This window comes from Micromonospora sp. NPDC002575, from assembly GCF_042889525.1.
Lineage (GTDB): Bacteria > Actinomycetota > Actinomycetes > Mycobacteriales > Micromonosporaceae > Micromonospora > Micromonospora carbonacea.
In genome coordinates this window covers 1-113,586 of record NZ_JBIARA010000018.1, presented here as the reverse complement: position 1 = coordinate 113,586, position 113,586 = coordinate 1, and the positions used below count along the sequence as shown (strand labels likewise).

General features: G+C 74.7%; 97 protein-coding genes and 1 pseudogene (1 of these 98 only partly in view). 51 read left to right on the top strand and 47 right to left on the bottom strand.

The features are described from left to right. Window positions 1-327, bottom strand: partial view of a MarR family winged helix-turn-helix transcriptional regulator gene (locus ACFYWL_RS24360; RefSeq protein ID WP_386976725.1) — the 5' portion only. It extends 153 nt beyond the left edge of the window; the window shows 327 of its 480 coding nt (coding positions 1-327); its start codon is at window positions 325-327; its stop codon lies beyond the left edge, outside the window. Window positions 328-474: 147 nt separating this feature from the next. Between ACFYWL_RS24360 and ACFYWL_RS24355 the strand changes: the two genes are divergently transcribed. Next, window positions 475-1,005, top strand: coding sequence for a GNAT family N-acetyltransferase (locus ACFYWL_RS24355; RefSeq protein WP_386976722.1), 531 nt, complete (start codon window positions 475-477; stop codon window positions 1,003-1,005). Window positions 1,006-1,320: 315 nt separating this feature from the next. Here the strand turns inward: ACFYWL_RS24355 and ACFYWL_RS24350 are convergent, their stop codons facing one another. After that, window positions 1,321-1,650 carry a hypothetical protein gene (locus ACFYWL_RS24350; RefSeq protein ID WP_386976719.1) on the bottom strand — a complete coding sequence of 110 codons (330 nt, stop codon included), beginning with the start codon at window positions 1,648-1,650 and terminating at the stop codon, window positions 1,321-1,323. Window positions 1,651-1,771: 121 nt separating this feature from the next. Between ACFYWL_RS24350 and ACFYWL_RS24345 the strand changes: the two genes are divergently transcribed. Further along, complete coding sequence (locus ACFYWL_RS24345) at window positions 1,772-2,542, top strand: helix-turn-helix domain-containing protein (protein WP_386976717.1); 771 nt, start codon at window positions 1,772-1,774, stop codon at window positions 2,540-2,542. After that, window positions 2,533-2,724, top strand: a complete 192-nt coding sequence (locus tag ACFYWL_RS24340; protein WP_386976714.1) for a DUF397 domain-containing protein — start codon at window positions 2,533-2,535, stop codon at window positions 2,722-2,724. Before ACFYWL_RS24345 ends, ACFYWL_RS24340 begins: the two co-directional genes overlap by 10 nt. A gap of 186 nt (window positions 2,725-2,910) precedes the next feature. Here ACFYWL_RS24340 and ACFYWL_RS24335 read toward each other — a convergent pair whose 3' ends face one another. Next, a complete protein-coding gene (locus tag ACFYWL_RS24335; protein ID WP_386976816.1) occupies window positions 2,911-3,378 on the bottom strand; it encodes a general stress protein in 468 nt (155 codons plus the stop codon). A 220-nt stretch (window positions 3,379-3,598) separates the two neighbouring features. Between ACFYWL_RS24335 and ACFYWL_RS24330 the strand changes: the two genes are divergently transcribed. Continuing rightward, window positions 3,599-5,479, top strand: a complete 1,881-nt coding sequence (locus tag ACFYWL_RS24330) for a glycoside hydrolase family 15 protein (RefSeq protein ID WP_386976711.1) — start codon at window positions 3,599-3,601, stop codon at window positions 5,477-5,479. After that, entirely contained in the window at window positions 5,479-6,258 is a 780-nt protein-coding gene (locus ACFYWL_RS24325; RefSeq protein WP_386976708.1) for a glucose 1-dehydrogenase, read from the top strand. Before ACFYWL_RS24330 ends, ACFYWL_RS24325 begins: the two co-directional genes overlap by 1 nt. 130 nt (window positions 6,259-6,388) lie before the next feature. Here ACFYWL_RS24325 and ACFYWL_RS24320 read toward each other — a convergent pair whose 3' ends face one another. Further along, a complete protein-coding gene (locus ACFYWL_RS24320) occupies window positions 6,389-7,774 on the bottom strand; it encodes a glycoside hydrolase family 6 protein (protein ID WP_386976704.1) in 1,386 nt (461 codons plus the stop codon). A 120-nt stretch (window positions 7,775-7,894) separates the two neighbouring features. After that, window positions 7,895-8,476 carry a helix-turn-helix domain-containing protein gene (locus ACFYWL_RS24315; RefSeq protein ID WP_386976701.1) on the bottom strand — a complete coding sequence of 194 codons (582 nt, stop codon included), beginning with the start codon at window positions 8,474-8,476 and terminating at the stop codon, window positions 7,895-7,897. 50 nt (window positions 8,477-8,526) lie between these two features. Here ACFYWL_RS24315 and ACFYWL_RS24310 point away from each other — a divergent pair, with 50 nt between their 5' ends. After that, window positions 8,527-9,489 (top strand): NAD(P)/FAD-dependent oxidoreductase, encoded by a 963-nt coding sequence (locus tag ACFYWL_RS24310; protein ID WP_386976698.1) that lies wholly within the window; start codon window positions 8,527-8,529, stop codon window positions 9,487-9,489. A gap of 72 nt (window positions 9,490-9,561) precedes the next feature. Here the strand turns inward: ACFYWL_RS24310 and ACFYWL_RS24305 are convergent, their stop codons facing one another. From ACFYWL_RS24305 to ACFYWL_RS24295, 3 genes are all read right to left on the bottom strand, one after another. Beyond that, window positions 9,562-10,842: a cation:proton antiporter gene (locus tag ACFYWL_RS24305; protein ID WP_386976695.1), complete on the bottom strand. Its 1,281-nt coding sequence runs from the start codon at window positions 10,840-10,842 to the stop codon at window positions 9,562-9,564. Between the two features lie 185 nt (window positions 10,843-11,027). Continuing rightward, window positions 11,028-11,705, bottom strand: a complete 678-nt coding sequence (locus ACFYWL_RS24300; RefSeq protein WP_386976692.1) for an HAD family hydrolase — start codon at window positions 11,703-11,705, stop codon at window positions 11,028-11,030. A 52-nt stretch (window positions 11,706-11,757) separates the two neighbouring features. Then, a complete protein-coding gene (locus ACFYWL_RS24295; RefSeq protein ID WP_386976689.1) occupies window positions 11,758-13,881 on the bottom strand; it encodes a SpoIIE family protein phosphatase in 2,124 nt (707 codons plus the stop codon). A gap of 211 nt (window positions 13,882-14,092) precedes the next feature. Between ACFYWL_RS24295 and ACFYWL_RS24290 the strand changes: the two genes are divergently transcribed. Further along, window positions 14,093-14,968, top strand: a complete 876-nt coding sequence (locus tag ACFYWL_RS24290) for a hypothetical protein (protein WP_386976686.1) — start codon at window positions 14,093-14,095, stop codon at window positions 14,966-14,968. 75 nt (window positions 14,969-15,043) lie between these two features. Here the strand turns inward: ACFYWL_RS24290 and ACFYWL_RS24285 are convergent, their stop codons facing one another. Further along, window positions 15,044-15,421: a DUF6401 family natural product biosynthesis protein gene (locus ACFYWL_RS24285; protein ID WP_386976683.1), complete on the bottom strand. Its 378-nt coding sequence runs from the start codon at window positions 15,419-15,421 to the stop codon at window positions 15,044-15,046. Window positions 15,422-15,588: 167 nt separating this feature from the next. Here ACFYWL_RS24285 and ACFYWL_RS24280 point away from each other — a divergent pair, with 167 nt between their 5' ends. Next, window positions 15,589-16,032, top strand: a complete 444-nt coding sequence (locus tag ACFYWL_RS24280; protein ID WP_386976680.1) for a hypothetical protein — start codon at window positions 15,589-15,591, stop codon at window positions 16,030-16,032. 392 nt (window positions 16,033-16,424) lie between these two features. Here ACFYWL_RS24280 and ACFYWL_RS24275 read toward each other — a convergent pair whose 3' ends face one another. Beyond that, window positions 16,425-16,637 carry a hypothetical protein gene (locus ACFYWL_RS24275; RefSeq protein WP_386976677.1) on the bottom strand — a complete coding sequence of 71 codons (213 nt, stop codon included), beginning with the start codon at window positions 16,635-16,637 and terminating at the stop codon, window positions 16,425-16,427. A gap of 163 nt (window positions 16,638-16,800) precedes the next feature. On the opposite strand from ACFYWL_RS24275, the gene ACFYWL_RS24270 reads away from it, so the two are divergent. Next, complete coding sequence (locus ACFYWL_RS24270) at window positions 16,801-17,988, top strand: MFS transporter (protein ID WP_386976674.1); 1,188 nt, start codon at window positions 16,801-16,803, stop codon at window positions 17,986-17,988. A gap of 27 nt (window positions 17,989-18,015) precedes the next feature. Here ACFYWL_RS24270 and ACFYWL_RS24265 read toward each other — a convergent pair whose 3' ends face one another. The 4 genes from ACFYWL_RS24265 to ACFYWL_RS24250 form a co-directional block, all read right to left on the bottom strand. Then, entirely contained in the window at window positions 18,016-18,279 is a 264-nt protein-coding gene (locus ACFYWL_RS24265) for a hypothetical protein (RefSeq protein ID WP_386976671.1), read from the bottom strand. Between the two features lie 98 nt (window positions 18,280-18,377). Continuing rightward, complete coding sequence (locus ACFYWL_RS24260) at window positions 18,378-18,839, bottom strand: SRPBCC family protein (protein ID WP_386976668.1); 462 nt, start codon at window positions 18,837-18,839, stop codon at window positions 18,378-18,380. A gap of 52 nt (window positions 18,840-18,891) precedes the next feature. Beyond that, window positions 18,892-19,308, bottom strand: a complete 417-nt coding sequence (locus ACFYWL_RS24255) for a DUF2795 domain-containing protein (protein WP_386976665.1) — start codon at window positions 19,306-19,308, stop codon at window positions 18,892-18,894. Between the two features lie 46 nt (window positions 19,309-19,354). Then, on the bottom strand, window positions 19,355-20,338 hold the full coding sequence (locus ACFYWL_RS24250) for a YihY/virulence factor BrkB family protein (RefSeq protein ID WP_386976662.1): 984 nt from the start codon (window positions 20,336-20,338) through the stop codon (window positions 19,355-19,357). A gap of 188 nt (window positions 20,339-20,526) precedes the next feature. Between ACFYWL_RS24250 and ACFYWL_RS24245 the strand changes: the two genes are divergently transcribed. Beyond that, a complete protein-coding gene (locus ACFYWL_RS24245) occupies window positions 20,527-20,931 on the top strand; it encodes a ChaB family protein (RefSeq protein WP_386976659.1) in 405 nt (134 codons plus the stop codon). Window positions 20,932-21,005: 74 nt separating this feature from the next. On the opposite strand, the gene ACFYWL_RS24240 is transcribed toward ACFYWL_RS24245, so the two are convergent. Further along, complete coding sequence (locus ACFYWL_RS24240) at window positions 21,006-22,439, bottom strand: aldehyde dehydrogenase family protein (protein ID WP_386976656.1); 1,434 nt, start codon at window positions 22,437-22,439, stop codon at window positions 21,006-21,008. Window positions 22,440-22,511: 72 nt separating this feature from the next. Here ACFYWL_RS24240 and ACFYWL_RS24235 point away from each other — a divergent pair, with 72 nt between their 5' ends. Beyond that, window positions 22,512-24,152 carry a phytoene desaturase family protein gene (locus ACFYWL_RS24235; protein WP_386976653.1) on the top strand — a complete coding sequence of 547 codons (1,641 nt, stop codon included), beginning with the start codon at window positions 22,512-22,514 and terminating at the stop codon, window positions 24,150-24,152. Between the two features lie 16 nt (window positions 24,153-24,168). Here the strand turns inward: ACFYWL_RS24235 and ACFYWL_RS24230 are convergent, their stop codons facing one another. Together ACFYWL_RS24230 and ACFYWL_RS24225 are read right to left on the bottom strand one after the other, a co-directional pair. Beyond that, on the bottom strand, window positions 24,169-24,936 hold the full coding sequence (locus ACFYWL_RS24230; RefSeq protein ID WP_386976650.1) for a polyprenol monophosphomannose synthase: 768 nt from the start codon (window positions 24,934-24,936) through the stop codon (window positions 24,169-24,171). 197 nt (window positions 24,937-25,133) lie between these two features. Further along, window positions 25,134-25,571 (bottom strand): SRPBCC family protein, encoded by a 438-nt coding sequence (locus ACFYWL_RS24225; RefSeq protein WP_386976647.1) that lies wholly within the window; start codon window positions 25,569-25,571, stop codon window positions 25,134-25,136. Window positions 25,572-25,759: 188 nt separating this feature from the next. On the opposite strand from ACFYWL_RS24225, the gene ACFYWL_RS24220 reads away from it, so the two are divergent. Genes ACFYWL_RS24220 through ACFYWL_RS24185 form a run of 8 tightly spaced genes read left to right on the top strand, consistent with a single transcriptional unit; the run spans window position 25,760 to window position 34,665 of the window. Next, window positions 25,760-27,523, top strand: a complete 1,764-nt coding sequence (locus ACFYWL_RS24220) for an HAD-IIIA family hydrolase (protein ID WP_386976644.1) — start codon at window positions 25,760-25,762, stop codon at window positions 27,521-27,523. Further along, a complete protein-coding gene (locus tag ACFYWL_RS24215) occupies window positions 27,520-28,494 on the top strand; it encodes a glycosyltransferase (RefSeq protein WP_386976641.1) in 975 nt (324 codons plus the stop codon). The genes ACFYWL_RS24220 and ACFYWL_RS24215 overlap by 4 nt, the downstream gene beginning before the upstream one ends. Next, window positions 28,479-29,696 (top strand): glycosyltransferase, encoded by a 1,218-nt coding sequence (locus ACFYWL_RS24210; protein WP_386976638.1) that lies wholly within the window; start codon window positions 28,479-28,481, stop codon window positions 29,694-29,696. Before ACFYWL_RS24215 ends, ACFYWL_RS24210 begins: the two co-directional genes overlap by 16 nt. After that, window positions 29,696-30,532 (top strand): SIS domain-containing protein, encoded by an 837-nt coding sequence (locus tag ACFYWL_RS24205; RefSeq protein ID WP_386976635.1) that lies wholly within the window; start codon window positions 29,696-29,698, stop codon window positions 30,530-30,532. The genes ACFYWL_RS24210 and ACFYWL_RS24205 overlap by 1 nt, the downstream gene beginning before the upstream one ends. Window positions 30,533-30,544: 12 nt before the next feature. After that, window positions 30,545-32,029, top strand: coding sequence for a PfkB family carbohydrate kinase (locus ACFYWL_RS24200; RefSeq protein WP_386976632.1), 1,485 nt, complete (start codon window positions 30,545-30,547; stop codon window positions 32,027-32,029). Beyond that, window positions 32,026-32,727 carry an SDR family oxidoreductase gene (locus ACFYWL_RS24195; RefSeq protein ID WP_386976629.1) on the top strand — a complete coding sequence of 234 codons (702 nt, stop codon included), beginning with the start codon at window positions 32,026-32,028 and terminating at the stop codon, window positions 32,725-32,727. Before ACFYWL_RS24200 ends, ACFYWL_RS24195 begins: the two co-directional genes overlap by 4 nt. Further along, entirely contained in the window at window positions 32,724-33,698 is a 975-nt protein-coding gene (locus tag ACFYWL_RS24190) for a glycosyltransferase family 9 protein (protein WP_386976627.1), read from the top strand. The genes ACFYWL_RS24195 and ACFYWL_RS24190 overlap by 4 nt, the downstream gene beginning before the upstream one ends. Further along, on the top strand, window positions 33,682-34,665 hold the full coding sequence (locus tag ACFYWL_RS24185; RefSeq protein WP_386976624.1) for a DNA topoisomerase IB: 984 nt from the start codon (window positions 33,682-33,684) through the stop codon (window positions 34,663-34,665). The genes ACFYWL_RS24190 and ACFYWL_RS24185 overlap by 17 nt, the downstream gene beginning before the upstream one ends. A gap of 121 nt (window positions 34,666-34,786) precedes the next feature. Here ACFYWL_RS24185 and ACFYWL_RS24180 read toward each other — a convergent pair whose 3' ends face one another. Next, window positions 34,787-35,932, bottom strand: coding sequence for a helix-turn-helix domain-containing protein (locus ACFYWL_RS24180; protein WP_386976621.1), 1,146 nt, complete (start codon window positions 35,930-35,932; stop codon window positions 34,787-34,789). A gap of 83 nt (window positions 35,933-36,015) precedes the next feature. Continuing rightward, window positions 36,016-36,531: a winged helix-turn-helix transcriptional regulator gene (locus ACFYWL_RS24175; protein ID WP_386976618.1), complete on the bottom strand. Its 516-nt coding sequence runs from the start codon at window positions 36,529-36,531 to the stop codon at window positions 36,016-36,018. Between the two features lie 85 nt (window positions 36,532-36,616). On the opposite strand from ACFYWL_RS24175, the gene ACFYWL_RS24170 reads away from it, so the two are divergent. Then, the gene (locus tag ACFYWL_RS24170) at window positions 36,617-37,483 is read left to right on the top strand and encodes an aldo/keto reductase family oxidoreductase (RefSeq protein ID WP_386976615.1); all 867 of its coding nucleotides are present in this window, start codon (window positions 36,617-36,619) and stop codon (window positions 37,481-37,483) included. Between the two features lie 132 nt (window positions 37,484-37,615). Here ACFYWL_RS24170 and ACFYWL_RS24165 read toward each other — a convergent pair whose 3' ends face one another. The 3 genes from ACFYWL_RS24165 to ACFYWL_RS24155 all read right to left on the bottom strand — a co-directional run bounded on the left by ACFYWL_RS24165 (window position 37,616) and on the right by ACFYWL_RS24155 (window position 40,076). After that, window positions 37,616-38,119 (bottom strand): hypothetical protein, encoded by a 504-nt coding sequence (locus tag ACFYWL_RS24165; protein WP_386976612.1) that lies wholly within the window; start codon window positions 38,117-38,119, stop codon window positions 37,616-37,618. A gap of 78 nt (window positions 38,120-38,197) precedes the next feature. Next, complete coding sequence (locus ACFYWL_RS24160) at window positions 38,198-39,829, bottom strand: RecQ family ATP-dependent DNA helicase (RefSeq protein WP_386976609.1); 1,632 nt, start codon at window positions 39,827-39,829, stop codon at window positions 38,198-38,200. A 121-nt stretch (window positions 39,830-39,950) separates the two neighbouring features. Then, window positions 39,951-40,076 (bottom strand): hypothetical protein, encoded by a 126-nt coding sequence (locus ACFYWL_RS24155; protein ID WP_386976606.1) that lies wholly within the window; start codon window positions 40,074-40,076, stop codon window positions 39,951-39,953. A 148-nt stretch (window positions 40,077-40,224) separates the two neighbouring features. Between ACFYWL_RS24155 and ACFYWL_RS24150 the strand changes: the two genes are divergently transcribed. Further along, window positions 40,225-41,775, top strand: a complete 1,551-nt coding sequence (locus tag ACFYWL_RS24150) for a glycoside hydrolase family 3 protein (protein ID WP_386976603.1) — start codon at window positions 40,225-40,227, stop codon at window positions 41,773-41,775. 129 nt (window positions 41,776-41,904) lie between these two features. Here ACFYWL_RS24150 and ACFYWL_RS24145 read toward each other — a convergent pair whose 3' ends face one another. Continuing rightward, the gene (locus ACFYWL_RS24145) at window positions 41,905-42,192 is read right to left on the bottom strand and encodes a GNAT family N-acetyltransferase (RefSeq protein WP_386976600.1); all 288 of its coding nucleotides are present in this window, start codon (window positions 42,190-42,192) and stop codon (window positions 41,905-41,907) included. Between the two features lie 150 nt (window positions 42,193-42,342). Here ACFYWL_RS24145 and ACFYWL_RS24140 point away from each other — a divergent pair, with 150 nt between their 5' ends. The 7 genes and pseudogenes from ACFYWL_RS24140 to ACFYWL_RS24110 all read left to right on the top strand — a co-directional run bounded on the left by ACFYWL_RS24140 (window position 42,343) and on the right by ACFYWL_RS24110 (window position 46,804). After that, window positions 42,343-42,708, top strand: coding sequence for a hypothetical protein (locus tag ACFYWL_RS24140; RefSeq protein WP_386976597.1), 366 nt, complete (start codon window positions 42,343-42,345; stop codon window positions 42,706-42,708). Window positions 42,709-42,772: 64 nt separating this feature from the next. Further along, window positions 42,773-43,597 (top strand): DUF1206 domain-containing protein, encoded by an 825-nt coding sequence (locus ACFYWL_RS24135; RefSeq protein ID WP_386976594.1) that lies wholly within the window; start codon window positions 42,773-42,775, stop codon window positions 43,595-43,597. Window positions 43,598-43,705: 108 nt separating this feature from the next. After that, window positions 43,706-44,887 (top strand): annotated as a pseudogene (locus ACFYWL_RS24130) (mechanosensitive ion channel family protein); the annotation flags it as partial. A 362-nt stretch (window positions 44,888-45,249) separates the two neighbouring features. Next, on the top strand, window positions 45,250-45,684 hold the full coding sequence (locus ACFYWL_RS24125) for a phage holin family protein (RefSeq protein WP_386976591.1): 435 nt from the start codon (window positions 45,250-45,252) through the stop codon (window positions 45,682-45,684). Further along, window positions 45,681-46,037 carry a DUF3618 domain-containing protein gene (locus ACFYWL_RS24120; RefSeq protein WP_386976588.1) on the top strand — a complete coding sequence of 119 codons (357 nt, stop codon included), beginning with the start codon at window positions 45,681-45,683 and terminating at the stop codon, window positions 46,035-46,037. The genes ACFYWL_RS24125 and ACFYWL_RS24120 overlap by 4 nt, the downstream gene beginning before the upstream one ends. Next, window positions 46,034-46,306, top strand: coding sequence for a DUF4235 domain-containing protein (locus ACFYWL_RS24115; RefSeq protein ID WP_386976585.1), 273 nt, complete (start codon window positions 46,034-46,036; stop codon window positions 46,304-46,306). Before ACFYWL_RS24120 ends, ACFYWL_RS24115 begins: the two co-directional genes overlap by 4 nt. Before the next feature lie 294 nt (window positions 46,307-46,600). Next, a complete protein-coding gene (locus ACFYWL_RS24110) occupies window positions 46,601-46,804 on the top strand; it encodes a cold-shock protein (protein WP_007075740.1) in 204 nt (67 codons plus the stop codon). 168 nt (window positions 46,805-46,972) lie between these two features. On the opposite strand, the gene ACFYWL_RS24105 is transcribed toward ACFYWL_RS24110, so the two are convergent. Next, window positions 46,973-47,170 carry a hypothetical protein gene (locus ACFYWL_RS24105; protein WP_386976582.1) on the bottom strand — a complete coding sequence of 66 codons (198 nt, stop codon included), beginning with the start codon at window positions 47,168-47,170 and terminating at the stop codon, window positions 46,973-46,975. Window positions 47,171-47,261: 91 nt separating this feature from the next. Then, a complete protein-coding gene (locus tag ACFYWL_RS24100; RefSeq protein ID WP_386976579.1) occupies window positions 47,262-48,245 on the bottom strand; it encodes an aldo/keto reductase in 984 nt (327 codons plus the stop codon). Between the two features lie 83 nt (window positions 48,246-48,328). Here ACFYWL_RS24100 and ACFYWL_RS24095 point away from each other — a divergent pair, with 83 nt between their 5' ends. Together ACFYWL_RS24095 and ACFYWL_RS24090 are read left to right on the top strand one after the other, a co-directional pair. After that, window positions 48,329-49,135: a trans-aconitate 2-methyltransferase gene (locus ACFYWL_RS24095; protein WP_386976576.1), complete on the top strand. Its 807-nt coding sequence runs from the start codon at window positions 48,329-48,331 to the stop codon at window positions 49,133-49,135. Further along, window positions 49,132-50,157: an adenosine deaminase gene (locus ACFYWL_RS24090; protein WP_386976573.1), complete on the top strand. Its 1,026-nt coding sequence runs from the start codon at window positions 49,132-49,134 to the stop codon at window positions 50,155-50,157. The genes ACFYWL_RS24095 and ACFYWL_RS24090 overlap by 4 nt, the downstream gene beginning before the upstream one ends. 290 nt (window positions 50,158-50,447) lie before the next feature. Here ACFYWL_RS24090 and ACFYWL_RS24085 read toward each other — a convergent pair whose 3' ends face one another. Further along, window positions 50,448-51,848: an ATP-binding protein gene (locus ACFYWL_RS24085; RefSeq protein WP_386976571.1), complete on the bottom strand. Its 1,401-nt coding sequence runs from the start codon at window positions 51,846-51,848 to the stop codon at window positions 50,448-50,450. A gap of 29 nt (window positions 51,849-51,877) precedes the next feature. Further along, window positions 51,878-52,567 (bottom strand): response regulator transcription factor, encoded by a 690-nt coding sequence (locus ACFYWL_RS24080; protein WP_386976568.1) that lies wholly within the window; start codon window positions 52,565-52,567, stop codon window positions 51,878-51,880. Between the two features lie 73 nt (window positions 52,568-52,640). On the opposite strand from ACFYWL_RS24080, the gene ACFYWL_RS24075 reads away from it, so the two are divergent. Further along, window positions 52,641-53,558: an ADP-ribosylglycohydrolase family protein gene (locus ACFYWL_RS24075; RefSeq protein WP_386976565.1), complete on the top strand. Its 918-nt coding sequence runs from the start codon at window positions 52,641-52,643 to the stop codon at window positions 53,556-53,558. 80 nt (window positions 53,559-53,638) lie between these two features. Here the strand turns inward: ACFYWL_RS24075 and ACFYWL_RS24070 are convergent, their stop codons facing one another. Beyond that, window positions 53,639-54,610 carry a YcnI family protein gene (locus ACFYWL_RS24070; RefSeq protein WP_386976562.1) on the bottom strand — a complete coding sequence of 324 codons (972 nt, stop codon included), beginning with the start codon at window positions 54,608-54,610 and terminating at the stop codon, window positions 53,639-53,641. Window positions 54,611-54,866: 256 nt separating this feature from the next. On the opposite strand from ACFYWL_RS24070, the gene thrS reads away from it, so the two are divergent. Beyond that, window positions 54,867-56,879 carry a threonine--tRNA ligase gene (gene thrS / locus ACFYWL_RS24065; protein WP_386976559.1) on the top strand — a complete coding sequence of 671 codons (2,013 nt, stop codon included), beginning with the start codon at window positions 54,867-54,869 and terminating at the stop codon, window positions 56,877-56,879. A 136-nt stretch (window positions 56,880-57,015) separates the two neighbouring features. Here the strand turns inward: thrS and ACFYWL_RS24060 are convergent, their stop codons facing one another. After that, a complete protein-coding gene (locus tag ACFYWL_RS24060; RefSeq protein WP_386976557.1) occupies window positions 57,016-57,756 on the bottom strand; it encodes a D-Ala-D-Ala carboxypeptidase family metallohydrolase in 741 nt (246 codons plus the stop codon). A 149-nt stretch (window positions 57,757-57,905) separates the two neighbouring features. On the opposite strand from ACFYWL_RS24060, the gene ACFYWL_RS24055 reads away from it, so the two are divergent. Beyond that, the gene (locus ACFYWL_RS24055; protein ID WP_282328695.1) at window positions 57,906-58,418 is read left to right on the top strand and encodes an HIT domain-containing protein; all 513 of its coding nucleotides are present in this window, start codon (window positions 57,906-57,908) and stop codon (window positions 58,416-58,418) included. Window positions 58,419-58,492: 74 nt separating this feature from the next. Continuing rightward, window positions 58,493-59,551, top strand: coding sequence for an aldo/keto reductase (locus tag ACFYWL_RS24050; protein WP_386976554.1), 1,059 nt, complete (start codon window positions 58,493-58,495; stop codon window positions 59,549-59,551). Window positions 59,552-59,560: 9 nt separating this feature from the next. On the opposite strand, the gene ACFYWL_RS24045 is transcribed toward ACFYWL_RS24050, so the two are convergent. Further along, complete coding sequence (locus tag ACFYWL_RS24045) at window positions 59,561-61,684, bottom strand: elongation factor G-like protein EF-G2 (RefSeq protein WP_386976553.1); 2,124 nt, start codon at window positions 61,682-61,684, stop codon at window positions 59,561-59,563. A 251-nt stretch (window positions 61,685-61,935) separates the two neighbouring features. Between ACFYWL_RS24045 and pgsA the strand changes: the two genes are divergently transcribed. From pgsA to ACFYWL_RS24005, 8 genes are all read left to right on the top strand, one after another. Then, window positions 61,936-62,568: a phosphatidylinositol phosphate synthase gene (gene pgsA, locus ACFYWL_RS24040; protein WP_074475966.1), complete on the top strand. Its 633-nt coding sequence runs from the start codon at window positions 61,936-61,938 to the stop codon at window positions 62,566-62,568. Next, complete coding sequence (locus tag ACFYWL_RS24035; protein ID WP_386976551.1) at window positions 62,565-63,509, top strand: phosphatidylinositol mannoside acyltransferase; 945 nt, start codon at window positions 62,565-62,567, stop codon at window positions 63,507-63,509. The genes pgsA and ACFYWL_RS24035 overlap by 4 nt, the downstream gene beginning before the upstream one ends. Before the next feature lie 17 nt (window positions 63,510-63,526). After that, window positions 63,527-64,687: a glycosyltransferase family 4 protein gene (locus ACFYWL_RS24030; protein ID WP_386976548.1), complete on the top strand. Its 1,161-nt coding sequence runs from the start codon at window positions 63,527-63,529 to the stop codon at window positions 64,685-64,687. A gap of 95 nt (window positions 64,688-64,782) precedes the next feature. Beyond that, the gene (locus ACFYWL_RS24025) at window positions 64,783-65,274 is read left to right on the top strand and encodes a hypothetical protein (protein WP_386976545.1); all 492 of its coding nucleotides are present in this window, start codon (window positions 64,783-64,785) and stop codon (window positions 65,272-65,274) included. A 132-nt stretch (window positions 65,275-65,406) separates the two neighbouring features. Then, complete coding sequence (gene pdxS, locus ACFYWL_RS24020; RefSeq protein ID WP_386976542.1) at window positions 65,407-66,324, top strand: pyridoxal 5'-phosphate synthase lyase subunit PdxS; 918 nt, start codon at window positions 65,407-65,409, stop codon at window positions 66,322-66,324. Between the two features lie 82 nt (window positions 66,325-66,406). Next, complete coding sequence (gene pdxT / locus ACFYWL_RS24015; protein ID WP_386976539.1) at window positions 66,407-67,012, top strand: pyridoxal 5'-phosphate synthase glutaminase subunit PdxT; 606 nt, start codon at window positions 66,407-66,409, stop codon at window positions 67,010-67,012. 239 nt (window positions 67,013-67,251) lie between these two features. Further along, complete coding sequence (locus ACFYWL_RS24010; RefSeq protein ID WP_386976536.1) at window positions 67,252-68,001, top strand: YebC/PmpR family DNA-binding transcriptional regulator; 750 nt, start codon at window positions 67,252-67,254, stop codon at window positions 67,999-68,001. Between the two features lie 3 nt (window positions 68,002-68,004). After that, window positions 68,005-68,628, top strand: a complete 624-nt coding sequence (locus ACFYWL_RS24005; protein ID WP_386976533.1) for a DUF402 domain-containing protein — start codon at window positions 68,005-68,007, stop codon at window positions 68,626-68,628. A 90-nt stretch (window positions 68,629-68,718) separates the two neighbouring features. Here ACFYWL_RS24005 and ACFYWL_RS24000 read toward each other — a convergent pair whose 3' ends face one another. The 3 genes from ACFYWL_RS24000 to ACFYWL_RS23990 form a co-directional block, all read right to left on the bottom strand. Then, window positions 68,719-69,672: a permease prefix domain 1-containing protein gene (locus ACFYWL_RS24000; RefSeq protein ID WP_386976530.1), complete on the bottom strand. Its 954-nt coding sequence runs from the start codon at window positions 69,670-69,672 to the stop codon at window positions 68,719-68,721. Continuing rightward, window positions 69,669-70,010, bottom strand: coding sequence for a PadR family transcriptional regulator (locus ACFYWL_RS23995; RefSeq protein WP_386976527.1), 342 nt, complete (start codon window positions 70,008-70,010; stop codon window positions 69,669-69,671). Before ACFYWL_RS23995 ends, ACFYWL_RS24000 begins: the two co-directional genes overlap by 4 nt. A gap of 161 nt (window positions 70,011-70,171) precedes the next feature. Further along, window positions 70,172-71,359: a cytochrome P450 gene (locus ACFYWL_RS23990; protein WP_386976525.1), complete on the bottom strand. Its 1,188-nt coding sequence runs from the start codon at window positions 71,357-71,359 to the stop codon at window positions 70,172-70,174. Between the two features lie 134 nt (window positions 71,360-71,493). Between ACFYWL_RS23990 and ACFYWL_RS23985 the strand changes: the two genes are divergently transcribed. Both ACFYWL_RS23985 and rfbH read left to right on the top strand, forming a co-directional pair. Next, window positions 71,494-72,816, top strand: a complete 1,323-nt coding sequence (locus tag ACFYWL_RS23985) for a nucleotide disphospho-sugar-binding domain-containing protein (protein WP_386976522.1) — start codon at window positions 71,494-71,496, stop codon at window positions 72,814-72,816. A 202-nt stretch (window positions 72,817-73,018) separates the two neighbouring features. Further along, window positions 73,019-74,320, top strand: coding sequence for a lipopolysaccharide biosynthesis protein RfbH (gene rfbH / locus ACFYWL_RS23980; RefSeq protein ID WP_386976519.1), 1,302 nt, complete (start codon window positions 73,019-73,021; stop codon window positions 74,318-74,320). A gap of 164 nt (window positions 74,321-74,484) precedes the next feature. Here rfbH and ACFYWL_RS23975 read toward each other — a convergent pair whose 3' ends face one another. The 3 genes from ACFYWL_RS23975 to ACFYWL_RS23965 form a co-directional block, all read right to left on the bottom strand. Then, window positions 74,485-75,402, bottom strand: coding sequence for an SDR family oxidoreductase (locus ACFYWL_RS23975; RefSeq protein ID WP_386976516.1), 918 nt, complete (start codon window positions 75,400-75,402; stop codon window positions 74,485-74,487). 72 nt (window positions 75,403-75,474) lie between these two features. Continuing rightward, on the bottom strand, window positions 75,475-75,669 hold the full coding sequence (locus ACFYWL_RS23970) for a ferredoxin (protein WP_386976513.1): 195 nt from the start codon (window positions 75,667-75,669) through the stop codon (window positions 75,475-75,477). Between the two features lie 35 nt (window positions 75,670-75,704). Beyond that, a complete protein-coding gene (locus ACFYWL_RS23965) occupies window positions 75,705-76,943 on the bottom strand; it encodes a cytochrome P450 (protein WP_386976510.1) in 1,239 nt (412 codons plus the stop codon). A gap of 233 nt (window positions 76,944-77,176) precedes the next feature. Here ACFYWL_RS23965 and ACFYWL_RS23960 point away from each other — a divergent pair, with 233 nt between their 5' ends. Further along, window positions 77,177-78,364: a cytochrome P450 gene (locus ACFYWL_RS23960; protein ID WP_386976507.1), complete on the top strand. Its 1,188-nt coding sequence runs from the start codon at window positions 77,177-77,179 to the stop codon at window positions 78,362-78,364. A gap of 75 nt (window positions 78,365-78,439) precedes the next feature. Here the strand turns inward: ACFYWL_RS23960 and ACFYWL_RS23955 are convergent, their stop codons facing one another. Next, window positions 78,440-79,624 (bottom strand): nucleotide disphospho-sugar-binding domain-containing protein, encoded by a 1,185-nt coding sequence (locus ACFYWL_RS23955; RefSeq protein ID WP_386976504.1) that lies wholly within the window; start codon window positions 79,622-79,624, stop codon window positions 78,440-78,442. Between the two features lie 193 nt (window positions 79,625-79,817). Here ACFYWL_RS23955 and ACFYWL_RS23950 point away from each other — a divergent pair, with 193 nt between their 5' ends. Next, window positions 79,818-81,290, top strand: coding sequence for an MDR family MFS transporter (locus tag ACFYWL_RS23950; protein ID WP_386976501.1), 1,473 nt, complete (start codon window positions 79,818-79,820; stop codon window positions 81,288-81,290). Between the two features lie 64 nt (window positions 81,291-81,354). Further along, window positions 81,355-82,227, top strand: a complete 873-nt coding sequence (locus tag ACFYWL_RS23945; RefSeq protein WP_386976498.1) for an oxidoreductase — start codon at window positions 81,355-81,357, stop codon at window positions 82,225-82,227. Between the two features lie 14 nt (window positions 82,228-82,241). Here the strand turns inward: ACFYWL_RS23945 and ACFYWL_RS23940 are convergent, their stop codons facing one another. Beyond that, window positions 82,242-94,100 (bottom strand): SDR family NAD(P)-dependent oxidoreductase, encoded by an 11,859-nt coding sequence (locus tag ACFYWL_RS23940; protein WP_386976495.1) that lies wholly within the window; start codon window positions 94,098-94,100, stop codon window positions 82,242-82,244. 327 nt (window positions 94,101-94,427) lie between these two features. On the opposite strand from ACFYWL_RS23940, the gene ACFYWL_RS23935 reads away from it, so the two are divergent. From ACFYWL_RS23935 to ACFYWL_RS23925, 3 genes are read left to right on the top strand one after another with little or no spacing between them, the layout of a single operon-like run. Beyond that, a complete protein-coding gene (locus ACFYWL_RS23935; protein ID WP_386976813.1) occupies window positions 94,428-95,882 on the top strand; it encodes an NDP-hexose 2,3-dehydratase family protein in 1,455 nt (484 codons plus the stop codon). 44 nt (window positions 95,883-95,926) lie between these two features. Next, window positions 95,927-96,691: a thioesterase II family protein gene (locus tag ACFYWL_RS23930; RefSeq protein ID WP_386976492.1), complete on the top strand. Its 765-nt coding sequence runs from the start codon at window positions 95,927-95,929 to the stop codon at window positions 96,689-96,691. Between the two features lie 19 nt (window positions 96,692-96,710). Then, window positions 96,711-98,228: an FAD-binding oxidoreductase gene (locus ACFYWL_RS23925; RefSeq protein ID WP_386976489.1), complete on the top strand. Its 1,518-nt coding sequence runs from the start codon at window positions 96,711-96,713 to the stop codon at window positions 98,226-98,228. A 4-nt stretch (window positions 98,229-98,232) separates the two neighbouring features. On the opposite strand, the gene ACFYWL_RS23920 is transcribed toward ACFYWL_RS23925, so the two are convergent. Beyond that, on the bottom strand, window positions 98,233-99,498 hold the full coding sequence (locus ACFYWL_RS23920; protein ID WP_386976486.1) for a nucleotide disphospho-sugar-binding domain-containing protein: 1,266 nt from the start codon (window positions 99,496-99,498) through the stop codon (window positions 98,233-98,235). A 30-nt stretch (window positions 99,499-99,528) separates the two neighbouring features. Then, window positions 99,529-100,725 carry a nucleotide disphospho-sugar-binding domain-containing protein gene (locus ACFYWL_RS23915; protein WP_386976483.1) on the bottom strand — a complete coding sequence of 399 codons (1,197 nt, stop codon included), beginning with the start codon at window positions 100,723-100,725 and terminating at the stop codon, window positions 99,529-99,531. A gap of 141 nt (window positions 100,726-100,866) precedes the next feature. Between ACFYWL_RS23915 and ACFYWL_RS23910 the strand changes: the two genes are divergently transcribed. Beyond that, complete coding sequence (locus ACFYWL_RS23910) at window positions 100,867-101,472, top strand: TetR/AcrR family transcriptional regulator (protein WP_386976480.1); 606 nt, start codon at window positions 100,867-100,869, stop codon at window positions 101,470-101,472. A gap of 48 nt (window positions 101,473-101,520) precedes the next feature. On the opposite strand, the gene ACFYWL_RS23905 is transcribed toward ACFYWL_RS23910, so the two are convergent. The 7 genes from ACFYWL_RS23905 to ACFYWL_RS23875 all read right to left on the bottom strand — a co-directional run. Next, the gene (locus ACFYWL_RS23905) at window positions 101,521-103,371 is read right to left on the bottom strand and encodes a 2-oxo acid dehydrogenase subunit E2 (RefSeq protein ID WP_386976477.1); all 1,851 of its coding nucleotides are present in this window, start codon (window positions 103,369-103,371) and stop codon (window positions 101,521-101,523) included. Continuing rightward, window positions 103,368-103,595, bottom strand: a complete 228-nt coding sequence (locus ACFYWL_RS23900; RefSeq protein ID WP_386976474.1) for an acyl carrier protein — start codon at window positions 103,593-103,595, stop codon at window positions 103,368-103,370. Before ACFYWL_RS23900 ends, ACFYWL_RS23905 begins: the two co-directional genes overlap by 4 nt. Next, complete coding sequence (locus tag ACFYWL_RS23895) at window positions 103,592-105,493, bottom strand: HAD-IIIC family phosphatase (RefSeq protein WP_386976471.1); 1,902 nt, start codon at window positions 105,491-105,493, stop codon at window positions 103,592-103,594. The genes ACFYWL_RS23900 and ACFYWL_RS23895 overlap by 4 nt, the downstream gene beginning before the upstream one ends. Next, window positions 105,490-106,518, bottom strand: a complete 1,029-nt coding sequence (locus ACFYWL_RS23890) for a 3-oxoacyl-ACP synthase III family protein (protein ID WP_386976468.1) — start codon at window positions 106,516-106,518, stop codon at window positions 105,490-105,492. Before ACFYWL_RS23890 ends, ACFYWL_RS23895 begins: the two co-directional genes overlap by 4 nt. Window positions 106,519-106,583: 65 nt before the next feature. Continuing rightward, a complete protein-coding gene (locus ACFYWL_RS23885) occupies window positions 106,584-108,047 on the bottom strand; it encodes an FAD-dependent oxidoreductase (protein ID WP_386976465.1) in 1,464 nt (487 codons plus the stop codon). A 20-nt stretch (window positions 108,048-108,067) separates the two neighbouring features. After that, the gene (locus ACFYWL_RS23880; RefSeq protein WP_386976462.1) at window positions 108,068-112,675 is read right to left on the bottom strand and encodes a type I polyketide synthase; all 4,608 of its coding nucleotides are present in this window, start codon (window positions 112,673-112,675) and stop codon (window positions 108,068-108,070) included. Between the two features lie 62 nt (window positions 112,676-112,737). Further along, the coding region (locus ACFYWL_RS23875; RefSeq protein WP_386976459.1) for a beta-ketoacyl reductase at window positions 112,738-113,586 on the bottom strand (849 nt) is incomplete at its 5' end.

The window sequence follows — 113,586 nt, the reverse complement described above, 5'->3', positions numbered from 1 at the left end:
CAGCGCCAGCAGCCCGGCGGCGGTGAGCACCGCCTCGCTGCCGCGCCCGTCCTCGGCGCACGACTGCCGGGCCACCAGGCCGCGCTTCTGCATGGTGGTGATCTGGTACGTCAGCCGGCTGGGCGAGAAGACCAGTCGGCCGGCCAGCTCGCCCATGCGCAGCCGCTGCCCCGGCGCCTCGGAGAGCAGCACCAGCACGTGGTAGTCGGCGAAGCTCAGCTCGCTGTCGGCCCGCAGGTCGTCCTCGAGCTGGGTGAACAGCCGCTGGCTCGACTCGATGTAGGCCCGCCAGCAGGCCATCCGCTCGCTGTCCAGGCTCTCCGTCATGCCGCAACAGTAGCACTCTTTCAAATTTTGACAAGTGCTGTGGCGCGGGGGTGAGCTGCACTACTTTCCGTGCCTTCGGCGGAGCGCTTCGGATTTGAACGAGAAACGCCGGGCGACGCCGGGCGGCGGCTGACAGACTGCTGAACCATGGACGACGACGTACGCCTGGCCGCCCCCGGGGCGTTGCTGCGCCCCTGGCGCGCGGCCGACGCCCCCGCCGTGCTGGCCGCCCTGCGCGACCCGGCCGTGGCGACGTGGAACCCGCAGGGCGACATGGATGAGGCGGGGGCGCGCGAGTGGGTGCGCCGCCGGGCCGACTGGTCCGCCGGGGACCACGTCTCCCTCGCCGTCGCCGACCCCGGCGACACCGAACTGCTCGGCTCGGTGTCGCTGAGCGGCATCGGCGGCGGCCACGCCAACATCGGCTACTGGACCGCCCCCGCCGCCCGGGGGCGGGGCGTGGCCACCGCCGCCGTCCGGCGGCTCACCGCCTGGGGCTTCGCCATGCTCGGCCTGCACCGCGTCGAACTGTTCCACGCGGTGGCCAACCCCGCCTCCTGCCGGGTCGCCGAACGGGCGGGCTACCCCCTCGAAGGCACCCTGCGCGAGTCGCACCGCTACGGCGACGGCCGCCGCCACGACGAGCACCTGCACGCCCGCCTGGCGACCGACCCCTGACCGGCCCGCCCCGGGGGCCGGTCGGGGGTCGGGTCATGTCGGGCGGGTGGGGGTATCCAGGGGGTCCGGATGCCGCCATGTCGCCGACATGGTGTCGATCATGGTGGGCGAGGCCGGGCGGGTTCGCCGGGTGCAGGGCGGTCAGGTGCTCCCTCGCCTCCTCCCGCAGCACCGCGAGGTAGACCAGCAGCGAGGTGCGCTCGCCCCGGTACTCCGACAGCAGCGACAGCCGGGCCGCGCCGCAGGGCCACGGGGCGCCGCAGCGACAGCACAGCCACACGGGGCGCACCGGCAGGTGGGGGCGCGGGCGCGCCATCAGCGGTACCGCAGCGCGACGGCGCGCGCCTCCTCGTCGGTGACCGGCAGGAACCACAGGAACCGCCGCACGATCTCCGGCGGGGTCGGCCCGTCGGGTTGACCGCGCAGGTCGCGGATCGCCGGGCGCAGGAACAGGGTGAACGCGGCCAGCAGGACGGCGCGCAGGCTGTCGTCCAGGGGCAGGGCCCGCCAGGTCGCGCAGGGGAACGGCTCGCCGTCGTGCGCGCACCGCCAGTCGGGCCGCCCCGCGCAGTGCAGCTCCAGATCGACCGGCACGTCGGCGGGGCGCACCGCCGGCCCCGGCTCGCGTCCTGTCTGGTGTGTCATGGCGTCTCCCGGTCCCGTCGATCCGCGCCTTTCGACACCCCAACCTGCCGTGTGTGAGCGGACAGGAACAGCCCGTGCTGGCTATGGTGCCCAGACATCCCACACGACCACGGGGGAGACCATGAACGATGCGTTGCGCCTCGCCCTGCGCGACAGCGGGCACTCCATCGAGTCCCTCGCCGCCCGGCTGGGGGTCGACCGCAAGACCGTCGCCCGGTGGCTGAACGAGGACCGGATACCCCACGCCCGGCACCGGCTGGCGGCGGCCGAGGCGCTCGGCCAGCCCATCCGGGACATCTGGCCGGACACGTCGAGACGTCGCTATCCCATGGCGTGGTTCCGGCCGTGGCAGGAGCTGGAGCGGGAGGCGGTGTCGCTGCGGTCGTACGAGTCGATGGTGGTGCCGGGCCTGCTCCAGACGGAGGCGTACGCCCGCGCGGTGCTCGGCGGCGCGGGCCTGATCGCCCCGGGCGACGTCGAGCAGCACCTCGCCAACCGGCTGGCCCGGCAGGACGTCCTGCGCCGCGACGACCCGCCCCGCCTCACGGCGGTCATCGACGAGGGGGCGCTGCGCCGCCCGGTCGGCGGCCCGGAGACCATGCGCGGGCAGCTGGAGGCCCTGGTGGCGGCCTGCGCTGCCCCGCACGTCCGCGTGCACGTCGTGCCGTCGACGGTCGGGGCGTACGCTGGGCTCAACGGCCCGTTCGTGGTCGCGGTGGGGCCGGAGCTGCGGACGGCGGGCTATGTGGACACCCAGCTCGACGGGCAGCTCGTCACCGACCCGGATGACATCGCGGCCCTGCTGACCGTCTGGGAGAACGTGCGCGGCGAGGCGCTCTCCCACTGGCAATCGGCCGACCTACTCGGGGAGATGGCGAAAGCATGGACCTGACCGGCGCGCGGTGGCGCACGAGCACCCGCAGCAGCGGCAACGGCGGCAACTGCGTCGAGGTCGCCGACAACCTGCCCGGCGTCGTGCTGGTGCGCGACAGCAAGGACCGGGCCGGCGCGACGCTCACCTTCGCGCCCGCCGCGTGGCGGGGCTTCGTCGAGCGGGCGAAGCGCGCCGGCTGACCCGGCCTCCTGGCCCGCCCCGGCCTCGGCCCGCCCCGGGCCGGCGCGTCATATCGGCGACATGGCGGTATCCCGGCCGCCCGGATACCGCCATGTCGCCGACATCGAGTCGATCATGGGCGGGGCGGCCGGCCGGGCGGCCCCGGGGAGTCCCCGGGGCCGCGCGACGGGCAGTCGGGTCACCGCTCAGCGGGCGGTCGCGCCCGTCGGCGTCATGTGCATCCGGCCCAGCAGCTGCCGGGCCTGGTCGGCCACGCCGGCGTCGACGGTGACCGCATACTGGGCGGCGCGCAGCGCGCTCGCCGAGGTGAAGTCCCGCTGGCCCCCGCTCATCGCGTGCGCCACCGCGCCGAACACGGCCCCCCAGATCGCGCCGATCACCAGCCCGACCAGGATCACCGCGATCCAGCTACCGGCGGTGAAGATGCCGAACAGCAGGCCGATGAACAGGCCGAACCAGGCGCCCGTGCCCGCGCCGATCAGGGCCGCGCGGCCCGTGGTCAGCCGGCCGAGCACCGTCTCGACGAGGGTCAGGTTCGTCCCCACGATGGCGGTGTGCTCCACCGGGAACCGGTTGTCGGCCAGATAGTCCACCACCCGCTGTGCGGACGGATAGTCCGGGTACGACCCGATCGTCACCGTCGGCGGGCCCATCTGCGGGCCGTGGCCGTCGCCACCGGGCGCGGCGGGCCGGCCCGCCGGGCCGTACGGGAGGTTGTTCGCGCCCGGCATCCCGGGTTGCCAGGCCGCAGTCGAGGTCGTGGGTCTGGTCATGGTGTCCTCCTTCGTCGACCACCCGCCTTCCCCCGGCCGGCGGGCGGTAACGTCGCCGTCGACGGCGAATGCTGCTCGGCCCGGGCGGGTAGGCACCGGCGTGGACAGCGGACGGATCAGCGAGCACGGCTTCCTGGCCGACGGCCGCAGCGCGGCCCTGGTCGACCGGGCCGGCTCGGTCAACTGGTGGTGCCCGGCGCGGTTCGACGCCCCGTCGGTCTTCGGCCGGCTGCTCGACGACGACGCGGGGCACTGGTCGATCTGCCCCGAGGCCGGCTACACCAGCGAGCGCTCCTACCTGGACGACACGCTGGTGCTGCGTACCGTCTTCACCACCGACGGCGGGTCGGTGGCGGTGACCGACGCGCTCGCGCTGGAGCCCGGGGCGCGCGGGCACGACATCGGCCTGCGCTCGCCCCGCGTGCTCGCCCGGCTGGTCGAGGGCGTCTCCGGCGCGGTGCCGGTGCGGCTGACCTACCGGCCCCGCTTCGAGTACGGCCGGGTCGCCGCGTACCTGGCCGCGCACCCCGAGGGGCTCGACGCCACCGCCGGGGCGGCCCGCCTGCGGCTGCGCGGCGACGTGCCGCTGACCTGCGGCGAGAGCGAGGCCACCGCCACGTTCACCGTCCGGGCCGGCGAGTCCTACGGCTTCACCCTCGGGTACGCCCCGACGTACGACGCCGGGGAACCGGTGACGCCGGACGCGGCCGGGACGGTCGCCGAGACGGCGGTGGGTTGGCGCTCCTGGGCGGGGCTGCACCCGTACGACGGCCGCTATCCGGACGTGGTGCGGCGCAGCGCGCTGGTCGTGCAGGGCATGACGTACCAGCCCAGCGGCGCGATCGTCGCGGCGGCGACCACCTCGCTGCCCGAGGCGCTGGGCGGGGACCGCAACTACGACTACCGCTTCGTCTGGGTGCGGGACTTCAGCCTCACCCTCCAGGCGCTGTGGCTGGCGGCCTGCCCCGACGAGGCGAACCGGCAGTTCTCCTGGGTGGCCCGGGCGATGGGCCGCATCGGCAACCAGCCGGTGCCCATCATGTACGGCGTCGAGGGGGAGCGGGACCTCAGCGAGCATCGCCTCGACCACCTCGCCGGGTACGCCGACAGCCGGCCCGTCTTCGTCGGCAACGACGCGTGGCGGCAGCGGCAGACCGACGTGCTCGGGGAGGTCCTCGACGCGGCGTGGCTGATGCGCCACTACCTCGACCCGATGGACCCGGAGGTGCACCAGCTCCTGCGCGCCCTGGCCGACCAGGCGGTCGCCGACTGGCACCGTCCGGACGCCGGGATGTGGGAGGCCCGCGACGCGGAGCGGCACTACGTGTCGTCGAAGGTGCAGTGCTGGACCGCGCTGGACCGGGCGGTGCGCTTCGGACCCCGCCTCGGCGACGCCGCCGACGTGGCCCGCTGGGCGGATGCCCGCGACGCCGTCCGCGCGGCGGTGCTGCGTCGGGGCTGGAACGAGCGGGTCGGCGCGTACACCGGGGCTTTCGACTCGGCGGACCTGGACGCCTCGGTGCTGCTCATGCCGCTGGTGGGGTTCCTGCCCGCCGACGACCCGCGGATGCGCGCCACCATCGACGTCGTCGAGGCGCGGCTGTCCCACGACGGCCTGCTGCGCCGCTGGGACGGCGACCCGGCGGGCTTCGTCATCTGCTCGTTCTGGCTGGTGGGGTGTCTGGCCCTGGCCGGGGAGACGGACCGGGCCGGGCGGCTGTTCGAGTCCCTCGCCGGCCGGGTCAACGACCTGGGCCTGTTCGCCGAGCAGATCGACCAGGCCACCGGGGAGCAGCTCGGCAACTTCCCGCAGGCGTTCTCGCACATCGGCCTGATCAACGCCGCCGGCCGGCTGACGGAGGCCGCCGGGCGGCACGCCAACACCGACGCCGACGCCGCCGGGCGGCGGCGTGCGGCAGGTGCGGACCGCCCGCGCCAGACCGTGCCGACGGGCACGGCACGACCGGAGGGAGCACGCTGATGACCGGACGGCTCGACGGGAGGACAGCCCTGATCACCGGCTCGGACTCGGGGATCGGGCAGGCCAGCGCCATCGAGTTCGCCCGCGAGGGCGCCGACGTGGTGGTGCACTACCTGCACGACCGGCAGGGGGCCGAGCACACCCGGGACCGGGTGGAGCAGGCCGGCCGCCGGGCGGCGGTGGTGCGCTGCGACATCACCGACGAGCAGGACGTCGAGGCGATGTTCGACGCGGCCATCGCCGAGTTCGGCAGCCTCGACGTGCTGATCAACGACGCCGGGGTCGACGCCTCCGGCATCCCCGTGGCGGACCTGGACACCGAGACGTGGGACCGGGCGATCCGGACCAACGTCTACGGGGCGTTCTTCTGCTCCCGGCGGTTCGTCCAGCACCGCCGCGACCAGGGCGGCCACGGAAAGATCATCAACATCACGTCGATCCACCAGGAGGTGGCCCGGGCCGGTGGGTCGGACTACGACACCAGCAAGGGCGCGCTGCTGGAGTTCGCCAAGAGCCTCGCGCTGGAGGTCGCCCCGATGCACCTCAACGTCAACAACATCGGGCCGGGGATGGTGCTCACCCCGTTCAACCAGAAGGCCATCGACGACCCGGCGTACCTGGAGGAGCAGGTGCAGTCCATCCCGTGGAAGCGGGCCGCCGAGCCCGAGGAGATCGGCCGGCTGGCCGTCTTCCTGGCCAGCGACGACGCCGACTACGTGACCGGGTCGACGTACTTCATGGACGGCGGGCTCATGCAGAACCAGGGCCAGGGCGCCTGACCGCCGTCGCCGCCCACCGGACGGCGCCGGCCCCGGCCGCCACGCTTTCGCGCGGCGGCCGGGGCCGGGTGGTGCTGGTGAGAAGGGGACCCTTCTATACCGCAGGCGTTAACAGGGGGCCCTTCCTTGCTCAGTTGCAGCGGGAGCCGTTGAGGGTGAAGCCGCTGGGGGCGGGCAGCGAGGACCCGGAGGAGGTGCCCTGGAACCCGACGCTCACCGTGCCGTTGGCCGGCAGGTTGCCGTTCCAGGCCACGTTGCGGACGAGGAGCGTGTCGCCGTTCTGGCTCCATTCGCCGTTCCAGCCGCTGGCCAGTCGCACGCCCGAGCCGGCGGGGAAGCCGAAGGACAGCGACCAGGCGTTGAGCGCGCCTCCGCCGTTGGTGATCCGCAGCTCGGCGGTGAACCCGCCGGCCCACGTGTTCGGGGTGAAGGTGACCGTGCACCCGCCGGCCGGTGGGTTCGTCGTCGGCGGCGCCGTGGTCGGGGGCGCGGTGGTCGGGGGCGCGGTGGTCGGCGGGGCGGTCGTCGGCGGGGCGGTCGTCGGGACCGGGCCGGCGGCGATCGCCAGGTCGTAGGCCCGCTGCGGGACGAACTGGCCGGCCGCGGCGATGCAGCCGTCGGCCTCGCCGGGCAGCTTCACCCACAGGAACGCGTCGATCGCCGAGTCGCCGGTGGCGGTGGTGCTCGGCGTGCCGATCGCCCGCCCCGGCGGGTCGCACCACTCGGAGCCGAGCGGGCCGTTGCCGTTGCGGCTGGTGTCGATCACGGCCTTCAGCCGGGAGACGCCGGTGGCGGCGATGACCTGCTTGGCGTACGACACGGACTCGGCGGTGGTGCGGTAGTTCGACACGTTGAGCGAGATGCCGTCGGCGCTGTTGGCGATGTCCGCCCCGTTGAGCCGGGACGCGATCTCGCCGGGGGCGAGCCACGCCGAGTTGCCCGCGTCGAAGTAGACCTTCGCCTGGGACGAGCCGGCCTTCAGCTTCTTGCCGGCGTACGCCATCGACGCCCGCGTCTCGGCCTGCTGGCTGGAGTTCTGGCAGTTCGTCATGATCGGCAGGACGTCGGGCTCCAGCACGATCGTGGCGGGCCGCCCGGCCAGGCCGGCGGCGACCTGGTCGACCCACTGCCGGTAGGCGGTGTGGTTGGGCGCGCCGCCGGTGCTGGCCCCGCTGCAGTCGCGGTTGGGGATGTTGTAGACCACCATGATCGGGATCTTCCCGGCCGCGGCGGCGGCGCCGACGTACTGGTCCACCTCGGACCGTACGGTCGAGGTGTTGGTGGTGGTGAACCAGCGGCCCTGCGGCACGCTCGCGATCCGGTCCCGGATCACGGCGGCGCGGGAGTCGCCGGGGTTGGCGGCGACCCAGCGGGCGGCGCTGGCCTGCGGGTCGACGTAGAACGCGGAGTCGGCGGCGGCGGCCGGGGCGGCCCCGAGCAGGCCGACCGCGACGGTGGCGGCGGTGAGTGCGGTCGCGCTGGCGGCCACGGCCGCGAGCGCCGGTCTGCTTCGCATGGGCGTCGTCCTCCACTGATCGATGGTTATGCGTGGAAGCGCTCCCACGCTTTCTCGACAAGGTACGCGTCTATTGCCAGCATGTGAAGACCCTGTGACGCCGTTCGACCGGTTTCCGGCTCACGCCTTCGGGCGGGCGCGCAGGTGGGCCCGCTCGCCCTGGCTGCCGAACAGGCTCAGGAACTCCACCGGACTGGCGTCGGCGGCCCCGAACCAGTGCGGCACGCGGGTGTCGAACTCGGCCGCCTCGCCGGGGGAGAGGACCAGGTCCCGCTCGCCCAGCACCATCCGCAGCCGGCCGTTGAGCACGTACAGCCACTCGTAGCCCTCGTGGGTCTTCGGGTCCGGCTCCCGGCGACCGCCCCCCGCCGGGATCACCAGCTTGTACGCCTGGATGCCGCCCGCCCGGCGGGTCAGCGGCAGCATGATCATGCCGTGCCGGGTGACGGGGCGCAGGTGGATGCGCGGGTCCCCGGTCGGCGGGGCGTCCACCAGGTCGTCGAGCGTCACCCCGTGCGCCCGCGCCAGGGGGAGCAACTGCTCCAGGGTCGGCCGGCGGGCCCCGGACTCCAACCGGGACAGGGTGCTCACCGAGATGCCGGTCACCGCCGACAGCTCGGCCAGCGTCGTCTCGCGCTGCCGGCGCAGCGCCCGCAGCCGTGGCCCGACCCCGGCGAGCGCCCGATCCAGGTCGTCGGTCACCCCACGAGCTTGCCAGACCGCCGAGGCGTCCCAGCCCCTACCATCATCGGATGGGAGCGGACCGGACGCGCGTCGTGGTGGTCGGGGCGGGCATCGCCGGGGTGGCCTGCGCCGCCGAGCTGCGCCGGGCGGGGATCCCCGTCCAGGTCCGCGAGCGCGGCCGGGTGCCGGGCGGCCGGATGGCCAGCAAGCGGTTCGACGGGCGGCCGGCGGACCTCGGCGCGGCGTACTTCACCGTGAGCGATCCCGGCTTCGCCGAGGTGGTACGCGGCTGGGCAGCCGCCGGGCTGGCCCGGGAATGGACCGACACCTTCGTGGCATACTCCGCCGCCGGCCGGCGGGAGGTGCCCGGCCCGATGCGCTGGGCCGCCCCGCGCGGGCTGCGCTCACTGGTCGAGCACCTGGCCGCCGACCTGCCCGTCGTCGTCGACCGGCTGGTGCTCGGCGTCGAGCCGGGGCCGACCGTCGACGGGGAGCCCTGCGCCGCCGTGGCGCTGGCCGTGCCCGGCCCCCAGGCGGCCCTGCTGCTCGACCCGGCGCTGGGGGCGGCCACCGCCGCCGTGCAGGCGCAGCGCTGGTCGCCGACGCTGAGCGCGGTGCTGCGCTTCCCGGCCCGGTCCTGGCCGGACTTCCGGGGCGCGTTCGTCAACGACCACCCGCTGCTCAGCCTCGTCTGCGACGACGGCGACCGGCGCGGCGACCACGCCCCGGTGCTGGTCGCGCACACCACGCCCGAGTTCGCCGCCGGGCACCTCGCCCAGCCCACGGGGGCCGCGCGGGCCATCGAGGAGGCCGTCCGCGACCTGCTCGGCCTGCCCGAACGGGCCGAGCACGTGCACGTGCACCGCTGGACGTACGCGAAGCCCGTCGACCGGGCCGGCGACGGCACGTACCACCTCGACGCCGACGGCATCGGCCTGGCCGGGGACGCCTTCGGCGAGCCCCGGATCCAGAGCGCCTGGCGCTCCGGCCACGACCTCGCCCGAGCCCTGACCACCCGCCTGACCCCCTAACCCCTGACCCCCGGGACCCCCACCCCCTCGGCGATCTTGCAGTTGCGGCCCCTGGCGCGGGGCTTATGCCCGTTATTCCCGGGCCGTAAGTGCAAGATCGCGGGAGGCGGGGGAGCCGGTGCGTTCGCCCTGGTGGTCGAGGAGCTGCATGACCGGGGTGGCGGCCACCCCGTGCACCACCACCGACACGATCACCACCAAACCGACCGTGGCCCACAGCAGCTCGGCCTGCGGGAAGTCGGCCTTCGTCGTCGCGTACGCCAGGTAGTAGAACGAGCCGACGCCCCGGATGCCGAACAGGGAGATCACCCAGTGCTCCGCCGGCCGGCCCGGCGCGCCGCGCAGCGACAACCAGGCGACCAGCGGCCGGACCACGAAGACCAGCGCCAGCCCGACCAGCGCCGCCGGCCAGGTCAGCGGGGCGAGCAGCCCGCCGACCACCGCGCCGCCGAACAACAGCAGCAACAGGACGGTCAGCAGCCGCTCGACCTGCTCGGCGAAGGCGTGCAGCACCGAGTGGAACTCGTGGGTGCGCTCGGCCGCCCGGATCGCCCGCGCCGCCACGAACACGGCCAGGAAGCCGTAGCCGCCCACGACCTCGACCAGCCCGTACGCCAGGAACGTCGCGGCCAGCGCCAGGAACCCTTCGGCGTGGCGGGCCAGGCGCAGCGTGCTCGGGGCCCGGAAGAACAGCTTGCCGAGCAGCCAGCCGACCGCCAGCCCGCCGCCGACACCGACGGCCAGCTTGTAGAGCACGTCGACGGTGAACCAGTCGACGAACCACTCGCGCGGGGCGAGCCCGGCGCTGGCGATGGCGACGGCCGCGTACACGAAGGGGAAGGCCAGGCCGTCGTTGAGGCCGGCCTCGCTGGTCAGCGCGAACCGCACCTCGTCCTCGGAGTCCTCCACGTCGGTCGGCTCGCCGACCTGCACGTCGGAGGCGAGCACCGGGTCGGTCGGTGCGAGCGCCGCGCCGAGCAGCAGCGCGGCGGCCGGCATCAGCCCCGCCCACCACCAGCCCAGCAGCGCCACCGCCGCGATGCACAGCGGCATCGCGATCGCCAGCAGCCGCCAGGTGGACGACCACCGGGCCCAGCTCAGCGGGCGGTCTATCTTCAGCCCGGCGCCCATCAGGGCCACGATCACGCCGATCTCGGTGAGGTGGGTGGCGACCTCGGAATGCTCCAGCGGGTCCGGGCCGGGCAGCCCGGTCGGCAGGATGAAGATCAGCATGCCCAGGCCGAGGAACGCGATCGGCATCGACAGGGGACGGCGCTCCAGCACCCGGGGGAGGATCCCGGCGAGCAGGGTGCCCAGCCCCACCACCGCGAACGAGACGTCTACCGGCTCCACGGCACCACCCTTCCGCCCGCCCGCGAGGTGCGGGCGAGTGGTCACGGACCTTGCCCCGTGCACGGCCGCGGTAAGCGTGCTCGCCGGAATCGATGTGCCCAGCCCCGTGCCCCCAGCCCCGTGCGGCGCGCCCCGTGTGCCCCGCCCCGTGCGGCGCGGCCCCGGCGGTCAGACCCGGGCGGCGGTCAGCGCGGTGCCGCGAGCGGGGAGCTCGCCAGCGCCTCCAGCAGGGCGGCGGGGTCGTCGTAGACGGCCACCGCGCCCGCCCCGGCCAGCTCGCCCCGGCTCGTCCCGCCGCAGGTCAGCCCCACGCACGGGATGTCCAGCTCGCCGGCGGCGGCGACGTCCCAGACCGAATCGCCGACGAAGACCACCCGGGACGCGTCCAGGCCGGCCTGCTCCAGCGCGGCGACCAGGATGTCCGGCGCGGGTTTGCTCTGCTCGGCGTCGGCCGCGCAGGTGACCGTCGTGATCGCGTCGTCGGCGTCCAACGCCCGGCGCAGCGCCCCCACCTCGTGCGCGGCGGCCGAGGTGGCGAGCACCACCCGCAGCCCCCGGGCGGCGCAGGCGCGCAGCAGGTCGGCGGCGCGGGGCAGCGGGGTCAGCCGTTCCCAGTACTCGCCGTAGAGGCTGTCGTGGGCGTCGCGCAGCTTCCCGTCGGCGGCGCGGTCCCGTTCCGGGCCGAGCAGGTGGTCCAGGAGCTTGTCGGAACCCATCCCGATGGCGCGGTGGATGGTCGCCATCGGCACCGGCTGGTCGGCCTGCCGCAGCGCCTCCCACCAGCTCACCGTGTGCAGATAGGTGGTGTCGACCAGGGTGCCGTCGACGTCGAAGAGGACGCCGCGCTGATTGTCGGTGGCCATGCGTGCCCTCCTACCCGGTCGGGGCCCGCCTACCCGGCCGGAGGGCGTCGCGTCACCCGGCCGGGATGAGGATCTCGAACCAGACGGTCGAGCCACGGACCGTCGGGTCGGTGCCCCAGGCGTCGCTGAGCTGCTCGATCAGGCCGAGCCCTCGGCCCCGGCTGCTCAACGTGTCGGTGCGGGCCCGGGTCACGGTGCCCCGGGTGCCCGAGTCGGCCACCGACACCAGCAGCCGCTCCGGGCTGAGGTCGATCTCGACGCGGGCGGCGGTGCCGGCGTGCAGCAGCGCGTTGGTCGTCAACTCGCTGGTGCACAGCACCGCGGCGCCGACCACGGCCTCGGGCACCTGCCAGTCGGTGAGCTGGGCGGTCAGCCAGTGCCGCACCCGGCTCGGCGCGGTCGGCTCCGCCGGCACCTCCATGCTCGCCGAGCGGCTGGGGATCAGCGCGTGCTCCACCGCCAGCACCGCCACGTCGTCCTCCGTGGCACCGGCCACGGCCGCCGTCGCCACCGCGCACAGCGCCCGGGGATCGCCGCTGGCCGCCCCCGCCACGGCGGCGGCCAGGCTGTCCAGCCCGGCGACGAGGCTCTGCCGCCGCCGCTCGACCACGCCGTCGCTGAACAGCAGCAGGGTGTCGCCCGGGGCGAAGCGGACCGTGGTGGTGCGCGGGTCGCAGCCCAGCCCGAGCGGGGCGCCGGGCGGCACGTCCAGATATTCCGCCACGGGCTCCCCGTCGAGCCCGCCCCGGCGCACCAGCGGCGCGGGATGCCCGGCGCTGGCCAGCGTGAGCCGCTCCCGCTGCGCGTCGACCACCCCGAACACCACGGTCACGAACAGCTCCTGGCTGCCGGTCTCGGCGCCGAGGCTGCCCACCAGGCGGTCCAGCCCGGCGAGCACGGCGTCGGGCCGGGGATCGGTCAGGGCCAGCGCGCGCAGCGCCGCCCGGACCTGGCCCATCCGGGCCGCCGCCTGCACGTCGTGGCCCGCCACGTCGCCGAGGACGACGCCCAGCTCCCCGCTGGGCAGCAGGAACGCGTCGTAGAAGTCGCCACCGGCGGCGTTGCCGTCGACACCGGCGTCGTAACGGGCGGCGATCCGCAGCCGGGGCAGGTCCGGCAGGTGCTCCGGCAGCATGCTGCGTTGCAGCAGCTGGGCGGTGCCGTGCTGGGTCTCGAACCGGCGGGCGCGCTCGGCGGCCTGGCCGATCAGCTCGGCCGAGGCGGCCAGCAGGGCCCGCTCGGTGGCCGACCAGGCGCGCGCCGCGTGGTAGCCGACGGTCAGCCCACCCCGCAGGGCCGACGTGCGCAACGGCTGGGCGGCCAGCGCCCGCACCTTCTGGTCGTGCCGGTCCACCGCGATGTCCCGCAGCGGCTGCCCGTCGGAGACGAACTGGGCGACCCCGCTGCGCGCGGCGACGATCAGCGGACCGGTGGACTCGGCGGGCGAGCGCCGCCACAGCGGGGGCAGCCGCTCGTCGGCCTCGTCCAGCAGCTCGCCGCGGACCCGCCGCACCGTGCGCCACCCCGCCCCGTCGTCGACGCCGAAGGTGACCCGGTCGGTGTCGAACGCGGTGAGCAGGTAGCGCAGGGCGACCCGGGCCACGTCGTCCAGGGTGAGGGTGCCGGCCAGCGCGGCGGCCACGTCGCTGAGGCTCTGCAACTGCTCGGTGACCTGGCTGGTCTCGACGGTCACGGTCAGCACCCCGACGATCTGCCCCGCGCTGTCCCGCACCGGCGAGTGGCCCCGGGTGAACAGCGCCTGCCCCCGGGCGTCGGGGCGCTGCTGGTCGTACGGGAGCACCGCCTCCCGTTCCAGGGAGGACTCGCCCTGCCGGTAGGCGCGCTCGAACGCGTCGCCGACGCCCGGCTCGTCCCACACGTCGGCGAGGACCTCGCCGGCCGGCCGGCCCGCCGCGCCGGGGTGGCGGTCGCCGATGAGCGTCGCGTACGCGTCGTTGTAGAACAGCAGGAGATCGTCGCCGAGGGCGAGCGCCATCGGCACCGGCGAGGCGAGGATCAGCTCGGCCGCGCCGCGTACCAGTGGGTCCCAGTGCTGGGGCGGGCCGGGCGTCGTCGCGGCCCGGGAGCGGCCGGGAACGACGCCCGCGGCGTCGGGGGCCGACGCCTCCGCGGCGGGCGTTGCTGGCGTGGGGACTCGCCCGACCGTGCCTGGCATGTCCGCAGCCTAGCCGGAGCGCCCCGCCCACGGCCCGATCGCGGGGCCGACCGGCGTCGGGCGTTCGCGCCCGGCGGGCGACCGCTGCCCATCAACGCAGGTCAGGGCCGTTCTGGGCGGCGATGTCGGGAAATTCGGTACGCGCCGCGCGGCGTGCGCCGCACGGAGGCGGGTATGCGCGCGCCGAAGTCCATGCGACAGGAGGGACACCATGCAGAAAACCCTCGCGGTCGGGCAGGTAGACATCGGCTACGCCCTGACCGAAATGTGGAGGTCGGTGCTGCTCTTCGTCCCGAGGGCGATCGCGTTCATCGTGATCCTCGTGGTGGGGTGGCTCATCGCCAAAGCGGTCCTCAAGATCGTGGACGCGGCACTGGAACGGGTGGGGTTCGACCGCGCGGTCGAACGGGGCGGGGTCCGGCGCGCGCTGGAACGCACCAAGTACGACGCCAGCGACATCCTGGCGAAACTGGCGTACTACGCCGTGCTGCTGTTCACCCTGCAGTTCGCCTTCGGGGTGTGGGGGCCGAACGCGATCAGCGACCTGATCCGGGGCGTGGTCTCGTGGCTGCCCCGGGCGTTCATCGCGATCGTCATCGTGGTGGTGGCCGCCGCGATCGCCAACGCGGTGCGGGACCTGGTCACCGGCTTCCTGGGCGGCCTGTCCTACGGCCGGGTGCTGGCCGACGTGACGGCGATCTTCATCCTGGCGCTCGGTGTCATCGCCGCGCTCAACCAGGTGGGCATCGCCACCACGGTCACCACGCCGGTGCTGATCGCGGTGCTCGCCACGGTGGCCGGCATCCTGATCATCGGCGTCGGCGGCGGCCTGGTGCGGCCGATGCAGAACCGCTGGGAGGGGTGGCTCGACCGGGCCGCCGAGGAGTCCCGGGCGCTGCGGGAGCACCGCCAGGCGCAGGCCACCGGACGGGGCGACGTCGAACGGCAGATGGCCGACCGGGGCGGCGAGCGCGCCCGGGCCACGCCCGAGGGGTCGATGACCGGCGCCCGCGGCGGGCAGGGGACGTACCGCTCCGGCAACATGCCGGGCGACGAGACCCAGCAGTTCGGCCGCCCGGGCAGCTGACCGGGGCAGCACGAGGCGGAGGGGGCCCGCACGGGTCCCCTCCGCTTCGGGTGCGGTCCTGCTTCCTGGGCGCGGTCAGAGCGCCGGCGGCGGGGCGGCCGGGCGGGTGCCGAGGGAACGGGCCAGGGCGCAGACCGCGAGCAGGCGGGTGAGCAGCCAGTCGGGTTCGGCGAAGTCCGTCGGGCGGGTGGGCGGCTGCCAGCCGTGCTCACGCGCCGCGTCGCGGACGCCTTCGGCGTAGCCGGCGAGCGCGGCGGGGGTCAGCGGCCGGTGGTCGCCGCCGAGGGCGTCCCGGACGGCGGCGGCGTGCTGGTCGACCTCGGCCAGCAGGCCGGGGCGGGTGGCGGCGGCGGCGAGCCCGGCGGTGCCGATCGAGACCGTCAGCCCGGCGAGGGTGGAGCTGGCGGAGTCCACGGCGGAGCGGCCCGGGGCCCGGTTCGACGGCACACGCATGAGGACCGAGGCTAACCGGCCGGTAACCTCATGCGCCTCCGCCGCTCGGCCGGTCCCGGCTCCTCCACCGGGGGGCCGGCACCCCGGCCGCCGGGATTGACCCGCCCGGCGCGGGGCAGAAGGGAGAACGGGTCGACACCGGCGCGACCGGCACCGTGGAGGAACGCATGGGACAGCAGGACGGACCCGACGAGCGGCACCGCCGCCCCGCCGGGGTCAGCGACGCCACCGTCGAGGCGCTGGGCAAGCTCAGCGAGGCGCTGGAGACCGTCGAGCGGGCGCGCGGACACCTCTACGCGCTGCACCAGCTCGTCGGCCACGCCGACCTGATGCTCGACGACGCCGTCGAGAGGTTCCGCGCCGCCGGGCACGACGCGATCGCCGACCGGATCGCCACCGACCTGCTCGGGCGCAACGTGATCGCCGGCCGGTGGACCTTCCAGATCGTCGAGGACTTCGACGACGGCTACTACGCGCTGTTCCGGGATCTCGACCGGCAGGCCCGCGACGAACTGGTTGGCGGCCGGCGGCACCTGTACGAGGCGGAGATGAAGGAGCGGCGGCGCACCCGGGGCCGCCCCGGTCACGAGGCGCGCCCGGCCGGAGACTGACGCCGAGCCCGGCGGCGGCGCTCGCGGGGCCGCCTGCGGCCTGCGGCCTGCGCTCCTGCTCGCTCACCAAGCCGTTACCCTGCGTTGCCGCCAACGCGTGGGGTTGCACCGTGCCGGTGCAACCCCTTTGCTCTGCACCCGAATACGCAACGGCTCACGCAGCGCAACCGCACGCCGCGGCCTTCGCCCGGCGGCTTTTCGGACATCCCCAGCTCAGGTCGGGTGTTGCGCATGTGGGTGCAGAGCAAAGGGAGGGGCGCGGGTGGGGCGAGCTTGGGCGGGAATCACCCAGCGTCAGGTGTCGGTCGGGCCGCGTGCTGACGCCGCGCTGTCACCTTCGGTGAGCGACGTGGGTGGTTCGGCCGGCGGGGCCGGTGCCGCCGCCGCGGCGGCTAGTCGGAGGAGGGCGCGTTCGCCGGACGACGCCGGGCGGCGTCGTCGGCGATGATCACCGTGGCGACCATCAGGGCGACGCAGAGGCTGAACAGCCACGAGTCGTCGGTGGCGAACCTGGCGGCGACCGGCGCCTGGACGGCGGCGAGGAGGAAGCCGAGCCAGGCGAGGCGACGCTGACGAACGGTGAGGAAGCCGGAGCCCTGTTGCATTCGGAAAGTCTTGCGCGACGCGCCGGGAACGCCGTCACCCGATCGGACGATTCTGGATGACCTGTCCGGGTTTCCGACCGGGGGTGCCGCACTTTTTGGCGCTTTGGGGGAGGTGCGGGAAGCCGTTGGTCGTTCTCGCCGGGGTGAGGCAGGATGGTCGATCGTGTCCACCCCCGCGTCGCCCCGCCCCGCCCTGCTCCTGCTCGCCTACCTCGCCTTCGTCAGCCTCGGCCTGCCCGACGGGCTGCTCGGCGTCGGCTGGCCGTCCATGCGGGCGGACTTCGGCGTCCCCACGGAGGCCGTCGGCCTGATGCTGACCGCCGGGACCGCCGGCTACCTCACCGCCAGCGTGCTGGCCGGGTTCTCCCTGGCCCGGCTCGGCGTCGGCCGGCTCCTCGCCGGCAGCACCCTGCTGGCCAGCCTCGCGCTCACCGGTTACGCCTCCAGCCCGGGGCTCGCCGTCACGACGGGGTGCGCGCTGCTGCTGGGGCTCGGCTCGGGGGCGATCGACGCCGGGCTCAACGCGTACGCGGCCAACGCCTTCGGCCCCCGCCACATGAACTGGATGCACGCCTTCTTCGGCCTCGGCGTCGCCATCGGCCCGCTGATCATGACCGCCGTGCTCAGCGCCGGCCTCTCCTGGCGCTGGGGCTACGGCATCGTCGCCGCCGCCCAGCTCGCCCTCGGCACCGCCTTCGCCCTCACCGTCCGGGCCTGGGCCGACCGCACCGCGCCGCCCCCGCCCGCCGCCGGCCCGGCCCCGCTGCCCACCACCGACCCCGTGCGGGTCCGCGACACGCTGCGCCTGCCGGCCGTCTGGCTGGGCTCCCTCGCCTTCGCCGTGTACGTCGCGATCGAGATCGCCGCCGGTCTGTGGGCGTTCCTGCTGCTCACCGAGGGGCGCGGGCTGGCCGCCGGGGTGGCCGGCGTCTGCGTCTCCGGGTACTGGGGGAGCCTGTTCCTGGGGCGGGTGGTGCAGGGGTTCGTCGCCGAGCGCCTCGGCACCGGGCGGGTGCTGCGCGCCAGCCTGCTCGGCATGGTCGCCGGCGCGGTGCTGATCGCCCTGCCCGCGCCGGCCTGGGTGGCCGTGGCCGGCCTGCTGGTGCTGGGCTTCGCCGCCGCGCCCGTGTTCCCGCTGCTCACCCTCGGCACCGCCGAGCGGGTGGGCGCCGCGCACGCCGACCGGACCATCGGCGTGCAGATCGCGGCGGCCGGGCTGGGCGGGGCGCTGGTGCCCACCGGCATCGGCGCGCTGGTCGCGTACACCTCGGTCGAGGCCCTCGGGCCGGCGCTGGTGGTCCTCGCCGCGGCCCTGACCACCCTGCACGCCGTCGCGTCCCGCCGGCCCTGACCGCCGGGGGCGGGCGGCGGCCGGCGGTCACATGGCGTCGGGGCCGGTGCGTCCCGTGGTCGACGGCCGGTACGCCCGCTCCGCGTCGGTGCGCTCGCGCTCCCGGCCGGCCGGCGACGCGCCCCGGTCCACCGCCTCCGGGCCGTGCCCGAACGCGGCCTCCTCCCCGGCGTCGTTGCCGGTCACGTCGTCGGCCTGCCCGTCGAGGGTCGACCGGGCCAGGGCCCGGTCCAGCTCCTCCAGGGGCAGCCGCTGCTCGTCGCGCCACACGTGGCTGTCGTTGTCGGTCATGCCCTTCGCGGTACCCGGGGCCGGTGATCGCAAACGACCCCGGCCGCGACGACGGCCGCCGGATGCCGGCGGCCGTCGTCAGCTCGTGCGGGGGAAGGTCAGGGCCGGGGGCGGTCGACGTTGCCACGCCAGGCGCCGGTCTCCTGACCGCGCCGCTCGATGAACTGCTTGAACCGTTCCAGGTCACCCTTGGCCCGGCGGTCGACGACGCCGAGCTTGTCGCCGGCCTGCTCCACCACGCCGTGCGGCTCGAACTCCAGCTGGAGGGTCACCCGCGTGTTCGCCTCGTCGAGGCGGTGGAAGGTCACCACGCCGGCCTGCTGGGTGCCGCCGGTGGAGCGCCAGGCCACCCGCTCGTCGGGTAGCTGCTCGGTGATCTCGGCGTCGAACTCGCGCTTGACCCCGGCGATCTCCACCGTCCAGTGGGTCTTCGTGTCGTTGAGCTGCCGGACCTCCTGCACCCCCTCCATGAAGTGCGGGAACTCCTCGAACTGCGTCCACTGGTCGTACGCGGTCCGGATCGGGACGGACACGTCCACGTGCTCGGTGACGCCACTCATCAGCAATCCTCCTCGGTGCGTCGGTGCGGGGCGGGCCGGGGGACGATCCCCCTCACCAACGCGTCGTCTCGTTCCTGTGCCCGAGGGCGGCCCACACCTCGGAGACCGTCTGGTAGCGGGTCCCCGGGGGCAGGCCCTCCAGGGCGGCGACCAGGTCGTCCGGCGCGTCGTTGTCGCGCGCGTTCGCGACGAGCGCCTCCCGGTCGCCCGGCAGGGCGGTCATCGTGATGAACCGCCCGAGCCGGCTGCGCTGCTCCACGTCGGTGGAGCTCATCCCCTGCGGGGAACCGGAGCGCAGCTCGCCCGCCGGAGCCGTGGTGGCCTCCGGCTGGTCCTCGCCGGCCGGCTCGGGCTGGCGGAACTCGTCGACCCGTGAGCCGCCGGTGCCGGGGCCCTGGACCAGGCCGCTGACCTCCTGGCTCATCTGCTCGTCGACCCTCGGGCTGTGCTTGCTGCTGCCACGTTCCATGCCTTCTGCGCTACCCGGGGCGGACGCCGGTAAACCGCGCCGGCCGTCACGGACCGGCGGGGCTGCGCGGCGGCAGCACCGGCTCCTCCGGGTCCGGCTCACCGGCCTGCAAGGCCCGGCCCCGTTGCAGCTCGGCGTTGATCTGCACGCCCAGCATCAGCGCCGAGTTGGACAGGTAGAGCCAGACCAGGAACGCGATCACCGCGCCGAGGCTGCCGTACGTCACGTCGTACGAGCCGAAGTTGGCCACGTACAGGCCGAAGCCGAAGGACGCCAGCGCCCAGGAGACCAGGGCGACCGCGCCGCCCGGGGTGAGCCAGCGGAACCGCGGCTGGCGCACGTTCGGGGCGATCCAGAACAGCAGCGACAGCAGCACCATCATCACCATGGCCAGCACCGGCCACTTCGCCACGCCCCACACCGTGCGGGCCAGCCCGCCCGCGCCCAGCAGGTCGCCCACCGCGTCGGTGACCGGGCCGCTGACGATCAGCCCCGTGGCCACCACGGCCAGCAGCACCAGCGTCACGGCGGCCAGCCCGATCTGCAACGGGCGCAGCTTCCACACCGGCCGCCCCTCCTGCACCCCGTAGATGGCGTTGGAGGCCCGGGTGAACGCGCCGATGAACCCCGACGCCGACCACAGCGCGCCGAGCAGGCCGAAGCTGAGCAGCGTCTTCGCGCCGCCGCTCTGGTCGACCACGCCCCGCACCACGCTGACGAACCCCTCGTTGCCGACCACCGACCCCGCGCCGACGTCCCGGGCCAGGTCGATCACCGTGTCGACCGTCCGCTCGCCGTCGGAGACCAGGCCGACCAGGGCGACCACCACGATCGCCGACGGGAACAGGGCGAGCACCCCGTAGTAGGTGAGCGCGGCGGCCCAGTCCGCGCAGTTGTCCTTGACGAAGTTCCGCCCGCTGCGCACCAGCACCCCGCGCCAGGTGGGCCAGCTGAGCTGGCGTACGCGGCGGGGCCGCCGCGCCCGCCCGCCGTCGAGGACCGCCGTGTCCGGTTCCGTCGTCGCTGCCATGACCGCCCCCTGCGTCCCGGACGGCCGGGTGACCGGCACCCGGCGTTCGCCTGGCCCCGCCCGTACCCGGCGGCGGAAATCGACAAACCCGGCACGGGGCGGGCCGGTCCGCCGCGCGACGCGACGGTTTGCCCGCGCGCCCCGGGGGAACGGTCAATCGGGAAGCAGTCGACGCGGAGGAGGACGACATGCCCGGGCGCGAGGTACTGCCCAGCACGCTGCGGCGCTCCCCGGAGAAGGCGCAGCGCACCTGGGAGAAGACGCACGACTCGGCGGTGGAGACGTACGGCGAGGGGGAGCGGGCGCACCGCACCGCCTTCGCCGCCGTGAAGCACGAGTTCGAGAAGGTCGGCGACCACTGGGAGCCGAAGGGCCGCAAGGGGCCCAGCGACCGGCAGGCGGCCGGCGGCGGGCCCGCGCGGCGCGCGCCCACGGCGGGCGGCGTCGACGCCAACGCCACCAAGGACCACCTGATGGCGGTGGCCCGCAAGCTGGACGTGCCCGGCCGGTCCCGGATGACGAAGCCGGAACTGGTCAAGGCCATCGAGAAGGCGAACGACAACGCCACCCGCAAGGCGCGCGGGGGCCGCTGACCGGCCACCACGGCCGAGCACCCACCGCGACGGGGGCCCGGGACCGCGCGGTCCCGGGCCCCCTCGCCGTACGCTCACCAGTGGCCGCCGCCCGGGGCCTCGATGTGCACGGCCTTCGTGGCGGTGAACTCGTCGAGCAGCTCCGGGCCGTAGCCGAAGCCCTGGCCGCTGCCCCGGCGCGGCTGGGCCGCCCCGCCCGGCGCGCCGCCGAACACGGCGTTGACCTTCACGGTGCCGACCGGCAGCTCCCGCCAGGCCCGCTGGGCGTGACTCATCGAGCCGGTCAGCACGGTTGCGGCCAGCCCGTACGGCGAGTCGGCGGCGCACCGCAGCGCCTCGCTGAACGAGTCGACGACCACCACCGGGGCGACCGGCCCGAACGTCTCCTCGCGGACTAGCGTCATCTCGTGCCGGCAGTCGACGACCACCGTCGCCGGATAGAACGCCCCGGGCCCGTCCGGCAGCACCCCGCCGGCGCGCAGCCGCGCCCCGCCGGCCACCGCCGCCGTCACCTGCCCGTGCACGTGGTCGCGGTGCCGCCGGTCGACCAGCGGCCCCAGCTCCGTGCCCGGTTCCCGCCCGGGGCCGACCCGCAGCGCCTCGGCCCGCCGCACCAGCGCGTCGACGAAGTCCTCCGCCACGTCCCGGTGCACGTAGATCCGCTCCACCGCCACGCAGATCTGCCCGGCGTTGGCGAACGCGCCCAGCGCCGCCTGCTCCGCCGCCCAGACCGGGTCGACGCCCGCGTCGACCACGAGCGGGTCGCTGCCGCCGTTTTCCAGCAGCACCTTCGCCCCGGTGCGGGCCGCCGCCGCGGCGATCGCCCGGCCGGTGGCCGTCGAGCCCACGTGCGCCACCACGTCCACGTCGCCGCCGGCCAGCGCCGCGCCGACCTCCCCGCCGCCGGTGAGCAGCGACAACACCCCCGGGGGCAGCACCTCGTCCAGCGCCCGCGCCAGCAGCCACCCCGTCGCCGGGGCGCGCTCGCTCGGCTTGTACAGCACCGCGTTGCCGGTCACCAGGGCCGCGCCGAGCAGCCCGCAGGAGACCGCCACCGGGTCGTTCCACGGGGTGATCGCGGCGACCACGCCGCGCGGCTGCGGCGTCATGAAGTCGATCGACCCCACGCCGCCGAGCAGCGTGCGCCCGCCCCGCACCGGGGCCAGCTCGGCGTACTGTCGCAGGGTGCCGACGCCCGCCTCGACGCCGCCCCGGGCGTCCGCGAGGGGCTTGCCCATCTCCGCCGTCACCGCCGCCGCCAGCTCCTGCGCCGCGCCCTGCACCGCGTCGGCGGCCCGGTGCAGCGCGGCGGCCCGCTGCGCCGGGTCCGTCGCCGCCCAGCCGGGGGCGACGCCCCGCGCGGCCTCCACCGCCTTGCCGACCTCGTCCGCCGTCGCCACCGGCACCGTGCTGACCGGACGGCCGTCGGCCGGATCGTGGACGACCAGCTCGCCCCCCGCGCCGCCGGCGCCCCACACCCCACCGATGAGCTGCGCAACCGTGTACATGCGGCGGTGCATCCCCCGCCCCCGGCCCGGCAAACGCGTTTCGCCGCGCGCGGCCCCGGGTAGGCGGGTCGGATGACCTCGACCGGCCTACCCACCGCCGCCGCGTCCGGCGTGCCGACCGGCCCGGAGAGCGCCGACGCGATCGTCGTCGGCGCGGGCCACAACGGCCTGGTGGCGGCCAACCTGCTGGCCGACGCCGGCTGGGACGTGCTGGTGCTGGAGGCGACCGGCGCGCCCGGCGGGGCGGTGCGCTCCGCCGAGGTGACCGTCCCCGGCTATCTCAGCGACCTCTACAGCTCCTTCTACCCCCTCGGGTACGCCTCGCCCGTGCTCGCCGGCCTCGACCTCGACCGGCACGGGCTGCGCTGGACCCACGCCCCCGACGTGCTGGCGCACCTGCTGCCCGACGGGCGGGCGGCCGTGCTCAACCGGGACCTCGACGCCACCGCCGCGTCGCTGGCGGCGTTCGCGCCCGCCGACGGGGAGCGCTGGCGGCACGCGTACGCCGACTGGCTCGACGTGGCCGGGCCGATGCTGGCCACCATCACCACCCCCTTCCCGCCGGTGCGCGGCGGCGTCGGCCTGCTGCGCCGGCTGCGGGTCGGCGGGGCGCTGCGGCTGGCCCGCCGGCTCGTCGTGCCCGTGCGCAAGCTCGGGGCCGAGCTGTTCGACGGCGAGGGCGGCACGCTGCTGCTGGCCGGCTGCGCCCTGCACACCGACCTGTCCCCGGAGGAGGCCGGCTCCGGCGTGTACGGCTGGCTGCTGGCCATGCTCGGCCAGCAGATCGGCTGGCCGGTGCCGGTCGGCGGGGCGCAGCGGATCACCGACGCGCTGGTCGACCGGCTCACGCAGCGGGGCGGCCGGATCGTCCACGACGCGCGCGTCGACCGGGTGCTCACCGCCCGGGGCCGGGCGATGGGGGCACGCACCGTCGACGGCCGCGCCTGGCGGGCCCGGCGGGCCGTGCTCGCCGACGTCCCCGCCCCCGCCCTCTACCTCGACCTGGTCGGCGCGGCGGTCCTGCCGCCCCGGCTCGTGGAGGACCTGGCGCACTTCCGCTGGGACGGCTCCACGCTCAAGGTCGACTGGGCGCTGTCCGGGCCGGTGCCGTGGACCAACCCGGCCGTGGCCGGGGCCGGCACCGTGCACCTCGGCGCGGACCTCGACGGCCTCACCACGTACTCCGCCGCGCTGGCCCGGGGCGAGGTCCCGCGCGACCCGTTCCTGCTGGTCGGGCAGATGAGCGTCGCCGACCCGAGCCACTCCCCGCCCGGCACCGAGTCGCTGTGGTCGTACACCCACCTGCCGTTCCGGCGCGACTGGCGGGCCGAGGACGTCGCCGCGCACGTCGCGCGGATGGAGGACGTGCTGGAGGCCGCCGCCCCGGGCTTCCGCGCCCGGATCCTCGGCCGGCACGTCGCCGGCCCGGCCGACCTGGAGCAGGGCGACCCGAGCCTGGTCTCCGGGGCGCTCGGCGGCGGCACCGCGGCGGCGTACCAGCAGCTCTTCCTGCGCCCGATCCCCGGACTCGGCCGCGCGGACACCCCCGTGGACCGGTTGTACCTGGCCAGCGCCTCCGCGCACCCGGGCGGCGGGGTGCACGGCGCGCCGGGCGCGAACGCCGCCCGGGCCGCCCTGGCCCGCGACCGGGCGCTCACCGGCGGCCTGTACGCGGGCGTCGTCGGCGCGGCGCACCGCGCAATCTACCGCTGAGCCGCCCGGCGGTCCGTCAGCCCTCGATGTTGCGGTGCCGGGTGCGCAGCTTGAACGGCATCAACGCGCTTTCGATCTTGGTGGCGGTGGTCATCTTCGAGGCACCCTCGCGGCGCTCCTCGAACCGGATCGGCACCTCCAGGATGGTGTGCCCCAGCTTCGTGGCCAGGTAGTGCATCTCCACCTGGAAGCTGTAGCCGTTGGACTGCACCCGGTTCAGCCCGATGTCGCGCAGCGCGTCGGCCCGCCAGATCTTGAAGCCCGCCGTGAGGTCGCGGATGCGCACCCGCAGCAGCGTGTGCACGTAGAGGTTGGCCCAGCCGCTGAGCGCGCGGCGATAGAGCGGCCACGCCTCGTCGAGCTGGCCGCCGGGCACGTAGCGTGACCCGATGACCACACCGGCCTGGGTGGACAGCAGCGCGCCGAGCATCCCGGGCAGCGCCTCCGGCGGGTGGGACAGGTCCGCGTCCATCTGCGCCACGTATTCCGCGCCGCCGTCGAGGGCCCGGCCGATCCCGTCGACGTACGCCCGGCCGAGGCCCTCCTTGCCGGCGCGGTGCACGACCTCCACCCGCTCGGGGTGCTCGATGGCCAGCTTGTCGGCCACCTCGCCCGTGCCGTCGGGGGAGTTGTCGTCGGCGACCAGCACCTTCAGGCCCGGCAGCGGCAGCGCGAGGAGCCGTTCGACCAGGACCGGGAGGTTACCCGCCTCGTTGTAGGTGGGAACCACGACGGTCAGGCGTGCGTCCCGCCACGGGGCGGGCAACTGCACGGGTTCGATCATGACGGACATCCTCGGTTTGCCGACAGGTTTACCTGAGAGGGTAGCCAGTTGCCCGTTCCATGTCGTAATGGCTCCCCGTCCGGCGCGCGCGACATGCCGTGCGCAGGGCGGGGAGCCCGGTGGCGCGCCGGGCCGTCCGACCGGCGGGCCTTAGGGTCGTCGCCCCCGCCTCCCCGTCGCCGGGCCGGTGCGGCGCGTCACCGGTCCGCCTTCTGCCGGGTCGCGATGTCGGACAACCGGCGCAGCGTCTCCTTGTTGCGCTGGTGCAGCACCAGGTCGTTGAGCTTGGTGCGGACCCAGCGCAGGGGGCCGGCGGCGAAGTCCTCCCCGATGCGCACCCGCGTCGCGCCGTCGCCGACGGGTTCCAGGGTGAAGATCACGGTCGCCTCGCCCGCCGGCCACAGCCCCGCCCTCAGCACCAGCCGGTGCGGCGGCTCGCAGGCCAGCACCGTCGAGGCGTCCTGGAGGGAGAACGGCCACGGCCCGGCCTTGTGGTGCAGCCGCGCGCCGACGCGGGGCCAGGCGTCGTCGACGTCGCGCACGTGCACCGTGCCCACCACCCAGTCGCTGTACGTCCAGCCGTCGGCGAGCACGTCGAACACCTGCTGCGGGGGTGCCGGGATCACTTTCTCCACAATCGCCACCGCGCCCCCGTACCCCGCTCCCGGCGGCCCCTAACGAGCCGGACGGGTTAGCTTCTCGGCGGCGGCGGGTATCGCGGCACCGGACGGTGGCGGGGCGGCGGGTGTCGCCGCGCCCGACGGCGGCGGGCACCGCGCCGCCGGCGACGTTTACTCCTCGGGGCGCAGGGAACCCGCCGCCCGTGCGACGGGACCAGAAGGAGCCGGATCAGCGCAGGTCAGCCCGGGTCGACCCGGGTCCTGGCCGGGGCGGGTCCGGCGGCGTCCTGTTCGACGCGGTGCTGCTGGACCGCGACGGCACGCTGGTGGAGGACGTGCCGTACAACGGCGACCCCGACAAGGTGCGCCCGCTGCCCGGCGCGCGGGAGGCCCTGGACCGGCTGCGCGCCGCGGGCCTGCGGCTGGCCGTGGTGACCAACCAGTCCGGGCTGGCCCGGGGCTGCTTCACGGCGGGGCAACTGGACCGGGTGCACGCCCGCGTCGAGGAGCTGCTGGGACCGTTCGACTCCTGGCACGTCTGCCCGCACGACGACGACGCCGGGTGCGACTGCCGCAAGCCGGCCCCGGGCCTCGTCCACGCGGCGGCGGCCCGGCTGGGCACGACGCCGCAGCGCTGCGTGGTGGTGGGCGACATCGGGCGGGACATGGCCGCCGCCCTGGCCGCCGGGGCGCACGGGGTGCTGGTGCCGACGCCCGTCACCCGGCCCGAGGAGGTCGCGGCGGCCCCGTGTGTGCGCCCCACCCTGCCGGCGGCGGTCGAGGAGATCCTGCGCCGGCAGGCCGCCGTCGCCCCGGGCGCGCCCCGCGCGGCGGGCACGGTGCTGGTGGTGCGCAGCGACTCGGCCGGCGACGTGCTGGTCACCGGGCCGGGCATCCGGGCGGTGGCCGCCCACGCGCGGCGGGTGGTGCTGTTGTGCGGGCCGCGCGGCCGGGCGGCGGCGGAGCTGCTGCCCGGGGTCGACGAGATCGTCGAGTGGCCCCTGGAGTGGATCGACCCGGACCCGGGCCCGGTGGACGCGGACCGGACCCACCGGCTGGTGCAGCGGCTCGCGGCGGTGGGCGCGGACGAGGCGGTGATCTTCACCAGCTTCCACCAGTCGCCGCTGCCGCTGGCGTTGCTGCTGCGCCTGGCCGGCGTGCCCCGGATCGCCGCGATCAGCGACGACTACCCGGGCAGCCTCCTCGACGTGCGTCACCGGGTGCCGGCGGGGGTGCCCGAGCCGGAGCGGGCGCTGTCGCTGGCCGCCGCCGCCGGCCACGCCCTGCCCGGCGGCGACCAGCCCCGGCTGCGCCTGCGCCGCGACGCCGTGCCCGCCCCGCCGCCGCAACTCGACCGGCCCGGGTACGTCGTGCTGCACCCCGGCTCGACGGCCACGGCCCGGGCCTGCCCGCCCGAACTGGCCGCCCGGATCGTCCGGGCGCTCGCCGGGGCGGGCCACCGCGTGGTGGTCACGGGGGGACCCGGCGAAAGCGAACTCACCGCCCGGGTCGCCGCGGCCGGCGGAGTCGACCTCGGCGGGCGCACCGGCCTGGCCGAGCTCGCCGGGATCATCGCCGGCGCGTCCGCGCTCGTCGTCGGCAACACCGGACCCGCCCACCTGGCCGCCGCCCTCGACGTGCCCGTGGTCAGCCTGTTCGCCCCGACCGTCCCGTACGGGCAGTGGGGCCCGTACCGGGTGCCCACCGTGCGCCTCGGCGACGCCGGGGCCGCCTGCCGCGACACCCGCGCCGCCACCTGCCCCGTACCCGGGCACCCCTGCCTGGCCGGGATCGACCCCGGCGCGGTCCTCGACGCGTTGCGCCTGCTCGGCGTCCGCGCAGGGACGCCCGCCGACCCGACGGGCGCGCCTCGCCGGGACGGCGACCCGGACGGTACGCGCCGTGGGGCGGCCGGCGCGGCGGACCGGGTGGCCGTGCCGGCCGGCGGCGTCTGGAGCGGCCGATGAACGTCCTGGTGTGGCACGTGCACGGCTCCTGGACCACGTCCTTCGTGCACGGCAGGCACCGCTACCTGGTGCCCGTCACCCCCGACCGGGGCCCCTACGGCCTCGGCCGGGCCCGCACCTACCCGTGGCCCGACAGCGCCGTCGAGGTCACCCCGCAGGAGCTGCGCCGGGCCGACGTCGACCTGGTCGTCCTCCAGCGCCCCGAGGAGTTCGACCTGGCCTGCGACTGGCTGGGCCGGCGGGTCGGCCGGGACGTGCCGGCGATCTACGTCGAGCACAACACCCCCAAGGGGGACGTGCCCAACACCCGTCACCCGATGGCCGACCGCGACGACCTGCTGCTCGCCCACGTGACCGGGTTCAACGAGCTGTTCTGGGACAACGGGGCCACCCGCACCGCCGTCGTCGAGCACGGCGTCGTCGCGCCGGCCGTCGAGTGGACCGGCGAACTCGACCGGCTCGCCGTCGTCATCAACGAGCCGGTACGCCGCTGGCGGGTCACCGGCACCGACCTGCTGCCCCGCTTCGCCGAGCTGGCCCCCCTCGACGTCTTCGGCATGGGGGTGGCCGGGCTGGCCGACCGGCTCGGGCTGCCCGCCGACCGGGTCGTCAGCCACGACGACGTGCCGCAGGAACGGATGCACGCCGAGCTGGGCCGGCGGCGGGCGTACCTGCACCTGTGCCGGTGGACCTCCCTCGGGCTCAGCCTGGTCGAGGCCATGACCATCGGCATGCCCGTCGTCGCGCTCGCCACCACCGAGGCGGTGGTGGCCGTCCCGCCCGAGGCCGGCGCGCTCTCCACCCGCGTCGACGACCTGCTGCGGGCCGCCCGCCGGTTCCTCGACGACCCCGAGGCCGCCGGGCGGGCGGGCGCGGCGGCGCGCAAGGCCGCCCGGGACCGCTACGGGCTGGAGCGTTTCCTCGCCGACTGGGACCGGCTGCTGGAGGAGGAAGTATGCGCATCGCGATGATCTCGGAGCACGCCAGCCCGCTCGCCGTCCTCGGCGGCGAGGACGCCGGCGGCCAGAACACGCATGTCGCGGAGCTCTCCGCCGCGCTGGTGGCCGCCGGTCACGACGTGCGGGTCTACACCCGCCGCGACGCGGTGGACCTGCCGGTGGCCGTCCGCGCCCCCGACGGGTACGACGTGGTGCACGTGCCGGCCGGCCCGGCGGAGCCGATGGCCAAGGACGCCCTGCTGCCGCACATGCCGCAGTTCGGCCGCTGGCTCGCCCAGCGGTGGCGCGGCGGGGACTGGACGCCGGAGGTGGTCCACGCCCACTTCTGGATGAGCGGCCTGGCCGCGCTGGCCGCCGGCCGGCGCACCGGCGTGCCCGTGGTGCAGACGTACCACGCCCTGGGCACCGTGAAGCGGCGGCACCAGGGCGCCCACGACACGAGCCCGCACGGCCGGATCCGCGACGAGCGGGAGCTGGGCCGGGCCGTCGACCGGGTGGTGGCCCAGTGCCAGGACGAGGTCGGCGAGCTGGTCCGCCTCGGGGTGCCCCGCGGCCGGATCAGCGTGGTCCCGTCCGGGGTCAACCTGAGCACGTTCGCCCCGCTCGGCCCGGCCGTCGGGCGGGAGCCGGGCCGGGCCCGCGTCCTCACCGTCGGCCGGCTGGTGGAACGCAAGGGCTTCCAGGACGTCATCCGGGCGATGCCCCTGGTGCCCGACGCCGAGTGCGTGGTGGTGGGCGGCCCGCCCGAGGGGCTGCTGGAGACCGACCCGCACGCCCGGCGGCTGCGGGCCCTTGCCCGCGAGTGCGGCGTCGCCGACCGGGTGCGCCTGGTCGGGGCGGTGCCCCGGGAGGAGATGGGCCGCTGGTACCGCTCCGCCGACGTGCTGGTCGCCGCCCCCTGGTACGAGCCGTTCGGGCTGACCCCGCTGGAGGCCATGGCCTGCGGGGTGCCCGTGGTCGGCACGGCCGTCGGCGGGCTGACCGACACCGTGCTCGACGGGGTCACCGGCGACCTGGTGCCGGCCCGGGACCCGCGTGCGCTGGGCGTCGCGATCCGGGGCCTGCTCGACGACCGGATCCGCCGGTTCGCGTACGCCGCCGCGGCCCGCGACCGGGCCCGGAGCAGCTACTCCTGGGCGGCCACCGCGCAGCGGCTGGCGGAGGTGTACGGCGCGGTGGCCGCCGTGCGCCGGCCCACCCGGGTGGTCGCCTGATGGCCGCCGCCCGCCCGGCCCGCCCGGCCGGTTCCGCCACCGGCCCGGCCCGGCCCGCCACCGGTTCCGCCGCGCCCGCCGCCGGCCCGGCCGGTCCCGCCGCCGCCTCGGTGCTCGACGCGCACCTGGCCGCCCTGGCCGCCGCGCTGCTGCCCTACCGGCGCTCGGAGGAGCTGCTGGCCCGCTGGGGCGGGGAGCTGGCGTACCGGCTGGCCGCCGGCGGCCGGCTGCTGGTCGCCGGCAACGGCGGCAGCGCCGCCGAGGCCCAGCACCTCACCGCCGAACTCGTCGGCAAGCTCCGCGACGACCGTGAGCCGCTGTCGGCCATCGCCCTGCACGCCGAGACCAGCGCGCTCACCGCCATCGGCAACGACTACGGCTACGACGAGGTCTTCGCCCGGCAGGTCCGCGCCCACGGCCGGCCCGACGACATCCTGCTGCTCATGTCGACCAGCGGCGTCAGCGCCAACCTCGTCGCCGCCGCCCACGCCGGCCGCGACGCCGGGCTGCGCTGCTGGGCGTTCACGGGCCCTGCCCCCAACCCCCTCGCCGACGCCTGCCACGACACCCTCGCCATCGCCTCCCCCGACAGCCAGGTCGTCCAGGAGCTGCACCTGGTCTCCACCCACGTGCTCTGCGAGTACGTCGACCGGGTGCTGCCCGCCGCGCTGGCCGCGGCGGGCCGCGCCGTGCCGGCCGCCAGCGGAGCGGCGGGCCGCGCCGTGCCACCGGCCGCCAGCGCGGCGCCGGCGGCCGGCGGACCGGACGCTGCGGTGCGCGCCGGTGTCGAGGTGGTGCTCGACGACGGTACGGGCCGGCAGCCCGAGGCGGGATGAGGAGGCGAGCTGATGACGGGACCCGTGGTGGTGGTCGGTGACACCCTGCTCGACCGGGACGTCGAGGGGGCGGTGAACCGGCTCTGCCCGGACTCGCCGGTGCCCGTCCTCGACGAGTCCACGGCCGTCGACCGGCCCGGCGGGGCCGGCCTCGCGGCGGTCTTCGCGGCGGCGCAGGGCGTCGAGGTGGCGCTGGTGACCGCCCTCGCCGACGACGCGGGCGGGGCGCGGCTGGCCGAGCTGCTCGCCGCCGCCGGGGTGCAGGTGTACGCGCTGCCGCTGCGCGGCGCCACCTGCGAGAAGATCCGGCTGCACGCCCGGGGCCGGGTGCTGCTGCGCCACGACCGGGGCGGGGCGGACGGGGAACCCGGCGAGCCGAGCGAGGCCGTGCTGCGGCTGCTGGCCGCCGCGTCCGCCGTGCTGGTCAGCGACTACGGCCGGGGGGTGGCCCGCCAGCCGGCGCTGCGGGCGGCGCTCGCGGCCACCCGGGCCCCCGTGGTGTGGGACCCGCACCCGCGCGGCCCCGCCGCCGTGCCGGGCGTGCACCTGGCCACCCCGAACGAGTCCGAGGTGCGCGAGCTGGTGAAGGCCGCCCCGGGGGCGTCCCGGCTGGCCACCGCGTCGCGGGGCGCGCAGGAGCTGCGCCGGCGCTGGCGGGCCGGCGCGGTCACCGTGACCCTGGGCGGCGACGGGGCGCTGCTCTGCCACGCCGGCTCCACGCCGCTGGTGGTGCCCGCGCCGGCCAGCGCCGAGGGGGACACCTGCGGCGCGGGCGACCGGTTCGCCGCGACCGCCGCCATCGCCCTGTCCCGGGGCGCGCTGGTCTCCGAGGCGGTGCAGGAGGCCGTCACCGAGGCGTCAAGGTACGTCGCCGCCGGGGGAGTGGCCGCCGCCCTGCCGGCCCCGGTCCGGGCCGCCGCCGCGCCGCCGTCGCGCCCCGGCGGGCCCCGGATCGGGGTCGCCGCCGCCGCCGAGGTCGTCGCCGGGGTACGCGCGGGCGGCGGCACGGTGGTGGCCACCGGCGGCTGCTTCGACCTGCTGCACGCCGGGCACGTGGCCACCCTGGAGGCGGCCCGGCAGCTCGGCGACTGCCTCGTCGTCTGCGTCAACTCCGACGCGAGCGTGGCCGGGCTGAAGGGCCCGGACCGGCCGGTGGTGCCGCAGGGCGACCGCAGCCGGCTGCTGGCGGCGCTGGGCTGCGTCGACGCGGTGCTGGTCTTCGACGAGCCCACCCCGGAGGCGGCGCTGACCTGGCTGCGCCCCGACGTGTGGGTCAAGGGCGGCGACTACGCCGGCGGCGGCGAGCCCGCGCTGCCCGAGGCGGAGGTGCTGCGCCGCTGGGGCGGGCACACGGTCGTCGTCCCGTACCTCGACGGGCGCTCGACCACCGACATGATCGCCGCCGCCCGCGCCACCGGCGGAACGAGCGGGCTCCGGACGCCGGGCCGGCGGGTGGGCGTCGACGCGGACGGCACGACGATCAAGGGGGCACGATGAGCGCGAGCGCACCGGGAGCCGGGCCGACCGTCCTGGTCACGGGCGGGTCCAGCGGGCTGGGGGCGGCCGTGGTGGCCGCCGTGGCGAAGTCCGGCGGCCGGCCGGTGGTGCTGGACCGGCAGGCGCCGGCCGACGGGGTGCCCTGGGCCGAGTGCGACCTGGCCGACACCCGCGCCGCCGAGGCCGCCACCCGGCACCTCGCCGAACGCTCCGGCGGCCTCGACGCCGTCGTCACCGCCGCCGGCATCGACGTGCCCGGCCGGCTCGCCGACGTCCCCGGCGACACCTGGGACCGCATCGTGACCGTCGACCTGCTCGCCACCGCCGCCGTGATCCGGGCCGCCCTGCCGTGGCTGGAGGCGGCCCGGGGCAACGTGGTCACCGTCGCCTCCACCCTCGGCGTCAAGGCCGTCAGCGACGCCACCGCCTACTGCGCCGCGAAGTTCGGCGTGGTCGGCTTCACCCGCGCCCTCGCCGCCGAGCTCGCCGGCTCCGTCGGCGTCACCCTGCTCGTCCCCGGCGGCATGCGCACCGCGTTCTTCGACGAACGCGACGCCCAGTACCGGCCCGGCCCCGACGCCAGCCTCAACGACCCCGCCGACACCGCCGCCGCCGTCCTGTTCGCCCTGTCCCAGCCGCCCGGCAGCGCCGTGCGCGAACTGGTCGTCTGCGCCGAGCGGGAGTCGTCGTACCCGTGATCCTCGCCCTGCGCGCCCTCGGCGTCGGCGACCTCGCCACCGCCGTGCCCGCGCTGCGCGCGCTGCGCGCCGCCCACCCCGGCCGGGAACTCGCCCTGGCCGCCCCCGCCTGGCTGGCCCCCCTGGTCGGCCTCGTCGGCGGCGTCGACCGGCTCGTGCCGGCAGCCGGCCTGGCCCCCCTCGACCGGCCCGGCCCGCCCCCGGAGCTGGCCGTCAACCTGCACGGGCGCGGCCCGCAGTCGCACCGGCTCCTCGCCGCCACCCGGCCGCGCCGGCTGCTCGCCTTCGCCAACCCCGACGCCGGGCACGCCGACGGCCCCGACTGGCGGCCCGACGAACACGAGGTCGACCGCTGGTGCCGGCTGCTCGACTGGTACGGCATCCCCGCCGACCGCACCGACCTCGCCCTGCGCCGCCCGCCCGCCGGCCCGACCCCGGCCGGGGTGAGCGTCGTGCACCCGGGCAGCAAGATCCCGGCGAAGCGCTGGCCCCCCGGGCGCTTCGCGGCGGTGGCCCGCGCGTTGGCGCGGCGCGGCCACCGGGTGGTGGTCACCGGGTCGGCCGACGAGCGGGCGCTGGCCGGGCGGGTGGCCCGTCAGGCGGGGCTCGCCCCGGACGCGGTGCTCGCCGGCCGCACGGACCTCGGCGGGCTGGCCGCCCTGGTGGCGCACGCCCGCCTCGTGGTCAGCGGCGACACCGGCGTCGCCCACCTCGCCACCGGCTACGGCACCCCGTCGGTGGTCCTCTTCGGCCCGGTCCCGCCGGCTGAGTGGGGGCCGCCGGCGGAGCGGCCGTGGCACCGGGCGCTGTGGGCGGGGGCGCCCCGGCGCGGCGGGCCGGAGGGGGATTGGCCCGCACCTGCCGGGGTAGGAACCGACCCGGCGTTGGCGGCGATCGGCGTCGGCGAGGTGCTGGCCGCCGTGGCGGAGGCGGAACAGGCGGTGCGAGTTGCCGGTGCGGTTACGGCGTAGCGACCCGGGCAGGCCCGGCTACGGCCGCCGGCGGCGCGGCCGGGGTTGGCTGTTCCTCGACCCGGCCGGCGACCCGGTGCGCGACCCCGACGAGCTGGCCCGGCTGCGGGAGCTGGTGATCCCGCCGGCCTGGCGGGACGTGTGGATCTCGCCGTACCCCCACGGGCACATCCAGGCCACCGGCGTCGACGCGGCCGGGCGCAAGCAGTACCTCTACCACCCCCGGTGGCGGCAGCAGCGCGACGAGGCGAAGTTCGACCACGTGCTGGAGGTCGCCCAGCGCCTCCCCGTGCTGCGCGAGCGGGTGGGGCGGGACCTGTCCGGCCGGGGGCTCAACCGGGACCGCGTGCTGGCCACGGTCACCCGGCTGCTCGACATGGGCATGTTCCGCGTCGGCAGCGACCAGTACGCCGTCGGCGACGACGCCACCTTCGGCGTGGCCACGCTGCGCCCCGAGCACGCGCGCAGCCGGGGCGGCTGCGTGGTCTTCGAGTTCCCCGCCAAGGGCGGCGTCGAGCAGGTGCGCCGCATCGAGGACCCGCAGTTGTGCCGGGTGCTGACCAACCTGCGTCGCCGGCGGCGCGCCGCCGACCGGCTGTTCGGCTACTGGGACGGCCGGGGCTGGCGGGACGTGCGCAGCGACGAGGTCAACGAGTACCTGCGCGACGCCAGCGGCGGCGAGATGACCGCGAAGGACTTCCGCACCTGGCACGCCACCGTGCTGGCGGCCACCGAGCTGGCCGGCCACGCGCCGGCCCGCTCCGTGACAGCCCGCCGCCGGGCGGTGGCGGCGGTGATGCGTCAGGTCGCGGAGCTGCTGGGCAACACGGCGACCGTCGCCCGCACCTCGTACGTGGACCCCCGGGTGGTGGACCTGTTCCACGACGGCGTGGTCGCCCCGGTGCGGCCGGAGACCCCCCGCGCGGAGGCGGAGCTGCGGGTGCTGGAGCTGCTGGCGGACGCCTGACGCCCCGCCGGCCGCGGCCCACCCGCGGCACTGGCCCACCCGCCGTGCCGGGCGACGCGCTGCCCGGCACCGGGCGGCCGCCCGCGACCGTGTTGTCGCGGGCGCCTCGCCACGGCCCCCGTTACGTGCGGGTCGCCTCGGGGTTGCCCCGAGTCCGGCCCGCACCCAGTATCTGGGCGGGACCGGCCGGGGAGTTGACCCCGGGTGCCAGGTGGTTGACCATCCGTGCCGTCGCGGGGAGGCCCCGGTGGCCCGACCGCCGCGCCCCGGCGTCGGCCGGCCCCGGCCGGGCGCTCTCCCGCCAGGCCCGGGGGCTGAGGCCGTACGCGGCGCGGAAGGCGCGGCTGAAGTGCGCCTTGTCCCGAAAGCCCCAGCGGGCGGCGATGGCCTGGACGGGACGGTCGCCCAGCAGCGGGTCGGCCAGGTCCCGCCGGCAGCGTTCCAGCCGGCGGCGGCGGATGGCCCCGCCGACGGACTCCTCCTGGTCGGCGAAGAGGCGATGCAGGGTACGCAGGGCGACGTGATGGGCGTCGGCGACGGCCCGGGGCGACAGCTCGGGGTCGTCGAGGTGGCGCTCGATGAAGTCGTGGACCTGGGTGAGCAGCGCCTGCTGGCGCATCTCGGCCGGGAGCCGGGGCTCGGCGTCGAGGTGGCGGGCGAGCAGCAGGGAGATCAGGGTGAGCGTGACGTCGGCCAGGTGGGGCGCGTCGGCGGCCCGGAACTGCTCCGGGTGCCGGGTGAGCCGGAGCAGGTGCTGGGCCAGCAGCGCGCCGGGGCCCTCCGTGCCGGACATCCGCGCCGCGGTCAGCCCGCCGACCTTGTCGGGGTGCAACGGGAGGCGGGCGCGGGGCACCAGCGCGGTGACGGCGCCGGCCTGGGCCCGCTCGGCGCCCCGGCCCGAGTGCACGATCCGGTGGGGGCGCGCCCAGTCGACCAGGGTCAGGTCGCCGACGGGGATCGCGTTCGTGTCCCGGCCGGCGCCGATGACGCTGGTGCCGGCGAGGGTGAGGGCGACCTGGAAGACCTCCGGATCGGCCTGCCGGATCAGGCGCGGAGTGCGCCGGCCGGCCAGGGACTGGTAGCGGAACCGGCACAGCTCGACCTCGCCCAGCGTCACCACGTCGACGTCGGCCCGGAAGTCCGCCGTGTGTTCGCTGTCCATCGCCATCGGGGCGGAGGCGCGGGAGGCGAGCTCCGTGAAGAACGGCCAGCGTTCCGGCGCCGGCAGCGCCGTCGTGTCCAGCCTCTCGGTGCGCAGCCCACCCATCAGCGGCCTCCCCGTCGTCGCCTTCCTCCATTGTCGACGCCCGGGCCGGCGGGGAGCGCCGCCGGGTCGGACGCCGTCGCGGGTCAGCGGCTCGGGGCAGCGGCCCCGGCAGCGTCGGTGTCGGCCCCGGCGTCGGCCCCGGCGGCGTCGGTGGCCCCGGCGGCGTGGCCGTCGTACGCCGCGCGGTTGGCGAGCACGTCGTCCATGTGCGCCTCGGCCCACCCCTTCAGGCCGCGCACCGTACGGTGCAGGGAGTGGCCGAGATCGGTCAGCTCGTAGGTGACCGTGACGGGCACGGTCGGCGTCACGGTGCGGGTCACCAGGCCGTCGCGTTCGAGGGAGCGCAGCGTCTGGGTCAGCATCTTCTGGCTGACGCCGGCCAGCAGGCGCGACAGCTCCGAATAACGCAGCGGCCGGGGCTCGCCGGCGCAGTCGGCGCCGAACCGGTGCGAGCCGTCGCTGCCGAGCGCGGCCAGCACCAGCGTGACCCACTTGTCCGCGATGCGGTCGAGAAGCTGGCGACTCGGACACTGGGTCAGGAAAGCGTCGTACTCGGCCTTCGCCCGGGCCCTCTGCTGCGCCGCCGTCCTCGTTGCCATGGGTGCCGCCCTTCCGCCGCCGGTACGTTACGCACCTTCGGGTGCCCACTTCCGCACAGGAAGTTACCCCCGCACAGTAACGAGCATGATCTCCACTTCCCTTCCCGGCGGCACCTGGACGCTGGGTGACCTGACCGTCACCCGGTTCGGCTACGGTGCCATGCAACTCGCCGGGCCCCGGGTCATGGGCCCGCCGGCCGACCGCGACGGCGCGCTCGCCGTCCTCCGGGAGGCCGTCGCACTCGGCATCACCCACATCGACACCTCCGACGCGTACGGGCCGCACGTCACCAACCGGCTGATCCGCCAGGCGCTGCACCCGTACCCCGACTCGCTGCACATCGTGACCAAGGTCGGCGCGAACCGCGACCGGCAGGGCGGCTGGCCGCCGGCCCGTGACCCGCAGAGCCTGCGCCGGTCCGTGCACGAGAACCTCGACAACCTCGGGCTCGACGTGCTCGACCTGGTCAACCTGCGGCTCGGCGACGCCGCGGGGCCTCGGCCCGGCCCGGTCGCCGAGGCGTTCGAGACGCTCGTCGCGCTGCAGCAGCAGGGCCTGATCCGGCACCTCGGCCTGAGCAACGCCACGCCGGAGCAGGTCGCCGAGGCCCGGGCGATCGCGCCGATCGTGTGCGTGCAGAACATGTACAACCTCGCGCACCGCCAGGACGACGCCCTGGTCGACGCGCTCGCCGGGCAGGGAGTGGCCTACGTGCCGTTCTTCCCGCTCGGCGGCTTCACCCGGTTGCAGTCCGCGGCGCTCGCGGCCGTGGCCACCCGGCTGGGGGCGGCGCCGATGTCGGTCGCCCTGGCCTGGCTGCTGCGGCGGTCACCGAACATCCTGCTGATCCCGGGCACCTCGTCCGTCGCGCACCTGCGCGAGAACGTCGCGGGCGCGGGCCTGGCCCTCTCCGCCGACGACCTCGCCGACCTGGACGAGGTCGCCGGCTAGACCCCGGGACCACGCTTGATCGTCTGCTGTCTCGTGAGACGACACGCCGGTGAGGCTCTCCGGAACCAGCAGACGATCAAGCGCCCTCGCCGGCCACGCCCGGCGCCCTGACAGCCGATCCCCGACGGGGAGTCAGTCGTTGAGGACCTGGGAGAGCCGGTCGCGGAAGCGCCGCTCGGAGTCGCTCACCACGTCGCCGCCGAGGCCCAGGATCCCGCCGCTGGACGCCGCGCTCACCACGTGCTCGGCGATCTCCACCAGCCAGTGCTTGTAGGCGCCGGCCTCGCCCTCGTCGACCTTCTCGGCCAGCAGCCGGGCCGCCGAGGCCGCCCGGTTCAGCACGTCCTCGATCACCGCCCGCGGGTCGGACGGCGCGATCACCGGCAGCTCCTCGCCGGCCTCCGGGTCACCCACCCGGGACACGATCTCGCCCGCCACGGCCGCGACGAGCGGGCTGGCCGACTCGCGGCCCGTGGCGATGCTCTCCAACCCGGCCGCGTTCTCGGCCATGGTGCGGCGGGCGCTGTCGTGCTCGGCGGCGCTCGCCGCGGTCAGCACCGACTGCGGCAGGCCGACCAGCAGCCCCCACTCCTCGTCGGAGAAACCGAACCCGGTGTACGCCGGCTGTTCGATCACGACCGCGCTCCTCTCGTCTGTTTCCATCTCGGTGCCGTGGGCACCCTGGCCCATCCCGGTGCCGTGGCCCGGCTCAGGCTAGTCGAGGGTCAGCAGGCCCTGTTCGGACACCACGCGCACCGACAGCGTCTTGTACCCGACCTCCTCGAAGAGCACCGTCATCCGGTCCTCCTCGTAGCTGAGCACCATGCCGGGACCCCACTCGGGGTGGCGCACCTGGCTGTGCACCGGGAACGGCCCGCTCGCGCCGTCGTCGGCGACGCTGGTGCCGGCGACGCAGTTGTCGCAGTGCCCGCAGACCCGCGTCATCTGCTCACCGAAGTACGCCAGCAGCGCCTGCCCCCGGCAGCCGGCCGTCTCGGCGAAGGCCCGCATCATGTCCGTCCGCGACCGGGTGACGCTCTGCTGGCGTTCCGCCTCGGCCCGCGCCGCGTCGCCGGCCTCGACCGGCGTCGGCGAGTACCGGGGCGCGCCGACGCGCTGCCGCGACCGGGGCTCGGCGGCGCCGACCTGCTCCAGCAGGGCGAGATACTGGCCCAGCTTGCGCGGGCCCAGGCCCGTCGCCTCCCGCAGCTCCTTCTTGCTGGCCGGCCCGCGCCGCAGCAGGGCCGCCAGGTCGCGCAGCTCGGTGGCGTCCGGCAGGCCGCCGCTGAAGAACCGTTGCAGGCCGACGTCCTCGGCCTGCCACAGCAGGAGCACCCGGGCCGGCTCCCCGTCGCGCCCGGCCCGGCCGATCTCCTGGAAGTAGCTGTCCGGCGAGTCCGGCAGCGCCATGTGCACCACCCAGGCGATGTTCGGCTTGTCGATGCCCATGCCGAACGCCGAGGTGGCCACCATGATGGGCACCCGGTCGGCGAGGAACGCCTCGTGCAGCTCGCCGCGCGCACCGGCGGGCATCCCGCCGTGGTAGAACTCCGCCGGGAAGCCGGCGTCGGTGAGCCGGGCGGCCAGCTCCTCGGCCGCCCGCCGGGTCGGCACGTAGATGATCCCGGGGCGCCGGTCCTCGCGCAGCAGGGCGAGCAGCCGCCGCCACCGGTAGTCCTCGGTGGGGCAGTGCGCGACCTCCAGGAAGAGGTTCGGCCGGTCCAGCCCCGAGACGACCACCTCGGCGTCGCGCAGCCGCAGCCGGGCGACGATGTCGTCGCGTACCGGAGGGGAGGCGGTGGCGGTCAGGGCGACCACCGGGGGCCGGCCGATGCCCTCGACGAGGTGGCCCAGCGCCAGGTAGTCGGGGCGGAAGTCGTGCCCCCAGGCCGAGATGCAGTGCGCCTCGTCGATCGCCACGAGCGCGGGCTTCAGCGACCTGACCTCGGCCATCCGGTCGGGGTTGGCCAACTGCTCCGGCGTGATGAACAGGAACTCGGCCCGGCCCGCGCGGACCTCGTCGATCGCCTCCGCCTGCTGGGCGGGCGTCTCGTCCGAGCTGATCCGCACCGCCCGCAGCTCGGGGCGGCGGCGCTCGTTGAGGGCCGCGATCTGGTCCTGCTGGAGGGCGAGCAGGGGGGAGATCACCACGGTCGGGCCGGGGATCAGGCTGGCCGGGATCTGGTAGATCGCCGACTTGCCGGCGCCGGTGGGCAGCACCACCAGGGCGTCGCGTCGCTTCATCACCGCGCGCATGGCGGCGAGCTGGTTGGGCCGCAGCGCTTTCCAGCCGAAGAGGCTCCGCGCCGCGCGGCGCAACGTCATGGAGTGCGTGGACAGCTTCATCGAGGGCCGGTGGTACCCGGGTCGATCACCCCCGAAACCCGCCCTAGCGGAAGGAAGGGCCCCCTGTTAACGCATTCTGTTGCACAGGGGGCCCTTCCAAACACGGCAAGCGGCTGCGGGGTCAGCGGCGGCCGAACATGGCCCGGATCGCGGCGAGCAGCAGGAGGCCGCCGACGATCAGGCCGAGCAGGCGGACGCCGGGCACGTCGGCCGCGCCGGTGGCGTCGGCGAGCGGCGGAACAGGCATGTGGGAACTCTCCCACGAAGGGGCCGGACCGCGCCAGACAGTAACAGTAAGGTTTATTGACTATTTGCCGGCGGTGGTGTGACCATGGCAGCACCGCCGCGGCCCGCGGCCGGTCCGACACGGCACAAGACGGGGGTACGGCAGCCGCATGAGCAGCGCACCGAGGGGGAACCTGGCGAGCCTGGCGGCCGCCGTCCTGCAACCCGGATTCGTCGGCACCGCCCCGCCGCCGTGGGTCCTGCGGTGGCTCGGCGACGGACTCGGCTCGGTGGTGCTCTTCGCCCGCAACATCGTCGACCTCGACCAGGTCGCCGCGCTCACCGCCGCGCTGCGCGCCGAGCGCCCCGACGTGATCGTCGCTATCGACGAGGAGGCCGGCGACGTCACCCGCATCGAGTCCGGCCAGGGCAGCTCCCGGCCCGGGAACTTCGCTCTCGGCGCCGTCGACGACCCGGAGCTGACCGCCGGGGTCGCCCGCGACCTGGGCCGCGAGCTGGCGTCCGTCGGCGTCACCCTCGACTACGCCCCGGACGCCGACGTCAACTCCAACCCCGCCAACCCCGTGATCGGGGTACGCGCCTTCGGCGCCGACCCGGCCCTCGTCGCCCGGCACACCGCCGCCTGGGTACGCGGCCTCCAGTCCGGCGGGGTCGCCGCCTGCGCCAAGCACTTTCCCGGCCACGGCGACACCCGCGTCGACTCCCACCACGACCTGCCCCGCATCGGCGGCAGCCGCGAGCAGCTCGACGCCGCCGAACTGGTGCCGTTCCGGGCCGCCGTGGCGGCCGGCGTGCAGGCGGTGATGACCGGCCACCTGCTCGTGCCGGCGCTCGACCCGCGGCTGCCGGCCACCCTCAGCCCCCGCATCCTCGGCGGCCTGCTCCGCGAGGAACTGGGCTTCTCGGGCGTGATCGTCACCGACGCGGTGGAGATGCGGGCGGTCGCCGACCGGTACGGCTTCGCCGGCGCGGCGGTCCGCGCCCTCGCCGCCGGGGCGGACGCGATCTGCGTCGGCGGCGAACGCGCCGACGAGGACGCCGCCCGCGAGCTGCGCGACGCGATCGTGGCCGCCGTCGTCGCCGGTGAGCTGCCCGAACAGCGGCTGGCCGAGGCAGCCAAGCGGGTCGGCCAGCTCGCCGCCTGGACGGTGGCCGCCCGGGCGGATGCCCCGTCCCGCCCCGCCACCGCACCCGGCGGCTCCCCGATCGGGCTGGCCGCCGCCCGCCGCGCCGTACGGGTCACGGCGAGCGCCGCCGAGGCCCTGCCGCTGGCCGGGGCCCCGCACGTGGTCGAGTTCGAGCCGCCCCGCAACATCGCGATCGGCGCGGAGACCCCGTGGGGGATCGCCGCCCCGCTGGCCGCCCTGCTCCCCGGCAGCACCGCCGTCCGCCTCGGCGTGGACGATCTCGGCGCTCTTGGCGGTGCTGTCGCCGAGGCCGCCGGCCGGCCGCTGGTGCTGGTCGTCCGCGACCTGCACCGGCACGACTGGATGCGCGCCGCCGTGGCCCGGGCCCTCGCCGCCCGCCCGGACGCGGTGGTGGTCGAGCTGGGCGTGCCTGCCCTGGTCACGGGCGCGGTGCACGTCGCCACCCACGGCGCGACCCGGGCCGGTTCCCTGGCCGCCGCCGAACTGCTTGCCGGCACGGGGCGCGTCGCCGCGATGCCGCTGGCGGGCGTGGCCGAGCCCGTGGTCGGCTGAGCCCTCCGGTCGGCTGAGCCCCTCGGTCGGCTGGGCCCTCCGCTCGGCTCGGCCTCTGCTCGGCTGGGCTCTCTGCTCCGCTGGGCCCCCTGCTCGGCTCGGCCCGGGGCGAGCAGAGGGCGGCGGCCGTCAGGGGGCGGGGGCGACCAGGTCCGCGTACTCGGGGTGACGCTCGATGAAGGCCGCCATGAACGGGCACCTCGGCACCACCCGGCCGCCGCGCTCGCGGACCTGGTCCAGGGTGGCCCGCACCAGCGCTGCCCCGACACCCTTGTTCTGGAACTTCGCGTCGACCTCGGTGTGGGTGAAGATCAGCACCTCACCCCGGGGCAGGTACGCGGTGAACCCGGCCAGCGCGTCGTCGACCAGGATCTCGAAGCGGTGGCGGGCGGGATTGTCCTCGACCAGGAAGCTCACCCGGCCATTCTGCCCCCGCCACCGGCCGCCCGGTCCAGTTCAGCCCCGGTGGGGGTGGGTGAGAAGGGTGCCCTTCTCTACCGTAAGCGTTAACAGGGGGCCCTTCCTTGCACCATGGGCGGGTCGCGGGGGTCTCGTACCCTTGATCGCGTGACGAACCGACGCGGCACCTTCCCGTCCACCCCCACCCGTCGCGCCGCCGGCCTGCTGGCCGGCCTGGCGCTCGGCGTCGCCCTGCTCGCCGGGTGCAGCTCCGAGGGCGCCTCCACCGACTGCGGCCTGGACTCCTGCGCGGTGACCTTCGACCGGGGCGTCGAGGCCAGCGCCACCATCCTCGGCGTCGAGGCCAAGCTGGTCGGCGCCCAGGGCGACCAGGTGACCGTCGAGGTCGCCGGCGAGCAGCTCTCGCTGACCGTGGGCCAGCAGGCCACCGAGGTCGGCGGCTTCGCCGTGACCCTGGACAGCGTCACCAACGAGCAGGTCGTCATCCGCGTCTCGCGCAACCCCAACGGCTAGCCGACGCCGCCGCGTGGGCGGTGGCCGACGTTTGGGGATCTCCGCAATCGGAGATTGAGGCGCCATGTCACTCACCCGGAACGCCGAAGCCACCGCCTCGCAGGCCGCGAGCAGCCGGTGGCTCGAACTACTCGCCCGGGCCGGCTTCATCGGCTACGGCGTGGTGCACCTGTTGTTCGCCTGGCTGGCCCTGCAGATCGCCTTCGGCGACTCCGGCGGCAAGGACGGCGACCAGGCCGGTGCGCTGAGCACCCTGGCCGAGCAGCCGATGGGCAAGTTCCTCTGCGTCGCGATCGCCGTCGGCATGCTTGCCATGGCGATCTGGCAGGCGCTGGAGGCCGCCGTCGGGCACCGCGCCGAGCGCGGCCGGGAACGGCTCGTCGAGCGGGTCGCCTCCGCCGGCCGTACCCTGGTCTACCTCTACTTCGCCTGGACCGCCTGGAAGGTCTTCTCCAGCGCCGGGTCGAGCGGCGCCGACCAGCAGGAGGCCCTCACCGGCAAGCTGATGGAGTCCGGCGGCGGCCGGCTGCTGGTCGGCCTGGCCGGGCTGGTGCTCGCCGCGATCGGCGTCGGCCTGGTGATCTACGGCTGGAGGAAGACGTTCCGCAAGCACCTCAAGACCGGCGAGATGGACGCGCACACCCGCACCCTGGCCCTGCGCCTCGGCACGGCCGGCTACGTCGCCAAGGGCGTCGCGTACGGCATCGCCGGCCTGCTGGTGGTCGTCGCCGCGGTCAACTACGACCCGGAGAAGGCCCGCGGCCTCGACGCCGCGCTGCGCGCCCTGCGCGACCAGTCGTACGGCCCGTTCCTGCTCGCCCTGGTCGCCCTCGGCATCGCCTGCTTCGGCGTGTACTGCTTCCTCCAGTCCCGGTACCGCAAGGTGTGATCCGTCCCGGCCCGGCCGGTCTCGGCCCGGCCTGGTCGACACGGCGGACAGCGGGCAGCATTGGGCCTTTGCCCGGATCGAGGGACCGCCGAAGGGGGAGAGACACCCGTGCAGAGCTACCTCATGACGATCGTCGCCGCGCTCGCCGCGGCGGCGATCGCCCTTTTCCTGGCCGAGGTGGTGCACCGGACGACCCGCCGGCTCGGCCGGCGCTCGTTGCTGATGACCGAGCTGACCGACCACGCGCACCGCCCGTTCCAGGTCGCCGCGACCGTGCTCGCCGTGCAGTTCGCCGTCCGGTTCTCCACCGGCTACGCCGTCGGCACACCGTGGCGGCAGGTGGTGCTGCACGTGCTGGTGCTCGGCATCATCGTCACCCTGTCCTGGCTGGTCGCCTCGCTGCTGGTGGTGGTCGAGGACGTCGCCCTGGCCCGGTTCCGGGTGGACGTGCCGGACAACCGGCACGCCCGCCGCGTGCGTACCCAGGTGGTGATGCTGCGCCGGCTGACGATCGCGGTGATCGTGATCCTCGCCGTCGGCGTGATGCTGATGACCTTCCCGAGCGTCCGGGGGGTCGGCGCCGGCGTGCTGACCTCCGCCGGTGTGGTCGGTGTGGTGGCCGCGCTCGCCGCGCAGAGCCTGCTCGGCAACGTCTTCGCCGGCCTCCAGCTCGCCTTCAGCGACGCGGTGCGCCTCGACGACGTGGTGGTCGTCGAGGGGGAGTGGGGACGCATCGAGGAGCTGACCCTCAGCTACGTCGTCGTGCAGATCTGGGACGACCGCCGGCTGATCCTGCCCACCTCGTACTTCACCAGCAAGCCCTTCCAGAACTGGACCCGCACGGAGGCGGCGGTGCTGGGCACCGCCGAGTTCGACGTCGACTGGTCGATCAACGTGCAGGCGATGCGGGAGGAGCTGCGCCGGCTGGTGGAGGGCAGCGAGCTGTGGGACGGCCGGGTCTGCGTCCTTCAGGTCACCGACGCCACGGGCGGCCTGATCAAGGTGCGGGCGCTGGTCAGCGCGGCGAACGCCGGCAGCCTGTGGGACCTGCGCTGCCTGGTGCGGGAGCACCTGGTCGGCTGGGTCCGGGACCACCGCCCGACCGCCCTGCCCCGGATGCGGGCCGAGGTCGGCGACGCGTCCGGCGCGCTGCCCTGGCAGGCGGTGCAGCCCCGCCGCCCGGCGCGCCGCCGGGCCGACGCGGACGTGCCCGACGACGCCCGGGTCTTCGGCGGCAGCGACGACGGCGCGGCCCGCAGCGAGGCGTTCGTGGGCCCGGACGAGCCCGCCGCCCGCCCGGACGCCCCGGCCCCGCCGCCCGGCGACGCCCCGGCCCCGCCCCGTGACGCCGGGGGCACGTCGACGGACGCGCCGGCCCCGTCGAGCGGCACCCCGGCCCCGTCCGACAACCACGCCGCCGCCCCGCGCTGACGCCCCGCGCTGACGCCCCGCGCTGACGGCCTGCGCGGCGCGTCCTGCCCGGGTGGCGGCGCGTTGAACCGCCGGAGGCCCCGTCGCGGGGCCGGCCGGGTTTGAACGGCCGTCTCCCGGGGACTGCTGCGCGGCGCGGTCAGTGCGACTGGCCGCCCCGCGCAGGATTGACGGGCGGCGACTCCGGGCATACAGCGCGGTGATGACGAAAGGAGGACAGCATGGCTGACGTCGCGAATCACCGCACGTCGCGGACCGGGAACGAGCCGTCCACCGCCGAGCTCGTGCAGCGGGCCACGGAGCAGGTCTCCCGACTCGTCCGCGACGAGCTGGCCCTGGCCCGGGCGGAGCTGACCCAGAAGGGCAAGCACGCCGGCGTCGGGATCGGCCTCTTCGGCGGCGGCGGCGCGCTGGCGCTCTACGGCCTGGGCGCGCTGATCGCCGCCGCGATCCTGCTGCTGGCGCTGGTCGTGCCGGCCTGGTCGGCCGCGTTGATCGTCGCGGTGGCGCTCTTCCTGCTGGCCGGGATCCTCGCCCTGGTCGGCAAGAAGCAGGTCGGCCAGGCGGTCCCGCCGGTTCCGGCGGCGGCGGTACGCAGCGTCCGGGCGGACGTCGACACCGTCACCGCCGCGGTGAAGGACAGGGGACGGGCATGACGGGCGGCACGGGCAACGGCGCCAATGGCAGGGGAGACACGGAGGCGCTGCGCGAGGAGATCCGGCGTACCCGGGTGGAGCTCGGCGAGACGATGGAGGCGCTTGCCGCGAAGGCCGACGTGAAGGCCCGGCTGCGGTCCTCCGCCGAGCAGGCGAAGGGGCGGGTGCGCGAGCAGGCCGCGCAGACCGTGGCCCGGGTGCGCGGGCAGGCCGCCCAGGGCGCCGAGGCCGCCCGGGAGCGGGCCGCCTCCGGCGCGGAGCTGGGCCGCAGCCCGGTGCCGTGGGCGGCGGTGGCCGCCGGCGCGGTGGCTACCATGATCGTGTTGTTGATCGTGCGGGGGAGGCGCAGGTGAGCAAGGGCATCGGCAAGGCCGCGTACAAGCCTGTCGGGGTGCTGATGGGGCTGGCCGCCGGTGCGGTCGCCGGCGTGATCTTCCGGCAGGTCTGGAAGGTGACAGCCGGCGACGGCGAGGCTCCGAGCGCGACCGACGAGGACCGCGGCTGGGGCGAGATCCTGGCCGCCGCCGCCCTCCAGGGCGCGATCTTCTCCGTGGTCCGCGCGGCCGTCGACCGGGGCGGCGCGGTGGGCGTACGCCGGCTGACCGGCCGCTGGCCCGACTGACCAGCCAAGACAGCCGCAGGCCCCCCTCCCGGGCAGACCGGGCGGGGGGCCTTTCGCTCGGCGGCGTCGACCCGCGAGGCCGGAACTCGGGCGTCCTTCAGGTCACATGTCGAAGAATTTCGTCGGGTAGGCTGTGCAGAGTTTTCGCTACGTGGTTTGCTGTTCCACGCTGTTGCGAGATGGCGTGGGTTGAGAGAAGTCTCCTGCACAGGGGGCCGCCTCAGGCGCCGCTGCTCGAAAACGGCCAATCGGCCGCACGGCGTGCTCGGCCGCCAGTTTTAGAAGGAGATACACATGGCGCAGGGAACCGTGAAGTGGTTCAACGCAGACAAGGGCTTCGGCTTCATCACCGTCGACGGCGGGGGTGCTGACGTGTTCGTCCACTTCTCGGCCATCCAGACCAGCGGCTACCGCACGCTGGAGGAGAACCAGCGGGTGGAGTTCGAGATCGCCCAGGGTCAGAAGGGCCCGCAGGCTGAGCAGGTCCGCCCGATCTGAGCAGCCGTGGCCGGCCCGCCGGCCGAGGGGATGATCCGACCCGGATCAAGTCAAGCCCCGTGTCCCGTTCGGGATGCGGGGCTTTTCACGTGCCGGGCCCCGCCGCGGCCAGCCCCCGCCGCCGGCGCTTCCAGGCGGCCGGCGGGCAGGGGCGGGCAGGCGTCAACGTCAGGTGCGGCGGCGTCGGGCGCGCAGGCCGTACCAGAGGGTCGCGAGTCCGATCAGGACCAGCACCGGGCCGAGCAGCGCCCAGATCCGCTGGCCGGTCATCATGCTCCCGCCGACGTAGCCGAGGCCCTGCACCGTCCAGACGGCGCCGACGACCACCGCGAGCAGGCCGAGGGTGAGCCGCAGCCACCCCTTCATCGCGTCCCCCCTCCGCTCACCGGGCGGGCGCGCCCGCCCGGTCCAGCATGCGCGTCGTCGCCGCGGTGCGCGAGCACCGCCGCCGGGCGGGTCACCACCGGTCGTGCACCTGCGGCCGGATCAACTCGTCGTAGGTGTCCCGCACGGCGGCCAGCTCGTCGGGCGTGAGCGGCGGGAGGTCGGCCGTGGCGGCGTTGCGCCGCGCCTGCTCGGCGTCGCGGGCGCCGGGGATGACCACCGTGACGCCGGGCTGGTCGAGCACCCAGCGCAGCGCGAACTGGGCCATGGTGCGGCCCGTGCCGACCAGCGGGGCGAGCCGGCGCACGGCGGCGAGCCCGGTGCCGAAGTCCACCCCGGAGAAGGTCTCCCCGACGTCGAACGACTCGCCGTGCCGGTTGTAGGTGCGGTGGTCGTCGGGGGCGAAGGTGGTGTGCTCGTCGTAGCGGCCGGAGAGCAGGCCGCTGGCCAGCGGCACCCGCGCGATGATGCCGACCCCGGCGGCCGAGGCGGCCGGCAGCACCCGGTCGAGGGGCTTGCGGCGCAGCGCGTTCAGGATGATCTGGACGCTCGCCACGCCGGGCCGGGCGATCGCGGTGAGCGCCTGGTCGCAGGTCTCCACGCTGACCCCGTACGCGGCGATCCGCCCGTCGGCGACGAGGGCGTCGAGGGCGTCGAAGACCCGGTCGTCGGCGAAGACGGCGGTGGGCGGGCAGTGCAGCTGGACCAGGTCGAGGGTGTCCACGCCGAGGTTGGCCCGGGACCGGTCGGTCCAGGCCCGGAAGTTCTCCGCCGTGTACGCCTCCGGCCGCTGCTCGACCCGGCGGCCCATCTTCGTCGCCACGGTGAGCCCCGCGTCGGGGCGGGACCGCAGGAACCGCCCGATGATCTGCTCGCTGCGCCCGTCGCCGTAGACGTCGGCGGTGTCGACGAACGTGACGCCGGAGTCGACGGCGGCGGTCAGGACGGCCATCGCGTCGGCCTCGTCGACCCGGCCCCAGTCCGCGCCGAGCTGCCAGGCGCCGAGCCCGACCACGCCGACGTGCCGTCCGAGCCGGGAAAAGGTGCGCTGCTCCATGCCCCGAGCCTAGTGATCGGCTTGTCCGGCGCGGCGGCGGGCCGTACCTTGGAAACAAGACGGACGTACGGTTTGGGGGCGCGATGTGGGATCCGACGACGTACCTGCGCTACCGCGACGAGCGGGGCCGGCCCTTCCACGACCTGCTCGCCCGGGTCCCGGCCGAGCGGCCGAGGGCCGTGGTGGACCTCGGCTGCGGGCCCGGGGCGCTGACCGCCGGCCTGGCGGCCCGCTGGCCGCACGCCCGCGTCGCCGGCCTCGATGCCTCGCCGGAGATGATCGCCCGGGCCGCCGCGCTGGACGCGCCGGTGGACTTCGCGGTCGGCGACGTGCGCGAGTGGCGTCCCGCCCCCGACGTCGACGTGGTGGTCAGCAACGCGCTGCTCCAGTGGGTGCCCGAGCATCGGGAGCTGCTGACCCGGTGGGCCGCCGAGCTGCCCGCCGGGGCCTGGCTCGCCTTCGCCGTGCCGGGGAACTTCGGCGCGCCCTCGCACCGGGCGCTGCACGCCGTGGCCCGGGGCGGGCCGTGGGCTGCCGCGCTCGCCCCGGCGCTGCGCGACGACCCGGTCGACGACGCGGTCGGCTACGCCACGCTGCTGACCCGCGCCGGCTGCGCGGTCGACGCCTGGGAGACTACGTACGTGCACCTGCTGCCGGCCCCCGCCGACGCCGACCACCCGGTGCTGACCTGGATGGAGGGCACCGCCCTGCGCCCCGTCCGGGCGGCCCTGGACGACGCCCGGTGGACCGACTTCCGCGCCCAGCTCGCCGCCCGCCTCGCGGCGGCGTACCCGGTCTGGCAGGGGCGGGTGTGCTTCCCGTTCCGCCGCGTGTTCGTCGTCGCCCGCACCGGTGCCCGTCCGCCGCACCCTCCCGAGGAGAGCCCGTGACCGACCTGTCCGCCTTCATCGCCGGCCTGCCCAAGGTGGAGCTGCACGTGCACCACGTCGGCTCCGCGTCGCCGCGCATCGTGGCCGAGCTGGCCGCCCGCCACGAGGGGGCCAGCCCGGTGCCGGCGGACCCGGACGCCCTCGCCGACTACTTCGCCTTCCGCGACTTCGCCCACTTCATCGAGGTCTACCTCAGCGTGGTGGACCTGGTCCGCGACCCCGAGGACGTCTGGATCCTCACCCACGAGGTGGCCCGCGAGCTGGCCCGCCAGCAGGTCCGGTACGCCGAGCTGACCGTCACCCCGTACTCGCACGTGCGCCGGGGCATCCCCGCGCCGGCGTTCTGCGAGGCGATCGAGGACGCCCGCAAGCGGGCCGAGGCCGACTTCGGCATCGCCCTGCGCTGGTGCTTCGACATCCCCGGCGAGGCGGGGCTGCCGGCTGCCGAGGAGACCCTGCGGATCTGCCTCGACGAGCAGCCCGCCGGGCTGATCAGCTTCGGCCTGGGCGGCCCCGAGATCGGCGTGCCCCGGCCCCAGTTCAAGCCGTACTTCGACCGGGCGCGGGCGGCCGGGCTGCGCTCGGTCCCGCACGCGGGCGAGACCACCGGCCCGCAGACCGTCTGGGACGCGCTGCGCGACCTCGGCGCGGAGCGCATCGGCCACGGCATCTCCGCCGCCGAGGATCCCGAGCTGCTGGCCCACCTGGCGCAGCACCGCATCGCCCTGGAGGTCTGCCCCACCTCCAACGTGCGCACCCGGGCCATCGCCTCGCTCGACGCCCACCCGCTGCCCCGGCTGGTCGAGGCCGGCGTGCTGGTCACCATCAACTCCGACGACCCGCCGATGTTCGGCACCACCCTCAACGACGAGTACGCGGTGGCGGCCCGGCTGCTCGACCTCGGCCCGCAGGGGCTGGCGGCGCTGGCCACCGACGCGGTGACCGCGTCGTTCCTGCCACCGGGGGAGAAGGCGCGGCTGGCCAGCGAGATCGACGGATACCTGGCCGCGTCGGCCGGCTGATCGGGCCTCGTCGGCCCCCGCCGGAGCGCGGGCCGACGGGCACCCGGATCCGGGGCTGGCGCGCGGCGGGAGGAGGTTGTGGGGGGACCGCACTCCCGCCGCGCGCACGGCTCCACCGACCGCAGGAGATCCCGGAATGGCCGGTGGAACTGATGGGTTCGCCCCAGATCCTGCCACCGTGCGCACGGCGTGCCGCCATGGTTAATCCGGATCTAAGGAAGACTTGCGTCTGCGCACAACCGGCCGCGACCCCGGCCGGCGCGCAGCGGGGCGGGCCGGTCGCCGGGAAGTCAGCCGTCCGACGGGCGTCGGCGGGGCCAGCGGCGGCCCTCGGCCTTCGGCTCCCGCGCGTCCCGGGCCATCCGCCCGACCAGGCCGAACCGGTTGACCTGCCGCGGAACGGCATCCGGGTCGGCCAGCAGCATCACCACGCTGGCCCCGCCGAGCCGGGCCCGGTCGATGCTCACCGACCCGTTGGCCTGCAACGCCACCCGCTTGGCGATGTCCAGGCCCAGGCCGGTGGAGCCCTGGTCGCTGGCCCCCCGGGCGAGCGCCCGGTCCGGGTTGGCGATGCCGGGGCCGGCGTCGTCGATGCGGATCGCGACATACCCGTCCCGGCGGGAGACCGCCACCTCGAACGCGGTGCCCTGCGGGGTGTAGCGGAACACGTTGCCGATCACCGCGTCGAGCGCGGCGGCCAGCTCGGCGCGTGGCACCGGCGCCGGGATGCGCAGCTGCGCGCCGCTGACCCGGTGCGGCCGGTTCTGGTCACCGGCGAGGGCCGACCAGAACACCATCCGGTCCCGGACGACCTCGCTGACGTCGCACATCGCCGGCCCGGCCTCGTGGGCGACCGCCTTGCGGGTCGTGTTGATCAACACGTCGATCTCGCCCTCCAGGGTGACGATCGCCTGCCGGATCCGTCGGATCGCGCGCCGCCGGTCCAGCTCCGCCTCGGTGAACGAGCCGACGCTGGTGTCGTCGGAGTCCAGCCCGTCGGCGTCCAGCCGCAGCACCGTGAGCGGGGTACGCAGCCGGTGCGACAGGTCGGCCACCAGCTCCCGTTCGTCGGTGCGCGCCGCCACCAGGCGGTCGGCCATCCGGTTGAACGCGTAGCCGGCCTCGGCCAGCTCGCGCGGGCCGGTCGGCTCGACGCGTATCCCCAGGTCGCCGTCGCCGACGGCGAGGGCGGCCTGCACGAGCCCCCGGGTCGAGTCGACCGTGCGGGCCGCGACCCGGTCCACCACCAGCACGGCGGCGCCGACCAGCGCCAGCGCGACCGCCGCCAGCAGCAGCCACCGGCCCGTGGCGCCCTCGTCGAGGGCGGCGTCCGGGACGAACACCTCGACCACGGCCACCGAGCCGCCCAGCACCACCGGGTCGAGCCGCAGCACCCCGCCCGGCACGTCGGTGACCACGGACCGCCGGTCGGCGGCGGCCCGGGCCAGCGCCGCCTCGTCGGCCCGGCCGGCCGCGTCGTCGCCCAGCCCGTGCACCACCGGCCGGGTCGCCGGGTCCTCGCCGCTGGCCTCCACCGCGCGCTGGATGACGGCCGGCTCGGTGCTGACCGCGAGGGCCCCGGTGACCAGCGCGCTGCGCCGGGCGGCGTCCGCGATGGCCTCCTCGCGGGTCTGCTCGCTCAGGCTGATGCCGAGGGGAACCAGGAAGGCGAGCGCGACGAGGGCGGACATGCCGGCCGTGAGCCAGGCCAGCGCGGCCCTCAGTCCGGGGCCACCAACCGGAAGCCCACCCCCCGCACGGTGCGCAGGTAGCGCGGCTTCGCCGCGGACTCGCCCATTTTGCGACGTAGCCAGTAGAGATGAACGTCGATGGTCTGGTCCTCGCCGACCGACGGCTGCCGCCATACCTCCTCCAAGAGTTCCCGGCGGGACACTACCCGCCCGGGTCGGGCGGCGAGATACGCCAACAGGTCGAATTCCTTGCGGGTCAGCGCGAGGGGCACCCCGTCGAGCAGGGCGCTGCGCTCCCCGACGTCCACCCGCAGGCCACCGACGGTGTGCACGGCCGGCTGCACGATCCGGCTGGCCCGGCCCGCGCGGCGCAGCACGGTGGTGATGCGGGCGTCCAGGTGCGCGCCGGTGAACGGCTTGACCATGTAGTCGTCGGCCCCCGCCCGCAGCAGCCGCACCACCGACTGCTCGTCGTCGCGGGCGGTGGCGATGATGATCGGCACGTCGGTGATCCCGCGCAGCATCCGCAGGGCGTCCGAGCCGTCGAGATCGGGCAGGCCCAGGTCCAGCACCACCAGGTCGGGGGTCTCGGCCGCGACCCGGCGCAGCGCGTCCAGCGCGGTGCCCACGGCGTGCACGGCGTGCCCACGGTCGGCGAGGGACCGCAGCATCGCGCCGCGTACGACGTGGTCGTCTTCGACCAGGAGCACCGTGGCCACGTCAGCACCGTACTCGCGATGGCAAGCGGGGCGCGTTGCGGCGCACCCGGCGAGGGGGCAAGCTGGTACGGCCATGGCATTCACGCTCTTCGCGGACACCCGTGCGGCGCTCGCCCGGGACAGCCTGCACGGCCTCTCCGTCGGCGACGCCCTCGGCTCGCAGTTCTTCGTGCCGGGCCGGCGGCCCGCCGACCTCGCCGCCGGCCGGTTCCCGCCGCCGCCCTGGCAGTGGACCGACGACACCGAGATGGCCTGCTCGGTGGTGGCCGAGCTGGCCGAGGCCGGGGAGATCGACCGGGACCGGCTGGCGCTGGCCTTCGCGCACCGCTGCGAGCCGTACCGCGGCTACGGGCCCGGCGCGGTGACCATCCTGCGCCTGATCCGCACCGGCACGCCGTGGCCCGTCGCCGCGGCCTCCGCGTTCGACGGGCAGGGCTCGTGCGGCAACGGCGCGGCGATGCGGGTCGGCCCGCTCGGGGCGTGGTTCGCCGACTCGACCCGGCAGGCGGCGGCCCAGGCCCGGGCCTCCGCCGAGGTCACCCACGCCCATCCGGAGGGCATCGCCGGGGCCGTCGCGGTCGCGGTGGCCGCCGCCCTGGCCACCCGGGCCCGCCTCGACGGGGACCGACCGCCGCCGTCGCGGTTGCTCGCCGCGGTGGCCGCGGCCCTCGACCCCGGCGAGGTGCACCAGGGGGTACGCCGCGCGGCCGGCCTGCTGGGCCGCTCCCTCGCGGTCGCCGTGGACGCGCTCGGCAACGGCGCCCGGGTGACCGCGCAGGACACGGTGCCGTTCGCGCTCTGGGCGGCGGCGACGCACCTCGACGACTACCCGGCCGCGATCCGGGCCTGCGTCGAGGCGGGCGGGGACGTCGACACCACGGCCGCCATCGTCGGGGCGGTCGTGGCCGCCCACACCGGCGTCGGCACGCCGGGCGGGGTGCCCGCCGACTGGCTGGCCGCCCGCGAGCCCCTGCCCGACTGGGTCACCTGACCGACCCGGCCCCCTGACCGACCCGGCCGGGTGACGGGCCGCCGGCCGGGTCGCCTGCCCGGCGGGGTCCGGCCGCCGGTCTACCGCCCCGCCGGCTGCGGCTCCGCCCCGACCGCCACCCCGGCGGTCCCGGCCGGCTCGCCGGGGGCGGTCGTCCCGTCCGTGGTCCGGGCCGGGTCGCTGGGGTCGGTCGTCCCGCCCGTGGTCCGGGCCGGCTCGCCCGTGTCCGGCGGCGGGAGGTCGCCGTCGAGGATTCGGCGCAGCTCGTCGCCCTCGGGCGCGGTCGCCCCCGCCGGGTCGGTCCGTCGCCGCCACCGGGTCGCCAGCCAACCGAGGGCGGCGCCCCCGCCGAGCCCCGCGACCAGCCCCGCCGCCAGCAGGGCATCGGTCATGCCGCGGTCGCCGGGCGCGTCGCCGTCCGACAGGGCGACGGCCGGCGTGGGAGCCTCGCCGGCCGCCGTCGTGTCGGACGGGCCCCCGCCATGCGCGCCGGTGGCGGCCTCCCCGCCATGTCCGCCCGCCGCCGGCAGCAGGGTCAACACCGGTGCGGGACGCGCACCGCCGGCCGGGTCCGCCCAGCGCACGACCGTGCCGTCGGCGTACGTCTGCACCACCTCGAACACCATCCTCTCGGCCTGCGGCAGCGGGCCCATCGAGACGGCGAGCCGGGCGGGGCCGGCGGGCGCGCCCTCGGCGCGGACCCAGACCACCGAGGCGGTGACCGTGTCCATCGTCGTGCCGTGGATGCCGGGGATCGGCTCGGCGAGCTTCCGCGTGGTGATCCGGGGCGCCCAACCGGGCACCGACATCGGGTACGCCTCGCCGACGGGCGCCGCCGCCGGCAGCCGCAGCTCGATCCGCTCGGTCCGGGTGCCCGGGCGCTCCTCGGGCACGACGATCTCCAGCCGTACCGGGTCGCCCTGGCGGGCCTGCTCGGGGGTGCTCGTCACGTCCGCCGCCAGCGCCGGGCCGGCCCAGCCCAGCGTCGCCGCGACGACGGCCAGGACGGCCGACGCCGACACCCGGAGCCCGCGCCTGTCCCTGCGGATCATCGCCACCCTCGCCCCACCCCTTCGTCGTCCTCCGGCCGCTTTCGGCGCCGGCCCCACCCGGTAGTTCGGCTGGCGCGGCCGAAAGGTTCAATGCGGCGCCCGCTCGTCGCCCGCCCGCGGCCCGCGTTGCCCGGCCCTCGGCGTTAATAGGGGGCCCTTCCGCTACCGAATGCGATAAGAAGGGGCCCTTCCTTGCCCGCTAGCATCAGCGGGGGCGGCCAGCCGGCCGCAGCCGTCGTCCTCTGGAGGAGTCACCGTGTCCGCACCCCGTACCCCCGTCGTGGCCGACCCCGTCGTCGTCGCCGCCGGGACGACGGCGGCCGACGCGGTGGCCGCGGCCGGGCTGCCGTCCAGCGGCCCGAAGGCGGTCGTCGTGGTCCGCGACCCGCAGGGCAACCTGCGCGACCTGGACTGGGCGCCCGCCGAGGAGACCGTCGTCGAGCCGGTCGCCCTCGACACCCCCGACGGGCTCAACGTGCTGCGCCACTCGACCGCGCACGTGCTCGCCCAGGCGGTGCAGGACGTCTTCCCCGACGCGAAGCTCGGCATCGGCCCGCCGATCGAGAACGGCTTCTACTACGACTTCGCCGTCGACAAGCCGTTCCAGCCCGACGACCTGGCGAAGCTCGAGAAGCGGATGCAGGAGATCGTCAAGTCCGGGCAGCGCTTCCGGCGGCGGCGGTTCGCCAGCCTGGACGAGGCGAAGGCCGAGCTGGCCGCCGAGCCGTTCAAGCTGGAGCTGATCGACGTCAAGGGCGAGGGGCTGGACTCCTCCGAGGTGATGGAGGTCGGCGGCGGCGAGCTGACCATCTACGACAACCTCGCGGCCAAGGAGGACAAGGTCTGCTGGTCGGACCTGTGCCGGGGCCCGCACCTGCCGAGCACCCGGCTGATCGGCGCGTTCAAGCTGATGCGCTCGGCCGCCGCCTACTGGCGGGGCTCGGAGAAGAACCCCCAGCTCCAGCGGGTGTACGGCACCGCCTGGCCGACCCGCGACGAGTTGAAGGCGTACCTGAAGCTGTTGGAGGAGGCCGCCCGGCGCGACCACCGCAAGCTCGGCGCGGACCTGGACCTGTTCAGCTTCCCGGACGAGATCGGCTCCGGCCTGGTGGTCTTCCACCCGAAGGGTGGCGTGATCAAGCGGGTGATGGAGGACTACGTCCGCGCCCGGCACATCGAGGAGGGCTTCCAGTACGTCGGGACCCCGCACATCTCGAAGGAAGGTCTCTTCCACACCTCGGGCCACCTGCCCTACTACGCCGACGGCATGTACCCGCCCATGGAGCTCGAGGGCGCGGACTACTACCTCAAGGCGATGAACTGCCCGATGCACAACCTGATCTACCGGTCGCGCGGGCGGTCCTACCGCGAGCTGCCGATGCGGCTGTTCGAGTTCGGGTCCGTCTACCGCTACGAGAAGTCGGGCGTGGTCCACGGGCTGACCCGGGTGCGTGGCCTGACCCAGGACGACTCGCACTCGTACTGCACGCGGGAGCAGGCACCGGGCGAGATCAAGCACCTGCTCAACTTCGTGCTGAGCCTGCTGAGGGACTTCGGAATCGACGACTTCTACCTGGAGCTGTCGACCCGCGACGAGGCAAGGCTCGACAAGTTCGTGGGGTCCGACGAGGACTGGGCGACGGCGACCGCGGTGCTGGAACAGTGCGCCCGGGAGACCGGGCTGAACCTGGTGCCGGATCCGGGCGGCGCGGCCTTCTACGGCCCGAAGATCTCCGTGCAGGCCAAGGACGCCATCGGCCGCACCTGGCAACTGTCGACCATCCAGTACGACTTCAACCAGCCGAAGGGCTTCGGGCTGGAGTACCAGGCGGGCGACGGCACCCGGCAGCAGCCGGTCATGATCCACTGCGCCAAGTTCGGGTCGATCGAGCGTTTCATCGGTGTGCTCACCGAGCACTACGCGGGGGCGTTTCCGGCCTGGCTGGCCCCGGTGCAGGTGGTGGGGATCCCGATCCGCGAGGACCACACCGACTACCTGCACGACTTCGTCGCCACCCTGCGCCGGCAGGGCGTCCGCGCCGAGGTCGACGCGGGAGACGACCGGATGCAGAAGAAGATCCGCAACGCCCAGCAGCAGAAGATCCCGTTCATGGTGATCGCCGGGGACGACGACGTGGCCGCGGGCACGGTGTCGTTCCGCTACCGCGACGGCTCGCAGCGCAACGGCGTGCCGGTCGACGAGGCGGTGGCCCACGTGCTCGACGTGGTCAACTCCCGCACCAACGCCGGCCCGTCGGCCCAGGGGTAAGGAAGGGCCCCCTATTAACGCATTCGGTAGAGAAGGGTTCCCCTCTCACGGCTGCCGTGAGAGGGGAACCCTTCCTGCCCGGTGACCGTCGGACCCGGTGACCGTCAGGCCCGGTGACCGTCGGACCCGGTGAACGTCAGATGCCGCAGCTCGGGGCCGACCAGCCGCCCGCCGCTCCGACGTGGACGTGGTCGTTGTGGTCCGGGTAGCCGGGGCCGAGGATCTGCGCGAAGCCGTGGTTGCGGGCCTGCTGGGCCAGCCGGCACAGCGAGTGCGGGCCCGAGCCCAGGTCGACGCCGTCGCCGTAGAGGTGCCTGCTGTTGGACGCGCCGCCGACCGCGCTGTTGCAGGCGTAGCTGCGGAAGCCGCTGGTGACCCGGATCGACTGGTCGCCGAGGGCGTGCCGCAGGGCCTGGAGCTTCCACATCGACACGAGGGCGTTGAACCGCGCGGTGCTCGCCGAAACCGCCCCGCCGGACCAGTCGCCGTTGCAGTTGTTCAGCTCGGCGTAGCTGAAGTTGGCCGGCGTGCAGTCGTCGTCCTGGAGCGCGTACAGCTTGTTGAAGGTCTGTGGGCCGGCGACGCCGTCGGCGGAGAGGCCGTACGCCTGCTGGAAGCGGATCAGCGCCGAGCGGGTCGCCGGGCCGAACGAGCCGTCGAGGCCGAGGACCGCGCCGTAGCCGGGGTAGCCGGCGAGCCGGATCTGGAGCTGCCGGACGTCCTCTCCGGTGGCGCCGGAGGCCAGCGACCGGCCCCACGTGTAGCACCCGTCGGCGTGCGCGACGCCGGTCGTCACGGTCAGCCCCACCAGGGTGGTGGCGGCGGCGAGGGCGCAGGTGGCCAGGGCCCTGCCGAGCCGTCGGAGCGTGGTCTTCACGTGATCTCCCATCGACGATTGTCGAGATTTTTCCTGACCGGAAGTTTCATTGACCAGTGTCTCTTCGTCAAGATTCTTCACCCCCTATCCGCCGCCGGGAACGTAGGATCGACGGCGTGACAGGGGCGGAACGGCACACGGGCAACGGCATGACCGACGGGCTGGAACGGCTCTGGACTCCGCACCGGATGACGTACGTCTCCGGCGAGGACCGCCCCGAGGGCGGCTACGACAAGCCCGGGGGCTGCCCGTTCTGCCTGGCCCCCGGCCTGCCGGCCGAGGAGAGCCTGGTGGTGGCCCGGGGCGAGCGGGTCTTCGCGGTGCTCAACCTCTACCCCTACAACCCCGGGCACCTGTTGGTCTGCCCCTACCGGCACGTGCCCGACTACACCGACCTCGATCTCGCCGAGACCGCCGAGCTGGCGGCGTTCACCCAGACCGCCATGCGGGTGGTGCGGCGGGTCAGCAACGCCCACGGGTTCAACCTGGGGATGAACCAGGGCGGCGTCGCCGGGGCCGGCATCGCCGAGCACCTGCACCAGCACGTGGTGCCCCGGTGGGGCGGCGACGCCAACTTCATGCCGGTGATCGGGCGGACGAAGGTGCTGCCGCAACTGCTCACCGACACCCGCGACCTGTTCCGCCACGCCTGGCCGAGCTGACCGTCCGTGGCCGGGTCGTCTCGTTGCGGTGAAACGACCGCCCGCGCCGGCCCTCCGAGTGGCACGATCTGGCGGTGGCAGTGACGACACGGAGATTGGGCCGCAGCGGCATCGAGGTCAGCGCCCTCGGCATGGGCTGCTGGGCCATCGGCGGCCCCTGGGCCGAGGGCGACCAGCCGCTGGGCTGGGGCGCGGTCGACGACGCCGAGTCGATCCGGGCGGTCCGCCGGGCGCTCGAGGTCGGCGTGACCCTCTTCGACACCGCCGACACGTACGGCGCGGGGCACGGCGAGCGGGTCCTCGGCCGGGCCCTCGCCGGCCGCCGCGACGAGGCCGTGATCGCCACCAAGTGGGGCTACACGTTCGACCCCGCGACCCGCCAGGCCACCGGGCAGGACGCCTCGCCGGCCCACCTGCGCCGGGCCGTGGCCGACTCGCTGCGTCGGCTCGGCACCGACCACATCGACCTCTACCAGCTGCACCTGGGCGACCTGCCGGTGCCGCGCGCGCAGGAGCTGTTCGCGGCCTGCGACGACCTCGTCGCCGAGGGGCTGATCCGGGCGTACGGGTGGAGCACCGACCGGGTCGACCGGGCCGACGCCCTCGGCCAGGGCGCCCGCCTCGGCACCGCCGTGCAGCACGAGCTGTCCGTGCTGCGCGACACCCCCGACATGCTCGCCGTCTGCGACAAGTACGACCTGGCCAGCGTCAACCGCGGCCCGCTGGGCATGGGCCTGCTCACCGGCAAGTACGCCGCCGGCTCCACCCTGCCCCGCGACGACGTGCGGGGGGCGACGGCGACCTGGCTGGAGTGGTTTCGCAGCGGCCGGCCCGCCCCGGAGTGGCTGCGCCGGGTCGGCGCGGTCCGGGCGGCGCTGACCGCCGACGGCCGTACCCCCGCCCAGGGGGCGCTGGGCTGGCTCTGGGCCCGCAGCGACCGCGCGATCCCGATCCCCGGCTGCCGCACGGTCGCCCAGGTGGAGGAGAACGCCGCCGCCATGGCCCTCGGCCCGCTGGCCCCGGACCACTTCGCCGAGGTGGAACGCCAACTGGCGGCGCTGCGGTCGGCGGCCCTGCGCTCCGCCGACCGCCCCTACTGGCCCATGCCGCCCACCCCGCCCACCCGCCCCTGAGCGCGGGGGTCAGTGCGTGGGGGCGGGGTCGTAGCGGGCGAACTGGCGGCGGAAGACGCCCGTGCCGGAGGTGAGCGAGCGCAGCTCGACGGCGTAGCGCAGCAGCTCCACGGCCGGCACCTCGGCGCGCACCAGCGTGTGCCCCTCGGCGTCCGGGTCGGGCTCGGTGCCGAGCACCCGGCCGCGCCGGCCGGCCAGGTCGCCCAGCACCGCGCCGACGGTGTGCCCCGGCACCCGGACGACCACCTCGTCGACCGGCTCCAGCAGGACGGGCTGGCCCTTCTCGGCCGCGTCGCGTAGCGCGAGCGCCCCGGCGGTCTGGAACGCCGCGTCGGAGGAGTCGACGCTGTGCGCCTTGCCGTCGACCAGGGTCACCCGCAGGTCCACCACCGGGTGCCCGGCGACCAGGCCCCGCTCCAGCTGCGCCCGGACGCCCTTCTCCACCGACGGGACGTACTGGTGCGGCACCGCGCCGCCGACGACCCGGTCGACGAACTCGAAGCCCGCGCCCCGGGGCAGCGGCTCCACCTCGATGTCGCAGACGGCGTACTGGCCGTGGCCGCCGGACTGCTTGACGTGCCGGCCGTGCCCCTTCGCGGGCGCGGCGAGGGTCTCCCGCAGCGGCACCCGCACCGGCTCGGTGTCCAGCTCGACGCCGCCGCCGCGCAGCCGGTCGAGCACCACGTCGGCGTGCGCCTCGCCCATGCACCACAGCACGAGCTGGTGGGTCTCCGGGTTGCGTTCCAACCGCAGGGTCGGGTCGCCGGCGACGAGCCGGGCCAGGTTGCGGGCCAGCGCGTCCTCGTCGGCGCGGCTGCGCGCGACGACGGCCACCGGCAGCAGCGGCTCGGGCATCTCCCACGGGGCGACCAGCAGCGGGTCGTCCTTGGCGGAGATGGTGTCGCCGGTCTCCGCGCTGCCCGATTTGGTGATCGCGCAGATGTCGCCGGCCAGGCACGCGCCCACCTCGCGCAGGCTCGCGCCCAGCGGGGTGTAGACGTGCCCCACCCGCTCGTCGGCGTCGTGGTCGGGGTGCCCCCGCTCGGCCATGCCGTGCCCGGCGACGTGCACGGTCAGCTCGGGGCGCAGGGTGCCGGAGAAGACCCGGACCAGCGACACCCGCCCGACGTGCCGGTCCACGGTCGTGCGGACCACCTCCGCGACGAGCGGGCCGGCCGGGTCGCAGGCCAGCGGCGGCCGGGGCGAGCCGTCGACCCCGGTGACGGCGGGCAGCTCGTGTTCCAGCGGCGAGGGGAACGCCGACACCAGGCCGTCGAGCAGCACGTCCAGGCCGACCCCGGTGGCCGCGCAGACCGGCAGCACCGGGTGGAAGTGCCCCCGGGCGACGGCCTTCTCCAGGTCGGCGACCAGCACGGCGGTGTCGATCTCCTCGCCGGCGAGGTAGCGGTCCATGAGGGACTCGTCCTCGCTCTCGGCGATGATCCCCTCGATCAGCTCGTTGCGGGACTCGGCGATCGCCGGCAGGTGCTCCGGGTCCGGCTCGCGCACCTGCGCCGGCAGGCCGGCGGTGTAGTCGAAGACCCGCCGGGTGACGAGGTCGAGCAGCCCCGCGACCGACTCGCCGTCGTCGCCGAGCATCGTCAGGTGCAGCGGGAGCACGTTGTCGCCGAAGACCCGCTGGCACAGCGCCACGGCCTCGTCGAAGTCGGCGCGCGGGTGGTCCAGCCGGGTCACCGCGACCGCCCGGGGCATGCCGACGGCGGCGCACTCCTCCCACAGCGCGGCGGTGGTGGCGTCCATGCCGTCGACGGCGGAGACCACGAACAGGGCGGCGTCGGCGGCCCGCAGGCCGGCGCGCAGCTCCCCGACGAAGTCGGCGTAGCCGGGGGTGTCCAGCAAGTTGATCTTGACGCCCTGGTGCGCCAGCGGGGCGCAGGCCAGGCTCACCGAACGCTGCTGGCGCACGGCCGCCGGGTCGTGGTCGCAGACCGTGGTGCCCTCGGCGACCGAGCCGGCCCGGCCGATCGTGCCGGCGGCGGCGAGCAGCGCCTCGACCAGGGTCGTCTTGCCCGCCCCGGAGTGCCCGACGAGCACCACGTTGCGTACCCCGGCGGGTTCGGTGACCGTCGGCGCGCCGCCGGCGGGCCCCTTGTCCTGACTCTTCTGCGCCATGGGGCGCACCTCCCTTGGCCGGTGGTGGGTGGCGACCGCCGCGCGCGACGGGAAAGCGGCCTGGTGCTGCTGCCGCGGCGACATCCTCCGGTGGTCCGCTGCGCGACGGGCACGGGACGGTCCGGCGGGTGAGCAAACTCACCCCCACGCTCGATCTCACACCTCTTGCGGAGCCGGCACAAGACTTCCTCGGGCGGGTCGGCGACCGGGGCGTACCGTCCCGGGGTGCCGGCCGTTATCGTGGGACCCCCATGGCGAAGATCTTCCAAGTGTCGGCCCGCGCGGGGATGACCCGCGTCGTCGAGCCGATCGCGCGCCGCCTGCTCCGCGCGGGCGTGACCCCGAACGCCGTCACCGTGACCGGCACCCTCGGGGTGCTCGTCGGCGCGCTCGGCCTCGGCGCCCGGGGCCACCTCGTCGCCGGCGCGCTCGTCGTGACGTTCTTCGCGCTCACCGACCTGCTCGACGGCACGATGGCCCGGATGAGCGGCGGCTCGACGCGGTTCGGCGCGTTCCTCGACTCGAGCATGGACCGCGTCGCCGACAGCGCCGTCTTCGGCGCGGTCGCCTACTGGCTGGCCACCGAGGGCGACCACGCAGGCGTCGCCGCCGCGCTGCTCTGCCTGGCCGCCGGGGGCCTCGTCTCCTACGTCAAGGCCCGCGCCGAAGGACTCGGGATGACCTGCAACGTCGGCATCGCCGAGCGCACCGAGCGGCTGCTCATCGTCGGCGTCGGCGGCCTGCTCACCGGCGTCGGCGTCCCGTACGCCCTCCAGGTCGCGCTCTGGCTGCTGGCCGCCGTCTCGATCTTCACCGTGGGCCAGCGGATGGCCCACGTCTACCGGCAGGCCCAGGCGAGCACGCCGAGCGGGTCCCGGGGGTGAACCTCACCGAGCTGGGCTACGTCGCCGGCTGGCGGCTGGCCCGCGCGCTGCCCCGGCCCGTCGTGGCCGCGGCCTTCCGGGCGGGCGCCGACCGCGCCCACCGCGCCGGCGGCGGGGGTACGGCCCGGCTGCGCGCCAACCTGCGCCGGGTCGTCGGCCCCGAGCTGCCCGAGGCGGAGCTGGACGACCTGGTCCGCCGCGGCCTGCGCTCCTACGCCCGCTACTGGATGGAGGCGTTCCGGCTGCCGGCGCTGAGCCGCGAGCAGATCCTCACCGGGTTCCGGCTCGCCCCCGACGGCGTCGACCGGCTCGCCGACGACGTGGCCGCCGGCCGGGGCGCGGTGGTGGCGCTGCCGCACGCCGGCAACTGGGACGCCGCCGGCGCCTGGGTGGCCGCCACCGGCTGGCCGATCACCACGGTCGCCGAGCGGCTCAGGCCCGAGGGCGTCTACCAGCGCTTCCTCGCCTTCCGCCGGGGCCTGGGCATGGAGATCCTGCCCACCCACGGCGGGGACCGCCCGGCCTTCGACGTGCTGGTCGACCGGCTGCGCAGCGGCGTGGTGGTGCCGCTGCTGGCCGACCGGGACCTCTCGGCCCGGGGCATCGAGGTCGACTTCTTCGGCGCGCGGACCCGGATGCCCGCCGGCCCGGCGCTGCTGGCCATCCGCACCGGCGCGCCGCTCTACGTCGCCTCGATGTGGTACGAACCGGACGCCGCGTGCGCCTCGATCGCCGGCCCGCTGCCCCTGCCCGACGCCGACAGCGGGCCGCTCGACCAACGGGTCCGGGCGCTGACCCAGCGCATTGCCGACGGTCTGTCGGCGGGCATCGCCCGGCATCCGGAAGACTGGCACATGTTGCAGCGGATGTGGCTGGACCAGCGCGGCGACGACGGGTCCCGGCCCGCCGCCGGCCCGCCGGCCGCCACCGGGACGGCCTGAGGCGAAGGGGCGCGGGAATGCGGATCGGCATCGTGTGCCCATACTCCTTCGACGTGCCCGGCGGGGTGCAGAACCACGTGATGGACCTGGCGGAGGCGCTGCTCGGGCTCGGGCACGAGGTGAGCGTCCTCGCCCCCGCCGACGAGGACTCCCCGCTGCCGCCGTACGTGGTGCCGGCGGGCCGGGCCGTGCCGTTGCCGTACAACGGGTCGGTGGCCCGTATCGCGTTCGGCCCGGTCTCCTCCGCCCGCGTCCGGCGCTGGATCGCCCGGGGCGACTTCGACGTGCTGCACGTGCACGAGCCGCTGACCCTGAGCCTGTCGATGCTGGCCGTGCTGTCGGCCAAGGGGCCGGTGGTGGCCACCTTCCACACCGCGATGACCCGTTCCCGGGTGCTCGCCGCCGCCCAGGGCGTGCTCCAGATCGTGCTGGAGCGGATCACCGCCCGCATCGCGGTCAGCGCGCTGGCCCGCAAGGTCCAGGTCGAGCACATGGACGGCGGCGCGGTGGAGATCCCCAACGGCGTCACCGTCGCCAAGTTCAGCCACGCGGCGCCGCTGCCCGGCTGGCCCGGGGAGTGCGGTCCCGGCGAGGGCGGCACGCTGGGCTTCCTCGGCCGGTTCACCGAGGCCCGCAAGGGCTTCCCGATCCTGCGCGACGCGTTCGTCGAGCTGGCCGCCGCCCGGCCCGGGCTGCGGCTGCTGGTCGCCGGGCCGGGCGACCCGGACGACCTGTTCGACCGGTTTCCCGCCCCGCTGCGTGACCGGGTCACCTTCCTCGGCCTGGTCTCCGAGGCCGACAAGGCGCGGATGCTGCGCAGCGTCCACCTCTACGTGGCCCCGAACACCGGCGGCGAGTCGTTCGGCATGATCCTCACCGAGGCCCTGGCCGCCGGCACGACCGTCGTGGCCAGCGACCTCGACGCGTTCCGCCGGGTGCTCGACGGCGGCCGGGCCGGGCAGCTCTTTCCCACCGGCGACGCCGTGGCCCTGCGGGCGGCCCTCGCGGGGCTGCTCGACGATCCGGCGCGGCGGGCCGAGCTGACCGCCTGCGGCGACCAGGTGGTGGCGCACTTCGACTGGCCCGTGGTCGCCCGCCGGGTCCTGGAGGTATACGCGGCGGCGATCGAGGCGACCGACGGGCGGGTCATCGACCAGGAGTGGGCGGGGCTCGGCTGACGTGTGTGACCGCGGTGGCTCCGTGACGGGAGTGACAGGCGCCGCGTCGGCCGCACCCCGGACGAGGCGAACGGAGCAGCACTACGATGCCGGGCATGTGGTGGGTGGTGGGCGCGAGCCTGGTCGTGGGGCTCGGCGCGGCGTACCTGATCTGGACCGCCGGCCGGGTCGAGCGGCTGCGCGTCCGCGCGGAGTCCGCCGCCCGGGCCCTCGACGCGCACCTGCTGCGCCGCGCCGCGGCGGCGGCCGTGCTGGCCGAGCGGCGCTACGGCGTCGAGCTGTACGCGGCGGCCCGGATCGCCCTCGACGCCGAGCCGCAGGACCGGGAGGCCGCCGAGAACGACCTCACCCGGCAGCTGCGGGCGGTGCGGCTGGACCCGACCGACCCGGACTGCGAGGCGGTGATCGCCGCGAGCCGGCGGCTCGCCCTGGCCCGCCAGGTGCACACCGACCTGGTGCGCGACGCCCGGTCGGCGCGCGGCCGGCCCCTGGTGCGGCTGTTGCGGATGGGGCGACGCCACCCCTGGCCGCGCTACTTCGACATCGACGACCCGACCCTGGAGCTCCCCGCCGACGTGCCCGCCTGAGGCGCGCCGGGCGGGGTGACGACGGCCACAGGCCAGGCCACCGTGGGTCTGATTGGCTGTCGGAGCGGCGTTGTGCCCGACGTAGCATTCAGCTAGCCGTCACCCCCCGAGCACGCCGAGGAGCGATGACCCGTGCCCGAAACCACCTCCCCGAACGCCAGCGCCACCCCCGTCGTCGGGACCGCCCGCGTCAAGCGCGGCATGGCCGAGATGCTCAAGGGCGGCGTGATCATGGATGTGGTCACCCCCGAGCAGGCCAAGATCGCTGAGGACGCCGGTGCCGTCGCGGTGATGGCCCTGGAGCGGGTCCCCGCCGACATCCGCGCCCAGGGCGGGGTGTCCCGGATGAGCGACCCCGACATGATCGACGGCATCATCAACGCCGTGTCGATTCCGGTCATGGCCAAGGCCCGCATCGGCCACTTCGTCGAGGCCCAGGTCCTGCAGGCCCTCGGCGTGGACTACGTCGACGAGTCCGAGGTGCTGACCCCGGCCGACTACGCCAACCACATCGACAAGTGGGCGTTCACCGTCCCGTTCGTGTGCGGGGCGACCAACCTGGGCGAGGCGCTGCGCCGGATCACCGAGGGCGCGGCCATGATCCGCTCCAAGGGCGAGGCCGGCACCGGCGACGTCTCCAACGCCACCATGCACATGCGCAGGATCCGCCAGGAGATCGCCCGGCTCGGCGCCCTGCCGGCCGACGAGCTGTTCGTCGCGGCCAAGGAGCTCCAGGCCCCGTACGAGCTGGTCCGGGAGGTCGCCGAGACCGGCAAGCTCCCGGTGGTGCTGTTCACCGCCGGCGGCATCGCGACCCCGGCCGACGCCGCGATGATGATGCAGCTCGGCGCGGAGGGCGTCTTCGTCGGCTCCGGCATCTTCAAGTCCGGCAACCCGGCGCAGCGCGCCGCCGCGATCGTGAAGGCCACCACCTTCCACGACGACCCGGACGTGCTGGCCAAGGTCTCCCGGGGCCTCGGCGAGGCGATGGTCGGCATCAACGTCGACGAGATCCCGCAGCCGCACCGCCTGGCCGAACGCGGCTGGTGACGTGCAAGGAAGGGCCCCCTGTTAACGCATTCTGCATAGGAAGGGCCCCTTCCTAACCAACCAGCCGACGAGAGGAGCGAACGTGACGGCAGCACCCGCCATCGGTGTGCTCGCGCTCCAGGGCGACGTCCGGGAGCACGTGGCGGCCCTGACCGGCGCGGGCGCGCACGCCCGCCGCGTACGCCGGCCGCAGGAGCTGGACGCGGTCGACGGCCTGGTCATCCCGGGCGGCGAGTCCACCACGATCAGCAAGCTCGTCGACATCTTCGACATGCGCGAGCCCATCGACAAGCGGATCGCCGCCGGCATGCCGGTCTACGGCTCCTGCGCCGGCATGATCATGCTGGCCGCCGAGGTGCTCGACGGCCGCCCCGACCAGCGGGGCTTCGCCGGCATCGAGATGACCGTGCGGCGCAACGCGTTCGGCCGGCAGGTCGACTCGTTCGAGGCTCCGGTGACGATCGCCGGGGTCGAGGGCGAGCCGTTCCACGCGGTGTTCATCCGGGCCCCCTGGGTCGAGCGGGTCGGCGCCGGCGTCGACGTCCTCGGCGAGGTGACCGAGGGGCCGGCCGCCGGGCGGATCGTCGCGGTCCGGCAGGGCAACCTGCTGGCCACCTCCTTCCACCCCGAGCTGACCGGCGACCTGCGGCTGCACCGCTACTTCGTGGACCTGGTCCGCGCCGCCTGAGCCGCGCCCGAGGGGCCCGCCCGGACGTCCGGGCGGGCCCCGGCGCGTCCGCCGCCGGGCGTGCCGGTGCCGGGTGTGACACCGCCGCGTGCCACCTCGGTAGGATTGCCGCGGTTCGGCAGGGCTCCGTGCCCGCCGCGGCCATCCACGCAGAGCCGACCGGCCCGTCGTACGCCGGTGGAGAAGTGGAGTTGGCGCGGGCAGTCGACGCAGGCGTGATCAACAGACGGAGGTAGCAGATGTCCGGCCACTCAAAGTGGGCGACCACCAAGCACAAGAAGGCCGTGATCGACGCCAAGCGCGGCAAGATGTTCGCCAAGCTGATCAAGAACGTCGAGGTCGCGGCCCGCACCGGCGGCGGCGACCCGGCCGGCAACCCGACGCTCTACGACGCCATCCAGAAGGCGAAGAAGAACTCCGTACCGAACGACAACATCGACCGGGCGGTCAAGCGCGGCTCCGGGCTGGAGGCCGGCGGCGCCGACTGGCAGACGATCATGTATGAGGGGTACGGCCCGAACGGCGTCGCGATGCTCATCGAGTGCCTGACCGACAACCGCAACCGGGCGGCGACCGAGGTGCGCACCGCGCTGACCCGTAACGGCGGCTCGCTCGCCGACGCCGGCTCGGTGTCGTACATGTTCTCCCGCAAGGGCGTGGTGATCGTCCCCAAGGCGGGCACCAGCGAGGACGACGTGATGCTGGCCGTCCTCGACGCCGGCGCGGAGGAGGTCAACGACCTCGGCGAGGCGTACGAGGTGGTCTCCGAGCCGGGCGACCTGATCGCGGTCCGCACCGCCCTGCAGGACGCCGGCATCGAGTACGAGTCGGCCGAGTCGTCCCTCATCCCCAGCGTCAACGTGCAACTGGACGAGGACGGCGCCCGCAAGGTCTTCAAGCTGATCGACGTCCTCGAAGACTGCGACGACGTGCAGAACGTATACGCCAACTTCGACGTCTCGGACGAGGTCATGGCGGCGGTCGGCTGAGCCGTGGCGGGCGGGGGCGGGCGGCGGTTCGCGCCGGGCGACGTGGTCGTCCGGCGGGAGATCCTGCGCGGTGAGGTCTGGTTCGGGGTCCCGACCGTCTGCGTCGTCGACTCCGCGGAGTTGCTCGCCCTCTACCTGCCCGGCGGTGCGGAGTTCGGCTTTCCCGAGCGCGGCAGCTTCCCGTGCGGGCGGCACCCGTGGCAGGTGGCCGGGCAGCGGGCCTGGCGCGGGCACGGCAAGCTGATGCTGCACCGCCCCGGGGAGGCGCACTCCGTCGACGTGTTCTGGACCGGGCCGGGGCGAAAGTTCGCCGGCTGGTACTTCAACCTCCAGGATCCGGTGCGGCGTACCCCGATCGGGGTGGACACCCTCGATCACGAGCTGGACCTGTGGTGGGCGGCGGACGCCGACCGGTACGTCTTCAAGGACGTGGAGGTGTTCGCCCAGCGCCTGGCCGAGGGGCGGTACCCGGGGATGGCGGACGCCATCCGCGCGGAGGGCGACCGGATCGCCGCGCTGCTCGACGCGGGGGAGCGCTGGTGGGACCCGGCCTGGGCGCGCTGGCACCCGGACCCCGCCTGGCCGGTGCCGACGTTGCCGGCCGGCTGGGAGGCCGTGCCCTGGTGAGCCCGGCCGACGCCCCGGCGTCGTGGCCGTCGGCGAGCCCGGGCCGGGCCGCGGGTGGCGGACCGGCCCGGGACGGGCGCTGCCGGGCGGTCAGGCCGTCCGGCGGCGGGCCTGCGCGGCGATGGCCACGGTGTTGCGCACCAGCGACGCCACCACCGCCACCAGCGCCACCGTGTAGACGAGGTCGAGGTTGGCGCCGTCGCGTAGCCAGTCGACGCGCTGCGCGAACTCGGGGTTGAGCAGCCGGTCGGTGAGGACGAGCCACGCCACCGGCGCCGCGAACGCCAGGTCGAGGGTGACCTTCGCGGCGACCAGCGGCCAGGTCCAGCGGCCGGCCCGGTGCCGGACCACCTGCAGGACGATCTCGGCGACCAGCACGGCGATGAGCGCCGGCAGCCAGAACCGCCACAGCGCGGGGTCGAGCACCGGGACGTGGTCGCCGCCGTCGTCGCGCACCCAGGACCGGAAGTGTTGCCAGGGCAGGAACGCGATCAGGAGCACCAGGGCCGCGATCGACACCGCCGTGTCGGCGAGCGGGGCGCCGCGCCCGGCCGGGCGGTCCTCGGGCAGTTGGTCGACGGTCCACCGGGGCAGGTCGAGCGGCAGGCTCAGCCGCTCGACGACCGCGAAGGTGAGCGTGACCCAGAAGGCGACCTGGACCACCACCTCGATGCCGGTGGTGACGCCGGCGCCGATCGCCGAGCCCACGCTGCCGCCGTCGACGGCGGCGAGCACGGCCACCAGGGCGCCGATGGCGATCGGCACGGTGGCGAGCAGCAGCCGCAGCAGCCGCCGCCAGGCCAGGTAGTAGGTGGGGCCGATGAGCTGGAGGCGATGGTCGGCGTACCGGGCGGCCAGCCGCTCGGGGTTGCCCAGCTCGGTGAGCACCTCGCGCTCGGCGGTCTCGCGGTCCTGGCCGGCGTCGGTGCGTCCGTCGATCATGTCGGCGATGGAGGCCCGCAGCTCGTCGGCGATCTCCGCCCGGCGCGGGGCCGGCACCGCCCGCAGCGTGGCGGCGAGATAGCGGTCGGTCAGGGAACTCATCGGGCCACTCCTTCGATCAGGCCGGTGAGGGATCTCTGCACGGCGGAGAAGTCGGCGAGCAGCAGGCGCAGCACCGTTTCCCCCTCGTCGCTGGTCCGGTAGAACTTCCGGGGCCGGCTCTCCTCGGTGTTCCACTCGCTGGTCAGCAGGCCCTGCTCCTCCAGCCGGCGCAGCAGGGGGTAGAGCGTGTTGGCGTCCACAGGGAAGCCGTGGTCGGTGAGCCGCTGGAGCAGGGCGTAGCCGTAGTCGGGCCGGCGCAGCGCGACCAGGCTCGCCACCACCACCGTGCCCCGGCGCAGCTCCTGGAGATGGGTACGCAGGATGTCGTCGCTTACCACGACTCATACGATAGTGTGTGGCACACAATATTGCCACCCGGCACTGCCCCCGCCGGCCACGACCCGAGCCGCCGTCCGGCATCGCCGAGGCGACCGGCGTCGGCCGGCCTCCTGTCGCCGCGGGGGTGTGCCGGCGGGGACGGACTAGCCGGAGGCGACGGTCACCAGGTCACCGGCAGGGTGTCCACTCCGTAGACCGCGCCGAAGGGCCGGAAGGCCGGCTCCGTGTCCGGTTCGGCCAGGGCGAGGCCGGGGAACCTTCGCAGCAGCGCCGGAAAGGCGAGGCGCATCTGTAGGCGCGCCAGGGGCGCTCCCAGGCAGCGGTGCACGCCGTGGCCGAAGGCCACATGCCCCGGGGCTGCCCGGGTGACGTCGAGCCGGTCGGCGTCCCGGACGAAGGCCCGGTCCCGGTTGGCCCGGGGCAGCGAGACCAGCACCGACGAGCCGGCGGGGATGGTGTGACCGGCGAGGCGTACCTCGGTGGTCGTGGTGCGTCCGGTGATCGACACGACCGACAGGAAGCGCAACAGCTCCTCCACCGCCGCCTGGGCCGTCGCGGGGTCGTCACGCACGATGGCGAGCTGATCCGGGTGTTGCAGGAGCGCCAGGGTGCCGAGGCCGAGCATGCCCGAGGTCGTCTCGTGGCCACCGATCAGCAACGAGGCCACGATGCCGACCACCTCGTCCGTGCTGAGCTGGGCATCCTGCTCGCGCACGAGCATTCCCAGCAGGTTCTCGCCGGGCGCGGCCCGGGCCCGGGTGACCAGCTCCGCCAGGAAGCGCCGGTTGTCGGCGTGCGCCGCGGTGTGCTGTTGCGGCGTCAGCGACAGGTCCATCAGGCGGGTGAACCGGTCGGTCATCTCGGCGTGGTCGTCCCCCTCGACTCCCACCAGCTCGCAGATCACCAGCAACGGGACCGGCAGGGCGAAGTGTCGTACGAGGTCGGCCGGCTTGCCGGCGCGCTCCAGGTCGTCCAGCGCGCCGTCCACGATGGCGGCGATCCTCGGCTCCAGGCGCTTGAGCCGGCGCGCCGTGAACTGTGCGGTCATCGTGCGCCGCAGGCGGGTGTGCTCCGGCGGATCGAACAGCAGCATGGTCCCGGCCTGTAACCGCTTGCGCTCCTCGTCGTCGAGGTGCGCTCCGATCGAGCGGGGCAGTACGCTGGTGAACCGCTGCGGATCGGACAGCACCTGCCGGGCGTCCTCGTGGCGGCAGACAAGATAGGCGGGCGCGCCGCCGGGCAGGGTGACCTGGACGACGCGCTCGGTCTCGAGGATCTCGTCCAGCTCCTTGCCCGGGTGCAACCCGCAGCGCCGCATGTACAGCGGCACCTCCAGTGCTTCGGTCATCACGGCCCCCTCCGTAACGGATCGTAGCGAGGAGGCTACTATAGATGCCTACTGATCCTTCGATGTCGGGGTCCACATCATTCGCATCATTTGCGTTTTTCGTTATCAATAGACGGGCGTCATCGTGCCGGCTGGTGCGCCACGACGTGCCGTCGACGCCCGGCCGGTTTCCCTTTCAGCGCGGTTTTAGGGAGCGTCACTGTACTGAGTTGGCCCACGACGACGTTGTCCTGCGTTCGACAACCATGCGAGGTCAATCCGTGCGAATTCTGTTCACCTCGATGGCGGTTCGCTCCCACCTGTATCAACTCGCCCCGCTGATCTGGGCATGCCGCACGGCCGGTCACGAGATACGGGTTGCCTCGCAGCCCGAGCTCACCGAGGCGACGGTCGGCTTGGGGCTGCCCGCGGTCGAGGTCGGCCACGGCTACGACATGCTGGAGCAGCTGGGCAGGAGACAGCAGGCCGAGCGTTACAAGGAGAGCCTCGGGCCCTCCGTGCCGGTCGACGAGCGCCGCCGGATACAGCAGGAGTCGCTGCGGCCACTCGTCGAGACGGTCACCGTGATGGCGCCGGACCTCGTGCGCTTCGCGCAGCGCTGGGAGCCGGATCTCGTGATCACCGACCCGCTGATGCTGGCTGCTCCGCTGCTGTCGCAGACCGTGGGCGTTCCGCTGGTGCGTCACCTCACGGGCCCCGACCTGCTGCGCCGCCTGTGCCCGGTGCAGGGGCAGCCGACCACCGGCGAGGAACGGGAGCAATGGCCTGCCGGGTTGGTCGAGCTGTACGACCGGTACGGCGTCGAGGTCCGCGACGACCATCCGGTGCGGACGGTCGACCCGTGGCCGGGCAGCCTGCAGTTGCCCGACGTCGTCGGCCGGATCCCCACCCGTTTCGTGCCCTACAACGGCGCGGCTGCTGCCCCAACGTGGGTCCTGGAGCCGCCCTCCCGGCCCCGGGTGTGTGTGACCTGGGGCACGACGACCACGAGGCTCGGCGCGGACGACACCGTCCTGGCCCGGGTCGTCGGCGCTCTGGCGGGCCTCGACGTCGAGGTCGTCCTCGCGGTGGTGCGTGCGGACCGGGAGCGCCTGGGCTCGCTGCCGGACAACGTGCGCGTGGCCGACAACGTGCCGATCAACCTCTACGTGGAAACGTGTGGCGCGGTCGTCAACGCGGGCGGCGCCGGCTCGGTGCTCACCGCGGCGTGCTACGCCGTGCCGCAGGTGATGCTGCCGCAGTCCTCGGACACCCCGGGCGTGGCGTTCAACTTCAGTGCCTCGGGGGCCGGCGTCATGCTGGATGCCACGACGGCCGACACCACCACCATCGCGTCGGCGGTCGACGCGGCGCTCACGGACGGCAAGATCCGGGATGCCGCCGAGCGGCTGCGGGAGGAGATCGCCGCCACCCCGTCTCCGGCGGACGTGGTGCAGGTTCTGGAGCAGCTCGGGTGAGGACCCCGTCCCGGGCGGGGTGCGTTCGGTGCTTTTAGCGCTCGACTAGCCCGCCGTTAGGGCGTACGCCCAAGCTTCGTACTGGCAGACCGGGCGGTCGGCGACAGCGGGCGAGGACTCGATTCCGATTCCCGGTAGACCTGATCAACACCCTCGACTTCCCGGCGACAGCGTCGGAGGACGGCTATGGAGGTACCCATTCATGGGCGAGGACAAAGACGCCATTCTTGAGCTGGTACGGAAATACCACCGGGACCAGGTCGTCGACGCATTCGTGCCGGGGACGACCCCGGTCCTCACCTCCGGGGCCGTGCTGGAGGAGAGCGATCGTGTCGCCCTGGTCGAGGCGGCGCTGGAAATGCGGATCGCGGCGGGCCCGAGCGCGCGCCGTTTCGAGCGGGAGTTCTCGCGCTACTTCGGGCTCCGCAAGGCGCATCTGACGAACTCGGGGTCGTCGGCGAACCTGCTGGCGCTCAGCGCGCTCACGTCACCGCAGTTGGGAGACGCGCGGTTGCGCCCCGGCGACGAGGTGATCACCGCTGCCGCCGGATTCCCCACGACCGTCAACCCCGTCCTGCAGAACGGCTTGAAGCCGGTGTTCGTCGACGTCGAACTGGGGACCTACAACCCGACCCCGGAACGTATCGCCGAGGCGATCGGGCCGCGTACCCGGGCCATCATGACCGCGCACGCCCTCGGCAACCCCTTCGCGGTGGCCGAGGTCGCCGCGCTGGCCCGGGAGCACGACCTGTATCTGATCGAGGACAACTGCGATGCGGTCGGATCGCTGTACCAGGGTCGGCTGACCGGCACCTTCGGGCAGTTCGCCACGGTGAGCTTCTATCCGGCGCACCACATCACCTTCGGCGAGGGCGGCTGCGTCCTGACCAACGACCTGGCGCTGGCCCGGCTGGTGGAGTCGATCCGTGACTGGGGACGCGACTGCTGGTGTGAACCCGGCGAGGACGACAGGTGCCTCAAGCGCTTCGACCAGCAGCTCGGCTCCCTGCCGCGCGGCTACGACCACAAGTACATCTTCTCCCACGTCGGATACAACCTGAAGAGCACGGACCTGCACGCCTCGATCGGCCTGTCCCAGCTTCAGCGGATCGACGAGTTCGGTGAGGCGCGGCGGCGCAACTGGCGTCTGCTGCGGGACGGGCTCGACGGGCTGGACGGCCTGCTGCTGCCGGAACCGACGCCGGGCTCGGACCCGAGTTGGTTCGGCTTCGTGCTGACGGTGCAGCCGGACGCGCCGTACACCCGGCAGGAGCTCGTCGCCTTCCTGGAGGGGCGGCGCATCGCCACCCGCCGGTTCTTCGGCGGCAACCTGACCCGTCACCCCGCGTACGCGGACGTCGAGTACCGGATCGCGGGCGACCTGTCGGTCAGCGACATCATCACCCAGCACACCTTCTGGATCGGCGTGTATCCCGGCATCACCGGCGAGATGATCCAGTACGTGGTCGACTCGATCCGCGAGTTCGTGGCAAAGCATCGGTGAGAGCGGGGGGCCAGGCAGCGGAGAGCGGGCGGGAAGCGGCGGCGGCATCCTCGTCGCCGCCCTCCGGCCGCCCTCCGGTGTCGCGCCGGCAGCGTGGTCGGCGCGCCGGTGCCCGCCGCGCCGACCGAGGGTCGCGCCGACGCGGGAGCGGACGGATCCGAGGGTCAGGGTCGCGGCGGCGTCGCCGCCGTCCCCGCGGCGGCCCGGCCAAGCTGATCCCGCATCGTCACGAGAGCCTGCTCGATCGGGGAGAACCGGATACCGAGCACCCGGGCGGCGCGCTCGTTGGAGATGTTGAGGTAGCGGGGGTAGGGGCGGCCGGCGGCGCGCTCGTAGTCGGCGTAGCGCCCGGGCCGCAGCTGCGAGCCGTCCAGGCCGAAGGTGCGGGCCACCAGCACCGCGAGGTCGTAGGGCGAGAGGCTGGTGCTGCCCGCGCAGTGGAACAGCCCCTCGGGGGGCCTCAGCTCGGCGACCCGGTCGACCGCCGCGACGAACTCGTCGACGAAGACCGGGCTCACCAGCGTGTCGCAGAACATCGGCGGGGTCCGCCCGGCGGTGAGCCCGCTGATGATCTTGCGGACGATGTCCTCCCGACGCAGGCAGCGGGCCCGGAAGGGAAACGAGGGCCGGAGGATGGAGAACTGGCACCCCGACTCGCGCACCTCGCCCTCGGCCCAGTACTTCGTCCGGCTGTACCAGTCCCGCGGCGCCGGCACGTCCGACTCCCGGTAGGGCGTCTCCTCGGCCCCGCTGAAGACGTAGTCGGTGGAGACGTGGACGAGGTACTTGCCGTTCTCCCGGCAGGCATCCGCGAGATTCCGCGTCCCGTCGACGTTCACCCGGTAACAGGATCCGTCGCGGTCACCGCTCTGCGCGTGGGCGGCGGCGAGATCGGTGAACGCGGCGAAATGGACGACGACCTCGGCCGGTGTCCGCGCGACCGCCCGGTGCACGGCGGCGGCGTCGGTCACGTCGCAGTCCAGCGCCCGCCATCCGTGCGGTGTGCCCAGTTCCACGGCGCGCTCGCCGACCATTCCGCGCAACCCGGTGCCGGCGCGCGGCCACGCCTTCTTCGTACCCATCGGTCCTCCCGTCACCACACCGGCCTGCGCGCGACGCGGGCGGCGTCGGGTGGACGCCTCCCGCCCCACGGGTCAGGGTTCGAGGGAGAGCGCCCGGGCCGGGCAGAGGGCGACCGCGGTCTCGACCGCCTCCGCCGTCTCCGGAGTCGGCCGATCCGTGTTCAGCTGCACCATGCCGTCCTCCTCGCTCTGCCGGAAGACGCTCGGCTCGGTCAGTACGCACTGACCGGCCCCGATGCAGGCGTCCCGCTCGACAACGATGCGCATGTCCTTCGCCTCCGCCTCACGGTCCAGCCGACGACTCACCACTGGACGGGCAGCTCGTGGAGGCCGTACGTGTTGGAGTCGAACTTGAACGGCAACTCCGCCAGGGGCTTCGCCAGGCGCAGGCCGGGCAGCCGGGTGAACAGCGTGGTGAAGACGATCTCCAGCTCGGCGCGGGCCAGGTTCTGCCCGAGGCACTGGTGGATGCCGTAGCCGAAGGCCATGTGATGCCGCGTGCCCCGGTGGATGTCCAGCTTGTCGGGCTGTTCGAAGATGGTCTCGTCCCGGTTGGCCGACCCGAGGCAGAGCAGCACGCCGTCGTGCGCCCGGATCGTCACACCCTCGATCTCGATGTCCTCCTTGGCCACGCGGACCAGGACGTCCGAGATGGTGAAGTACCTCAGCAACTCCTCGACGGTGCGGCCGATGAGGCTCGGATCGGCCCTCAGCTCGGCCAGGACGTGGGGGTTCTCCAGCAGGCCCGTGGTCCCGAGCGAGATCATGTTCGCGGTCGTCTCGTTGCCGGCGACCAGCAGGAGATAGGCCATGTGCAACAGGCCCTGGTGGGTGAAGACCTTCGTCTCGCGGTTGTTGACGATGAGGCGGCCCAGCAGGTCGTCCGTCGGTTCGCGGTCCTTCTCGATGAGCAGGCCGTTGATGAAGATGGCCAGTTCCATCATGGCGGTCCGGCGCTCCTCGGGACTGGTCGTCCTGCCGAGCATCTTGGATGCGCGCACGTGGAAGAACTCGCGGTCGGGCGGGTTCACTCCGAGCAGTTCCGACAGCACCTGGGACGGCACGCTCACCGCCACCGTGCTGACCAGGTCACTGCCGGGGCCGGCCGCGATCAGCTCGTCGATGCAGCCGTCCACGATCTCCTGGATGCGGGGGCGCATCTCCTGGATGCGGCGGACCGTGAACTCGGCTATGACGGAGCGGCGCGGCGCGGAGTGCTCCGGCGGATCGAGCCCGACCAGCGTGTTGACGGGCTCGTGCGGGGTGTCGATGTCCTCCGGGCGCAGCGGCGCCAGCATCGGCAGGTTCGGGTGGGTGTGGTCCGAGCTGATCCGCGGATCGGTGACCAGCGCGCGCACGTGGGCGTAGCTGGTGACCAGCCACGCCTTCTGCCCGCTGGGCAGGGCGACCTGGGTGACCGGACGCTCCCGGCGCAATCGCGCGTAGGCCGGCGCGGGGTCGAGAGCGTGGCCACGTGGCATCGGGAAGTCGGGCACGTCGGGAAGGTCGCCGACGTGCGCTGCCGTCGTGGCCTCGGTCATGGTCAACTCCTGTTTCGGGACGCTGCGGAATTCCGGCGGGCGCACGATAATTGCATTGAATTGCCTTTGCTTGCGGCGACGGCAATCTTATCGGCGGCAGCTAAAATGCTGCTAATTTTCCCATCGGATCGATCGGTAAGGACAAATGGCCGAGATGTTTGCTAGCTTTGCCGTTGTTGTTGTTCCTCAGCAGGGTGCAGCGAGACCGTGCGCGGTCCGACGTGGGAGGCGCGATGAGTGCCGATGAGCTTGTCCGGATGCCGCTGTTCACCGACGGCGGGGCCGAGATCCTCGAGTGGATGAAGGGAATGCGCGACGACCGGCCGGTCTGGCGCGACGAGCACAACCGGTACTACGTCTTCCGGTACGCCGACGTCCAGGCGGTGTTCTCCGACCCGGCCCGTTTCTCCTCCAACATCGGCCGGCTCATGCCGGTCTTCGGCGCGGAGAAGCTCAGCGCCAATCTGCCCTGGCAGGATCCGCCCGACCACCGCCGGCTGCGTCAACTGGTCAGCCAGGCGTTCACGCCGAAGACGGTCGCCGGGATGCGACCGCGCATCGGCGAGGTGGTGGGCCAGTTGCTCGCCGACGCGTCCGGCGACGAGTTCGACTTCGTGGAGCAGCTCGCGTACCCGCTGCCGGTGATCGTCATCGCCGAGCTGCTCGGCATCTCCCCTGGTGACCGGGCGTTCTTCCGCCGGTGCGCCGATCGGCTGCTCGGCATCGGCGCGGAGAAGGGGGAGTCGGAGCAGAAGGTGGTCGAGGCCATCGCGGAAGCCACCAAGGAGCTCGACGAGTACCTGCTCGCCGAGGTCCGGCAGCGGCGCGCGAAGGGATCGGCCGACGACGTCCTCGGCGCCCTGGCCGCCGCCGAGCTCAACGGCGAACGACTGACCGACCTGCAGGTGGCCACGTTCGCCGCGCTGCTGCTGAACACCGGGCACATCACCACCACCCTGCTGCTGGGCAACACCCTGCTGTGCCTCGACGACAACCCGGACGCCGAGGCCCGGATCAGGGCGGACCGCTCCCTGGTCCCCGCGGCGCTGGAGGAGGTCGTACGCCGCCGGCCGCCGTTTCCCCGGGCCTGCCGCATCGCCACCACGGAGGTGGAGGTCGCCGGCGAGGTCATCCCGGCCGACGCGTTCGTCATGCCGTCGATCCTCTCGGCCAACCATGACGAGCGGCAGTTCGAAAAGCCCGAGGAATTCGACATCCGGCGTGACCCCAACCGGCATTTCGGGTTCGGTCACGGGATCCATTTCTGCCTGGGCGCCCCGCTGGCCAGGCTGGAGACCGAGATCGCGCTGGACCGGCTGCTGACCGAGTTCACCGACCTGCGGATCAGCGCGGATCCCGTTTTCCACCCGTCGGAGTTCTACGGGGTCAAGGAGATGACGGTATCCGTCCGGAGGCCATGACGACGGGAACGGACGGGTCCGGTAAGCACGGCGAGAGCCGCATCCACCGGACCCGTCGGTGACCCTTCGAGGCGGTCAGGCCAGCTTCTCCAGCGTGTGCGCCAGTTCCACCGGCGAGGGCGCCTCGGCGATCTCGTCCCGGACCCGCTGCGCCGCGGCGCGGATCCGCTCGTCGCCGAGCACGGCGTCGACCGCCCGGCCGATGGCCTCCGTGTCGGCGCTGCCCGCGTCCAGCGTGATCCCCGCGCCGCTCTCGCAGAAGGTGGCCGCGTTCGGTGGGCGCTCGACCAGCGGCACGAGCACCTGGGGGACACCGAGGGCGGCGGCGGTGAGGATGGTGTGGGTGCCGCCCTCGCTGACCACGGCGTCGCAGGTGGGCAGCACCACGTCGGCCGGCACGTCCCCGGCGACGCGGACCGTCCCGGGAAGCCCGCCGAGCCGCTCCCGGTCGATCCCGCTGCCGGTGAGGACGACCTCCACGTCCCGGCCGGCCAGCGCGTCGATGATCCGGGGCAGCGCGGGCGCCTGCGCCGCCCGGGCCGCGTCGCCCGGCTCGCCCCAGCTCACGCAGATCCTCGGCCGTCCGGAACGGGCCCAGGCCCACTCCGGCGAGGGCGCCGCACCGTGGTAGGGGATGTGGCGCACCGGGATGCGGGCGTGCGCGTCCGGCACCTGAACGCTGCCCGGCCACGGGTCGATGCTGCCGGCCGAGTGGTCGTTGTGGATGGCCACGCCGAACTCCTCGTACAGCTCACGCAGCCCTTCGGGCCAGTTCGGGCTGTATTCGTCGCCGGTGATCGGCCCGTGCATCGGATAGATGGTGCGGTGCATGACGTCCGGGCCGGTGAGGTGGCGCAGCAGGGGGATGCCCAGGGACGCCGAGACGAGTGGGGCCGCGAAGGCCAGCGAGTCGGCGATGACGAGGTGGGGCTGCCAGCGGTCGGCGAACCGCACCAGGCCCGGGGCCATCTCGGTGGCCAGGTTCACCATGGGCGCGAACCGTCGGTCCAGCAGCCGGTGCCGCTCGTCGCCGGACGTGCGGGCGAGACCGGCCTGGGTGACGGCGGCGTCGTGCCTCCGCTTGCCCGTGCCGTCCCCGCCGACCTCGACCGGGCTCAGGCCGGTCCGCAGCGTCGCCTCGGTCAGGTGCGGGTGGCCGGCGACCCGCACCTCGTGCCCCGCCGCGCGGCAGGCCCACGCCAGCGGCGTCACGAAGAAGAGGTGCGGCGGGCTGGGAAACGGGATGAACAGGACGCGCACGGGGCTCTCCCCTCGGGATGGTGGTACCCCATCGAAGGTCGCCGCGCTAAACGAGGACTGAACCTCGGGCCGGCGCGGCCGGCCGACACGAACCGCTCTGCGTAATCGGCACATAGTTGCGTGATCAGCAACGTTGTGGAAACCTCACTCCGTGTCGAGACCGACATGGAAGCGCTGGTTCGAGGGGCGTGTGATGCTGAGAAAACGATCGACAAAACCTCGCGCGGCAGGCGGTGACGCGCCGCTGCCCAGGGAACTACAGAAGATCGCCGTGGTGGTCCTGGTCGGCCTCCTGCTGATGCAGCTCGACGGCACCATGGTGGGCATCGCGCTGAACACCCTCTCCGGTGAGCTCTCCGTCTCCGTGTCCACCCTCCAGTGGGTCGTGACCGGATACCTGCTCGCGCTGATGGTGGGCATGCCGATCGCGGGCTGGGCGGCCGACCGGTTCGGCACCCGCAGGATGTGGACCGTCTCGCTCGTCGTCTTCCTCGTCGGTTCGGTCCTGTGCGGCATCGCCGTCAACATCGAGACGCTGGTGTTCGCGCGGGTGGTGCAGGGCCTCGGCGGCGGCATGATGGTCCCCGTCGGGCAGGCGATGCTGATGCGCGTCGCCGGCGCCGAGCACCGCGCGCGTCTGGTGGGGCTGATGGCCATCCCGGGCGTGATCGGTCCGACGCTCGGCCCCGTCGTGGGTGGCGTCATCGTCGACGACTTCAGCTGGCGGTGGATGTTCCTCATCAACATCCCGATCGGGCTGATCGCCTTCTTCCTGGCCGGCCGCAACCTGCCCAACTTCAAGGAGGAGGCCGCCGCCGCGCTGGACGTGCTCGGCGTCGTGCTGCTGGTGCCCGGCCTGGTGGCGGTGGTGTTCGGGCTGTCCCAGGCGGCCGCCGGCGGCTTCGGCGACCCCATGGTCGTCGCGCCGCTCGTCACGGGCGTCGTGCTGATCGCCGGATTCATCGTGCACGCCGCCCGGCCGAACATCGAGGCCCTGGTGTCGATGCGGCTGTTCAAGTACAAGAACTTCGCGGCGGCCAGCGCCTTGACGTTGCTGGCGGCGCTGACGATGGGCGCCGGGATCGTGCAGCCGCTGTTCCTGCAGCAGGTGCACGGGGAGAGCCCGATGGGCGCCGGCCTGCTGCTGGTCGGGTTCGGTGTGGGCTCGGCGCTCACCTCCGTCGTGCTCAGCCGCGTGTTCAACCGGCTCGGGGCGAGACTGGTGGGCACCGTCGGCCTGGCCCTGACCTTCGTCGGAACGGTCGCGTTCACGCAGTTCTACGCCAGCACCGGGCGCGTGTTCATCGTGGTCGCCATGCTGCTGTCCGGGGTGGGGCTCGCGATGGTCACCCTGACCATGTCCACGGCCCTCTACGTCGGGTTGCCGCCGCAGCAGATCGCCCGTGCCACCGGCGCCTCACGGATCGTCCAGCAGCTCGGCCTCTCGACCGGCACGGCGGTGATCAGCCTGGTGCTGCAGATCCAGCTCACCAAGCAGACCGCCGGGGCCGACGTGAACACCCTCGCGAACGCCTACCACCACGCGTTCTGGTGGAGCGCCGGCTTCCTCGCGCTCGCGCTCGTCCCGGCGCTGCTGCTGCCCGGACGAGTCTCGGCGAGCCCGGACGCCCAGGGCAAGAAGGTGGCGGAGGCGCAACCCGCGTGACCCGGGCCGGGACGGCCTCACCGGTCTTCTCGACTTCTCGTTGATCTGAAAGGAAAACAGGAACATGAACGCGAACTCCAGCACGGCCGCGGCCGCCGGGACGCTGACGCTCGGCGGTGACCTGCCCGTGCACCGGCTCGGCTTCGGCGCGATGCGGCTGGCCCTGGGCGGTTCCGTGCGCGACCCCGAGGCCGCCGCCGCGGTGCTGCGCAGCGCGGTCGACAGCGGGGTGAACCACGTCGACACCGCCGGCTTCTACGGCTTCGGCGACCTCTACGCGCACGACGTCATCCGGCAGGCGCTCTTCCCGTACCCGGCCGATCTGGTGATCGCGACCAAGGTGGGCCCGGTGGTCGAGGGCGGCGTCGTGCCCACCGCGGAGGCCAAGCCCGACCAGCTCCGCCAGCTCGTCGAGGAGGATCTGCGTCGCCTCGGCGTGGACCGCCTCGACCTGGTCTATTTGCGGGTGGGCGGCGCGACCGCGGCACCGGGCGGCGTGTCGATCGGTGAGCGTTTCGCGGCCCTCGCGCAGCTTCGCGAGGAGGGCCTCATCCGGCATCTCGGGGTGAGCAACGTCGACGCGGCGCAGCTCGCCGAGGCGCAGGCCATCGCCCCGGTCGCGGCGGTGCAGAACCAGTTCCACGTGCACTTCCGCGGCGACTCCGAGCTCGTCGCGCAGTGCGCGAAGGAGGGCATCGCGTACGTGCCGTTCTTCCCGGTCGGCGGCGGTGGCGCGCCCATCGACCACGACCGGCTCAAGGTCGTCGCGGAGCGCCACGGAGCGACGACCCGGCAGGTCGCGCTCGCGTGGCTGCTCGCCGTGTCGCCGGCGATCCTGGCCATCCCCGGCACCAGCGTGCTGGACCACCTCACCGAGAACATCGCGGCGGCCGGCCTTGCCCTCACCGACGAGGACATGGCCGCCCTGTCCGAGTAACGCGCCACGCAGGGTCACGCCTGCCGGAACTCCCGATCGATCAGGTCCATCAGCTCGTCCGCCGAGGCTGCGCCGATCATGGCGCCCTCGGCGGCGCGCTGTTCGGCCTCGTCCAGCGCCCCCGGGCGCACGGCCAGCAGCCGCAGCCGGTGGTCGATCAGGTCCCGGGTGATGTCGTCGGGAAGCGCCGCCAGGGCCGCCTCCAGCTTGTCCAGGTGTTCGAGGACGGCCTCCGCGGGTGACGGCTGCGGCGGGACCAGGCGCTGCCGCACGTAGTCCGCGAGAGCACCCACCGTCGGGTAGTCGAAGACGAGCGTGGCGGGCAGCGGCAGACCGGTCGCCCGGCGGAGCCGGTTGCGCAGTTCGAGTGCCGTGAGGGAGTCGAACCCCAGGTCCTGGAACGGGCGGTCGGTGGCGATGTCGCCCGGCGACCCGTGCCCCAGGACCGCGGCCAGGTGGCCCCGCAGCACCTCGACCGTGACGGCCCGCTGCTCGTCGTCGCCGCGTCCGGCCAGGCGGGCCGCGAGGTCCGGCTCGGCGCTCTCGGCCCGGCGGCGCGGCACCCGGACCAGGTCGTGCAGCACCGGGGGCAGCGCGTCGGCGACGGCCTGGGCGCGCAGTTCCCGCAGGTTCAGCCGGGCCACGACGGCGGCGGGCAGGCCGGCGTCGAGGGCCCCGTCGAAGCAGGCGAGCGCGTCGCCGGTGGGCAGCGGGACGAGCCCACGACGAGCCGCGCCGGCGTGCCTGGCCTCGTCGAGTCCGCCGGTCAGGGCGCTCCTCTGCTGCCACGGACCCCACGCCAGGGACACGGCCGGGAGGCCGAGGGCGTGACGGTGCCGGGCGAGCGCGTCGAGGAAGCTGTTGGCCGCGGCGTAGTTGGCCTGGCCCGGCGCGCCCAGGACGCCCGCGGCGGAGGAGAACAGGACGAACGCCGAGAGGTCGAGGTCCCGCGTCAGCTCGTGCAGGTTCCAGGCAGCGTCGACCTTCGGGCGCAGCACCGTGTCGAGCCGCTCGGGGGTGAGGGACCCGACCGTGGCGTCGTCGAGCGTCCCGGCGGCGTGGACCACGCCCGTGAGCGGGTGCTCGGCGGGTATCGCCGACAGCACCCGGGCGAGCGCGGCGCGGTCCCCGGTGTCGCAGGCCGCGACGGAGACGCTCGCGCCGAGGCTGGACAGCTCGGCCGCCAGCTCGGGCGCGCCCGCCGCGTTCAGGCCACCGCGGCTGACCAGCACGAGATGCCCGACCCGGTGTGCGGTGACGAGGTGCCGGGCGACGAGGCCGCCGAGGGTGCCGGTGCCTCCGGTGATCAGCACCGTGCCGCCGGGCCGGAAGGCCGCCGCTGCCGCAGGCCGGGCGTCGGGCCCGCCGGGCGTGTCGTCCGCCGCCGACCACCGGGCCAGGCGAGGCACGTACACCCTGCCGTCGCGGACCGCAGACTGCGGTTCCCCGGCCGCGACCACCGCGGCGACCGCCTGCTCCGTCGCGGCGTCGTCCACGTCGACGAGCTGGAAGCGCCCCGGGTTCTCCGCCTGCGCGCTGCGGACGAAGCCCCAGACGGCGGCCGCCGCGAGATCCGTCACCGGCTCCTGCTCGGTGATGCCGGCCGCGCCCCGGGTGACCAGGGCGAGGGACGACCCGGCGAAGGCGTCGTCCGCGAGCCACTCCTGCACCGTGTGCAGGATCCGGTGCGCGGCGAGGTGCGCCCGCGCCGCCGGATCGGCTGCCGCGTCATCCGGGACGGACACGACCACGACCGGGGGCGCCGGGGCGTCGCCGGTGAGGGTCGCGCGCAGGTCGTCCAGGGTCGCGTACCGCGGGGCGGTGAGCCGGTCGACGATGCTCTCCCCGACGAAGACCAACGGCGGGGCGGGGGCCGCCGACGCCGTGGCCTCGGCCCACCGCCACCGCAGCATCGGCGTGCGGTCGCGGGCCGCCCCGGCGAGGTCGCCCCGCAGGGGGCGCATGCGCAGCGCGGCGATCCGCCCGGCCGGCCGGCCCTCGGCGTCGGCCAGGTCCAGGCTGACCGCCTGGTCGGCGGACGACCTGATCCGGACGCGCAGCGCCCTGCCCACGGTCGCCTCCAGCGAGAGCCCGGTCCAGGAGAACGGCAGCAACGCCGCGCCGCCGGACACCTCCCGGGCGCGCGTCGGATCGGCCATCAGCGTGTGCAGGGCCGCGTCGAGCAGCGCGGGATGGACGCCGAACCCCTCGACGTCCACGTCCTCCGGCAGGGTCACCTCGGCGTACAATTCGTCGCCGCGCCGCCAGGCCGCCCGCAGGCCCTGGAAGGCCGGGCCGTAGAGCTGGCCCTTGGCGAGGAACCGGTCGTACACGGCGTCGAGGTCGAGGCGATCGGCGTCCGGCGGCGGCCAGGCCGCCAGCCCCTCGGCGGGCGGCGGCGCGGTGGCGGTCAGCGCGCCGCTGGCGTGCAGGGTCCAGTCCGCGTCCTCCTCCTCGGAGTCCGGCCGGGCGTGCACCGTGAGCTGCTGGGTCCCGTTCTCCTCGGCGGCGACCACCAGTTGCACCCGCACCCCGCCCCGCTCGGGCACCACCAGCGGCGCGAGCAACGTGAGCTCGTCGACGGCGGCGTCGCCCACCGTGTGGGCCGCGTACAGCGCCAGCTCGACGAAGGCCGTTCCCGGCACGACCACCACGTCCTCGACGCGGTGGTCCGCGAGCCAGGGATGGGTACGCAGCGAGAGCCGGCCGGTGAAGATCCGCTGACCGTCCGCGGCGACCGACAGCCCCGCGGCGATCAGGGGATGGCCGGTGTCGTCCAGGCCCGCCGACGTGACGTCGCCCGTCGCGGTCTCCGCCTTCAGCCAGTAGTGGCCGCGTTGGAACGGGTAGGTCGGCAGGTCCAGCCGGGCGGATCCGCGGGGCAGCACCGTCGTCCAGTCCACCGGCGCGCCGTAAACATGGGCCCTGGCGAGGGCGGCCAGCACCTCCCGGACGCCGTCGTGGTCGCGGCGCAGCGTCCCGCCGACCTGGCCGGGGCGGCCGGCGCGCTCCAGCGACTGCTCGATGCCCACGGTGAGCACGGGATGCGGGCTGGCCTCGACGAACAGGTGGTGGCCGGCGTCGAGCAGGGCTTCGGTCGCCGCGGCGAACCGGACGGTGTGGCGCAGGTTCCGGAACCAGTAGCCGGCGTCCAGCCCGGTGGTGTCCACCAGCGCGCCGGTGAGGGTCGAGTAGAACGGCACGGTGCCGGCGCGCGGCTGGACCGGCGCGAGGGCGTCCAGCAGCTCGTCGCGGATCGCCTCGACGTGCGGGCTGTGCGAGGCGTAGTCGACGGGGACGAGCCGGGCGCGGACGCCGTCGGCCGCGCACCGGGCCACGAAGTCGGCCACGGCGGCGACGTCGCCGGCCACCACGCAGTCGTGCGGTCCGTTGACCGCCGCGAGATGGACGTCGCCGGCCTCCGGCAGCCGCGCGGCGACCTCCTCCTCGGCCAGGGACACCGAGGCCATCGCGCCCAGGCCGGCGATCCGGGTGAGGATCCTGCTGCGCAGCGCCACGACGCGGGCGGCGTCGTCGAGGGACAGCGCGCCGGCGACGTACGCGGCGGCGATCTCGCCCTGGGAGTGCCCGACGACCGCGTCCGGCACGACGCCGGCGGCCCGCCAGAGCGCGGCCAGCGACGTCATGACCGCGAACAGGGCGGGCTGGACGACGTCCACGCGGCTCGGGTCGGCCGAGCCGGGCACGCCCCGCAGCACGTCGAGCAGCGACCAGTCGGTGTGCCGGTCGATCGCGTCGGCGCAGGCGCTCAGGTGCTCGGCGAACACCGGCGACTGCGCCAGCAGGTCGAGCGCCATGCCCGTCCACTGCGAGCCCTGCCCGGGGAACACCAGGACGGTCCGCGCGGGGCCGGCGGGCGTCCCCTCCCGGACCACGGCGGGATGCTGTTCCCCGGCGGCCACGGCGTCCAGCCCGGCCAGTAGCTCGTCCCGGTCCCCGCCGAGGACGACGGCGCGGTGGTCGAACGTCGTCCGTGCCGTCGCCAGGCTCCAGGCCACGTCGACGGCCGGCGCGCCGTCGTGCTCCCGCACGTACGAGGCGATCCCGGCGGCCTGCTGCCGGAGTGCGGCCGGGGTCCGCGCCGAGACGAGCCACGCGAGGGGGGCCGGGCCGCCGTCGGGGCGGCCGGGCGACAGGGCGGCCGGCGTCGTCGCCTCCGGCGCGGGCGCGGGGCGGCCGTCGGCGTCCGCCGGCTGCTCCAGGATGACGTGGGCGTTGGTGCCGCTGATGCCGAACGCGGACACCCCGGCCCGCCGGGGCCGCCCGGTCTGCGGCCACGGCGCGGTCTCGGTCAGCACCGCGACGCCGCTGTCCGTCCACTCGACGTGCGGGGTGGGCGCGTCGACGTGCAGCACCGCGGGAAGCAGCCCGTGCTCGATCGCCTGCACCATCTTGATCACGCCCGCCACCCCGGCGGCCTGCTGCGTGTGGCCGATGTTGGACTTGACCGAGCCGATCCACAGGGGAGCGTCGTCGGAGCGGGCACGCCCGTACGTGGCGATGAGCGCCTGCGCCTCGATGGGATCACCGAGGGTGGTGCCGGTGCCGTGTGCCTCCACGGCGTCCACGTCGGCGTGGCCGAGCCCGGCGTTGGTCAGGGCCTGGTCGATCACCCGCTGCTGGGCGGGGCCGTTCGGGGCCGTCAGGCCGTTGCTGGTGCCGTCGGAGTTGACCGCGCTGCCCCGGACGACCGCCAGCACCCGGTGGTTGTTGCGCCGCGCGTCCGACAGCCGTTCCACCAGCAGCAGGCCCACGCCCTCGGAGAAGACGGTGCCGTCGGCGGCGGCTGCGAACGGTTTGCAGTGGCCGTCGGGCGCGAGGCCGCGCTGCCGGCTGAAGCCGACGAACACGCTGGGCGAGGGCATCACGGTGGCCCCGCCCGCCAGGGCGAGGTCGCACTCGCCGTTGCGCAGCGCCTGCACGGCCAGGTGCAGGGACACCAGCGACGAGGAGCAGGCGGTGTCGACGGTGACGGCGGGTCCTTCGAGGCCGAGCGCGTAGGCGATGCGGCCGGAGGCGACGCTGCTGGACGCGCCGGTCAGCAGGTAGCCCTCGACCGCCTCGGCCGCCCGCGACGCCCCGCCCGGGTATCCGTAGGAGGTCATGCCGACGAAGACGCCAGTGCGGCTGTGCCGCAGCGACTCGGGCCGGATCCCGGCGCGTTCGAGGGTCTCCCACGCGGTCTCCAGGAGCACCCGCTGCTGCGGGTCGGTGCCGAGCGCCTCGCGGGGGCTCATGCCGAAGAACTCCGCGTCGAAGTGCCCGGCCTGGTCGAGGAAGCCGCCCCGGTCGACGTAGCTGGTGCCGGCGTGGTCCGGGTCGGGGTGGAAGAGCTGGTCCAGGTCCCAGCCGCGGTCCTGCGGGAACGCCGACACGTGCTCGCCGCCGGAGACCACGACGTCCCAGAGGTCCCTCGGCGACCGGATGCCGCCGGGGAACCGGCAGGCCATCCCGACGATCACGACCGGATCGCCCGCCTGTCGCGTGGTCGCCGCCCGGGTCGTGGCCGTCCGGTCCTGCCCGCTCACCCGCTCGTGCAGGTGGCCGGCGAGCGCCGCCGCATGGGGATAGTCGAAGATCAGCGTGGCGGGCAGGCGCAGCCCGGTCTCGGCGTTGAGGCGGTTACGCAGCTCCACCGCCGTGAGCGAGTCGAACCCGATCTCCTGGAACGGACGCCGCGGGTCGATGGTCTCCGGCGCCGGGTGGTTCAGGACGGCGCCGACGTTGTCGCGGACGAGATCCAGCAGCAGGGCCCGCTGCTCCGCCTCGGAACGGCCGGCCAGCTCCCGCTGGAGCGCGCCCTGGCGGGCGGCGCGCCCGCCGACCTGGCGGCGGGCGGGGTGCAGGAAGCCGCGCAGCACGGCCGGGGCCGACCGGGTCTCGGCTGCCGCCCGTACCGCAGCGAGGTTGATGCCGGCGGGGACCAGGTCCGGCCGGCCGCCGCCGAGCCCGACGTCGAACAGGGCGAGGGCCTCGGCGTCGGACATCGTGGTGAGCAGGCTGTGCGCGACGGCGTGCCGCTTGTCGTCGAAGAGCTCGGCGGTGATGCCGCTGGCGCTCTGCCACAGCCCCCAGGCGAGCGAGACCGCGGGCAGGCCGCGGGCGTGCCGGTGGGCCGCGAGCGCGTCGAGGTAGGTGTTGCCGGCCGCGTAGTTGGCCTGGCCGGGGTTGCCCAGGGTGCCGGCGAGCGAGGAGAAGAGCACGAACGCGCTGAGGTCGTGCCCCGCCGTGAGCTCGTGCAGATGCCACGCCGCGTCGGTCTTCGGTCGCAGCACCGGGTCGAGCTGCCGGGGCTCCAGGACGGTGACGGCGGCGTCGTCGGTGACCCCCGCCGAGTGGACGACGGCGGTGAGCGGGTGCTCCGGCGGAACCTCGTCGAGCAGCCGCCGCAGCTCCTCGCGGTCGGCCACGTCGCAGGCGCGGACGACGACGTCGGCGCCCAGCCCGGCCAGCTCGGCCTGCAACTCCGCCGCGCCGGCGGCCTCGACGCCGCGCCGGCTCACCAGCAGCAGATGCCGTACGCCGTGCGCGGTGACCAGGTGCCGCCCGACCGCCGCCCCGAGGGTGCCGGTGCCGCCGGTGACCAGGACGGTGCCGTCGGCGTCGAGCGGGCGCGCGACGGTGAGCACCAGCTTGCCGGTGTGCCGGGCCTGGCTCATCAGCCGGAACGCCTGCGGGGCCTGCCGGACGTCGAAGGCCGTGACCGGCAGCGGGGTCAGCGCGCCCTGCGCGAACAGCCGGCCCAGGTCGGTCAGCATCCGCTGGACGTGGTCGGGGCCGCTCTCCACCGTCTCGAAGGCCCGGTACGCGACGCCGGGATGCCGGGCCGCCACCTCGGCCGGATCACGCACGTCGGTCTTGCCCAGGTCCAGGAAGCGCCCGCCGCGCGGCATCAGCCGCAGCGAGGCGTCCACGAACTCGCCGGCGAGCGAGTCGAGGACGACGTCGAAGCCGGCCCCGCCGGTGGCGGAGCGGAACCTCTCCTCGAAGGCCAGGCTCCGGGAGTCGCCGATGTGCTGCTCGTCGAAGCCCATCGCGTGCAGGGTGCCCCACTTCGGGGCGCTGGCGGTGGCGTAGGTCTCGGCCCCCCAGTGACGGGCCAGCTGCACCGCCGCCATGCCGACGCCGCCGGTGGCGGCGTGGACCAGCAGCCGCTGCCCGGGCCGCAGGTCAGCGAGGTCACGCAGGGCGTAGTAGGCGGTGAGGAAGGCGACCGGCGCCCCGGCGGCCTGCACGAACGTCCAGCCGGCCGGCACGCGGGTCAGCGCCCGCCGGTCGGCGATCGCGACCGGCCCGACGGCGCCGTCGCTGAACAGCCCCATCACCGCGTCGCCGGGGGCCAGGTCCGGCACGCCCGCGCCGACGTCGAGGACGACACCGGCGGCCTCGCTGCCGATGAGCGCCTCGCCGGGGTACATGCCGAGCGCGATCAGCACGTCGCGGAAGTTCATTCCGGCGGCCCGGACCGCCACCCGCACCTCGCCGTCGGCCAGCGGCTGCCGGTCGGCGGCGCAGGGCTCCAGGACCAGGTTGTCGAGGGTGCCCGGGCCACTGCTGGACAGCCGCCACGCGGTGGCGTCGGCGGGCGGGACCGCCATGGCTTCGGCGTCGGCGTGGATCAGGCGGGCCGCGTACGCCTCGCCGTCGCGCAGCGCGAGCTGCGGCTCGCCGGAGGCCAGGGCCGCCCGCAGCCGCCGCAGCGAGCTCTCCCGGCCGTCCACGTCCACCAGGTGGAACCGGTCCGGCTGCTCCAGCTGGGCCACGCGCAGGAACCCCCACGCCGGTGCGGCGGCCAGGCCGGTGACGTGGTCGTCGGCGCGTGCGGCGACCGCCCGTTCGGTGACGACGACCAGCCGGCTGTGCTCCAGCCGTTCGGCGGCGAGCCACCGCCGCACCAGGTCGTGGACCCAGTGCGTGGTCGCGTGGGCCCCCGCGGGCGGGTCGGCGTCGTCCGGCGGGGCGGGGGCGAACGCGACCACGGTGCCCGGGACCGGCGCGCCGGCGTCGATCGCCGGCCACCAGGACTCGGGATCGGTGACCACCCGCAGGCCGCCGAGCCACTCGACGGGATGCGGCGGCGCGCCGAGGACGATCCAGTCGCCGTCCTGCCCGGCCTCGGCGCTGCCGGTCACCGGCTGCCAGGAGAGCCGGTAGAGCGAGCCGCGCCGGGCGGCGACCGCGGCGGTCCGCCCGGCGGAGAGCGGCCGTACGGTCAGCGCCTGCACCGACGCGACCGGCAGCCCCGACTGGTCCACGACGGACACGCTGACGGTGTCGGTCCCCTCCGGGCGCAGCCGGACCCGCACGGCGGTGGCGCCGACGGCGTGCACGGACACGCCGCGCCACGCGAACGGCAGCCGGGTCCGGCCGTCGTGTTCGCCGCCGGACAGCGCGGTGGCGTGCAGCGCGGCGTCGAACAGGGCGGGGTGCAGGGCGAACCCCTGGGCGTCGACGTCGTCGGGCAGCTCGACCTCGGCGTACAGGTCGCCGCCGAGGCTCCAGGCGGCGCGCAGCCCGCGGAAGACCGGGCCGTACGCCAGGCCGATGTCGCCCAGCCGGGGGTAGACCTCCGTGGTGTCCAGGCGGGTCGCGCCGGCCGGTGGCCACGCCTCGACCGGATCGGGCGTCGGGGCGGCCTGCGGGAGCAGGAGGCCGGTCGCGTGGCAGATCCACGGGACGTCGTCGGCGTCCGGGTCGTCGCCCTCCGGCCGGGAGTGGACGGTGACCGGGCGTTCCCCGTCGGCTGCGGCTGCACCGACCAGCACCTGGATCTGCACCGCGTCGCGTTCGGCCACCACCAGCGGCGTTTGCAGGGTCAGCTCGGCGAGTTGGCCGCAGCCGACGCGGTAGGCGGCGTGCAGGCCCAGCTCGACCAGGGCGGTCGCGGGGACGATCACCTCGCCGTGCACGGCGTGGTCGGCGAGCCACGGGTGGGTACGCAGCGACAGCCGGCCGGAGAACAGGTGGCCGCCCCCGTCGGCCAGCATGGTCTCGGCGGCCAGCAGCGGGTGGCCGGCCGAGCCCAGCCCGGCCGACCGGACGTCGCCGCCGGTCTGCGTCCCGTCGGGCCAGTACCGGTGCCCGGCGAAGGGATAGGTGGGCAGGTCGACCGGGGTCACGTCGGGCCCGGGAAGGACGCGCGCCCAGTCCGGGGCCGCGCCGTGGACGTGGGCCTGGGCCAGGGATCGCAGCAGCCGGCCCGGGCCGCCGTGGTCGCGGCGCAGCGTGCCGTGGGCGGTCGCCGGCGTCCCGCTGTCGTCGATGGTCTCCTGCACCGGCGTGGTCAGCACCGGGTGCGGGCTGACCTCGACGAACAGGGTGTGGCCGTCGGCCAGCAGGGCCCGGACGGCCGGTTCGAGCGCGACGGGCTGGCGCAGGTTGCGGTACCAGTAGGCCGCGTCGAGCGAGGCCGTGTCGGCCGGCGCGGCGGTGACGGTGGAGTAGAACGCGATGTCGGCCGCGGCCGGGGTGATCCCGGCGAGGGCTTCCTCCAGCCGTTCCCGCAGCGGCTCGACGGCCTCGGTGTGCGAGGCGTAGTCGACGGGGATCACCCGGGCCTGCACCCCGTCGGCCTCGCAGGCCCGGACGAGGTCGCGCAGCTCGTCGGGGGGCCCGGCCACCACGGTCGACCCGGGCGCGTTGACCGCGGCGATGCTCAGGCCGCCCCGGCCGGGAAGCTGGAGCAGCCGCTCGACGTCGGACGCGGGCAGCGGCAGCGACGCCATGCCGCCCGTGCCGGCCAGGTCGAGCAGCAGCCGGCTGCGCAGCGCGACGATCTTCGCGGCGGCGTCGAGGGGCAGCGCGCCGGCGATGTGGGCCGCCGCGATCTCCCCCTGCGAGTGGCCCACGACCGCGTCCGGCTGTATTCCGGCGGCCTGCCAGACGCGGGCGAGTGACACCATGACGGCGAACAGGGCGGGCTGGACCACGTCCACCCGGTCCAGGGCGGGCGCGCCGGGGACCCCGTGCAGCACGTCCAGCAGGGACCAGTCGGTGTGCGGCGCGAGCGCGTCGGCGCAGGCCCGCAGGTGCTCGCGGAAGACGGGACTGCTCTCGGACAGCTCGACGGCCATCCGCTCCCACTGCGAGCCCTGCCCGGGGAAGACGAACACGGTCCTCGCCGCCGTGCCGTGCCCGCTCACCACGGACGCCGCCGGCTTGTCGTCCGCCACGGCGGCGAGGCCGGCCAGCAGCTCCCCGGCGGTGTCGGCGACGACGGCCGTACGGTGCTCGTGGTGCTCGCGTTCGAACGCCAGCGCGTGGCCGATGTCGGCGAGCCGGTCGGCGGGCTGGGCGGTGGCGAACTCCAGCAGCCGTGCGGCCTGCCGGCGCAGGGCCTCCTCGCTCCTGGCGGAGAGCAGCCAGGGCAGCGCGCCGCCGGTGAGCACCGGTCCGTCCGGGGCCGCGCGGCCCGGGGTCTGCTCCGCCGCCGGCCGGGGCGGTGCGGCCTCCAGCACCACGTGGGCGTTGGTGCCGCCCACGCCGAACGATGACACGGCCGCCCGGCGCGGACGGCCGGTCTCGGGCCACGGCCGCGCCTCGCGCAGCAGGCTCACCTGCCCGGCGTCCCAGTTCACGTGCGGCGTGGGTGCGTCGATGTGCAAGGTGCGCGGCAGCAGGCCGTGCTGGAGGGCCAGCACCATCTTGATCACCCCGGCCACGCCGCCCGCGCCCTGCGGGTGGCCGATGTTGGACTTGACCGAGCCCAGCCACAGCGGCTGGCCCGTGGGCCGGTCCTGCCCGTACGTGGCCAGGAGCGCCTGTGCCTCGATGGGATCGCCGAGCGTCGTGCCGGTGCCGTGCGCCTCGACGGCGTCGATGTCGCCGGGGGTGAGCCGGGCGTCGGCCAGCGCGAGCTCGATCACCCGCTGCTGCGACGGGCCGTTCGGCGCGGTGAGCCCGTTGCTGGCCCCGTCGGAGTTGACCGCCGACCCGCGCAGCACGGCCAGCACCCGGTCGCCGTCGCGGTGGGCGTCCGACAGGCGGCGCAGCATCAGCATGCCGACGCCCTCGCCCCAGCCGATGCCGTCCGCCGCCGCCGCGAACGGCTTGCACCGCCCGTCCGGCGCCAGGCCGCGCTGGCGGCTGAACTCCGTGAACCAGGCCGACGTGGCCATGACGGTGACGCCACCGGCCAGCGCCCGGTCGCACTCGCCGTTGCGCAGCGCCCGGACGGCCAGGTGCAGCGCGACCGCCGAGGTGGAACAGGCGGTGTCCACCGTGACGGCGGGGCCTTCGAGCCCGTACGCGTAGGCGATCCGCCCGGACATGATGCTGGCCTGCGTGCCGGTCAGCACGTAGCCCTCGACCTGCGCCAGGGCGGGCAGCAGGCTCATGTTGTAGGTCTGGCCGATGCTGCCGACGAACACCCCGGTACGCGTGCCGCGCAGCCGGGCCGGCGGTATCCCGGCCCGCTCCAGCGTCTCCCAGGTGACCTCCAGCAGCTGGCGCTGCTGCGGGTCCATCGCCAGGGCCTCCCGCGGGCTGATCCCGAAGAACTCGGCGTCGAAGCGGTCGGCGTCGGCGAGGAACGCGCCCTCGCGGGTGTAGCTCTTGCCCACCGCGTCGGGGTCGGGGTCGTAGATGTCCTCGATGTCCCAGCCGCGGTCCGTTGGCACCCGGGTGACGGCGTCCCGCTCGGCCACGAGCAGCTCCCACAGCTCCTCGGGGGAGCCCACGCCGCCGGGGAAGCGGCACCCCATGGACACGACCGCGATCGGTTCGTGCCCGCGGTCCTCGACCTCCTGGAGACGCCGGCGGGCCTGGCGCAGACCGGTCGTCGTCCGCTTCAGGTACTCGCGCAGCTTCGCCTCGTTCGCCGTCGGGTCGAGCTCGGCCGACTCAGAACTCATCCATGCCTCGCACGGGACTCGAAATGATTGCATAACGGCGTCGCGGTGGGCGGTCGCCAGCGGCAAGAATGGCACCGGATTCTAACGGTCGGCTTGGTCGCCGCTAAATCACGGAATCGCCGGCGACGAATTCCTGACGGGTGGTTGCCGAGGTCCGGGCGTCGGGGCCGATGTGTCCCGGGCCGCTTTGTCCCGGGCCGGCCACGTGCGCGCGGCCGGGCGCGGAGAGCCCCGGCGGAAACGGAAAGGGCTTTAGGGCGAATTTAAAGAACGCCAGCATAATGTGTGGACGGCGTTCGCCGAGGAGGGGTGAATGTTTTGAGTGGCATTCTCAGTCGATCTGATTCGCGGCCGTCGGTCCTGCCGGACGGGCTCCGCGTCCTGCGCTCCGGTTCGGCCACCCAGGGCGTGGCGACCACGAACGAGGAGTTCTCCGCGTGGCTGCGCGAACGCGAGACGACCGACTCGATGACCGTCGAGCAGGTCCCGCTCGACGAGATGAAGGGCTGGCGCTTCAGCGAGGGCCGCGCCTCGCTCGTGCACGACAGCGGCAAGTTCTTCAGCGTCGGGGGGCTGGACGTCTCCCGCGCCGGGCGCAGTCCGCGGTCCTGGCAGCAGCCGATCATCCGGCAGAACGAGGTCGGCATCCTCGGCCTGCTGGCCAAGGAGTTCGGCGGCGTCCTGCACTTCCTGATGCAGGCCAAGATCGAGCCGGGCAACCGCCGGCAGGTGCAGCTGTCGCCGACGGTGCAGGCCACGCGCAGCAACTACACGAAGGTGCACGGCGGGGCGTCGACCCCGTACCTCGAACACTTCCTGCGTCCCGGCCGCGGCCGGGTCCTCGCCGACGTGCTCCAGTCCGAGCAGGGCACCTGGTTCCTGGGCAAGCGCAACCGCAACATGGTCGTGGAGACGGACGACGACGTCCCGGTCCGGGACAACTTCCGGTGGCTGACGTTCGGTCAGATCCGCCAGCTCCTCACCGTGCCAAACATGATCAACATGGACTCCCGCACGGTGCTCTCCTGCCTGCCGAGCGACACGTCCGGCTGGCTCTTCGACCCGCTCGCGGGCAACGTCGACTGCGCGGACCCGGAGTTCGCCTTCGATCTCCAGCGGTCGCTGCAGGCCGCGGAGGCGGAGGGCCAACACACCGACGCCGAGATCATCAGCTGGCTCAACGACGTCCGCATCGACACCACGATGGACGTCCGGCCGGTCGGCCTGTCGCAGCTCGAGGACTGGCGTCTGTCGCGTTTCAGCATCGAACACCGGCAGGGCAAGCACTTCCGCGTCATCGGTGTCTCGGTCGCCAGCGGGCAGCGTGAGGTCACGCAGTGGTCGCAGCCCCTCATCGCGCCGTGCGACGTCGGGGTGGTGGCCTTCCTGACCCGCCGGATCAACGGTGTGCTGCACATTCTCATGCGCGCGTCGGTGGAGGCCGGGTTCCTCGACGTCGCCGAGCTCGGCCCCACCCTGCAATGCAATCCGGCGACCTATGCCGACGTGCCGCCGCACGAGCGGCCCCGCTTCTACGACTACGTCCTCGCGGCGCGGGACAACATTCGATACGATGTGCTGCTTTCCGAAGAGGGCGGCCGTTTCTACCATGCCGAATGTCGATACCTGGTGCTCGAATGCGATGCGGAGCCGGCGGTGCTGGAGCCGCATCCCGACTTCCGCTGGATGACCGTGCGGCAGTTGATGGCTCTGCTGCGCCACCACAACTACGTCAATGTCCAGGCGCGCACTCTGCTGGCCTGCCTGCACGCCCTCTGGTGAGGGCCGGGCGGCGGCGGACGGCGCGGTGCGCGGAGGGGGGATGAATGACGACGGCTTCACAGGTGAGCGCCCGGTGGGCCCGGCGGTTCGTGCCGGCGACCGAGCGCGCCCCCGTACGGCTGCTGTGCCTACCGCACGCGGGCGGCTCGGCCAGCTACTTCCACCCGCTGGCCCGCCTGCTCGACGCGCGCGTCGACGTGCTGGCCGTGCAGTACCCGGGGCGTCAGGACCGGCGTCTGGAGCCGTGCATCGACGACATCCGGGCGCTGGCCGACGCGGCGTTCGAGGCCCTGCGGCCGGTGCTCGACCGGCCGGTGGCCCTTTTCGGGCACAGCATGGGCGCCACGCTCGGCTTCGAACTGGCGCGTCGGATCGAGGCCACCGACGACGCGAACCCCGTGCGGTTGTTCGCCTCGGGGCGTCGGGCGCCGATGACGCAGGGCGGTGAGCTGGTGCACCGTTTCGACGACGACCGCCTCCTGAGCGAGCTCGCCAGCCTGAGCGGCACGGACGTCCGGGTCCTCGGCGACGAGGAGATGATGCGCTCCGTGCTGCCGGCGATCCGGGCCGACTACAAGGCGGCGGAGTCCTACCGGCTCACCGAAGAGGTGCGGCTGCGGTGCCCGATCACGGCCCTGGCCGGCGACGCGGACCCGAAGGCCAGCCTGGACGACGTCCGGGCCTGGCAGCGGCACACGACGGCCGAGTTCGACCTGCGGGTCTACCCGGGTGGCCACTTCTTCCTGGCCGAACACAGCCAGGCGATCGTGCGACTCATCACCGAGCAACTGACCGTGTGCACGGCATGACAGCGAAGGAGAGCGACGCGTGCCAACCCGCAGAACACTACTGAAGGGCGCGGCAGCGCTGGCCGCGGCCGGCACGGGCATCGTCGGGGTCGGCCAGGGCGCCTCGGCGGCGGCGAACAACCGCTGGAACAGCCTCCGCAGGAACCTGTCCGGCAAGCTGGTGCTGCCCTCGGACAGCAACTACGACGTCGCCAAGCAGTTGCACTTCTCGGCCTTCGACGCCGTGCACCCGGCGGCGATCGCCTACTGCACGTCCCCGAAGGACGTCCGGACGTGCCTGTCCTACGCCCAGCACCACGGGCTCCCCGCCGTCGCCCGCAGCGGGGGGCACAGCTTCGGTGGCTACTCCACCACGTCCGGGCTGATCATCGACGTGTCCCGGCTCAACGGGATCCAGGTGGAGCAGAACCGGACGGTGGTCGGCCCGGGGGCGCAGCTCGTCGACCTCGTCGACACCGCGTCCGCGCACGGCGTCGCACTGGCCGGCGGCATCTGCCCCACCGTGGCGATGGGCGGCTATCTGCAGGGCGGCGGCGTGGGCTGGCAGACCCGGGCGCTCGGCCTGGGCTGCGACTCGTTGCTGTCGGTGCAGGTCGTGCTGGCCGACGGCCGGGTGGTGACCTGCTCCGAGCAGGTCCGGCCGGATCTCTTCTGGGCGCTGCGGGGCGGTGGCGGCGGCAACTTCGGCATCGTGACCAGCTACGAGCGGAGGAACAGCACGATCCCCCGCATGGTCAACTTCACCCTCGCCTGGGTCTGGGACAGCGCGCAGAGCGTGCTGACCGCGTGGCAACAGTGGCAGCGCGCGGCGCCGCGGGCGCTGAGCTCGCGCTGGTTGCTCGGCCTCCTGGACGCGACGCCGGGAGCGGTGCCGTTCCTGCTCGTCGACGGCACGTTCCTCGGCACCCCCGAGGATCTCGCCCCGCACCTGAACGACTTCGCCTCGGCGGTCGGCACCCCGCCCGCGTACAACAGCGTGCAGGATCTCGGCTACCGCGACGGCATGATGGCGTTCTTCAAGTGCGGGGACAAGACCGTCGACCAGTGCCACCGGGTCGGCACGAACCCGGAGGCCATGCTCGCGCGCAGCGGCTTCATCATCCAGCGCTCGCGGTTCTTCCGCGAGGACATCCCCGGCACGGGAGTGGCGGAGATTCTCGCCGCGTTCGACGCCGACCGCCGAGCCGGGCAGACCCGGATCGCCACCGGCTTCGCCCTCGGTGGCGCGGCCTCCGACATCCCACGCACCGCGACCGCCTACGTCCACCGGGACGCGCAGTTCTCGGTGGACTGGGCGGTCGCGCTCTCCGAGGCGGCCGACACCGGCGAGGGCCGGGCCGCCGCCTCGGCCTGGGCGGACCACGCGTTCACGGTCACCGACCGGTACTCCACCCACGAGACCTACCAGAACTACATCGACCCGGCGCTGACCGACTGGCGACAGGCGTACTACGCCGAGAACTACCCCCGCCTGTCGACGGTGAAGCACACGTACGACCCGCACGGGTTCTTCACCTTCGAGCAGGCCATCAGCTGACCCGCTAGGCGCGCACCAGGGCCTGGAGGGAGTCGACGACGGCGGACGGCGGGGGAGTGGCCGCGATCTCTTCGCGGACCTTCTCCGCCGCCGCCCGGTACGCCTCGTCGGTGAGGACCCGGGTGACGGCCGCGCCGATCTCGTCGTCGGTCGCCCTGGTCACGTCGAGGGCGACGGCGGCGCCGCTCGCGCTGTAGTTCGCGGCGTTGAACGGGTTGTCCGCCGTCTGCGGCATCATCACCTGCGGCACGCCGTAGCAGGCGGCCGTCAGCAGCGAACTGGTGCCGCCCTGGTTGACGATGGCCGAACAGCTCGGCATGAACAGGTGCAGCGGGACGTTCTCGGCGACGCGGGCGTTGTCCGGCAGCGTGCCGAGCTTCACCCGGTCGGCCGCGCTGATCGCCAGGACGATCTCCACGTCCATGCCGGCGAGCGCGTCGACGACCCGGGGCAGGACGAATGCCTCGTCGCCGGCGAGCGCGGCGGTGGAGGTGCCCCAGGTGACGCACACCCGCGGCCGGTCCGGCCGGTCGAGCGCCCAGTCCGAGACGGCAGCCGCGCCGTTGTACGGAACGAACCGCACCGGCAGCCGGCCCGCTATCCCGGGCAGCTGAAGGCTGGTGGGCCAGGGGTCGACGGTCCGCACGGGATAGTCGTTGCGGACCTCCACGCCGTAGTGGTCGTACAACTCGGGCAGCCCGACGGGCCACTGGCCGCGTACGTCCCCCGCGTCGGAGAAGCCCTGCAACGGTTGGCTGATCATCCGCATCACGTCGGGTCCCCAGGTGTGGCGGACCAGCGGGATGTCCAGCTTCGCCGCCACGATCGGCGCGGCGAACACCATCGCGTCGGTCACCACCAGGTCCGGCCGCCATCTCTCGGCGAACCGCAGGAGGTCCGGCGTCATCCGGGCGGCGCCCTCGACGAGCGGCGCCATCGCCGCGTTGCGGAGATCGGCCAGCCCTTCCTGGTCCGGAGCCGCCGGGGCGGAGCCGGCGCGGTCGGCGCTCGCCAGGCCGCTCCTGGTCCAGTCGCTGGCCGGGGCCTCGATCACCCGGTGACCGCCCCGGGACTCGAGCACGCCATCCATGATCTTGTAACCTCGGCCGACCTCGGCCACGGTCAGCCCGGTGGCCGTCACGGCCGGGGCGAGGTCCGGGAGCACGGCCACCCGCACCTCGTGGCCCGCCGCCCGGAACGCCCAGGCGAGCGGCACCAGATGAAACAGCGGAGTGGCCGTCGCGGCGACCGGGGTGAACAGGATACGCAAGGCTTCTCCTCGGGTGTCGCTGGTACGGATTCAGGCGGCGAGCTTCACGAGCGTGTCGACCACCTCGGCCGGCGCCGGCATCCCGGCGATCTCCTCGGACACCTTCCGGGCCGCCGCGCGGATTGCCTCGTCGGTCAGGACGCGGGTGACCGCCGAGGAGATGGTCTCCTCGTCCGCCTTGGCGTAGTCGAGAACGATGGCGGCGCCGCTCTCCCGGAAGCTGAGGGAGTTGACCGGGGTCTCGCCGGTCTCCGGCAGGAGCACCTGCGGGACCCCCACGGTGGCCGCCGTCAGCAGCGAACCCGTGCCACCCTGGTTGACGATCGCCTGGCAGGTCGGCATGAACAGGTTGATCGGCAGGTTCTCGGCGACCCGCACGTTGTCCGGCAACTGCCCGAGCTTGGCCCGGTCGGCGGGGCCGATGGCGAGCACGATGTCGATGTCGAGCGGCGTGAGCGCCCGGATCACGCGGGGCCAGACGTCCTTGGCGCCGCCCAGGATCTCGTTGGTCGTGCCCCAGGTGATGCAGACCCGGGGGCGATCGGGGCGTTCGGTGACCCAGTCCGGGGCGACGCCCTCCCCGTTGTACGCGACGAAGCGCCGCGGCAGGCGGCCGGGGGAACCGAAGTTCTGGAGGCTGCCCGGCCACGGGTCGACGGTGTGCTTGGGGTGGTCGTTGCGGACCTCCACCCCGTAGCGGTCGAAGAGCTCGACCAGCCCGGTGGGCCAGTCGGCGCGCTCCGTGCCGGTGTGGGGCTGGCCCTGGACCGGGTGGCCGTAGAGGATGTCCGGGCCCCAGATGTTGCGCACGACCGGGATGCCCTGCGCCGCGGCGACCAGCGGGCCGGCGAAGATGACCGGGTCGGTGATCACCAGGTCCGGCTGCCACCGCTGCGTGAACCGCATCAGGTCGGGGGCCATCCGGGTGGCCAGCTCGACCGGCGGCACGAACCGCTCGTCGCGCAGCCGGACCCGCTCCTCGAAGGTCAGGTCGGCGACCTGCGCGGCGGTGAACTTGTTGCCGCTGCGCAGGGCGACCATGCCGGCCATGAAGTCGTAGTCGTCACCCACCTCCACCGGGGTCAGGCCGGTGTTGGCGATGATGCTCGTGAGCTGCCGCTGGGCGGCGATGCGCACGTCGTGTCCGGCCGCCCGGAAGGCCCAGGCCAGCGGGACCTGGTGGTAGTAGTGGGACCGAACGGTAAGCGGGGTGAAAAGGACGCGCACGGGCATATCCCCCAGACTCGATGACGACGTCCCCAGTTCATCCGGTCGGCCTAAAGGGCCCCTGAAAAGCGCCTGTGACGTGCGCTCTTGCCGGCCGGGCAACAACTTGCCGAGCCCGCAGCGGCGTGTCACCCTGTCTGCGTGTCGACAACGATTCGGGCCAACAAGGTGGCCGCGGTCCGCCGGGTGCTCAGCGAGGCGGCCCTCGGCCTCGCGGTCGAGCGCGGCTGGGACAACGTCCGGGTGGAGGACATCGCCGCCCGGGCGGGCATGTCCACGCGCTCGTTCAACAACTACTTCCACAGCAAGAACGAGGCCCTCTACGCTGCCGACCTCGACCGGTCCGCGGCGATCCGCGAGCAGCTGCGCTCCCGGCCGGCGGACGAGCCGCTGACCCAGGCCGTCATCAACGCGATGCTCGCGGCCTTCCTCGCCTGGGACAACCTGGACCGCGACCTGGTGACCAAGGTGCGGCTCGCGGTGGCGACCTCGCCGCTGGGCGGCGAATACCTCAAGGCGCACGCCGCGCGGGAGACGGCGCTCGCCGAGGGGATCGCCGAGCGGCTCGGGATGGAGCTAACCGACGACATCTACCCGAGGCTGCTCGCCACAATGGTGGTCAACGCGGTCCGGGTCGCGGTCGAGTTCTGGGTCGACTCGTCGAGGGCCACCTCCCTGTCCGACGCGATCCGCGACACGCTGGAACGGATCGCCCCCGGGCTGCCCGCCCCGCCGACCGGCCGGTGAGGGCCACCCCCGGCGGCCTCCGGCCGGCGGGCACGGCCCGACCGCGGCTCAGCCGGGGCCCGGGGCGCGCAACCGCGCGAGCCGGTAGAGCAGGTCGATGACCAGGTGGACGGGGGCCTTGACCTCGCGGACCCGCAGCAGCGACCGGATCAGCCAGAGCTGGGTCTCCGCGGCGTGCGCCGGAGCGCCGTGCACGTCGTCGTGCCGCAGGATCTCGACGTCGCGGACGTGCCGGGCGAGCAGGTCGACGTCCGCGCCCGGGATGATCTCGTCGCGGTCGCACGCGACGTAGCGGACCGGGATGGTCAGGGCCCGCAACTGGTCGGGGGAGAGGGCCCACGAGGCCAGCTCGCCCAGCGCGCTGCCCGCCTCCTTGCCCATCAGGTGGGCCAGGGTGTCCACCGTGACCCGGGGCAGGCTCGCCTGCCACCGCTGATCGGTGAACAGGGCGTTGACCGGGGCGCCCGCCGTCAGCACGGCCCTGATCCTGCTGTCCTCCAGGGCGCAGCGCAGGGCCAGGTGACCGCTGAAGCTGAGCGCGAGGGCGTACGAGTGCGCGACGTCGGCCCGGTCGCTGACGTGGTCGAGCAGGTGCGACAGCATCCGCCAGCTGTCCCCGTCGTAGGGGAGGGTGTTCTCGCCGACCCCCGGCATCTCGGTGACGATGCCGGCCATGCCGAGGCGTCGGATGGCGCGGAGGGTGGCCGCCCACTGCTCCTTCACGGTCACGATGCCGCCGCTGACCACCAGCACCGGCCGCCGGACGCCGTCGGACATCCCGGTGGCCCACGCCGCGACCCGTCCGGCGGGAAGGTCGACCTCCAGCCGCTCGATGTCCCTGTCGCCGCGCCGCCACTGGTCGAACGTGCGCACCGTGTCGTCGAGCGCCCGCCGCCGGGCCGGCCCGTCGACGAACGGGAACCGGGCCATCGTGTAGTGGCGGCAGGCGTCCAGCAACCGCCCGTCGCGCTCCAGCGCCCGCGCGGACCGCGTCCACTCGACCGCCCAGGACCCGTCCCCCTCGCCGTCGGTGCGAATCCGCGCCAGCACGTCCTCGTGACCGGTGACCCCCTGCCCACGGGTGTGCGCCAGGACGAACTGCTTGAGCTCCGCGACGTCGTTGGTGCCGTCGTCCTCGGCCGGCGGTTCCTCGAACTGCTCCAGCGCCCGCTTGAGGTCCGTGAGCAGGTCCGCGGCCTCCGCGCCGTCGATCACCCGATGGTCGAACGTCAGGTTCAGCCGCATCACCGGCGCGACGGACACCGCGCCGTCGCGGACCACGGGGCGCTCGGCGATCCGGCCCAGGCCAAGCGTGACGGTCGTCCCGCCGGTGGAGTGGAAACCGTCGACGTCCCGGTGGGACAGGGAGGTCACCGCAAAGGTGCCGACCGTCGTCGCCCGGGTACGCAGGGGCCGGGTCCGGCTGCGGTACGCCGCGCTGCCCAGCGCCCAGGGCAGCTTCCGCAGCAGGCGGGCGCCGGCGAACTCGGGCAGCTTCTCCGCGTCGCCCCGGGTGAAGTAGTCGACCCGCTGCTGGATCTCCGCCAGGCCCGCGCTCTGCACGTGGGGCACGGTGGCCGAGAGGACGACCCGTTGGCCGTTCACCGTGTGGTCCATGGTGAACTTCCCGTGCGCCGAGGGGAAACGCACCACCTTCGGGCGGACCCGGCCACGGATCGCGGCGTTGGCCTCCGGGTGGGCCGCCACGGCGCGGCCCGCCGCGTACAGGACGTAGGTGAGCCAGGAGAAGCGCCGTCCCCGCGCCCGGGCCGCGGCGCGATGGTCCCGGATCCGGGTCATGTCGACCTCGGTGTCGAGGTGCACCGGCGCGAAGGACCTGATCTCCCGCAGGAAGTACAGGGTGGGCCGCCGCTCCCTGGCGATGCGTTCGATCGTCACTCGGCCACCACCGCCCGGTAGATCTCGTCGAGGTTGGTCGCCTGCAACACCGCGGGCAGCGCGATCTGCCGGCCGGTCTCCCGTTCCAGGATGGTCAGCAGGGACAGCAGGTGGATCGAGTCCCATCCGGGCACCGAGTCGAGCGGCAGGCCGACCTGTTCGTGCCGCACCGGCAGGCCGAGCTCGGCGCTGACGATGGCCAGGAAGTCGTCGATGGTGGTCATCGGTTCTCCTCGAAGGAAGCGGTGAGCTGCACGTGCGCGGGGGGCGGCCCGATCTCGGCGAGGTCGTGGCGGAAGACGAGGACGTCGCCCTCGTCGGCGACCAGGGTGAAACCGTTGTCCGGGTAGAAGCCGCGCGCGCCGGCGTTCTTGGCGGTGGGCCGAAGGCGGGCCTCGACCGCCCGCGCGCCGGTGGCCCGGGCGTGGAGCAGCACCGAGCGCAGGCAGGCCGTCTCGATGCCCCGGGCGAACACCCGGCAACTGAGCAGGAAGTTGTCGATGTGCAGCAGCTCGCCGTCGACCCGCGTCAGGACCAGGCCCACCATGCCGTTGTCACCGAAGCGGTCGCCGGAGTGGATGCCGAGCACCCGGCTGCCGTGCCGTTCGGCGGCGGCCCGTACCTCCGCGGGCTGCAACCGGTGGCCGGTCAGGTTGAACTGGTGGGTCCGCAGCGTGATCTGCGAGGCCCGCGCCACCTCCCGCTCGGCCACCGGGGCCAGCGACACCCAGGTCCGCAACTGCCGGAGGTAGTCGGCGACGGAGTCGAACGTGGCGAGGAAGCTCTGCCGGTCCAGCTCCTCCCGGTACCGCGCGGGGCGGGCCCGGTCGTCCGTGCTCACCTCGCGGGTGTCGAACCACCCGTCGCGCAGCAGGTCGCCGACGTGCCAGGCGGGTTCCTCGCCGAGCCGGACGACCGCGACGCCCGGCAGCGCGTGGCGCACCAGACCGCACTCGTACGCGCTGTCGTCGACGAACACGAACGAGTCCACGCCGAGGTTCAGCGCCTCGGCCAGCGCCGTCAGGTTCTCGGGCTTGGGACGCCAGTTCGCCGTCACCCGGACGAAGTCGTCCGGGCCCAGCGCCATGCCCCCGTGCCCGCGCAGCACCGCGTCGACGGGCGTCGGGTCGTTCTTGCTCGCCACGGCCAGCAGCACCCCCTGCGACCCGAGCTGCTTGACCACCCGCTGGAAGGCGGCGAACACCTCGCCGCGCGGTGTCCCGCCCAGCTCGATTCCGTCCGGGCCGTCGTCGCCGAGCACCCCGCCCCACAGCGTCCCGTCCAGGTCGCAGACGAGGACCTTCTTCGTCCTCCCCGTCAGGTGCCGGCCGAGGTGGCCGATCTCGCGTGCGTACCGGGCCAGCAGGGCGGGCGACAGCCCGGTCCCGGCGTAGCCGCCCAGCCGCGCGTCCTCCGCGGGGATCCCCTCGGCCAGCAACGGGTCGAGATCGAGCGGGACGACCGACGGGAACTCGTCGCCGAACGCCAGCAGCCGCGCGTTGGCCTCACGCCAGGCGGCGCCCAGCCGGGCGCGCGACCGGTAGTCCACCAACTGCGCGGTGAACCGCCTGGGCAGCGGGAGCGTGTTGAGCACCAGGGTGCCCGCGCCCCGCCGGTCGAAGGTGGCCGCGAGGCCGCGCAGCATCGCGACCTTGGCGTCCAGGGCCTGCTCGACGTCCGCGACGGTCCACGGCAGGGGCACCTCGTCGAACACCACCTCGGGGTCGAGCACGCACAGCACGAGACCGGGACCGGCGGCGTACAGCGCGCTGCCCGGGTCGCCGAGGTCGAAGACGTAGCTGTCGAAGTCGGACAGGCGCGGCCGAAGCAGCACGCCGTGCCGGGCGAGCTCCGCGGTGAGCGGGGGGACCAGCGTGCCCAGCGTCCGGTGCCCGGTGACGGCCACCGTGAGCGTGGGAGTGGACGGGTGCCGGCGCAGGATCTCGTCGGGGTCGGCCCGGGTCAGCACGTGCCCCGCCCGGGACAGCTCCGCGGCCGGCAGGTCCGCGAGCAGCGCCTGCACCAGGGGATACTCGGCCTCCAGCCGGCCGGCGTCGTGCAGGTCGCGCAGCGTACGCGCGGGCGCGGCGGCGTCCGGGGGGAAGGTGCCGGCCGCCGTCACGGTCCCACCTTCTCCAGGGCGAACCCCGCCTTGATCCACTTGCTCGACTCGATGGCGACGCCGACCGCGCGATCGCCGGTGATCATGCCGGGCAGCAGCCGTTCGAGCTGGAAGAACGGCAGCGCGTTGCCGGTGTTGCCGGTCTCGCCGACGCAACTGACCTCCTGCGCCTGCGGCACGTCGAGCCGGGCCTGGATCTCGGCGGTCATCCGGCCCGAAAGCTGCGGCGGCAGCAGGTAGTCGAGCCCGTCGCGGTCCCAACCGAGCACGTCCAGGACCTCGTCCAGGGTCTCGACGGCCATGGGCGGCACGGCCTCCTGCACCGCCCGGTAGTCCTCGACGGCCGCCGGGCGGCGCACGTGCCGTTCGGCGGCGCCGAACCAGTTCAGCGTCTGCCCCGGCGGCCGGTTGTGACCGACACAGTGCACCTGCGTCCAGCGCAGGGCGACCGGGTCCGGTGGCGGCTCGACGCCGAGGACCGCCGCCCCGGCGCCGTCGCCGAACAGCACCCCGTTGACCTGCTCCTCCGGCGGCAGCGCGCTGACGTCGGCGGTGAGGTCGAAGTGCTTGGCGCAGGAGTCGGCGCCGAGCACCAGCGCGGTGCGGGCCGCCCCCGAGCGGAGCATGTGCCGGGCGACGTCGAGGGCCTGCACCGCCCCGGTGCACCCCGACTGCAACTGGTACGTCGGCACGCCGTTGACGCCGAGCTGGTCGGCCACGACGTTGACCGTGGCGGGCATCAGCATGTCCGGGGAGGAGGTGCCCATGACCACCAGGTCGACGTCCGCCGCGGCCAGCCCCGCGGACCTGAGCGCCCGTTCGGCCGCCGTGGTCGCGAGGTCGGCGAGGGAGAACCGCGTCTCCCCGGTGTCCAGGTCCACCGAGTAGTGGCGCAGCGGCGTGCCGATGAACGCCTCCACCCACTGCTCCCAGATCGAGGTCATCTTGAACCGCTTGGCCAGGGTGGGGATGTCCACGGGCGGGCCGGGCAACATCGACCCGGCGGAGTACACGTACACGTCCATGCTCGTCCTCTTCGTCGCCTGCCACGGCCATGGTTTTCCGCGGCGCTTAATCGGTGCTAAGAGCCCTAGGCGGGGGTGCCGGCGAACGCCGTGAGGGCGGCGCGCAGGCCGGCGGTGTCTCCCCCGGCCGGCAGGGCCCAGGCGACCCGGCCGTCGGGCCGCAGCAGCACCGCCGCGGCGTCCACGTGGGGCAGCGGCGCGGACCGCAGCAGGGTCACCCGGTCGGCCGAACCGTTCACCGCCTCGCCGAGGGTGTCGTCGCCGGTCAGGTCGAGCAGGACCGCGTGACCGGCCGCCCACGCCTCGGCGAGCCCGGGAACGGCCCGCGCGGCTGCCGCGATCCCCGGCAACCGACGCCCGGCCAGCGGGTGCGCGTCGCCGGCCGGCTCCACCGGGTAGCGCGTGTCGGTGCCGCCGACCATCATCCCCAGGTACTCGTTGACGTCCGGGAACCGCACCAGCTCGGCGACGACGTCGCGCAGCTCCGTCAGGGGGTGCAGCAGCGCCACCTGGGCGCGCGTCGTCTGGCAGGCGCGCGCCCCGGCCGGGTGCCGTTCCGTGTGGTACGAGTCGAGCAGCCCCTCCGGTGCCCGGCCGTCGAGGTCCGCCGCGAGTTTCCAGCCGAGGTTCACCGCGTCGTCCAGTCCCGTGCTGAGCGCCTGCCCGCCGAGGGGGAAATGGGTGTGCGCCGCGTCCCCGGCGACGAAGATCCGTCCCGCCCGGTACCGCTCGGCCAGCCGGGTCACGTGGAACCAGCGCGCCGACCACGCCAGGGCGCCGCCGGTGAAGGCGACGCCGGCGATCCGGCGGACGCTGTCCTGGATCTCCGCCATGTCGGGCGCGCCGTCCCGGCGGGGCGGCTCGACCCCGAACTCGCCGGTCAGGAGGCGAACCCGTCCCGGGCCCATGGGGGTGACCGCCACCAGCCCGGCGGGATACTCCCGCGCGCCGACCAACTCGCCGAGCGGGCTGTCGGGGCCGACGGCCAGATCGGCGACCGTGCCGTGGAAGGGCTGCTCGTCGCCGGGGAACCCGATGCCCGCGGCCTGTCGTACCAGGCTGCCCACGCCGTCGCAGCCGACCAGGTACCGGCTCCGCACGGTCTGCTCGCCCGACGGGGTCTCGATCCTGGCCCGCACCGACTGCTCGTCCTGCGTCACCTCGACGACCCGCTGCCCCAACCGCAGGTCCGCGCCGAGTGACCGGGCCCGCGCGGCGAGGTGGTGCACCACCCGGGAGTGCGGGATCGCGAAGTTGAACGGATACCGGTCGGCGAGCGCGGTCGGGTCCAGCCAGATGTGCGCGAAGTGCGCCATCGGGAACTCGAACCCCTCGGCGCGGCAGGCGTCCATCAGCCCGCGCATCTCCAGCAGCTCGACGGCCCCGGCGTTGAGCGCCACGCCGGGCGCCTGCGCGCCCGGCTCCGAGCCGCTCTCCAGCACCACGACCGGCGTGCCGGCCAGCCGCAGCTCGCACGCGAGCATGAGGCCGACCGGTCCGGCGCCGACGATGACGACGTCGTGAGACATGAATATCCTCCGGATCTCGTTCAGCCGGCCGGGCACACGGCCGCGGCCAGGCTGGCGGGTGTCGGGTGGTCGAAGATCTGCCGGGGGGAGACGTCCAGGCCCACCGCGCGCAGTTGGGCGCTCAGCTCCAGGGCGGCGAGCGACGACAGCCCCAGGGCGAGCAGGTCGGCGTCCGGTTCGAGGCCGTCGGCCGAGTCCCTGCCCAGGACGTCGGCCGCCCTCGCCCGTACCAGCTCCAGGACGACCGCGGCGCGCTCCGCCGGCTCGCTGGCGGCGAGCCGGTCGAGCAGGGTGGTGTCCACGGCCGGCGGCGTCGCCTCCGACGCCTGCCGGAAGCCGGGCAGGTCCCGGAAGAGCCGGTCGGCGCGCGGCCACGAGCCGGCGTGCGGGTCGAGGTCGACCACGGTCACGTCCCCGACGCCGGGCTGGGCCACGTACCCGAGCGCCTCCACGGCCACGGCCGCGACCACCGGCCGCAGGCCGCGCGGCGCGCCGGTCCCGCCGTCGCCGACCGGCAGGGCCTCGGCGAGCGGTCCGAAGGCCACCGACAGCGCGCGGGCGCCCCGCTCCCGCCGCCGCCCGGCGAGCGCGGCGAGGTAGGCGTGCGCGGCGGCGAGACCGCCGGTGCCCGGCGCGCCCACCGCGCCCGGCCCGGCGGCGCACACCACGAACGCCGACAGCTCCAGCCGGGAGGTGACGTCGTCGACGACCGCCGCGCCCCGCGCCACGACGGCGAACCGCTCGGCCGGCGGGTCAGCCGCGTCACCGTCCCCGCCGCCGGGGGCGACGTGCACGACGGCGGTGGGGGGCCGCTCGGCGACGAGCAGTTCGAGCGCGGCCCGGTCCTCCGGACCGCAGTCGCTGACGGTGACGTCGACGCCGTACTCGGCCAGTTCCTTGCGCAACACCGTGACGTCGGCCGAGGCGTCCGCCGGACCGGTCAGCACGAGCTGCGTGGCCCCGTGCTCGGCGAGCCAGCGGGCGACGTGGCCGCCCAGCGCCGTCGTGCCGCCGGTGACCAGGACCGTGCCCTCCGGCCGCCAGACCTCCCGGTCGACGGCCGGCGGGGCCAGCCGTACCAGTCGCGGGGTGAGGACCCCGTCCCCGCGTACGGCCAGGCGGGCGTCGACCGGCCGGCCGCGCAGGAGCGCGGCGAGGGCCCGCCGTGCCGGCGCGCCGAGGGCCGGGGGAAGGTCGACCAGCCTGATCCCGCGGTGCGGGTGGCCGGCGACGAGCGCCTGCCCGAGCCCCCACATCGCCGCCTGCCCCGCGACGGCCGGGGGGTCGGACCGGCCGGTCGTGACGGCGCCGCGGGTCAACACCCACAGCGGCACGTCGAGCCCGGCCTGGTCCAGCGCGTGCGGCAGGGCGGCGGTCAGCCCCAGACCGGCCGGCACGCCGACGTCGGTGGCGTCGCGGGGCAGGCCGAGCAGGGACACGACGCCGTCGCCCACCTCACCCCGCCGGCCGCGCAGCAGCATGGCGAGCTCACCGGCGTCCCGCGCGGACGCGGGCACGAGCAGGGGCTTCGTGGCCGTGCCGAGGGCGTCGAGCGCCGCGGCGACCGTGGCGTCGCCGGCCAGGTCCGCCGGCACCAGGGCCAGGAGCGCCCGCGGCCCCGGCTCGGCGACCGCGCCGGGGACGGGCTGCCAGGACGTCCGGTGGTGCCACCCGGTCCAGCGCCGCCGCAGCGCGAGCGTCGGCAGGAGGGCGGCCAGCGAGGACCGCTGCTCCCGCGAGAGCCGCAGCGCCTGGCCCAGCGACTCGACGTCCTGGCCGTCCACGGCGGCCCAGAAGAGCGATTCGAGAGACGTACGGCTGCGCTCCTCACCGCCGGCCGTCCCTGCCGGCTTGGGGTCGAGCCAGTAGTGGCGACGCCGGAACGGGTAGTTCGGCAGCCCGACGCGCTCGGCGTCGGAGCCGGCGAAGTGCGCCGCCCACTCCACGCGGTGCCCCGACGCGTGCACCCGGGCCAGCGCCAGCAGCGCCGTCTGGGGCTCCGGGCGGCGGGCGCTCAGCAACGGAGCGAACGTGGGCGGCCGGCCGCCGGCGTCGTGGTCGCGCAGGCACTCGCGGGCCAGCGAGGTGAGCACCGCGTCCGGGCCCACCTCCAGGTACGTGGCGACCCCGCTCGCCCGCGCGGCACGGACCCCGTCGGCGAACCGGACCGTCCCCCGGGCGTGCTCACGCCAGTAGCCGGGCGACCGCAGTTCGGCGGGATCGGCGAACCGGCCGGTCACGTTGGAGACCAGGGGGATCACCGGATCGGCGAAGGTCAGCCGCGCCGCCGTGCGCGCGAAGTCGGCCAGCACGTCGTCCATGTGCGGGCTGTGGAAGGCATGGCTGACGGTGAGCCGGCGCACCCGCCGTCCCTCGGCCTTCCACCGCGCCGCGACCTCGCCGACGGCGTCCTGGTCGCCGGAGATCACCGTGGCCCGGGGACCGTTCACGGCGGCGATCGAGACCTGGCGCTCGCGCCCGGACAGGGAGGCGAGCACCTCCTCCTCCCCGGCGTCGAGCGAGACCATCGCCCCGTCCGTTCGGGCCTGCTGCATCGCGTGCGCCCGCACGGCGACCAGCTCGGCGGCGCTCGGCAGGTCGAGCATGCCGGCCACGTGGGCCGCGACGAGCTCGCCGATCGAATGGCCGACCAGCACGTCGGGGCGCAGCCCCCAGTGGCCGAGCAGCCGGAACAACGCCGTCTCCACGGCGAAGATCGCCGGTTGCGCGTACCCCGTCTCGTGCAGCAGCCGGCTCTCCGGGTCGTCCTTGGCCGCCCACAGCAGCGGACGCAGCGGGCGGTCGAGGTGCCGGTCCAGCTCCGCGCACACCTCGTCGAGGGCGGCGGCGAAGACCGGATGGGCCTCGGCGAGCGCCCGCCCCATCCCGGGACGCTGGCTGCCCTGGCCGGTGAAGAGGTACGCCAGCCCGCCCGGCTCCGGCGCGGCCCGGTCCAGGACCACGTTGCCGGGCAGCAGACCGCCGCGGGCCACCGCGTCCAGGCCCCGGGTCAGCTCGGCCCGGTCCGTGCCGACGACCACCGCGCGATGGGCCAGCGTGGCGCGGGTCGTGGCGAGGGAGTACGCCACGTCCAGGGGCCGTGGCGGCGGATCGGCGGCCAGCCGGGTGATCAGGTCGCGGGCCACGTCGCGGAGCGCCGGCTCGTCGTGCGCCGAGATCAGCAGCGGCAGCGGACCCTCCGGCGCGGGCCCGGCGGAGGGCTCCACCGGGTCGGCGGCCGGTGCCGTCGGCGGCTCCTCCAGGATGACGTGCGCGTTGGTGCCGCTGACCCCGAACGAGGAGACGGCGGCCCGGCGCGTGCCCTCCGGCCACGGCCGGGACTCGGTGAGCAGCTGCACCCGGCCGGCGGTCCAGTCGACGTGCCGGCTCGGTTCGCCCGCGTGGAGCGTGCGCGGCAGCACCCCGTGCCGGATCGCCTGCACCATCTTGATCACCCCGGCGACGCCGGCGGCCCCCTGCGTGTGACCGATGTTCGACTTGACCGAACCCAGCCACAGCGGCCGGTCCGCGGGCCGCCCCTGGCCGTACGTGGCGAGCAGCGCCTGCGCCTCGATCGGGTCACCCAGGACGGTGCCCGTGCCGTGCCCCTCCACCACGTCCACCTCCGCCGCCGTGAGGCGGGCGTCGGCCAGCGCCTGGCGGACCACCCGCTGCTGGGCGGGGCCGTTCGGGGCGGTCAGCCCGTTGCTCGCGCCGTCCTGGTTCACCGCGGATCCGCGCAGCACCGCCAGCACCGGGTGCCCGTTGCGCCGCGCGTCCGAGAGGCGTTCCAGCAGCACCAGCCCGACCCCCTCGCCCCAGCCGGTGCCGTCCGCGTCGGCGGAGAACGACCTGCACCGCCCGTCCGGGGACAGGCCGCGCTGCCGGCTGAAGTCGACGAACACCCCGGGAGTCGCCATCACGGTCACCCCACCGGCCAGCGCCAGCTCGCAGTCGCCGGCGCGCAGCGCCCGCGCCGCCAGGTGCAGCGCCACCAGCGACGACGAGCAGGCGGTGTCGACGGTCACGGCCGGACCCTCAAGCCCCAGGGTGTACGCGATCCGGCCGGTCGCGACGCTGCCGGCGCTGCCGGTGCCCAGATACCCCTCGAACCCGTCCGGCGTGTGCTCCATCAGCCGGGCGGCGTAGTCGTCGTACAGCACACCGGCGAACACGCCCGTGCGGCTGCCGCGCAGCGAGGCGGGGTCGATGCCGGCGTTCTCGAAGACCTCCCAGCTCGTCTCCAGCAGCAGCCGCTGCTGGGGATCGATGGCCAGCGCCTCGCGCGGGCTGATGCCGAAGAACTCGGGGTCGAACTCGGCCGCGTCGTACAGGAAGGCGCCCTCGCGGGTGTAGCAGGTGCCGACCCGTTCCGGGTCCGGGTCGTAGAGGGCGTCGAGATCCCAGCCCCGGTCGGTGGGGAACGTCGAGACCGCGTCCACCCCGTCGGAGACCAGCCGCCACAACTGCTCGGGCGAGCGGACGTTGCCCGGGAGCCGGCAGCTCATCGCCACGATGGCGATCGGCTCCCGGTGCGCCGCCTCGGCGCGGGCCAGCCGCCGGCGGGTCTCCTGAAGCTCGGTCGTCGTCCACTTGAGATAGTCGACGAGCTTCTGCTCCTTGTCCATGGCACTCTCTCCTCCGGGACTGCTGCCGGTGGTGGTATCGGACCTCCCGGGGCGCGGCCGGGTCATCGCTCGTCGAGCCCGGAGACGCCGAGTTCCTCGTCGAGGACCTCGAACAACTCGTCGTCGGTCACCGCCGCGAGATCGTCGTCGACGGCCGTGCGCGGGGCACCGCCCGACTCGGCGAGCCGCGCCAGCAGCGCCTGCAACCGGGCGCTGAGCCGCTCCCGGCCCGCGCCGTCCCACGATTGGGCGGCGACGGCCGCCTCCAGCCGCTCGAGCTCCGCCTGGACCGGCGTCTGCGCCCCGGCATCGCCCTGGCCGAACTGCTCGCCGAGGAAGCCGGCGATCGCGGCGGCGCTGGGATGGTCGAACACCAGCGTCGTCGGAAGCTGGAGCCCCGTCGTCTTCGACAGGTGGTTGCGCAGCGTGACGGCGGTGAGCGAGTCGAAGCCGAGCTCCTTGAGGGTCTGCCCGGGCGCGACGTCGGCGGGGGACGTGTGCCCGAGAGTGCCGGCGATGTGGGTGCGGACCAGGTCCAGCAGCAGTTGCTCGCGCTTGTCCGGGCTCAGGCCGCGCAGGCGTTCGGCCAGCGGCGCCGACGGGGACCTGCTGTTGCGGACCTGGGCCGGAACGAGCTTCTCGAACAGCGGCGGCAGCGTGCCCTCCCGGGCGTGCCGGTGCAACACGGTCCGGTCGACGTGCGTCAGCACCAGGTGCGGGCGGTCGGGGGTGCGCAGCGCGGCGTCGAACAACGCCAGCGCCTCGTCCGTGGCGAGGGGGACCAGCCCCGTGGCCTTGAGCCGGTCCACCTCCGCGTCCGTGAGTTTGTTGGTCATTTTGCTGGTGTCGGCCCAGAGGCCCCAGGCGAGGCTGGTGGCGGGTTGGCCTTGGGTGTGGCGGTGGTGGGCGAG

Coding starts and splice junctions, on each gene's coding strand:
- ACFYWL_RS24310 (WP_386976698.1), top strand. CDS start 8,527: ATGGGAGCGGACCGGACGCGCGTCGTGGTGGTCGGGGCGGGCATCGCC.
- ACFYWL_RS24215 (WP_386976641.1), top strand. CDS start 27,520: ATGAACGTCCTGGTGTGGCACGTGCACGGCTCCTGGACCACGTCCTTC.
- ACFYWL_RS24085 (WP_386976571.1), bottom strand. CDS start 51,848: ATGTCCGCCCTCGTCGCGCTCGCCTTCCTGGTTCCCCTCGGCATCAGC.
- ACFYWL_RS24010 (WP_386976536.1), top strand. CDS start 67,252: ATGTCCGGCCACTCAAAGTGGGCGACCACCAAGCACAAGAAGGCCGTG.
- ACFYWL_RS24325 (WP_386976708.1), top strand. CDS start 5,479: ATGACCGGACGGCTCGACGGGAGGACAGCCCTGATCACCGGCTCGGAC.
- ACFYWL_RS23950 (WP_386976501.1), top strand. CDS start 79,818: ATGCTGAGAAAACGATCGACAAAACCTCGCGCGGCAGGCGGTGACGCG.
- ACFYWL_RS24095 (WP_386976576.1), top strand. CDS start 48,329: ATGTGGGATCCGACGACGTACCTGCGCTACCGCGACGAGCGGGGCCGG.
- ACFYWL_RS23965 (WP_386976510.1), bottom strand. CDS start 76,943: ATGACCGAGGCCACGACGGCAGCGCACGTCGGCGACCTTCCCGACGTG.
- ACFYWL_RS24135 (WP_386976594.1), top strand. CDS start 42,773: ATGTCACTCACCCGGAACGCCGAAGCCACCGCCTCGCAGGCCGCGAGC.
- ACFYWL_RS24265 (WP_386976671.1), bottom strand. CDS start 18,279: ATGACCGACAACGACAGCCACGTGTGGCGCGACGAGCAGCGGCTGCCC.
- ACFYWL_RS23940 (WP_386976495.1), bottom strand. CDS start 94,100: ATGAGTTCTGAGTCGGCCGAGCTCGACCCGACGGCGAACGAGGCGAAG.
- ACFYWL_RS23890 (WP_386976468.1), bottom strand. CDS start 106,518: ATGGACGTGTACGTGTACTCCGCCGGGTCGATGTTGCCCGGCCCGCCC.
- ACFYWL_RS24070 (WP_386976562.1), bottom strand. CDS start 54,610: ATGATCCGCAGGGACAGGCGCGGGCTCCGGGTGTCGGCGTCGGCCGTC.
- ACFYWL_RS23930 (WP_386976492.1), top strand. CDS start 95,927: ATGACGACGGCTTCACAGGTGAGCGCCCGGTGGGCCCGGCGGTTCGTG.
- ACFYWL_RS24180 (WP_386976621.1), bottom strand. CDS start 35,932: ATGGGTGGGCTGCGCACCGAGAGGCTGGACACGACGGCGCTGCCGGCG.
- ACFYWL_RS24235 (WP_386976653.1), top strand. CDS start 22,512: ATGACCTCGACCGGCCTACCCACCGCCGCCGCGTCCGGCGTGCCGACC.
- ACFYWL_RS24290 (WP_386976686.1), top strand. CDS start 14,093: ATGCAGAAAACCCTCGCGGTCGGGCAGGTAGACATCGGCTACGCCCTG.
- ACFYWL_RS24195 (WP_386976629.1), top strand. CDS start 32,026: ATGAGCGCGAGCGCACCGGGAGCCGGGCCGACCGTCCTGGTCACGGGC.
- ACFYWL_RS24100 (WP_386976579.1), bottom strand. CDS start 48,245: ATGGAGCAGCGCACCTTTTCCCGGCTCGGACGGCACGTCGGCGTGGTC.
- ACFYWL_RS24230 (WP_386976650.1), bottom strand. CDS start 24,936: ATGATCGAACCCGTGCAGTTGCCCGCCCCGTGGCGGGACGCACGCCTG.
- ACFYWL_RS24000 (WP_386976530.1), bottom strand. CDS start 69,672: ATGAGTTCCCTGACCGACCGCTATCTCGCCGCCACGCTGCGGGCGGTG.
- ACFYWL_RS24255 (WP_386976665.1), bottom strand. CDS start 19,308: ATGGAACGTGGCAGCAGCAAGCACAGCCCGAGGGTCGACGAGCAGATG.
- ACFYWL_RS23960 (WP_386976507.1), top strand. CDS start 77,177: ATGAGTGCCGATGAGCTTGTCCGGATGCCGCTGTTCACCGACGGCGGG.
- ACFYWL_RS23975 (WP_386976516.1), bottom strand. CDS start 75,402: ATGGGTACGAAGAAGGCGTGGCCGCGCGCCGGCACCGGGTTGCGCGGA.
- ACFYWL_RS24355 (WP_386976722.1), top strand. CDS start 475: ATGGACGACGACGTACGCCTGGCCGCCCCCGGGGCGTTGCTGCGCCCC.
- ACFYWL_RS24125 (WP_386976591.1), top strand. CDS start 45,250: ATGGCTGACGTCGCGAATCACCGCACGTCGCGGACCGGGAACGAGCCG.
- ACFYWL_RS23970 (WP_386976513.1), bottom strand. CDS start 75,669: ATGCGCATCGTTGTCGAGCGGGACGCCTGCATCGGGGCCGGTCAGTGC.
- ACFYWL_RS24055 (WP_282328695.1), top strand. CDS start 57,906: ATGACCGACGGGCTGGAACGGCTCTGGACTCCGCACCGGATGACGTAC.
- ACFYWL_RS24210 (WP_386976638.1), top strand. CDS start 28,479: ATGCGCATCGCGATGATCTCGGAGCACGCCAGCCCGCTCGCCGTCCTC.
- ACFYWL_RS24175 (WP_386976618.1), bottom strand. CDS start 36,531: ATGGCAACGAGGACGGCGGCGCAGCAGAGGGCCCGGGCGAAGGCCGAG.
- ACFYWL_RS24345 (WP_386976717.1), top strand. CDS start 1,772: ATGAACGATGCGTTGCGCCTCGCCCTGCGCGACAGCGGGCACTCCATC.
- ACFYWL_RS24110 (WP_007075740.1), top strand. CDS start 46,601: ATGGCGCAGGGAACCGTGAAGTGGTTCAACGCAGACAAGGGCTTCGGC.
- ACFYWL_RS24295 (WP_386976689.1), bottom strand. CDS start 13,881: ATGCCAGGCACGGTCGGGCGAGTCCCCACGCCAGCAACGCCCGCCGCG.
- pgsA (WP_074475966.1), top strand. CDS start 61,936: ATGGCGAAGATCTTCCAAGTGTCGGCCCGCGCGGGGATGACCCGCGTC.
- ACFYWL_RS24120 (WP_386976588.1), top strand. CDS start 45,681: ATGACGGGCGGCACGGGCAACGGCGCCAATGGCAGGGGAGACACGGAG.
- ACFYWL_RS23900 (WP_386976474.1), bottom strand. CDS start 103,595: ATGACCACCATCGACGACTTCCTGGCCATCGTCAGCGCCGAGCTCGGC.
- ACFYWL_RS24150 (WP_386976603.1), top strand. CDS start 40,225: ATGAGCAGCGCACCGAGGGGGAACCTGGCGAGCCTGGCGGCCGCCGTC.
- ACFYWL_RS24025 (WP_386976545.1), top strand. CDS start 64,783: ATGTGGTGGGTGGTGGGCGCGAGCCTGGTCGTGGGGCTCGGCGCGGCG.
- ACFYWL_RS24350 (WP_386976719.1), bottom strand. CDS start 1,650: ATGACACACCAGACAGGACGCGAGCCGGGGCCGGCGGTGCGCCCCGCC.
- ACFYWL_RS23885 (WP_386976465.1), bottom strand. CDS start 108,047: ATGTCTCACGACGTCGTCATCGTCGGCGCCGGACCGGTCGGCCTCATG.
- ACFYWL_RS23945 (WP_386976498.1), top strand. CDS start 81,355: ATGAACGCGAACTCCAGCACGGCCGCGGCCGCCGGGACGCTGACGCTC.
- ACFYWL_RS24075 (WP_386976565.1), top strand. CDS start 52,641: ATGGCATTCACGCTCTTCGCGGACACCCGTGCGGCGCTCGCCCGGGAC.
- ACFYWL_RS24260 (WP_386976668.1), bottom strand. CDS start 18,839: ATGAGTGGCGTCACCGAGCACGTGGACGTGTCCGTCCCGATCCGGACC.
- ACFYWL_RS24045 (WP_386976553.1), bottom strand. CDS start 61,684: ATGGCGCAGAAGAGTCAGGACAAGGGGCCCGCCGGCGGCGCGCCGACG.
- ACFYWL_RS24240 (WP_386976656.1), bottom strand. CDS start 22,439: ATGTACACGGTTGCGCAGCTCATCGGTGGGGTGTGGGGCGCCGGCGGC.
- ACFYWL_RS24275 (WP_386976677.1), bottom strand. CDS start 16,637: ATGCAACAGGGCTCCGGCTTCCTCACCGTTCGTCAGCGTCGCCTCGCC.
- ACFYWL_RS23880 (WP_386976462.1), bottom strand. CDS start 112,675: ATGGACAAGGAGCAGAAGCTCGTCGACTATCTCAAGTGGACGACGACC.
- ACFYWL_RS24280 (WP_386976680.1), top strand. CDS start 15,589: ATGGGACAGCAGGACGGACCCGACGAGCGGCACCGCCGCCCCGCCGGG.
- ACFYWL_RS23990 (WP_386976525.1), bottom strand. CDS start 71,359: ATGACCGAAGCACTGGAGGTGCCGCTGTACATGCGGCGCTGCGGGTTG.
- ACFYWL_RS24160 (WP_386976609.1), bottom strand. CDS start 39,829: ATGAAGCTGTCCACGCACTCCATGACGTTGCGCCGCGCGGCGCGGAGC.
- ACFYWL_RS24205 (WP_386976635.1), top strand. CDS start 29,696: ATGGCCGCCGCCCGCCCGGCCCGCCCGGCCGGTTCCGCCACCGGCCCG.
- ACFYWL_RS24245 (WP_386976659.1), top strand. CDS start 20,527: ATGCCCGGGCGCGAGGTACTGCCCAGCACGCTGCGGCGCTCCCCGGAG.
- ACFYWL_RS24030 (WP_386976548.1), top strand. CDS start 63,527: ATGCGGATCGGCATCGTGTGCCCATACTCCTTCGACGTGCCCGGCGGG.
- ACFYWL_RS24285 (WP_386976683.1), bottom strand. CDS start 15,421: ATGCGTGTGCCGTCGAACCGGGCCCCGGGCCGCTCCGCCGTGGACTCC.
- ACFYWL_RS24170 (WP_386976615.1), top strand. CDS start 36,617: ATGATCTCCACTTCCCTTCCCGGCGGCACCTGGACGCTGGGTGACCTG.
- ACFYWL_RS24300 (WP_386976692.1), bottom strand. CDS start 11,705: ATGGCCACCGACAATCAGCGCGGCGTCCTCTTCGACGTCGACGGCACC.
- ACFYWL_RS24250 (WP_386976662.1), bottom strand. CDS start 20,338: ATGGCAGCGACGACGGAACCGGACACGGCGGTCCTCGACGGCGGGCGG.
- ACFYWL_RS24155 (WP_386976606.1), bottom strand. CDS start 40,076: ATGCCTGTTCCGCCGCTCGCCGACGCCACCGGCGCGGCCGACGTGCCC.
- ACFYWL_RS24320 (WP_386976704.1), bottom strand. CDS start 7,774: ATGCGAAGCAGACCGGCGCTCGCGGCCGTGGCCGCCAGCGCGACCGCA.
- ACFYWL_RS24335 (WP_386976816.1), bottom strand. CDS start 3,378: ATGGGCCCGCCGACGGTGACGATCGGGTCGTACCCGGACTATCCGTCC.
- ACFYWL_RS24340 (WP_386976714.1), top strand. CDS start 2,533: ATGGACCTGACCGGCGCGCGGTGGCGCACGAGCACCCGCAGCAGCGGC.
- ACFYWL_RS24105 (WP_386976582.1), bottom strand. CDS start 47,170: ATGAAGGGGTGGCTGCGGCTCACCCTCGGCCTGCTCGCGGTGGTCGTC.
- ACFYWL_RS24200 (WP_386976632.1), top strand. CDS start 30,545: ATGACGGGACCCGTGGTGGTGGTCGGTGACACCCTGCTCGACCGGGAC.
- rfbH (WP_386976519.1), top strand. CDS start 73,019: ATGGGCGAGGACAAAGACGCCATTCTTGAGCTGGTACGGAAATACCAC.